General features: G+C 57.8%; 102 protein-coding genes (1 of these 102 running past the window's edge). 61 read left to right on the top strand and 41 right to left on the bottom strand.

All coding sequences use genetic code 11. The features are described from left to right. The 5 genes from ABLQ08_RS26270 to ABLQ08_RS26250 form a co-directional block, all read right to left on the bottom strand. A protein-coding gene (locus tag ABLQ08_RS26270) for an ABC transporter permease (RefSeq protein ID WP_352948614.1) crosses the window boundary here: on the bottom strand, positions 1-820 show its 5' portion. It extends 197 nt beyond the left edge of the window; the window shows 820 of its 1,017 coding nt (coding positions 1-820); it begins with the start codon at positions 818-820; its stop codon lies beyond the left edge, outside the window. Next, on the bottom strand, positions 817-1,800 hold the full coding sequence (locus tag ABLQ08_RS26265; RefSeq protein WP_352948612.1) for an ABC transporter permease: 984 nt from the start codon (positions 1,798-1,800) through the stop codon (positions 817-819). Before ABLQ08_RS26265 ends, ABLQ08_RS26270 begins: the two co-directional genes overlap by 4 nt. Then, complete coding sequence (locus tag ABLQ08_RS26260; RefSeq protein ID WP_352948609.1) at positions 1,797-3,350, bottom strand: sugar ABC transporter ATP-binding protein; 1,554 nt, start codon at positions 3,348-3,350, stop codon at positions 1,797-1,799. The genes ABLQ08_RS26265 and ABLQ08_RS26260 overlap by 4 nt, the downstream gene beginning before the upstream one ends. Positions 3,351-3,439: 89 nt before the next feature. Then, positions 3,440-4,432, bottom strand: a complete 993-nt coding sequence (rhaS, locus tag ABLQ08_RS26255; protein WP_352948607.1) for a rhamnose ABC transporter substrate-binding protein — start codon at positions 4,430-4,432, stop codon at positions 3,440-3,442. 53 nt (positions 4,433-4,485) lie between these two features. Then, on the bottom strand, positions 4,486-5,292 hold the full coding sequence (locus tag ABLQ08_RS26250) for a DeoR/GlpR family DNA-binding transcription regulator (protein WP_352948605.1): 807 nt from the start codon (positions 5,290-5,292) through the stop codon (positions 4,486-4,488). Between the two features lie 185 nt (positions 5,293-5,477). Between ABLQ08_RS26250 and ABLQ08_RS26245 the strand changes: the two genes are divergently transcribed. Both ABLQ08_RS26245 and rhaI read left to right on the top strand, forming a co-directional pair. Further along, complete coding sequence (locus ABLQ08_RS26245; RefSeq protein ID WP_352948602.1) at positions 5,478-7,580, top strand: bifunctional rhamnulose-1-phosphate aldolase/short-chain dehydrogenase; 2,103 nt, start codon at positions 5,478-5,480, stop codon at positions 7,578-7,580. Between the two features lie 11 nt (positions 7,581-7,591). Next, entirely contained in the window at positions 7,592-8,878 is a 1,287-nt protein-coding gene (gene rhaI / locus ABLQ08_RS26240; protein ID WP_352948601.1) for an L-rhamnose catabolism isomerase, read from the top strand. Positions 8,879-8,980: 102 nt separating this feature from the next. Here the strand turns inward: rhaI and ABLQ08_RS26235 are convergent, their stop codons facing one another. The 4 genes from ABLQ08_RS26235 to ABLQ08_RS26220 are packed head-to-tail and all read right to left on the bottom strand — an operon-like array spanning position 8,981 to position 12,006. After that, positions 8,981-9,814: an amidohydrolase family protein gene (locus ABLQ08_RS26235; protein ID WP_352948598.1), complete on the bottom strand. Its 834-nt coding sequence runs from the start codon at positions 9,812-9,814 to the stop codon at positions 8,981-8,983. After that, the gene (fucU, locus tag ABLQ08_RS26230) at positions 9,811-10,239 is read right to left on the bottom strand and encodes an L-fucose mutarotase (protein WP_352948594.1); all 429 of its coding nucleotides are present in this window, start codon (positions 10,237-10,239) and stop codon (positions 9,811-9,813) included. The genes ABLQ08_RS26235 and fucU overlap by 4 nt, the downstream gene beginning before the upstream one ends. Next, positions 10,229-11,281, bottom strand: coding sequence for an aldo/keto reductase (locus tag ABLQ08_RS26225; RefSeq protein WP_352948592.1), 1,053 nt, complete (start codon positions 11,279-11,281; stop codon positions 10,229-10,231). Before ABLQ08_RS26225 ends, fucU begins: the two co-directional genes overlap by 11 nt. Positions 11,282-11,295: 14 nt before the next feature. Continuing rightward, positions 11,296-12,006, bottom strand: coding sequence for a GntR family transcriptional regulator (locus ABLQ08_RS26220; protein WP_352948590.1), 711 nt, complete (start codon positions 12,004-12,006; stop codon positions 11,296-11,298). A gap of 114 nt (positions 12,007-12,120) precedes the next feature. Between ABLQ08_RS26220 and ABLQ08_RS26215 the strand changes: the two genes are divergently transcribed. From ABLQ08_RS26215 to ABLQ08_RS26145, 15 genes are all read left to right on the top strand, one after another. Continuing rightward, complete coding sequence (locus ABLQ08_RS26215; RefSeq protein ID WP_352948587.1) at positions 12,121-13,644, top strand: UxaA family hydrolase; 1,524 nt, start codon at positions 12,121-12,123, stop codon at positions 13,642-13,644. Further along, positions 13,644-14,381 (top strand): SDR family oxidoreductase, encoded by a 738-nt coding sequence (locus ABLQ08_RS26210; RefSeq protein ID WP_352948585.1) that lies wholly within the window; start codon positions 13,644-13,646, stop codon positions 14,379-14,381. Before ABLQ08_RS26215 ends, ABLQ08_RS26210 begins: the two co-directional genes overlap by 1 nt. Before the next feature lie 20 nt (positions 14,382-14,401). Next, positions 14,402-15,928, top strand: a complete 1,527-nt coding sequence (locus tag ABLQ08_RS26205) for a sugar ABC transporter ATP-binding protein (RefSeq protein ID WP_352948582.1) — start codon at positions 14,402-14,404, stop codon at positions 15,926-15,928. Next, entirely contained in the window at positions 15,925-16,932 is a 1,008-nt protein-coding gene (locus ABLQ08_RS26200) for an ABC transporter permease (RefSeq protein ID WP_352948581.1), read from the top strand. Before ABLQ08_RS26205 ends, ABLQ08_RS26200 begins: the two co-directional genes overlap by 4 nt. A gap of 73 nt (positions 16,933-17,005) precedes the next feature. After that, a complete protein-coding gene (locus ABLQ08_RS26195) occupies positions 17,006-17,950 on the top strand; it encodes an ABC transporter substrate-binding protein (RefSeq protein ID WP_352948578.1) in 945 nt (314 codons plus the stop codon). 71 nt (positions 17,951-18,021) lie between these two features. Then, the gene (locus ABLQ08_RS26190) at positions 18,022-18,879 is read left to right on the top strand and encodes a fumarylacetoacetate hydrolase family protein (RefSeq protein WP_352948576.1); all 858 of its coding nucleotides are present in this window, start codon (positions 18,022-18,024) and stop codon (positions 18,877-18,879) included. Positions 18,880-19,235: 356 nt separating this feature from the next. Beyond that, positions 19,236-20,252 (top strand): substrate-binding domain-containing protein, encoded by a 1,017-nt coding sequence (locus ABLQ08_RS26185; protein WP_417714957.1) that lies wholly within the window; start codon positions 19,236-19,238, stop codon positions 20,250-20,252. Positions 20,253-20,359: 107 nt separating this feature from the next. After that, positions 20,360-21,880, top strand: coding sequence for a sugar ABC transporter ATP-binding protein (locus ABLQ08_RS26180; protein WP_352948573.1), 1,521 nt, complete (start codon positions 20,360-20,362; stop codon positions 21,878-21,880). Between the two features lie 14 nt (positions 21,881-21,894). After that, on the top strand, positions 21,895-22,896 hold the full coding sequence (locus tag ABLQ08_RS26175) for an ABC transporter permease (RefSeq protein WP_352948569.1): 1,002 nt from the start codon (positions 21,895-21,897) through the stop codon (positions 22,894-22,896). A gap of 23 nt (positions 22,897-22,919) precedes the next feature. Next, positions 22,920-23,900: a sugar-binding transcriptional regulator gene (locus tag ABLQ08_RS26170; RefSeq protein WP_352948566.1), complete on the top strand. Its 981-nt coding sequence runs from the start codon at positions 22,920-22,922 to the stop codon at positions 23,898-23,900. After that, complete coding sequence (locus ABLQ08_RS26165) at positions 23,890-24,885, top strand: aldo/keto reductase (protein WP_352948563.1); 996 nt, start codon at positions 23,890-23,892, stop codon at positions 24,883-24,885. Before ABLQ08_RS26170 ends, ABLQ08_RS26165 begins: the two co-directional genes overlap by 11 nt. 60 nt (positions 24,886-24,945) lie before the next feature. Then, positions 24,946-26,691 carry a glycerol-3-phosphate dehydrogenase/oxidase gene (locus ABLQ08_RS26160; RefSeq protein ID WP_352948561.1) on the top strand — a complete coding sequence of 582 codons (1,746 nt, stop codon included), beginning with the start codon at positions 24,946-24,948 and terminating at the stop codon, positions 26,689-26,691. Continuing rightward, positions 26,664-27,506, top strand: coding sequence for a class I fructose-bisphosphate aldolase (locus ABLQ08_RS26155; protein ID WP_352948559.1), 843 nt, complete (start codon positions 26,664-26,666; stop codon positions 27,504-27,506). Before ABLQ08_RS26160 ends, ABLQ08_RS26155 begins: the two co-directional genes overlap by 28 nt. Next, positions 27,499-29,010 carry an FGGY-family carbohydrate kinase gene (locus ABLQ08_RS26150; RefSeq protein ID WP_352948557.1) on the top strand — a complete coding sequence of 504 codons (1,512 nt, stop codon included), beginning with the start codon at positions 27,499-27,501 and terminating at the stop codon, positions 29,008-29,010. The genes ABLQ08_RS26155 and ABLQ08_RS26150 overlap by 8 nt, the downstream gene beginning before the upstream one ends. Positions 29,011-29,090: 80 nt before the next feature. Beyond that, a complete protein-coding gene (locus tag ABLQ08_RS26145; protein WP_352948554.1) occupies positions 29,091-30,713 on the top strand; it encodes a GMC family oxidoreductase in 1,623 nt (540 codons plus the stop codon). Here ABLQ08_RS26145 and guaD read toward each other — a convergent pair. The 5 genes from guaD to xdhA all read right to left on the bottom strand — a co-directional run bounded on the left by guaD (position 30,710) and on the right by xdhA (position 38,409). After that, positions 30,710-32,008 (bottom strand): guanine deaminase, encoded by a 1,299-nt coding sequence (gene guaD, locus ABLQ08_RS26140; protein WP_352948552.1) that lies wholly within the window; start codon positions 32,006-32,008, stop codon positions 30,710-30,712. The genes ABLQ08_RS26145 and guaD overlap by 4 nt on opposite strands. A gap of 67 nt (positions 32,009-32,075) precedes the next feature. Beyond that, on the bottom strand, positions 32,076-33,659 hold the full coding sequence (locus ABLQ08_RS26135; RefSeq protein ID WP_352948550.1) for a xanthine/uracil/vitamin C permease: 1,584 nt from the start codon (positions 33,657-33,659) through the stop codon (positions 32,076-32,078). 71 nt (positions 33,660-33,730) lie between these two features. Continuing rightward, the gene (xdhC, locus tag ABLQ08_RS26130) at positions 33,731-34,585 is read right to left on the bottom strand and encodes a xanthine dehydrogenase accessory protein XdhC (RefSeq protein WP_352948548.1); all 855 of its coding nucleotides are present in this window, start codon (positions 34,583-34,585) and stop codon (positions 33,731-33,733) included. A gap of 4 nt (positions 34,586-34,589) precedes the next feature. Next, positions 34,590-36,932, bottom strand: a complete 2,343-nt coding sequence (xdhB, locus tag ABLQ08_RS26125) for a xanthine dehydrogenase molybdopterin binding subunit (protein ID WP_352948546.1) — start codon at positions 36,930-36,932, stop codon at positions 34,590-34,592. A gap of 13 nt (positions 36,933-36,945) precedes the next feature. Continuing rightward, positions 36,946-38,409 (bottom strand): xanthine dehydrogenase small subunit, encoded by a 1,464-nt coding sequence (xdhA, locus tag ABLQ08_RS26120; protein WP_352948544.1) that lies wholly within the window; start codon positions 38,407-38,409, stop codon positions 36,946-36,948. Between the two features lie 229 nt (positions 38,410-38,638). On the opposite strand from xdhA, the gene ABLQ08_RS26115 reads away from it, so the two are divergent. Continuing rightward, on the top strand, positions 38,639-39,541 hold the full coding sequence (locus tag ABLQ08_RS26115; RefSeq protein WP_352948542.1) for a LysR family transcriptional regulator: 903 nt from the start codon (positions 38,639-38,641) through the stop codon (positions 39,539-39,541). Positions 39,542-40,142: 601 nt separating this feature from the next. On the opposite strand, the gene ABLQ08_RS26110 is transcribed toward ABLQ08_RS26115, so the two are convergent. Further along, positions 40,143-41,405, bottom strand: coding sequence for a urate hydroxylase PuuD (locus ABLQ08_RS26110; protein WP_352948541.1), 1,263 nt, complete (start codon positions 41,403-41,405; stop codon positions 40,143-40,145). Positions 41,406-41,511: 106 nt separating this feature from the next. Between ABLQ08_RS26110 and ABLQ08_RS26105 the strand changes: the two genes are divergently transcribed. Further along, positions 41,512-42,429 carry a LysR family transcriptional regulator gene (locus ABLQ08_RS26105; protein ID WP_352948538.1) on the top strand — a complete coding sequence of 306 codons (918 nt, stop codon included), beginning with the start codon at positions 41,512-41,514 and terminating at the stop codon, positions 42,427-42,429. A 97-nt stretch (positions 42,430-42,526) separates the two neighbouring features. Here the strand turns inward: ABLQ08_RS26105 and ABLQ08_RS26100 are convergent, their stop codons facing one another. Then, a complete protein-coding gene (locus ABLQ08_RS26100) occupies positions 42,527-43,105 on the bottom strand; it encodes a YceI family protein (RefSeq protein ID WP_352948535.1) in 579 nt (192 codons plus the stop codon). Between the two features lie 152 nt (positions 43,106-43,257). Between ABLQ08_RS26100 and ABLQ08_RS26095 the strand changes: the two genes are divergently transcribed. Together ABLQ08_RS26095 and ABLQ08_RS26090 are read left to right on the top strand one after the other, a co-directional pair. After that, positions 43,258-43,734 carry a MarR family winged helix-turn-helix transcriptional regulator gene (locus ABLQ08_RS26095; RefSeq protein WP_352948533.1) on the top strand — a complete coding sequence of 159 codons (477 nt, stop codon included), beginning with the start codon at positions 43,258-43,260 and terminating at the stop codon, positions 43,732-43,734. Positions 43,735-43,913: 179 nt separating this feature from the next. Beyond that, entirely contained in the window at positions 43,914-44,924 is a 1,011-nt protein-coding gene (locus ABLQ08_RS26090; protein WP_352948531.1) for a hypothetical protein, read from the top strand. Between the two features lie 349 nt (positions 44,925-45,273). On the opposite strand, the gene uraH is transcribed toward ABLQ08_RS26090, so the two are convergent. Next, complete coding sequence (gene uraH / locus ABLQ08_RS26085) at positions 45,274-45,627, bottom strand: hydroxyisourate hydrolase (RefSeq protein WP_352948528.1); 354 nt, start codon at positions 45,625-45,627, stop codon at positions 45,274-45,276. A 150-nt stretch (positions 45,628-45,777) separates the two neighbouring features. Between uraH and puuE the strand changes: the two genes are divergently transcribed. The 3 genes from puuE (at position 45,778) to ABLQ08_RS26070 (ending at position 49,213) form a co-directional block, all read left to right on the top strand. Continuing rightward, positions 45,778-47,193: an allantoinase PuuE gene (gene puuE / locus ABLQ08_RS26080; protein WP_352948526.1), complete on the top strand. Its 1,416-nt coding sequence runs from the start codon at positions 45,778-45,780 to the stop codon at positions 47,191-47,193. After that, positions 47,190-47,699, top strand: a complete 510-nt coding sequence (locus ABLQ08_RS26075) for an ureidoglycolate lyase (RefSeq protein ID WP_352948523.1) — start codon at positions 47,190-47,192, stop codon at positions 47,697-47,699. The genes puuE and ABLQ08_RS26075 overlap by 4 nt, the downstream gene beginning before the upstream one ends. 77 nt (positions 47,700-47,776) lie before the next feature. Continuing rightward, a complete protein-coding gene (locus tag ABLQ08_RS26070; RefSeq protein ID WP_352948520.1) occupies positions 47,777-49,213 on the top strand; it encodes a nucleobase:cation symporter-2 family protein in 1,437 nt (478 codons plus the stop codon). A gap of 577 nt (positions 49,214-49,790) precedes the next feature. Here the strand turns inward: ABLQ08_RS26070 and ABLQ08_RS26065 are convergent. The 5 genes from ABLQ08_RS26065 to bhcA form a co-directional block, all read right to left on the bottom strand. Further along, complete coding sequence (locus ABLQ08_RS26065) at positions 49,791-50,774, bottom strand: type I glyceraldehyde-3-phosphate dehydrogenase (RefSeq protein ID WP_352948518.1); 984 nt, start codon at positions 50,772-50,774, stop codon at positions 49,791-49,793. Between the two features lie 13 nt (positions 50,775-50,787). Then, the gene (bhcD, locus tag ABLQ08_RS26060) at positions 50,788-51,753 is read right to left on the bottom strand and encodes an iminosuccinate reductase BhcD (RefSeq protein ID WP_352948515.1); all 966 of its coding nucleotides are present in this window, start codon (positions 51,751-51,753) and stop codon (positions 50,788-50,790) included. Positions 51,754-51,945: 192 nt separating this feature from the next. Beyond that, on the bottom strand, positions 51,946-53,121 hold the full coding sequence (gene bhcC, locus ABLQ08_RS26055) for a 3-hydroxy-D-aspartate aldolase BhcC (protein ID WP_352948512.1): 1,176 nt from the start codon (positions 53,119-53,121) through the stop codon (positions 51,946-51,948). 17 nt (positions 53,122-53,138) lie between these two features. After that, positions 53,139-54,095, bottom strand: coding sequence for a beta-hydroxyaspartate dehydratase BhcB (gene bhcB, locus ABLQ08_RS26050; RefSeq protein ID WP_352948827.1), 957 nt, complete (start codon positions 54,093-54,095; stop codon positions 53,139-53,141). 11 nt (positions 54,096-54,106) lie between these two features. After that, on the bottom strand, positions 54,107-55,297 hold the full coding sequence (bhcA, locus tag ABLQ08_RS26045) for an L-aspartate--glyoxylate aminotransferase BhcA (protein WP_352948509.1): 1,191 nt from the start codon (positions 55,295-55,297) through the stop codon (positions 54,107-54,109). Between the two features lie 168 nt (positions 55,298-55,465). Here bhcA and bhcR point away from each other — a divergent pair, with 168 nt between their 5' ends. Next, complete coding sequence (gene bhcR / locus ABLQ08_RS26040) at positions 55,466-56,314, top strand: HTH-type transcriptional regulator BhcR (protein WP_352948507.1); 849 nt, start codon at positions 55,466-55,468, stop codon at positions 56,312-56,314. Here the strand turns inward: bhcR and ABLQ08_RS26035 are convergent. Next, positions 56,295-57,167 (bottom strand): bifunctional allantoicase/(S)-ureidoglycine aminohydrolase, encoded by an 873-nt coding sequence (locus tag ABLQ08_RS26035; protein WP_352948504.1) that lies wholly within the window; start codon positions 57,165-57,167, stop codon positions 56,295-56,297. The genes bhcR and ABLQ08_RS26035 overlap by 20 nt on opposite strands. Positions 57,168-57,508: 341 nt before the next feature. On the opposite strand from ABLQ08_RS26035, the gene ABLQ08_RS26030 reads away from it, so the two are divergent. Continuing rightward, entirely contained in the window at positions 57,509-58,267 is a 759-nt protein-coding gene (locus tag ABLQ08_RS26030; protein ID WP_352948501.1) for a substrate-binding periplasmic protein, read from the top strand. Between the two features lie 164 nt (positions 58,268-58,431). Next, entirely contained in the window at positions 58,432-60,063 is a 1,632-nt protein-coding gene (locus ABLQ08_RS26025; RefSeq protein WP_352948499.1) for a methyl-accepting chemotaxis protein, read from the top strand. 90 nt (positions 60,064-60,153) lie between these two features. On the opposite strand, the gene ABLQ08_RS26020 is transcribed toward ABLQ08_RS26025, so the two are convergent. Further along, complete coding sequence (locus tag ABLQ08_RS26020) at positions 60,154-60,750, bottom strand: helix-turn-helix domain-containing protein (RefSeq protein ID WP_352948496.1); 597 nt, start codon at positions 60,748-60,750, stop codon at positions 60,154-60,156. Between the two features lie 285 nt (positions 60,751-61,035). On the opposite strand from ABLQ08_RS26020, the gene ABLQ08_RS26015 reads away from it, so the two are divergent. From ABLQ08_RS26015 to ABLQ08_RS25980, 8 genes are all read left to right on the top strand, one after another. Next, a complete protein-coding gene (locus tag ABLQ08_RS26015) occupies positions 61,036-62,634 on the top strand; it encodes an ABC transporter substrate-binding protein (protein WP_352948494.1) in 1,599 nt (532 codons plus the stop codon). Positions 62,635-62,725: 91 nt separating this feature from the next. Further along, complete coding sequence (locus ABLQ08_RS26010) at positions 62,726-63,667, top strand: ABC transporter permease (RefSeq protein ID WP_352948492.1); 942 nt, start codon at positions 62,726-62,728, stop codon at positions 63,665-63,667. After that, positions 63,664-64,530 carry an ABC transporter permease gene (locus ABLQ08_RS26005; RefSeq protein ID WP_352948489.1) on the top strand — a complete coding sequence of 289 codons (867 nt, stop codon included), beginning with the start codon at positions 63,664-63,666 and terminating at the stop codon, positions 64,528-64,530. Before ABLQ08_RS26010 ends, ABLQ08_RS26005 begins: the two co-directional genes overlap by 4 nt. Continuing rightward, positions 64,527-65,528 carry an ABC transporter ATP-binding protein gene (locus tag ABLQ08_RS26000; protein WP_352948487.1) on the top strand — a complete coding sequence of 334 codons (1,002 nt, stop codon included), beginning with the start codon at positions 64,527-64,529 and terminating at the stop codon, positions 65,526-65,528. Before ABLQ08_RS26005 ends, ABLQ08_RS26000 begins: the two co-directional genes overlap by 4 nt. After that, entirely contained in the window at positions 65,525-66,520 is a 996-nt protein-coding gene (locus tag ABLQ08_RS25995) for an ABC transporter ATP-binding protein (RefSeq protein WP_352948484.1), read from the top strand. Before ABLQ08_RS26000 ends, ABLQ08_RS25995 begins: the two co-directional genes overlap by 4 nt. Next, positions 66,513-68,345 (top strand): aminopeptidase P family protein, encoded by a 1,833-nt coding sequence (locus ABLQ08_RS25990; protein WP_352948482.1) that lies wholly within the window; start codon positions 66,513-66,515, stop codon positions 68,343-68,345. Before ABLQ08_RS25995 ends, ABLQ08_RS25990 begins: the two co-directional genes overlap by 8 nt. A 233-nt stretch (positions 68,346-68,578) precedes the next feature. Then, the gene (gene denD, locus ABLQ08_RS25985; protein WP_352948480.1) at positions 68,579-69,565 is read left to right on the top strand and encodes a D-erythronate dehydrogenase; all 987 of its coding nucleotides are present in this window, start codon (positions 68,579-68,581) and stop codon (positions 69,563-69,565) included. Beyond that, complete coding sequence (locus tag ABLQ08_RS25980; protein WP_352948477.1) at positions 69,562-70,338, top strand: SDR family oxidoreductase; 777 nt, start codon at positions 69,562-69,564, stop codon at positions 70,336-70,338. Before denD ends, ABLQ08_RS25980 begins: the two co-directional genes overlap by 4 nt. Before the next feature lie 81 nt (positions 70,339-70,419). Here the strand turns inward: ABLQ08_RS25980 and ABLQ08_RS25975 are convergent, their stop codons facing one another. Together ABLQ08_RS25975 and ABLQ08_RS25970 are read right to left on the bottom strand one after the other, a co-directional pair. Then, positions 70,420-70,956, bottom strand: a complete 537-nt coding sequence (locus ABLQ08_RS25975) for a DUF2165 family protein (RefSeq protein ID WP_352948475.1) — start codon at positions 70,954-70,956, stop codon at positions 70,420-70,422. Positions 70,957-71,196: 240 nt separating this feature from the next. Continuing rightward, entirely contained in the window at positions 71,197-71,853 is a 657-nt protein-coding gene (locus ABLQ08_RS25970) for an HAD family hydrolase (RefSeq protein WP_352948472.1), read from the bottom strand. Positions 71,854-72,014: 161 nt separating this feature from the next. Between ABLQ08_RS25970 and ABLQ08_RS25965 the strand changes: the two genes are divergently transcribed. The 4 genes from ABLQ08_RS25965 to ABLQ08_RS25950 all read left to right on the top strand — a co-directional run bounded on the left by ABLQ08_RS25965 (position 72,015) and on the right by ABLQ08_RS25950 (position 75,775). Next, positions 72,015-72,692: a FadR/GntR family transcriptional regulator gene (locus tag ABLQ08_RS25965; protein WP_352948470.1), complete on the top strand. Its 678-nt coding sequence runs from the start codon at positions 72,015-72,017 to the stop codon at positions 72,690-72,692. An 83-nt stretch (positions 72,693-72,775) separates the two neighbouring features. Further along, the gene (locus tag ABLQ08_RS25960) at positions 72,776-73,972 is read left to right on the top strand and encodes a CynX/NimT family MFS transporter (RefSeq protein ID WP_352948824.1); all 1,197 of its coding nucleotides are present in this window, start codon (positions 72,776-72,778) and stop codon (positions 73,970-73,972) included. A 93-nt stretch (positions 73,973-74,065) separates the two neighbouring features. After that, complete coding sequence (locus ABLQ08_RS25955) at positions 74,066-74,785, top strand: spermidine synthase (protein ID WP_352948467.1); 720 nt, start codon at positions 74,066-74,068, stop codon at positions 74,783-74,785. Between the two features lie 129 nt (positions 74,786-74,914). After that, positions 74,915-75,775 (top strand): Rossmann-like and DUF2520 domain-containing protein, encoded by an 861-nt coding sequence (locus tag ABLQ08_RS25950; protein WP_352948464.1) that lies wholly within the window; start codon positions 74,915-74,917, stop codon positions 75,773-75,775. 57 nt (positions 75,776-75,832) lie between these two features. Here the strand turns inward: ABLQ08_RS25950 and ABLQ08_RS25945 are convergent, their stop codons facing one another. Continuing rightward, positions 75,833-76,381, bottom strand: a complete 549-nt coding sequence (locus ABLQ08_RS25945) for a cysteine hydrolase family protein (protein WP_352948462.1) — start codon at positions 76,379-76,381, stop codon at positions 75,833-75,835. 95 nt (positions 76,382-76,476) lie between these two features. Between ABLQ08_RS25945 and ABLQ08_RS25940 the strand changes: the two genes are divergently transcribed. Beyond that, entirely contained in the window at positions 76,477-77,421 is a 945-nt protein-coding gene (locus tag ABLQ08_RS25940) for a GlxA family transcriptional regulator (protein ID WP_352948459.1), read from the top strand. A 48-nt stretch (positions 77,422-77,469) separates the two neighbouring features. On the opposite strand, the gene ABLQ08_RS25935 is transcribed toward ABLQ08_RS25940, so the two are convergent. Continuing rightward, on the bottom strand, positions 77,470-78,129 hold the full coding sequence (locus ABLQ08_RS25935; RefSeq protein ID WP_352948457.1) for a GntR family transcriptional regulator: 660 nt from the start codon (positions 78,127-78,129) through the stop codon (positions 77,470-77,472). A gap of 155 nt (positions 78,130-78,284) precedes the next feature. Between ABLQ08_RS25935 and ABLQ08_RS25930 the strand changes: the two genes are divergently transcribed. The 14 genes from ABLQ08_RS25930 (at position 78,285) to ABLQ08_RS25865 (ending at position 92,110) form a co-directional block, all read left to right on the top strand. Next, the gene (locus ABLQ08_RS25930) at positions 78,285-79,085 is read left to right on the top strand and encodes a transporter substrate-binding domain-containing protein (protein ID WP_352948455.1); all 801 of its coding nucleotides are present in this window, start codon (positions 78,285-78,287) and stop codon (positions 79,083-79,085) included. 158 nt (positions 79,086-79,243) lie between these two features. After that, positions 79,244-79,906 (top strand): amino acid ABC transporter permease, encoded by a 663-nt coding sequence (locus tag ABLQ08_RS25925; RefSeq protein WP_352948452.1) that lies wholly within the window; start codon positions 79,244-79,246, stop codon positions 79,904-79,906. 64 nt (positions 79,907-79,970) lie between these two features. Continuing rightward, a complete protein-coding gene (locus ABLQ08_RS25920; protein ID WP_352948822.1) occupies positions 79,971-80,579 on the top strand; it encodes an amino acid ABC transporter permease in 609 nt (202 codons plus the stop codon). Further along, positions 80,576-81,298: an amino acid ABC transporter ATP-binding protein gene (locus tag ABLQ08_RS25915; RefSeq protein ID WP_352948450.1), complete on the top strand. Its 723-nt coding sequence runs from the start codon at positions 80,576-80,578 to the stop codon at positions 81,296-81,298. Before ABLQ08_RS25920 ends, ABLQ08_RS25915 begins: the two co-directional genes overlap by 4 nt. An 87-nt stretch (positions 81,299-81,385) precedes the next feature. Next, positions 81,386-82,345, top strand: coding sequence for a dihydrodipicolinate synthase family protein (locus ABLQ08_RS25910; RefSeq protein ID WP_352948447.1), 960 nt, complete (start codon positions 81,386-81,388; stop codon positions 82,343-82,345). Beyond that, positions 82,336-83,268 (top strand): proline racemase family protein, encoded by a 933-nt coding sequence (locus tag ABLQ08_RS25905; RefSeq protein ID WP_352948444.1) that lies wholly within the window; start codon positions 82,336-82,338, stop codon positions 83,266-83,268. Before ABLQ08_RS25910 ends, ABLQ08_RS25905 begins: the two co-directional genes overlap by 10 nt. 13 nt (positions 83,269-83,281) lie before the next feature. Then, positions 83,282-84,712: an aldehyde dehydrogenase family protein gene (locus ABLQ08_RS25900; protein WP_352948441.1), complete on the top strand. Its 1,431-nt coding sequence runs from the start codon at positions 83,282-83,284 to the stop codon at positions 84,710-84,712. A gap of 194 nt (positions 84,713-84,906) precedes the next feature. Then, positions 84,907-85,968, top strand: a complete 1,062-nt coding sequence (dctP, locus tag ABLQ08_RS25895; protein WP_352948439.1) for a TRAP transporter substrate-binding protein DctP — start codon at positions 84,907-84,909, stop codon at positions 85,966-85,968. 62 nt (positions 85,969-86,030) lie between these two features. Next, entirely contained in the window at positions 86,031-86,570 is a 540-nt protein-coding gene (locus tag ABLQ08_RS25890; protein WP_352948436.1) for a TRAP transporter small permease subunit, read from the top strand. Then, positions 86,567-87,877 carry a TRAP transporter large permease gene (locus ABLQ08_RS25885; protein WP_352948433.1) on the top strand — a complete coding sequence of 437 codons (1,311 nt, stop codon included), beginning with the start codon at positions 86,567-86,569 and terminating at the stop codon, positions 87,875-87,877. The genes ABLQ08_RS25890 and ABLQ08_RS25885 overlap by 4 nt, the downstream gene beginning before the upstream one ends. Before the next feature lie 2 nt (positions 87,878-87,879). Beyond that, on the top strand, positions 87,880-89,127 hold the full coding sequence (locus tag ABLQ08_RS25880) for an NAD(P)/FAD-dependent oxidoreductase (protein WP_352948430.1): 1,248 nt from the start codon (positions 87,880-87,882) through the stop codon (positions 89,125-89,127). A 10-nt stretch (positions 89,128-89,137) separates the two neighbouring features. Continuing rightward, positions 89,138-90,241, top strand: a complete 1,104-nt coding sequence (locus ABLQ08_RS25875; protein ID WP_352948427.1) for a cis-3-hydroxy-L-proline dehydratase — start codon at positions 89,138-89,140, stop codon at positions 90,239-90,241. Positions 90,242-90,250: 9 nt separating this feature from the next. Continuing rightward, a complete protein-coding gene (locus ABLQ08_RS25870) occupies positions 90,251-91,276 on the top strand; it encodes a trans-3-hydroxy-L-proline dehydratase (protein WP_352948424.1) in 1,026 nt (341 codons plus the stop codon). A 183-nt stretch (positions 91,277-91,459) separates the two neighbouring features. After that, the gene (locus ABLQ08_RS25865; RefSeq protein WP_352948421.1) at positions 91,460-92,110 is read left to right on the top strand and encodes a peroxiredoxin; all 651 of its coding nucleotides are present in this window, start codon (positions 91,460-91,462) and stop codon (positions 92,108-92,110) included. A gap of 77 nt (positions 92,111-92,187) precedes the next feature. Here the strand turns inward: ABLQ08_RS25865 and ABLQ08_RS25860 are convergent, their stop codons facing one another. The 13 genes from ABLQ08_RS25860 to ABLQ08_RS25800 form a co-directional block, all read right to left on the bottom strand. Further along, complete coding sequence (locus ABLQ08_RS25860) at positions 92,188-92,382, bottom strand: hypothetical protein (RefSeq protein WP_352948418.1); 195 nt, start codon at positions 92,380-92,382, stop codon at positions 92,188-92,190. A gap of 60 nt (positions 92,383-92,442) precedes the next feature. Next, on the bottom strand, positions 92,443-92,997 hold the full coding sequence (locus tag ABLQ08_RS25855) for a CoxG family protein (protein WP_352948415.1): 555 nt from the start codon (positions 92,995-92,997) through the stop codon (positions 92,443-92,445). A gap of 22 nt (positions 92,998-93,019) precedes the next feature. Beyond that, complete coding sequence (locus ABLQ08_RS25850) at positions 93,020-93,892, bottom strand: XdhC family protein (protein ID WP_352948412.1); 873 nt, start codon at positions 93,890-93,892, stop codon at positions 93,020-93,022. Between the two features lie 19 nt (positions 93,893-93,911). Further along, positions 93,912-95,111, bottom strand: a complete 1,200-nt coding sequence (locus ABLQ08_RS25845) for a vWA domain-containing protein (RefSeq protein ID WP_352948409.1) — start codon at positions 95,109-95,111, stop codon at positions 93,912-93,914. A 3-nt stretch (positions 95,112-95,114) separates the two neighbouring features. Then, positions 95,115-95,996 (bottom strand): AAA family ATPase, encoded by an 882-nt coding sequence (locus ABLQ08_RS25840; protein WP_352948406.1) that lies wholly within the window; start codon positions 95,994-95,996, stop codon positions 95,115-95,117. A 219-nt stretch (positions 95,997-96,215) separates the two neighbouring features. Continuing rightward, positions 96,216-98,636, bottom strand: a complete 2,421-nt coding sequence (locus ABLQ08_RS25835; protein ID WP_352948403.1) for an aerobic carbon-monoxide dehydrogenase large subunit — start codon at positions 98,634-98,636, stop codon at positions 96,216-96,218. Beyond that, positions 98,633-99,142 carry a (2Fe-2S)-binding protein gene (locus ABLQ08_RS25830; protein WP_417714861.1) on the bottom strand — a complete coding sequence of 170 codons (510 nt, stop codon included), beginning with the start codon at positions 99,140-99,142 and terminating at the stop codon, positions 98,633-98,635. The genes ABLQ08_RS25835 and ABLQ08_RS25830 overlap by 4 nt, the downstream gene beginning before the upstream one ends. 22 nt (positions 99,143-99,164) lie before the next feature. After that, positions 99,165-100,031: an FAD binding domain-containing protein gene (locus ABLQ08_RS25825; protein ID WP_352948400.1), complete on the bottom strand. Its 867-nt coding sequence runs from the start codon at positions 100,029-100,031 to the stop codon at positions 99,165-99,167. A gap of 450 nt (positions 100,032-100,481) precedes the next feature. Then, the gene (locus tag ABLQ08_RS25820) at positions 100,482-101,732 is read right to left on the bottom strand and encodes an MHYT domain-containing protein (RefSeq protein WP_352948397.1); all 1,251 of its coding nucleotides are present in this window, start codon (positions 101,730-101,732) and stop codon (positions 100,482-100,484) included. A 221-nt stretch (positions 101,733-101,953) separates the two neighbouring features. Next, a complete protein-coding gene (locus ABLQ08_RS25815; protein ID WP_352948395.1) occupies positions 101,954-103,396 on the bottom strand; it encodes a mannitol dehydrogenase family protein in 1,443 nt (480 codons plus the stop codon). Between the two features lie 15 nt (positions 103,397-103,411). Beyond that, the gene (locus ABLQ08_RS25810) at positions 103,412-105,787 is read right to left on the bottom strand and encodes a glycoside hydrolase family 31 protein (RefSeq protein ID WP_352948392.1); all 2,376 of its coding nucleotides are present in this window, start codon (positions 105,785-105,787) and stop codon (positions 103,412-103,414) included. A 9-nt stretch (positions 105,788-105,796) separates the two neighbouring features. Beyond that, on the bottom strand, positions 105,797-107,098 hold the full coding sequence (locus tag ABLQ08_RS25805; RefSeq protein WP_352948390.1) for a TRAP transporter large permease: 1,302 nt from the start codon (positions 107,096-107,098) through the stop codon (positions 105,797-105,799). An 18-nt stretch (positions 107,099-107,116) separates the two neighbouring features. Beyond that, the gene (locus tag ABLQ08_RS25800; protein WP_352948388.1) at positions 107,117-107,641 is read right to left on the bottom strand and encodes a TRAP transporter small permease; all 525 of its coding nucleotides are present in this window, start codon (positions 107,639-107,641) and stop codon (positions 107,117-107,119) included. 244 nt (positions 107,642-107,885) lie between these two features. Here ABLQ08_RS25800 and ABLQ08_RS25795 point away from each other — a divergent pair, with 244 nt between their 5' ends. From ABLQ08_RS25795 to ABLQ08_RS25765, 7 genes are all read left to right on the top strand, one after another. Continuing rightward, entirely contained in the window at positions 107,886-108,866 is a 981-nt protein-coding gene (locus ABLQ08_RS25795) for a TRAP transporter substrate-binding protein (RefSeq protein WP_352948386.1), read from the top strand. A gap of 83 nt (positions 108,867-108,949) precedes the next feature. After that, entirely contained in the window at positions 108,950-110,770 is a 1,821-nt protein-coding gene (locus ABLQ08_RS25790; RefSeq protein ID WP_352948383.1) for a glycoside hydrolase family 2 protein, read from the top strand. After that, positions 110,767-111,507 carry an FCD domain-containing protein gene (locus ABLQ08_RS25785; protein ID WP_352948380.1) on the top strand — a complete coding sequence of 247 codons (741 nt, stop codon included), beginning with the start codon at positions 110,767-110,769 and terminating at the stop codon, positions 111,505-111,507. Before ABLQ08_RS25790 ends, ABLQ08_RS25785 begins: the two co-directional genes overlap by 4 nt. A 21-nt stretch (positions 111,508-111,528) precedes the next feature. Beyond that, the gene (gene uxuA / locus ABLQ08_RS25780) at positions 111,529-112,710 is read left to right on the top strand and encodes a mannonate dehydratase (RefSeq protein WP_352948378.1); all 1,182 of its coding nucleotides are present in this window, start codon (positions 111,529-111,531) and stop codon (positions 112,708-112,710) included. 102 nt (positions 112,711-112,812) lie between these two features. Beyond that, positions 112,813-113,214: a dihydroneopterin aldolase gene (locus tag ABLQ08_RS25775; protein WP_352948376.1), complete on the top strand. Its 402-nt coding sequence runs from the start codon at positions 112,813-112,815 to the stop codon at positions 113,212-113,214. Positions 113,215-113,300: 86 nt separating this feature from the next. Next, on the top strand, positions 113,301-114,185 hold the full coding sequence (locus ABLQ08_RS25770) for a dihydropteroate synthase (RefSeq protein WP_352948374.1): 885 nt from the start codon (positions 113,301-113,303) through the stop codon (positions 114,183-114,185). 21 nt (positions 114,186-114,206) lie between these two features. Next, the gene (locus ABLQ08_RS25765) at positions 114,207-114,962 is read left to right on the top strand and encodes an SDR family oxidoreductase (RefSeq protein ID WP_352948371.1); all 756 of its coding nucleotides are present in this window, start codon (positions 114,207-114,209) and stop codon (positions 114,960-114,962) included. Positions 114,963-115,343 lie beyond the last annotated feature (381 nt).

The raw sequence follows: 115,343 nt of genomic DNA, 5'->3' as shown, positions 1-115,343 counted from the left end.
CGCCAAGCACCACCATCGTGACGACTTCCAGTTCCCAGCCAAAAGCGATGGAGGGACGCGTAGCTCCAAGTCTGGACGTCAGGCAAATGGCGGCGACAGCCGACATCAGTCCTGTCAGCAGAAACAGTGTGAATTTCACTCTGGAAACCCGAATACCGGAAAAGAGTGCACCGACCGGATTGTTGCCGATCACGTACACCGCACGGCCGAAATTTGTCCGGTGCAGGAGAATGGCAAACAGGATTGCCATCACGGCAAACAGGACGAGCTCAAAGGAAATCACCCACCAGACGTAACCTTGTCCGAAAAAGGCGAAATCGGACGGATAACCTGTGTACGCCTTGTCCCCGAGAACAATGTAGGAAATGCCCCGGAACAGGCTCATCGTTCCAATGGTGACGACAATGGATGGCAGGCCGAAGCCCGTCACCAGAAAACCGTTGAATGCTCCGCAGGCGAGACCAACCCCGAGGCCGATCAATACCAGTATTGAGGTATCGGCCCCCAGTTGGACGGCAAAACCCATTGCGGTCGACACCAGGGCGATGATCGATGCGACAGAAAGGTCGATTTCGCCCGAAATGATCAACAGTGCCATGGCAAAGGCAATCAGTGCTTTTTCGGTGAAATTGAACGTCGCGTCGGAAAGGTTCCAAGGGTCAAGAAAGTAAGGTGATGCGAAGCTGTTGATGATAAAGACGGCGACGGCAACGCCGAGCAGCAACAGTTCCCAGCTCGTGAGAAAACGTTGCAGGGGAGACCTTAGCCTGTCCGGTATCTGGCGGCCTGAAACCTGAGAGGTGCTTGAGGCAAGGCTCATAGCGCGTGCTCCGCTTTTTTCAGAATGACCCGGCCCTTGGTCCGGTTGGACGTTGCATTGAAGGCGACGGCAATGATGATTGCGCTGCCGGAAATGGCGAGTTGCCAGAAGGGCGAAATGTTGACGACCGGTAGAGCGTTCTTGACGATGCCGAGGAACAAGGCTCCGAGAAGGGCGCCTCCCACGGAACCGATGCCGCCGGCAATCGAAATGCCGCCGATGACGCAGGCCGCAACCACCTCCAGTTCGAAGCCACCTGCAATATCGACATAGGCAACGGCATAGCGGGCAACCCAGAGATATCCTGTCAAACCGGCCAGGGCCCCGGACAGAATGAACGCCGCGCACTGGGTTCGGCCAACATTTATGCCGGTGTAGACTGCGGCATGAGGATTGCCGCCCACTGCATAAAAGGCGCGACCGAGCGGGCTTCTGCCAACCAGAATGATGAAGCCGACAACGACCAGAATGGCCATCCAGGAGAGAACCGGAAGGCCAAGAATGACTTCTCGCGGGAAGGCCTTGAAGGCCGGGCTCATCTCATGGGCGTTGATCCATTCCCCGCCCGAAATCACAAAGATGATGCCGCGATAAATGGTCATTGTGCCGAGCGTGACGACAATCGGCGGAATGTCGAGCTTCCAGACCAGCAAACCGTTCACCAGACCCATCAGCGTTCCAAAGCCAATGGCGATCAGCAGGATCATGGGAACTGGCAAGTCCGGCATGGCTGTGTTGAGCATCGCGACGACCATGCCTGTCAGTGCCAGATTGGCGGCGACGGAAAGATCGATGCAGCGGGTCAGAATGACGGCCATCTGCCCGAGAGCAAGAATGATCAGCGGGGCGGTGTCGTTGAACACATTGGCCAGGTTCTTTGGGGCTGCAAAGGCCGGAAAGCGTGTCGAGATCACCAACAGGAGCGCCAGGATGGCTGCTGCCAGAATGCCCTCGCGAGACTTGATTAACGATGGGATCATGACTTCACCTCCGAGATGCCGGCTGCCGCCCGCACAAGATGTTCCGGGGTGAGGTCACCACCTTCAAACTCCGCGGCGATACGTCCTTCACGCATGACAATCACACGATCCGACATGCCCAGGATTTCGGGAATCTCCGAGGAAACCATGATGACGGCGAGCCCTTCGGCAGCCAGTTCAGCCATGAATTCATGCACCGCCGCCTTGGAGCCGATATCGATGCCCTTGGTCGGTTCATCCAGGATGATGACCCGCGGCTGCGTCGCCAGCCATTTGGCGATGACCACCTTTTGCTGGTTGCCGCCGGAAAGTTCGCCAATGTCCTGATCAAGTGCAGCTGCGCGCAAATCAAGGCGCTGAGTGTAATCGCGTGCCAGTTTGAATTCCTCGGCCAGCCGGAGAAAGCCGTTCTTCGAGGTCTTCTTCAGCGAGGGCAGCGAAACATTCTGGAAGATAGGCAATCCCTTGATTGCCCCCTGCCTGCCGCGATCCTCTGGAACATAGACGATGCCGTGGCTGATCGCTTCGTCGGGGGACCGGATAACAGCGATTTCCCCGTCGATGCGTATCGCGCCTTTCGACGGTTTGGTCACGCCGAAGAGCGCCTGCATGACTTCACTTCGGCCCGCACCGACCAATCCATAGAAACCAAGGATTTCTCCCCTTCGCAATGAAAAGCCGATATCCTCGAATTCCGTAGGATGGCAGTAGCCGGCGACCTTGAAAAGTTCCTCTCCTGGATTGGAACTGCGCTCGGGAAAAACCTGATCGATCGACCGTCCAACCATCAGGCGGACCAGATCCTGTTCGGTGACATCGGAGATTTTTCCCGCGCCGACCATCTGGCCATCCCGAAACACCGTGAAACGGTCTGCGATGCGGAAGATCTCATCGAATTTGTGGCTAATGAAGAGGATTGCCTTGCCTTCCGCTTTCAGCCGCTCGACCAGTTCGTAGGTCTCCTCGATCTCCTTGTGGGACAGCGAGGCGGTCGGCTCATCCATGATCACGATTTTCGCATCTATGGAAAGCGCCCGCGCTATGGCGACAAGGTGCTTGTTGGCGATGCCGAGATCTTTCAGCGTTACTTTCGGATCGATCTGCGCACCGATCCGATCGAGCAGATCCTTGGCCTTGCGCAGCATTGCTGCACGGTCGATCAGCCCGAAGCGGGTTTTCGGCGCGTGCCCTATGAAAATGTTTTCCGCGACCGAAAGGTCATCGAAGAGAACAGTTTCCTGGTGAATGGCAGTAACGCCAGCCTTGCCCGCATCCAGCGCCGTGGGAAAAGAGACGGGTTGGCCGTTAATGGAAATCCGACCGCCGTCTGGCTGATAGATGCCGGTCAGAACCTTCACGATGGTGGATTTTCCCGCACCGTTTTCGCCGACCAGCGCGGTGACCTCACCGGGGTAGAGATCGAGAGCGACCTCCGAGAGCGCCTTGACGCCTGGAAAGGACTTCGAAATGCCCTCCAGCGAAAGAACCGGCGCTGCTCCTTGTGTTGCGTGCGCGTGCACGTTGTCGATGCCCTGCGAGTTCGCAAGCATTACCAGTACCCCGGTGGCTATTGTTGTTATTGAGTTCGGGACCGGCCCGGCGCTGTTCGCCGGACCGTCTATTGCCTGGAGCCTGAAGCTTAGAAGATATCCTTGAAGTCGTCGATGTTGGAGCTGTCATAGACAAACGGGTCGGCCATCGCGCCTTCGTTTTTGTCATCAAGTGTCAGAGACCCCATGCGACCCATGGGAATTTCAGCGCCCGGCTTTGCTTCGGCGTTACCATTGGCCAGATTGTAGGCAAGCATGGTGGCGGAGTAGCCGAGATCGATCGGATTCCAGATCGCAAAGGACTTCGAGGCACCGGAGTCGATGTGACCGGCCATTTCTGATGGCAGACCCAGTCCTGTCACGTTTATCTGGCCGGCTTTCTCAGCATCGGACACGGCCTGTGCGGCGGCAACGATACCGACGGATGTCGGGGCGATGATCGCCTTCAGATCAGGGTAGGTCTGCATGAGACCTTGTGCTTCGCGATAGGATTTGTCGGCCAGATCGTCGCCATAAACGGTCGCAACGACATTGATGCCCGGATAGTTGTCCTTGACCTTGTTCATCTCTTCGATCCAGATGTTCTGGTTCGTCGCCGTTGCAGATGCGGACAGAACCGCGACATCGCCACCGTCAGGCAGATGATCGGCTGCAAGCTTGATGATCATGTTGCCGATAAGCGGGTTGGACGAAGGATTGAGGTGCAGTTGGCGGCCCTCCGGCGCGACGCCTGAATCCCAGGAAACTACCGTAATGCCGCGTTGCATGGCTTTCTTCAGTGCCGGAACCAGGGCGTCCTGATCATTTGCGGAAATGGCGATTGCATCGACCTTTTGCGCGATCAAGGCATTGATGACCTCGATTTGGCCTTCAGCGGTCGTGTCGGTTGGGCCGGTATAGATGATTTCCACGTCACCAAGTTCCTTGGCGGCCTCTTCCGCCCCTTTGGCTGCTGCTTCAAAGAAACCGATGCCAAGCGCCTTCACAACAAGTGCGATCCGTTTGGTTTCGGCCTGTGCCGGTCCAGCTATACAGACGGCGGCAACGGCAGTTGCAGCCAGAAGTGATTTGAAGAGTTTCATTGTCTTCCTCCCTAGATAGCTGCCGGCCCTCCCAGGTCTCGGCAGAATTCCGGCTAACCGCTTGAGGTTGCCTTGGTTTGTGCGGCGTTCGATTGCGCCACGATCAATTTGACGTCTGCCTGCTCGAGCATGTTGGCCGCGCTATCGGGAATGCCTTCGTCCGTGACCACGGTCGAGATCCGTTCCAGTGGACACAGGATCAGGCTGGAGCGGGCGCTGAATTTGGATGAATCCACCAAAACCACCAGCTCGTCTGCCTGACCGATAAGTTTCTGTTCAGCCTGGATCAGCAGGGGGTCGGCTTCCATCAGTCCGAGAGGGCCCAACCCCTGAGCGCCCATGAACATGCGCTTGGCATAGAAATTCCGGGTCACGTCATTGTCGAACGGGCTCAGAATGATGTTCTGCTCGCGATAGATCGCGCCACCCGAAAGCATGATCGTGTTCTTGGAATTCTTCAGAAGATGCTCGGCAATCGGAAACGAGTTGGTGAACACCTGCATGCGCTTGGTTGCCAGCGGATGCACCATCTGAAATGTCGTCGTGCCGCCATTGATGATGATTGCATCGCCATCCTCGCAAAGCTCAACCGCCTTTTGGGCAATTGCACGCTTTTGCGCGATGTTGATCGTTTCATTGACGCTAAAGGGGCGTCCGGCCAGTCCGACGAATTGCGGCGGATGGATCGACTCGGCCCCGCCACGAACCCGGCGCAGCTTTTTCTGCACATGCAGTGTTGCAATGTCCCGGCGGATCGTCGCCTCCGAGGAATCGGTCAACGCCACCAGTTCCTGGACAGTCACGACCGGACGATCCTGGACGGCGGATAGAATTATCCTTTGGCGCTCTTTCTCGTGCATGTGTTCCTCCCAATGCTCAAAAGTTTTCACCAAAAACGCTCATTGTCAATCATAAAATGTCAAAAATAATCATATTGCGTTGCTAAATGATCGTTATTGATCGTTTTTGATTGACATTGCGATCTGTTCGAGCGAGTTTCTAATCAAACAAGCAAGCGCTGTCTGGCATATTTTGGGAGGAATGAATGTTGAACTCTGCCGCAGGATCCCGGCTTCAGAATCTTTGGGACGAGGAGAAGGCGCGGAGCATGAGCGAAGCCGAGCTTTTGCTGTACCGGTCGAACCTTCTTGGTTCAGACAAACGCATTACCAATTACGGCGGCGGCAACACCTCGGCGAAGGCGCTTGAGAAAGACCCGCTGTCTGGCGCCGAGGTTGAGGTTCTTTGGGTCAAGGGATCTGGCGGCGATGTCGGTACGATCAGGATGGACGGCTTTGCCACGCTCTACATGGACAAGCTGCACGCTCTCAAGGACCTCTATCGAGGTGTCGAGTTCGAAGATGAGATGGTCGGCTATCTGCCCCATTGTACGTTCAACCTGAACCCGCGCGCGTCTTCCATCGACACGCCGCTGCATGCCTATGTTCCCGGGAAGCATGTCGATCACATGCACCCTGATGCCATTATCGCCATCGCCGCAGCCGTTGACAGCAAGGCTCTCACTCAGGAAATCTTTGGAGATGAGATCGGATGGCTTCCCTGGAAGCGGCCGGGCTACGAGCTTGGCTTGTGGTTGGAGAAGTTTTGCAGGGAAAACCCTGAAGCGCGCGGGGTCGTGCTGGAAAGTCATGGCCTGTTCACCTGGTCCGACGATGCCAGAACCTGTTACGAGACCACGCTCGAAATCATCAACAAGGCAATTGGCTGGTTCGAAAACAAAACCGCTGGCAAGGACGCCTTCGGCGGTGCAAGGCACCGTGCATTGTCTCCTGCCGAACGGCGTCAGGTGGCAGCAGGTCTGATGCCGGCCATCCGTGGAATGGTGTCCGGCAAGCAACACATGGTCGGACATTTCGATGACAGCGATGCGGTGCTGGAATTCGTATGTTCAAGGGATATGGAAGCGCTGGCTGCACTTGGAACGAGTTGCCCCGACCACTTCCTGCGGACCAAGATCCGACCGCTTGTCGTGAATTTTGATCCGGCCGTTCCGGATCTGAATGCCACTTTGGCCGGGCTTGGAGATGCCATCGCGACTTATCGCGAAGACTATGCGGCCTATTATGACCGCTGCAAGCACACCGACAGTCCGGCCCTGCGAGACCCGAATGCCGTGGTCTACCTCGTCCCTGGTGTTGGCATGATCACTTTTGCCAAGGACAAGGCCACTGCCCGGATCTCCGCGGAGTTCTATGTCAACGCGATCAACGTCATGCGCGGGGCCTCGAGCGTGTCCACCTATCGCGGCCTGCCGGAGCAGGAAGCGTTCGACATCGAATACTGGCTTCTGGAAGAGGCCAAGTTGCAACGGATGCCGAAACCGAAAAGTCTTGCAGGCAAGATCGCACTTGTGACCGGCGGTGCCGGCGGGATCGGATCAGCAACGGCAGAGCGCTTCTTGCGCGAGGGGGCTTGCGTCGTCTTGGCAGACATCGATGCGGAGGCGCTTTCCGCGACTGCCGAGCTGCTGGGCGGACGGTATTCCTCGGATGTTGTGAGAACGGTCACGATGGATGTTACAAGCGAAGAAGCCGTTGCAGACAGTTTCGCGCGCGCCGCACTGGAATTCGGCGGTGTCGATATTCTGGTCTCCAACGCCGGGATCGCGTCGTCAGCGCCGATCGAGGAAACGACGCTGGACCTTTGGAACCGGAACATGTCGATCCTCTCCACCGGCTATTTCCTCGTCTCACGGGCAGCGTTCCAGTTGATGAAAGCGCAGAAGATCGGTGGTTCGATTGTCTTTATCGGTTCCAAGAATGGTCTTGCGGCTTCACCGGGTGCCAGTGCCTATTGCACGGCCAAGGCGTCGGAGTTGCATCTCGCCCGTTGCCTTGCACTTGAAGGTGCGCCGGAAGGCATTCGTGTCAATGTCGTCAATCCGGATGCTGTTTTGCGTGGTTCCAAGATCTGGTCCGGCAGCTGGTTGAAGGAACGCGCCGAAGCCTATGGCAAGGATACGTCCGAACTCGAAGAGCATTATCGGCAGCGGTCGTTGCTGAAAAAGTCCGTTCTGCCCGAAGACATCGCTGAGGCGACCTATTTCTTCTCCAGTGAGTTTTCGGCAAAATCAACCGGCAACATTCTCAATGTTGATGCCGGAAACGTTCAGGCCTTCACGCGCTAACGGAGAGTTTCATGCCAATGATTGAAGGCGTCCTGCTGGCACGCGAAAACGAGATGCGCACGCATGACCTGAAGCGCGACTATGACATGCTGGGCGAACATCTTGAGCGTCACGGCATCGCAATTGACAGGATCAAGGACAAGGTTGCCGCCTACGGTGTGGCAATCCCCTCCTGGGGAGTTGGAACGGGCGGAACCCGGTTTGCGCGCTTTCCCTGTGCCGGAGAGCCCCGCAACATCTTCGACAAGCTGGAAGACTGTTCGGTCATTCAGGAGCTGACCAGGGCAACCCCCAGGGTTTCGCTGCACATCCCCTGGGACAAGGCGGATCCTGCCGATCTGAAAGCTGCCGCCGCAGAACTCGGTCTTGGCTTTGACGCCATGAATTCCAATACTTTTCAAGACCAGCCTGGCCAGCCGCTTTCATACAAGTTCGGTTCCCTGTCTCATACCGACCGGGGCACGCGGCAACAGGCGATCGAGCACAATCTTGAATGCATTGAACTTGGCAAGGCGATAGGGTCAAAGGCCCTGACGATCTGGGTTGGCGACGGCTCGAATTTCCCCGGTCAGGCCCATTTTGTCCGGCAGTTCGAGCGCTACCTGGAAGCAGCCCGAACAATCTATGCCAGCCTGCCTGAGGACTGGCGGCTCTTTACCGAGCACAAGATGTATGAGCCGGCATTCTATTCAACCGTGGTCCAGGATTGGGGAACCAACTACCTGATTGCCAATGAGCTGGGTGACAAGGCGTTTTGCCTTGTCGACCTTGGACATCACGCACCAAACGTCAACATCGAGATGGTCGTCGCCCGCCTCGTTCAGTTCGGCAAGCTCGGCGGATTTCATTTCAACGACAGCAAGTATGGAGACGACGATCTGGATACCGGGTCGATTGATCCGTACCGGCTGTTCCTTGTTTTCAACGAGCTTGTCGATGCTGAAAACCGTCAAGCGACGGGTTTCGATCCGGCTCACATGCTGGACCAGTCGCACAATGTGACCGATCCGATTGAGAGCCTGATGGTTTCGGCCATGGAAGTTCAGCGGGCCTACGCGCAAGCCTTGCTGGTGGACAGGCAGAAGCTGGAAGTCTGCCAGGAAGAAAATGATGCCTTGATGGCAACCGCGACGCTGAAACGCGCCTTCCGCACGGACGTTGAACCGATCCTGGCAATGGCAAGGCTGGAAACGGGGGGCGCGATTGATCCGGTAGCCACCTATCGTGCGTCGGGTTACCGCCGCAAGGTCGCCGAAATCCGACCGGAGGTGACGGGGGCAGGCGGCGGTATCGTCTAGGTTCGGATCAAAAACAGCGCGGGAGGGCGTCATTCCGGTGAGCTCTTTGCTGGTCCGGATTGACGCCTGGAAAGTTTGGATTTGCCAAAAGACCTGAAATGATCAAAGCGTCAGCTTGTAGGCTCGAATGGCGTTTCCGCCCAGAATGGCGTTTTGCTCTTCTGAGCTCAGGTCCGAAAGCAGTTCCCCGGTTGTTTCCACCCATCGCGCATAATCACTTGCCAGCAGGCAAACCGGCCAGTCGCTACCCCAGATCAGGCGATCAGGACCAAAGGTTTCGAGCAGGTGCTCGACATAAGGACGAAGGTCGTCCACCGTCCAGTCCGGCTTTGCCTCGGTCACCAGGCCCGACAGCTTGCAGCAGGCCTGGGTCTTATCGGCAAGTGCCGCCATATCCGCGGCCCAGTCTTTGATATGACCTTCCCGAATGACCGGCTTGGAACCGTGATCAATGACAACACGCATTTCGGGATGTCGAGCCAGCAACTCCTGCAGGTTTGAAAGGTGATGAGGTAGGGTCAGGGCGTCAAAGGTCAGGTCCGCTTTCTGAAGTGCATCGAAGGCTGGTTGAAGGTCGTTTCGCAGCATCCAGTCGGCATCCGGAATGTCCTGGATCATCGGACGCAGACCGACAAGAGAGCGGTGTCCTGCAAGGTCGGCGATCAGATCCGGCGCAGCCGGGTTCTCAAAATCCACCCAGCCAACGACCCCTTTGACCAGCTCGTTGCTGTCGGCAAGCGACAACATGAAACGTGTTTCCTCGACCGTGGGAGCCGCCTGGACCAGAACTGTGCCCGACAGGTTGTGCCGATCCAGATGGGGAGCGAGGTCGTGCGGCAGAAAGTCCCTGTATATGACTTCAAGCTCCGGTGTCAGCCAACCATAGTCTCCACGCTCAAGTGCCCAGAAATGCTGGTGTGCATCAATCCGAATCACCCGATAACTCCTTTCTTGAGAATGATATTGCCGTAGAGGCGGCGTTCGCCGGTTTGAACGATGGCAAAAGCTGTTGCTGCGCGTTCGTAAAAGGCAAAGCGTTCCAGTGTTTGAATTTGTGTCGGATTGTCCGCTGTCTTGTCGATGATGTTCTGGAAGTCCGCGACGGCCTCGGGAATGGCGTCCGGATCACCGACCACTTGCATCGTCAGGGCTGGGTCCGGCACATAGATGTCGAGTGGCATCACGGAGAGAACGGCTTGCAAGATTTCGCTGGCGGTGGAGCCGTCTGCACGAATGCAGGTCGGCCCCAGACTTTCACCCGGAAAGTTGGCGTCCGCCAGAACGATCTCGTCGCCATGTCCCATGGCGCGCAGAGCGTAAAGAAGGTCAGGGGATAGGATTGGATCGATGTTACGCAGCATGACTGGCCTCCGACGGTAGAGGGGCGTTCGGGTGAATCAATCCTTCACTGCGAAGATCCGACCACAGTCCGTCCGGGATCGGCGTTTCGAGCAGCTCGACGTTGGAATTGACTTCGCGCGCGTTGACGCCGCCCGGGATCACGGTTTTGACGCTCGGGTGTCCGAGCACGAATTGCAGAGCAGCGGCAATCAGTCTCGTGTCATGCGCAGCGCATACCGCTTCGATCTTGCGCACACGTTCCATGATTTCAGGAGGGGCGTCGCCGTAATTGTATTTGGCACCCGGAATGGCACCGGTTGCCAGGATGCCGGAATTGTAAGGTCCACCGAGAATGATGCCGACATCGCGCTTTTCGCAAAGCGGAAGAAAGCTCTCCAGAGCTTCCTGTTCCAGCAACGTATAGCGTCCCGCCAGCAGGAATCCGTCAAAGTCACCGAGACCGAGAAGCTTTTCGCAGACCTGCCACTCGTTGACACCAGCGCCGATCGCGGCAATGTCTCCGGCATCGCGTAGTTCACGCAATGCCCGGTACCCGCCGCGATCAAAGAGTTCCTTCACCTTGGCATCGCTGGCCTCCTGGGACCCTTGCGAGAAAACACAGACATCATGAACCAGAAGAATGTCGGCATTCGACACGTCGACGCGATTCCTGCTGGCCTCGTAGCTGCGCATTACACCGTCATAAGTGTAGTCGAACACGATCCGCTTCTGGGGCACATCAACAAAGGCTTCGGGAGTGACTTCATGTGGCTCGCAATCCAGAAGAAGACGGCCGATCTTGGTCGACAGCTGAACATTTTCGCGACCGAAGCGCTTCAGCGCGACACCGAACCGTTCCTCGGAACGGCCGAGACCATACTGAGGGGCTGTGTCAAAGTACCTGATACCCGCGTCGTAGGCCGCCTGGAGGGCTGCCTGCGCGTCTTCATCTGAAACCTTGCGATACAGGTTGCCCAGGGGAGCTCCGCCGAAACCCATGCGGGTCAGGGAAACCGGCCGGGCGGTTCGCGCATTCAAAAGGGTGGTGTCGGTGACCTTCATTCGGGTTCCTGTCTTCAGCGTGATTGGAATAGATCGGGACGTTTTTCAGCCAGGGCCTCAATGCGTGGCATGAGCTGGCCAAGGTGATAACGCATGGCTTCACGCGCGGCGTCCGGGTCCTGGTCCCGAACTGCGTCGACAACGGCCTGGTGTTCTTCGAGCGTTTCGTTCGACCGCCCCGGTGTCGGCAGCAGCAGCATCCTGGCGCGGGTAACCTGAAGCGAGACCATGCGGGCGACGGTCTTCAGGCGCGGATAACCGGTGAAATGCATCAGCATGGCGTGAAACTCTTCGTCGGCCTGATAGAAACCGGCAAAATCTCCGTCCTCGACCAGCAAGGCCTGAAGGCGGACATTTCTGTTGAGCTGTGCCATCTGGTCGTCGGTCCGGTCACGGGCAACCTTGGCAACGCTCGCCAGTTCCAGTGCCTCCCGCAGGAAGGTGCCTTCGCGAATATCATCCATTGAGAAATAGGCAACACGCGTTGCCGATTGCGGAACCACGTCAACCAGCCCTTCGTTGGAAAGCCGGGCGATGGCTTCCGATACGGGTGATCGCGACACCCCGAGCTTCTCACAGATCAGGCCTTTGCGGACAACGGCGCCGGGAAGGAATTGCAACGACAGGATGGCTTCCTGCAGGGCCAGGTAGACCCGCTGGGCAAGCGATCCTTCGAAAGCTCCGATCTCCCGGAGATTGGTTATATCGATATCGGTATTCGTCATTTTCGCCTCTAGTAGACTAACATGTTAGTTGACATAGTCCGCAAGTCAAGCTAGTTCCTGAGTACAACGGAGATCCACAAAAGTGGAGACGATGGGAGAGGGAGACGCACATAAATGACTGGAAGCGATGTTCTCAAGCTGCGAGCTGAAGACAATGTCGTCATCGCTTTGCGCGCGCTTCCGGCCGGTTCCGTTCTGGAAGGTGTTCCCGAGCCTTTGGCCGCTCCCGTCACGCAGGGGCACAAGATTGCCTGCAAAATGATCCCTGAAGGTCAGGACGTTCTGCGCTATGGCCAGATCATCGGTCAGGCAAAGACGACGATTAGTCCTGGTGAACATGTGCACACGCACAATCTCGGAATGGATTCTCACAGCCTGCAGGACTACGAATTCGCGACCCACAACGCTCCGCTGAAGACCATCGAGGACCAGCGGATTTTTCAGGGATATCACCGGGCAGACGGCAAAGTCGGCACACGAAACTACGTCGGCATTCTCACATCGGTGAATTGCTCCGGTTCCGTTGCCCGTTTCATTGCCGAGGCTGCCGAGAAGAGTGGTTTGCTGGACGCATTTCCGAATGTGGATGGCATCGTGCCGATCGTGCATGGCACCGGCTGCGGCATGTCCGGTGAGAACGAGGGTTATGCGGCTCTGTTCAGAACCTTGTCCGGCTATGCGCAACACCCGAATTTCGGTGGCATCCTTCTGATCGGGCTGGGTTGCGAAGTGATGCAGGTCTCGGACCTGGTCGGCGGCAGGCCGATCCGTGCCGATGGCGCCTTGCGTTACATGACGATCCAGCATGTGGGCGGTACGCGTAAGACGATCGAAAAAGGGCTCGAAGAGCTTCGCGGAATTCTGGAAATCGCAAACGGGGTCACACGACAGCCTGCTCCGATCAGCGAGATTACCGTCGGCATGCAATGCGGCGGTTCAGACGGGTATTCCGGCATTACAGCCAATCCGGCCCTTGGATACGCCTCCGACCTGCTCGTGCGTCATGGCGGTACGACAATTCTCTCCGAAACATCTGAAGTTTATGGCGCCGAACACCTGCTGACCCGCAGGGCCGAAACGGCCGAGGTCGGCGAAAAGCTCATCGAGCGCATTCACTGGTGGGAGGATTACACCTCCCGCAACGGCGGTGAAATGGACAACAATCCAAGTCCCGGCAACAAGCGGGGCGGGTTGACGACAATCCTGGAAAAGTCGCTCGGCGCGGTTGCCAAGGGCGGCACCGCTCCACTGACGGACGTCTATCAGTTTGCCGAACTCATCGACAAGAAGGGCTTTGTCTTCATGGACAGCCCGGGCTTCGATCCCTGTTCCGTGACCGGGCAGGTGGCGTCGGGAGCAAACCTCATCATCTTCACCACCGGTCGCGGTTCTGTCTCCGGTTACAAGCCGACACCCTGCATCAAGCTGGCGACGAATTCGGAAATGTACGGTCGGATGTCGGACGACATGGACCTCAATTGCGGTGACATCGTCACCGATGGGGTCAGCATCGAGGCAAAGGGTGAGGAGTTGCTTGAGCTGATGATCCGGGTTGCATCCGGTGAACAGACCAAGAGCGAGGAACTCGGCTTTGGCGGCGCGGAGTTCGTGCCGTGGCAGATAGGAGCAGTGATGTAATGCGGCTGCAAGGAAAAACCATTCTTATTACTGCGGCGGGCCAGGGCATGGGGCGGGCAAGTGCGCTTGCATGTGCTGCCGAGGGTGCCCGGGTGATTGCCACGGACAGGGACGTCTCCCTGATGGAAGGCCTTGAAGGGATCGAATGCCGGGCCCTTGATGTCACCGACCCCAAGGCGATTGCTGCCTTGGCTTCGGATCTGCCGGATATTGACGGGCTGTTCAATGTCGCCGGCTTTGTGCACCACGGCACGATTCTGGATATCTCCGATGAAGACTGGGCCTTCAGTTTCGACCTGAACGTCACTGCCATGATGAGGCTGTCCCGTGCCTGCCTGCCGGGACTGTTGCGCCGGGCGGAACTGACAGGAAGCAGTTCCATCCTGAACATGGCTTCCATGGCAAGTTCCATCAAGGGATTTCCGCTGCGAACCGCATACGGTGCTACCAAGGCCGCGGTCATCGGGCTGACCAAGGGCATTGCATCTGATTTCGTCAAAAAGGGTATTCGTTGCAACGCCTTGTGCCCGGGCACAGTGGATACACCATCATTGCGCGGCCGGATCGCCGCGGCCGATGATCCCGTCCAGGCCGAGAAGGATTTCATCGCCCGTCAGCCCATGGGCAGATTGGCGGAAGTCGGCGATATCACGCCGCTGGTTGTCTACCTTTTGTCTGATGAAAGCCGTTTCGTCACCGGGCAGGCTCTGCTGGTCGACGGCGGCGTCACCATCTGACGGCTGCAAAGGGGGAGGTTGTGGCAACACTTGTAAAAATGACCGGCATCGAAAAGCGGTTTCCGGGAGTTCACGCACTCAAGAATGTGCAGTTTGAACTGGAGGCCGGTGAGGTGCACGCCCTGATGGGTGAGAATGGTGCCGGCAAATCCACCTTGATGAAGATCCTTTCTGGGATCTATCAGCGCGACGGCGGTGACCTTCAGGTCAACGGCCAGAGCGTCACGATAGACAGTCCTCGAGCGGCGCAGGATCTCGGTATAGGTATCATTCACCAGGAACTCAGCCTGATGAATGACCTGACCGCCGCTCAGAATATCTTCATCGGCCGCGAGCCGCGCAAGAGTTTCGGCAGACTGGACGAAGCTGCGCTGAATGCCAGGGCAGCTGAAATCTTCGCCTCCATGAACCTCAATCTGGAACCGAAGGCCAATGTCGGCAGCCTGACCATCGCCAAACAGCAGATGGTCGAGATCGCCAAGGCATTGTCATACGATTCGCGCGTCCTGATCATGGATGAACCGACCGCCGCTCTCAACGATGCGGAAATCGCCGAGCTGTTCGTGATCATCAACCGGCTGAAATCCGAAGGCGTCGGTATCGTCTATATCAGCCACAAGATGGACGAGCTGAAGCGGATTTCCGACCGCGTCACGGTCATGCGCGACGGCGAGTACGTCGCCACCGTCGGCGCGGCAGACACGCCGATCGCCAAGATCATCGCCATGATGGTGGGGCGTGAAGTCAAGGAAGAGCCGCTGGAAGTTCCCAACCTTTCGAATGCGGAAGTTTCCCTGGAAGTGTCCGATCTCAATCGAGGGCGGGAAATCCGCGACGTCGGTTTCTCGGTCCGCAAGGGTGAGATACTCGGTTTTGCCGGTCTGATGGGCGCAGGGAGAACCGAAGTCGCCCGTGCCATCTTTGGCGCTGACCCGAAGGATTCCGGTGTTATCCGGGTTCATGGGCAGGAAGTTTCAATTTCGCGCCCTTCCGATGCAGTGAAGGCGGGGATTGGATATCTATCTGAAGACCGCAAGCATTTCGGTCTCGCAACCGGCATGAACGTGCGTGACAACATTGCCCTTGCATCGATGGACCAGTTCACGAGCTGGGGCGGCGTTCTTGACGACGAGGCCATGCGCAAGACCGCGCAGGACTACATTCGCAAACTCGGAATTCGTACGCCGTCCGACACGCAGGAAGTTCGCCTGCTTTCGGGAGGCAACCAGCAAAAGGCAGTCATCGCCAAGTGGCTGCTCAGGGATTGTGACATCCTGATCTTCGATGAACCCACTCGCGGGATCGATGTCGGGGCGAAATCGGAAATCTACAAGTTGCTGGAGAGCCTTGCGGCGGAGGGTAAGACCATCATCGTGATCTCTTCGGAACTGCCGGAGATCATGCGGCTCAGCCATCGTATCGCTGTGATGTGCGAAGGCCGGCTGACCGGGATTCTTCCGGGCGGCAAAGACACTACTCAGGAAATGATCATGCAACTGGCCACGCAACGTGAAGCGGCCATGCAACCGGATGGGGGGACAGCGTGAGTACTGCGCAGGAAACGAAACCGGTCAATCTGCTGTCGCGATTGATCGATACCGGAGCGCACCAGAAACTTCTGGCATTCGCCTCCCTCGTGGCCTTGCTGATCGGTTTCTCGATTGCATCGCCGAACTTCATGCAGACCTCGAACATGATCGCGATCCTGCAGGCGACATCGGTCAATGGCGTGCTGGCCGTGGCGGTCACGCTCGTGATCATTACCGGCGGGATTGATCTGTCGGTCGGAACCCTGATGACATTCTGTGCGGTGATCGCCGGCGTCGTCCTGACCTATGCCGGTCTACCCTTGCCGCTTGGTGTCGTCGCCGCTATCGCCGCCGGAGCATTCTGCGGGCTGTGCTCTGGAACGTTTGTCGCGAAAATGAAGATCCCACCCTTCATCGCCACGCTTGGAATGATGCTGATCCTGAAGGGATTGTCGCTGGTGATCTCGGGAACCCGGCCGATCTATTTCAACGATACTCCGGGCTTCGACCAGATTTCGCGGGGCTCTCTGATCGGGGAAATCTTTCCGGCGCTGCCGATCCCCAACGGCGTTCTCATTCTTTTCATCGTCGCCCTCAGCGTTGCCTACATTCTCGGCCGCACGGTTCTGGGCCGCTACACCTTCGCGCTTGGCTCCAACGAGGAAGCGGTGCGTCTTTCGGGCGTCAACACCGATGCCTGGAAAATGGCCATTTACTCGCTGGCCGGCGGCATTTGCGGCGTTGCCGGCATCCTGATCGCCTCGCGTCTCAATTCAGCACAGCCGGCTCTTGGGCTGGGCTACGAACTTGAAGCTATCGCGGCCGTTGTCATCGGCGGGACGTCTCTGTCGGGTGGACGCGGCACCATTCTCGGTACCCTTATCGGCGCGCTGATCATGGCTGTCCTGACCAACGGCTTGCGCGTTCTTTCCGTGGCGCAGGAATGGCAGACCGTCGTGACCGGCGCAATCATCATCCTGGCCGTCTACGCCGACATGGTTCGGCGCAAGCAGGCCAAGTGAGCACAAGCAAGAGGACAATAAAGTCCCGAAATCTTTTGAGAAACTAGTGAACTTATGTAGAGGAGGAATACTCATGTTTTCACGTCGTTTCATTCTTGGAGCCATCAGCGCATTGGCGTTGACGCTACCTTCGACGGCTTCTTTTGCCGACGAAATGTACATCCCGCTGGTCTCCAAGGGCTTCCAGCACCAGTTCTGGCAAGCCGTGAAGCTGGGTGCAGAAAAGGCCGCTGATGAAGAGGGTGTCCGCATCACCTTCGAGGGGCCGGACAACGAAACGATGGTCGACCGTCAGATCGATATGCTGGCCGCAGCTCTTGCCAACAAGCCGGCAGCCCTCGGTTTTGCCGCGCTCGACAGCCAGGCCGCCATTCCGCTGCTGCGTCAGGCTCAGGAAGCCGGTATTCCGGTCGTGGCCTTCGACAGTGGTGTCGACAGTGACATTCCGATTGCAACCGCAACCACCGACAACGTCGCTGCTGCCGGTCTCGCTGCGGACAAGATGGCCGAAAAACTCGGTGGCAAGGGTCAGGTCGCCGTGGTCGCACATGACCAGACCAGCCGCACCGGCATCGATCGTCGCGACGGGTTCGTGAACCGCATTGCCGAGAAATATCCGGGCATCGAGATCGTCACCGTTCAGTACGGACAGGGTGACCACCTCAAGTCCACCGAAGTGACCAAGGCGATCCTGACAGCCAACCCGGAACTGAAAGGGATCTTCGGCACCAATGAAGGTTCCGCGATCGGCGTCGTCAACGGCGTGCAGGAACTGGGCAAGAAGGATCTGGTGATCATCGGTTACGATTCCGGCAAGGCGCAGAAGGAAGCGATCAAGAGCGGCCTGATGGCTGGCGCGATCACCCAGAATCCGGTCGGAATCGGCTATGAAACCGTCAAGGCTGCGGTGGCTGCCACGAAGGGTCAGGAAGTTCCGACGCTGATCGATACTGGTTTCTTTTACTACGATGCGTCTAACATGGACGATCCGGAAATCGCTGCAGTCCTTTACGACTGATCGATTCCAGTTAGCAACAACGGCCCGGCAGGAAACTGGCGGGCCGGTCTATACGTGAAAGACTTAAGATCATGAAATTGCTGCGATATGGCTCGTCTGGTTCAGAGAAACCGGGTTTGCTTGATGATGATGGCCGGGTGCGCGACCTGTCTGGACATGTGACCGACATTTCCGGAGATGCCCTGCTGCCGGAAACGCTCGCCAGACTTCAGGCGCTGAACCCGTCCGATCTGCCGCTGGTTGATGGCCTGGCGCAAAGCGATCTTCGTCTGGGGCCGTGCGTCGGCAATGTCGGCAAGTTCATCTGCATCGGTCTGAACTACGCCGATCATGCCGCCGAAGCCGGTATGGATATCCCGCCGGAACCGGTCGTTTTCGGCAAATGGACGTCTGCGATTGTCGGGCCTGACGATGACGTTGAAATTCCGCGGGACTCGGAAAAGACCGATTGGGAAGTGGAGCTCGGTGTAATCATCGGCAAGGGCGGTCGCTACATCGACGAAGCGGATGCCCTGTCCCATGTCGCAGGTTTCTGCGTCATCAACGATGTGTCCGAGCGTGATTTCCAGCTGAACCGGGCAGGCACCTGGGACAAGGGCAAGGGGAATGACACTTTCGGCCCGCTTGGTCCCTGGCTCGTCACGAAAGACGAGGTCGGTGACTACGATCAGCTTGGCATGTGGCTGGAAGTCGACGGACACCGCTATCAGAACGGTTCGACGGCAACCATGGTCTACAAGGTGCCGCACCTCGTCAGCTATTGCAGCCGCTTCATGAGCCTGCAGCCTGGTGACGTCATTTCGACCGGCACACCTCCCGGTGTCGGCATGGGCCAGAAACCGCCCGTCTATCTGAAGGGTGGTGAAGTGATGAAACTCGGTATCGACAAACTGGGTGTGCAGACGCAGAAAGTGAAAAACGCGGAATAGTTTTTCCTGATTGCGCGGCAAGCGGACACGTGTCGGTCGCTACGTTTTCGAATTGAGCCCCTGTCGTGAAATCGGCAGGGGTTTTTCTGTTTTCTGAGCCAGTTTGAATAAAAGCAATGTTTTCCAGATAGTTATCACCCTGGAAGAGTGGTCTCCGGTATTCTGAGGTGACGCAGAAACTGAAATAAATTTCACAAAAAGAAATTTATACCAAAATTATTTGACGCTACCATTCGAGCTCCCTTATCCATGAACTCGCTGGGATAAAAACCAGTTATTGAAATATCTTGCAGAGGCTGATTGTCTTTGACAGGCTGTGCTGCAGGACCGGGAGGAGCTGCTCAAGGGAGGAAACTATGGGCGCTTTGAAATTGAAGGGTGTACTGCTATCCGCCGCGCTGTCCACTGCTGTTCTGTCAGCAATGCCGGCACAGGCGGAAGGCCTGAAATGCGAACCGGGTGAGACTTACATCATGAACGTCATGGTGTCTGGTCACCCCTATTGGGTACCGGTTTACCAGGGCTTCAAGCAAGCTGCGGAAGCTTTCGGTTGCGAGACCGTTTTCTCCGGCACGCCCGACTACGACATCACCAAGCAGATTGCTTCGTTTGAACAGGACATGGTCAAGCAACCGGCCGGTATCCTGCTGCACCCGATGCAATCCGATCCGTTCATCGAGCCGATCGATCGTGCGATCGAAAGCGGCACGCAGATCGTGACCTTCGCGGCGGACAGCCCGAAGTCCAAGCGCACCGCCTACATCACTTCCGACAACCTGGCCGAAGCCAAGTTCGCGGCTGAGGAAATCGTGAAGCAGATTGGTGACAGTGCTGAATATGCGGTCCTGGAAAATCCGGGTCAGTCCAACCACGACCTGCGCGTGACGGCCCTGATCGCCTACATGGAAGAGAACTATCCAAACATGAAACTGGTTGGCCGTCAGGCAACCAACCAGGACAGCAACGCCGCTTACCGTGCAACGGCGTCCATCCTGCAGGCGAACCCGAATCTGGGGGCACTCTGGATCCCGGAAGCCGGTTCCGCTGAAGGTGCTGTCGCAGCCGTTCTGGAAGCCGAGGCAGACGTTCTCATCATGCATGCGGACGTGACTCCGACAACGCTTGAGCACATCAAGGCCGGCAACATTCACATGGCGCTGAATCCGAACCAGGGCATGCAGGGTTTCATGGGCTTCATGGCAACCTTCCTGGCGGCGCATTCCGACGTGTTTGACCCGTTCAACGACTATAAGGTCTCCGGCTACAACCCGGTTCAGATCCCGTATGTCGACAACGGTTTTGCCGTCATCACCAAGGACAATGCCGACAGCTTTGATCTGAATGTCTACATGGACGGCCGCGATCCGAGCTGACTGTGATGTCGGGACGCCGAGAGCGTCCCCGCAAAACGGGCTGTCTGTTGAGCTGCAAACGTGCAGACAGCCCGGCTTCCCTGGAATTCTAGTGCAAAGTGGCCGTCATGACTGGCGATGTGATCCTCAAGATCTCCAACTTAAGCAAATCGTTCGGGCCTGTCCGTGCGCTCAAGGGCGTCGATTTCGAACTGCGCAAGGGTGAGATCCACGCGATTGCGGGCGAAAACGGAGCCGGCAAGTCGACCCTGATGAATGTCATCGACGGCATTCTCCAGCCTGACGGTGGCGAGATCGTGCTCGACGGTTCACCAGTGAAAATTTCTTCCCCCGCGATGGCGCAGAAACTGGGTATCGGGTTCGTGCATCAGGAAATCGCCTTGTGCCCGGATGTATCGGTTGCCGAGAACATCTTCATGGCCACCACCAATGCCAGTCGCTCATGGCTGATGGACTATCGCGCCCTGGAAAAGAAGGCAGCTGACGTTCTGGGCCAACTCACCACGATCAATCCGAAAACGCTGGTCCGGAACCTGTCGATTTCCCATCAGCAACTGGTTGAGATCGCAAAGGCGCTGACACTCGATTGCCGGATCCTGATTCTGGACGAGCCGACAGCGGCTCTGACGGAAAAAGAGGCCCAGATCCTCTTTGGCATCATGCGCCAACTCGCGGACCGGGGCATCTCCATTATCTATATCTCCCACCGCATGGTGGAGATCTTCGACAATTGCGACCGGGTGTCCGTCTATCGGGACGGCCGCTACATCACCACCCGCGATGTCGCTGACATTCAGCCAGGCGATGTGGTTAACGCCATGGTCGGACGGGTCATTGACGACCTCTATCCGCAAAAGCAGACCGAGGCGGAAAAGTCGGATGAAAAAATTCTCGAAGTCCGCAATCTGACCGAAAGAACACGTTTCAACGACGTCTCGTTTGATCTCCAAAAGGGCGAGATACTCGGGATTGCCGGACTGATCGGCGCCGGGCGCAGTGAAATCGTCAAGGGCATCTGCCGCCTGGAAGGAGACGTCACTGGTGAAGTCTCCCTGAACGGCAGGAAACTGAACATCAGTTCCTACCGGGACAGCATTGCGGAAGGTGTGGTGTATCTGTCGGAAGACAGAAAAGGTGACGGCATCTTTCTCGACATGTCGATTGCCTCGAACGTTTCGGCCTTGAAGCCCGAACAGGTCGCGAATGCCCTGGGACTGATCCTGAAGCAGAGAGAGGACGACCAGGCCAAAGATCTTGGAAAGCGGCTCAATCTGAAATGCGGCTCGCTCGCAGATCCCGTCTCGTCGCTCTCCGGCGGCAATCAGCAGAAAGTGGCCATTGCCAAGATGCTTTCGGTCAATCCGAAGCTCATTTTCCTGGATGAACCGACACGCGGGGTTGATGTCGGGGCCAAGGCTGAAATTCACCGCATACTGCGAAATCTCGCCAGCAATGGCGTCGGCATTGTCGTGATTTCGTCAGAACTGCCCGAACTGATCGGCGTCTGCGACCGGGTCCTTGTCGTCCGCGAGGGACAGATAAGCGGCGAAGTGACCGGCGATCAGATGACTGAAGAAAACATTATGCACCTGGCATCCGTCGGCGATGCCCAGGCAACGATACACTAAGTGTGGGGGAAACCATGGAAGACACCGTCTCCCTGACAAACGAGCCTGCGGCCAAGAGCGCCGAGACCTCTTTCATCCGCCGGATCCTGCGCATGCGCGAAACCGGTCTGATCGCGATCATTCTGCTGCTGTTTGTCGTGATGTCCTTTGCATCGCCCTACTTTCTGACCTGGGTGAACATGCGCGCGATGGTCATGGCATTTGCCGTTGAAGGCATCGTCGTTGTCGGCATGACCATCCTGCTGATCTCTGGCGGTATCGACCTGTCGGTCGGATCGGTAACGGCCCTTGCCATGGTGATTGCCGGCTGGCTGTTCCTGAACGGGGTCGATCCCTGGGTGGCATCGGCGATTTCCATTGCTGCCTGTACAGGTATCGGTGCGTTCATGGGTTTTTTCGTAACCCGCGTCGGCCTGCATCATTTCATCGTGTCGCTGGCCATCATGGTGATCGCGCGTGGTGCCTGCCTGCTGGGCACCGGCGGCAGACCGCTTGGCCTCTACACCCTGCCGCCTGAGTTCAAGTTCATCGGTCAGGGATCCATCGGTCCGATCCCCGTCGTCATCCTGCTGTTCATTGTCGTGGTGGTTGCGTTCGACTTCATGCTGCGCCGGACCACCATGTTCCGGAAGGTCTTCTATACCGGCAGCAACGAGAAAGCGGCGGCTTACTCCGGCATCCGGACCAAGAAGGTCGTCTTCCTGACAACCACATTGTGTTCTGCTCTGTGTGGCTTTGCCGGCATCATCTACATGGCCCGCTTCGGGTCCGCCCAGCCGACCTTCGGCATCGGAATGGAGCTGAACGTGATCGCCGCAGCCGTTATCGGCGGAGCCAGCCTGTCGGGTGGATCGGGCACGATCTTCGGGGCCATTCTCGGCGCGGTTCTGCTGTCGGTGGTCTCCAGCTCGCTCGCCCTTCTGGATGTTTCGGTCTACTGGCAGGACATCATTCGCGGATCGATCCTGCTCGCGGCAGTTTCCATCGACCATTACCTCGTCAAGAAGCGCGCCTGACAGGGCAGGGAGGAGCGTGTCCAATGGCTGACAAAAAGAACGATATCGAGTTGATGCGTCAGATGCATACGGTGCTTGTGCTTCATTTTCTGGAAGGAAAGAAGCAGTCGGAGATTGCCGAAACGCTGAACCTGTCGACCTCCAAGGTCAACCGGCTGATCACGCAAGGCCGGAAAATGGGAATGGTCAAGATCGATATCGAGAACCCCTTCCAGCGCCTGACGGATCTGGAAAAACTCCTGGTGAAGGAAGTGCCTCTGTCACGCGCACTTGTCACCTCGGCGGTTCCGGGCAGTCCCGGCACGACGCTGAAACAGGTGGGTCTTGCCGCGGCCAATCATCTCGTTGAGACGATCCGGGATGGCGATGTCATTGCGATCACCGGCGGCAAGGCGGTCAGCGCGGTGGTCCAGAACATCGAGACCGACCGGTCGTTCGATGTGACGGTGGTCCCGCTCACCGGTGGTGTGCAGGGAAAATTCTATACCGATGTCAATCATCTGGCGACGCAATTGGCTGATCGGCTGGGTGGCTCGACCATGCTTGTGCACGCACCGCTCTTTGCCGAAAGCCGTGAACAGCGCGACATGTTGATGGAAGTGGCGTCGATCAAGCAGGTCTTCGACATCGCCCGCCAGGCAAACGTCGCGCTGGTCGGCGTTGGTTCCATCCAGACGCCTGCATCCAGTTACTACGACTTGCATCCGATGCCGGAATCCGATCGCAAGATGCTGGCAGGCACTGGCGTCATCGCCGAGTTTCTGGCGCACTTGATGCGGCAGGACGGAACGGTCGCCGACTATGCCCTCAATTCCCGTCTGGTCGCCCTCAGGCCTGAAGAACTGAAACAATGCAAGCGGGTTATCGGCGTTGCCTCCGGGGAGGAAAAGGTCGAGCCGATAAAGGCCGTCCTCAACGGACACCACATGGATTCACTCATTCTGGATGAAGAAACGGCCAGCGCGGTTCTGGCCACAATGGAAGGCGCTCAAAATGTTGCATGAAATGTTGACGCGTAAGATCGGACGATCCGGCATCGACGCCTCCGCAATCGGTCTTGGAACCTGGGCCATCGGTGGCTGGATGTGGGGCGGCACCGACGAAAGCCGTTCCATCGAAGCCATCCAGGCATCAATCGACGAAGGTGTCAGCCTGATCGACACGGCCCCGGCCTATGGTCAGGGGCTGGCGGAGGAAATTGTCGGCAAGGCGCTGAACGGCCGGCGTGACAAGGTGGCGCTGGCAACCAAATGCGGACTGGTCTGGCACACGCAAAAGGGCAATCATTTCTTCGACTATGACGGCAAGCCGGTGCATCGCTACCTCGGTAAGGAAGAGATTGTCTACGAGGTCGAGCAAAGCCTCAAGCGACTCGGGACCGACTATATCGACCACTACATCACCCATTGGCAGGACCCCACGACATCCATCGATGAAACGATGGAAGCGCTGGAAAATCTCAAGTCTCAGGGAAAGATCCGTTCGATCGGCGCCAGCAACACGTCTCCGGAAGAGCTGAAAGCCTATGTCGCGGCAGGCCAGCTGGACGCGATCCAGGAAGAATACAGCATGGTCAAGCGGGTCATTGAGGCCACCCATGTTCCGTTCTGCCTGGAAAACGGTGTTTCGGTCCTGAGTTATTCGTCTCTGGCGCTTGGTCTGCTTACCGGAAAAATCGGCCCGGACCGGATCTTCAGCGGTGATGATCAGCGCAAGGACAATCCCAGATTTTCGCTTGAAAACCGGCAGAAGGTAGCCCGCCTTATGGAAACGGTGTCACCGATCGCAGAAGCGCACGGAGCGACCAATGCCCAGGTGGTGATAGCCTGGACGCTGCAACAGCCGGGGATCACTTTTTCTCTTTGCGGCGCGCGTGATCCCGGGCAGGCGGTGGAGAACGCCAAGGCCGGTCGTCTCCGTCTCTCCGAGGCCGATCTTGAAGCCATCAGCAATGCAGCGCAGCGCCATCTGAACCAACTCGCAGCCTGACGCAAACCGAAAATCTGAACGAAAGGACGCCGTTACCTCGTTTCGGCGAACGGGAAAGCCATGTCCGATCAACGGCAAAAGAACTGGGAAAGGCTGCAGGGCGACAGCGCATTCGATGCCGTTGTCGTCGGCGGCGGTATCAACGGTATCGGCGTCTATCGCGAGCTTGCGTTGCAGGGACTGCGTGTCCTGCTGGTGGAACGCAACGACTTTTGCTCCGGCTGCAGCGCCGCGCCTTCACGCATGATCCACGGTGGGCTGAGATACCTGGAAAACGGCGAGTTCGACCTGGTTCGGGAATCGCTCAGGGAACGGGATGCGCTGCTGACAAATGCGCCTCATCTGGTGCATCCCCTGCCGACGGTTATTCCGATCGCATCCGTATTTTCAGGACTGTTGAATTCGGCAACCGGCTTTTTCGGCCTGACCGGAAAACCATCCAGCCGCGGAGCGCTGCCGATCAAGTTGGGATTGTCGCTTTACGACTGGGTGACGCGCAAGCGACGTTTGTTGCCGAAGCACGTGTTCCGCTGTCGGAGCAAGACAAAATCCCTTTGGCCCAAACTGATGCCCGGGCTGAAATTCTCCGCAACCTACCACGATGCCTGGATCAGTCATCCGGAGCGGTTGGGGATAGAGCTTCTACGCGATACCGCGGAGATTGCACCATCCGCCATTGCCTTGAACTACGCGGAGCTGCAGCCGGACGGTGACGGATTTCGCGCAACCTGCAGCCGGACCGGTCACAGTCTTCGGGTCACTGCGAAAATTGTCGTGAACGCCACCGGCGCCTGGCTGGATGAAACGATTGCCCGGATCAATGGCGGCAACCATCCGGATCGGCTCGTTTCCGGGACTAAGGGATCGCATCTGATCATCGATCATCCCGAACTCGAAGCGGCTCTTGCCGGACATATGGCCTATTTCGAAAACTCCGATGGCAGGGTCTGTATCGTCTTTCCATATCTCGGCAAGGTGCTTGCCGGATCGACCGACATTCGTGTGAGTTCGGCCAAGCGGGTGCGCTGCGAGCCGGAGGAAGAGCGCTATATCCTCGACTCGTTGCGTCTGGTTTTTCCTGACATCGAAGTCCGGCCGGAAGATGTTGTCTTCAGTTACGCTGGAATCAGGCCTCTGCCGAAAAGCGACCACGACTTCACAGGACGGATTTCACGCGGACATTACACCAGGCGGCTCGATGGTCTGGTGCCTCAGCTCTGCATGATCGGCGGCAAGTGGACCACTTTTCGCGCCTTTGCCGAACAGACAGCCGATGAAGTCCTGAAGGAACTTGGATCCGAACGGCGGGTTGAGACACTGGCACTTGCGATTGGCGGTGGTAGAGACTTTCCGGCTGAAGCAGATGTGTTGAAGAAACAGCTTCAGGCCGATTTCGAAATCAGCGCGGAGCGCGCATCGCATGTGACGGGGATCTATGGCTCCGGAGCACGGGCCGTCCTTGAACATTGCCGATCCTGTGCGACGGATCGATCACTGGCGGAAGGGACTGGCCTGACCACGGGAGAAGTGGTCTTCCTCCTGAAAAACGAATTTGTCGAAACGCTGTCGGATCTTGTTCTGCGGCGTACGTCACTGGCGATCGACGGCAGCCTGTCGATGGACATGCTGGACACCCTGGTGGACCTCTATCGCGCCGAAACTGGCCTTTCCGTCCAGGACGTCGACCGGCAGCGCACCGATCTCATCAACGAACTCAACGACTTTCATGGTGTTTCCCGCTCGATGCTGGAAAGCCGGAACCTGAACTGGAGTAAAGAATGCGCGTTAGCACAAAAGCCCGCATGAACCGCATGTTCACCAATGGCGGTTGCCTGGACGTGGCGATCGATCATGGTGTCTGCAATGAACCGAGCTTCATGGTCGGCCTTGAGAACATGGCCGGTGTTGTCGACACCTTGATCAATGCAAAGCCGGATGCGATTCAGATGGCTTACGGGCAGGCGGATCTGCTGCAGGAGCGGCCGGAAAAGGACAAGCCCGCACTGGTCATGCGCATCGACATGGGCAATCCCTATAACGATCAACGCCACCGGGTCATGTGGTCCATGTTGCAAAACGCGGACGAGCCGATCATTGGTGCACTGGAAATGGATGCCGCCTGTGTGGTCGTGAATCTGTTCATGCTGCCGGACGAACCCGAGCTTTTCCGCCAATGTGTTGAAAATATTTCCCGCGTTCGGGCCGCGTGCCACAAATACGGCATGCCGCTGATGATCGAACCGCTTGTCATGCTTCCGAACGATATCAGGGGTGGCTATCAGGTTGACGGCGATGCAGAGAAAATCGTCACCCTGGTTAGGCTCGCCAGTGAAATGGGCGCTGACATCATCAAGGCGGATCCAACCGAGAATGCCGAAGATTTCCATCGGGTGGTGGAAGCGGCTCGCGTGCCGGTGCTGGTACGCGGTGGTGGCAAGGAAGACCTGAAAACTGTTTTGAAAAAATCTGCGGCCTTGATGACACAGGGTGCCAAGGGAATGGTCTATGGTCGCAACATCTACCAGCATGACAACCCGAAAGCGGTCGTCGCAGCTCTCATGGCGATGATCCATGATGGCGCTGGTGGTGAAGAAGCTTGGGATATCTACAACCGTGGCTGACACGAAAAAATACCTGCTCGGGCTCGATGCCGGCAACACGGTGATCAAGGCGGTACTGTTTGATCTTCAAGGGCGGCAGATTGCCGTTCATGCCCTCGATGGGCAGTCTTCAACACCGCAACCGGGTCATGTCGAACGGGATCTGAACGAACTCTGGGACAATGCCAAGCTCGTCATCCGCCTGTGTCTCGAGGCGGCTTCGGTGAGTCCTGCCGACGTCGCGGCAATCGGCTGCGCCGGCCATGGCAACGGGCTCTATCTGCTGGATCGCCAGAACGAGCCGCTCGTCGGCATCCAGTCACTGGACACCAGGGCCGCAGATCTGGCTGATACTTTGCGAGCTGCGAGAGGCGAGGAACTCCACGCGCTTTGCCTGCAGGAACCCTGGCCGTCCCAGACCCCGGTTCTGCTTGCCTGGATCAAGAAAAACAGGCCGGATCTCTATCGGCGGGCCGGAACCGTTCTTCTGTGCAAGGACTTCATCACCTTCAAGCTGACGGGCCAAAGGGTCAGCGAGATATCAGACATGTCGGGTTGCGGTCTCATCCGCATGCCCGACTGCGTCTATGATGACAGCCTGCTCGCGCTTTACGACCTGTCCGATGCTAGGGAGTTGCTGCCGCGTTTGCTCCATCCTTCCGATGTTGCCGGAAAGATCACCGCCGAAGCCTCGAAACTCACCGGATTGGCGGAAGGAACGCCTGTCATTGGCGGTTATTTTGACGTGATTGCCAGTGCACTCGGTTCGGGTGTCGTCCATTCGGGAGAAGCTTCCATTATCGCCGGAACCTGGAGCATCAATCAGGTGCTTTCACAGGATCCGGTGGTGGACCGCAATGTCTTCATGGCATCGGGTTTTGCACCGGGCAGGTTCGTAAACATCGAAGCCAGTGCCACCTCTGCTGCGAACCTGGAATGGTATGTGCGCGAGTTTGTTGAACGTGGTGGTCATCACGACGATCCGTTCGGCTATTGCAACGCAAGGATTGCGGAAGTGACGCCCGCTGCCGACGATCCTTTCTTTCATCCCTTCCTGTACGGCTCCGGCCAGGGTGCTGACTTTCGGGCAGGCTTTTACGGTGTCGCCGGCTGGCATGGGGAAGGGCACCTGTTGAGAGCGCTGTTCGAAGGCGTACTGTTCGAGCACAGGCGCCATGTCGAAGCCCTTCAAACCGCCGGTGTCGGATTTGAACGGGCTATTCTTTCAGGCGGCGGAGCGCGTAGTCCCGTCTGGCCGCAGATGTTTGCCGACTGCCTGGGTGTACCGATCAGCGTTGCGACAGCCCGTGAAACCGGAGCTCTCGGAGCTGCCATAGGTGCAGGTGTCGGCGCCGGGGTGTTCCCGTCATACGAAGACGCGGTCGGGGCCATGACCTCGGTTCGGCAGACGTACCGGCCGGATACGTCGATGAAGTCTCACTATGACAAACGCTACCGCACCTATATCAGGCTGGTTGAGGCCATGCGGTCCGTCTGGAACGACATGGCAACAAAGAAGTCTTGAGACGTGTCAATGAAATGGTATCAACCTGAACGCACACTTGCTCAATCCGCACCACGCCTGAAGAACGAACGGAAAATTTCATGGACCGGCCAGAGGAACTGGATGGAACTTACGACTACATCATCGTTGGAGCCGGAACAGCCGGTTGCGTTCTGGCCAATCGGCTGACGGAAGACCCGTCCGCCAAAGTGCTGTTGCTCGAAGCCGGTGGTTCCGACAACTATCACTGGGTCCACATTCCGGTTGGATATCTTTATTGCATCGGCAATCCACGGACCGACTGGATGATGAAAACCGCATCCGAGCCAGGTTTGAACGGGCGCAGCCTCGTCTATCCGCGTGGCAAGGTTCTGGGCGGGTGTACGTCGGTCAACGGCATGATCTACATGCGCGGCCAGGCAGCCGACTACGACCACTGGCGTCAGTTGGGCAATGTCGGCTGGTCCTGGGAGGACGTGCTTCCTTACTTCCTGAAATCCGAAGATCACCATGCAGGCAGCAATGCGCTCCATGGCAGCGGTGGCGAGTGGAAAGTCAGCAAGCAACGGCTGGAATGGGACATTCTTCGCGCCGTCCAGGACGGTGCAAGGGAGTTCGGCGTCGAACCGCGTCCCGACTTCAACGACGGCAACAACGAGGGCAGCGGATTCTTCGAGGTCAATCAGAAAAACGGTGTGCGCTGGAACACGGCCAAGGGATTCCTGAAACCCGCGCTCAAGCGCCAGAACCTCAGACTGGAAACCCATGCCGAGACCGAGGGCCTTCTCTTCGACGGCAAGCGCGCTGTTGGCGTGCGCTATCGCCAGAAGGGGAAGGTCGTAACCGCCCGCGCATCAGGCGAAGTCCTGCTCGCCGCCGGGGCGATCAATTCGCCAAAAATACTGGAACTGTCGGGCGTTGGAGACGCAGGGGTTCTTTCCAGGCTCGGGATCGATGTCCATCATGAAATGGCCGGTGTCGGCGCAAATCTTCAGGACCATTTGCAGATCCGCACCGTTTTCAAGGTTCATAATGCCAAGACACTGAACACAAAGGCGAACAGCCTGTTCGGCAAGGCACAGATCGCGTTGCAATATGCCTTGACGCAGTCGGGCCCGATGTCGATGGCTCCAAGCCAGTTCGGCATGTTCACCAAGTCCGATCCGTCGCTGGAATCCCCGGATCTGGAGTATCATGTGCAGCCGCTGTCAACGAACCGGCTCGGCGATCCGCTTCACGATTTCCCGGCGATTACGGTCTCGGTCTGCAACCTGCGTCCTGAAAGTGTAGGGTCGTGTCATATCGGCAGCAAGGACCTGGAGCGGCAACCGGATATCCGCCTCAATTATCTGTCGACCGACAAGGATCGCGATATCGCCGTCAAATCCGTTCGCCAGGCGCGGCAGATCATGACGGCAAAGGCCCTCGAACCGTATCGGCCGGAAGAAATCCTGCCCGGACCCGCGGTTTCAAGCGATGCGGACCTGCTTGAGAGCATCGGCGACATCGCCACCACGATTTTTCACCCCGTCGGAACATGCCGGATGGGATCGGACGAAGCGGCGGTGGTCAACCCGGAACTGCAGGTCAACGGGTTGGAAGGTGTTCGCGTCATCGATGCGTCGATCATGCCGAAGATCGTTTCGGGAAACACAGCTTCGCCCGTTGTCATGATCGCGGAAAAAGCTGCGGACATGATCCGCAGCTCGGCAAAGGCCACTTAACGTTTCTGGGGCCGTCCGGCGACGTAGACCTCGTCGATGACCCGATCATCGCCAAGCATCTGCAGGACGAAGAGCTCTTCGCTGAGGGTTTCTGCGCGTTCCATCCGCAGGGACATCGCATCCGTTGCCCGGGCGTTCAGAACGACGATATCGGCCTCCGTTCCCTCATCCAGCGTTCCGATCTTGTCTTCAAGACCAAGGGCGAGCGCGTTGCCTCTGGTGATCCAGTGAAAGGCGCGCAGCGGATGAAGTTTCTGATCCTGCAGCTGAAGGATCTTGTAGCCCTCATTGAGCGACTGCAGCATCGAATAGCTGGTGCCGGCACCGATATCGGTTGCGATGGCATTGGTGATGCCGCGTGCTCGCAGACCTGCGTCATCGAAGAGGCCACTGCCGAGGAACAGGTTCGATGTCGGACAGAAGACCGGACGTGCCTTGGTTTCAGCCAGCGCGTCGATTTCGCGTGGCTCTAGGTGAATGGAGTGCCCAAGCAGCATTTTGGAACTCAAGAGCCCGTAGCTCTGGTAAACGTCGAGATAATCCTTCGCTTTTGGATAGAGCTCCAGCGTATAGGCGATTTCGTTCCGGTTTTCCGAAAGATGGGTCTGGACATAACAGTCAGGGTGTTCTGCAACAAGCGCACCGGCCATTTCCATCTGGTCCGGTGTTGACGTGATCGCAAACCGGGGCGTGATGGCATAATGCGCCCGGCCTCTGCCATGCCATTTTGCAATCAGTTCCTTGCTGTCGTCGTAGCCGCCGATCGGCGTATCCCTGAGCTCGTCGGGCGCGTTGCGATCCATCATCACCTTGCCGCCGATGACGCGCATGTTGCGCTGCTCTGCCTCTTCGAAATAGGCATTCGCCGATCCCTTGTGAACCGAGCAGAAGGCGACGGAAGTGGTCGTGCCGTGATTGATCAGGAGATCAAAGAACCGGCAGGCCATGCTGGCTGCATGATCGTCATCGGCAAAACGGGTCTCTTCCGGAAAAGTGTAGGAATTCAGCCAGTCGAGCAGCTGTGCTCCCCACGACGCGACGATCTGAACCTGCGGAAAGTGGATGTGGGTGTCGATGAAACCTGCGGTCAGCAGATGCGGCCGGTGATCGATGATCTCCGCATCGCCCGCCTTGGCGATCACATCGCAATAAGCACCGCGCGCACGGATTATGCCGCCCTCGATCAGAAGCGCACCGTCTTCGATATAGTCATAGGAAGACGTGTCATCAGGGGTTTGCGGTTCGGACTTGAAAGTGAGAACACGTCCACGGAGCAGCAAGCGATCTGATTGCATTGAGAATTATCCCGTTTGACAGAATTTCGGGGCGGAAGGTCCGCCCCGAATGAAGTGAAGACCTTGGTTATTCGGCCGGACTTGCCTGTGGTTCCAGTGTCTGCTCCGCTTCCGGTACGATGGCTTCCTCGCGATGGAAGATCGGGTAGATGAACAGGAAGGCAGCGGCGATCATGTAGCCGAGGCTGACGGCGCTGAATTCCGGCCAATGCAGGTTGGCGGAGTGAATGATGCCGATCGAGGCCATGACGAAAGCTGCAAAGGCGAACCCGCCGGCGTTGCGGAACTTGCCGTCGATGACGCTGGCAACAATCGCACCCCAGATCAGACCGGTGAGAATCGCGCCCTGGCTGAGCGCCAGATGACCTTCGTAATGCGCACCTTGTTGCAGCAGCGCAGCGGTCAGCTCCGGGTTGCCGAGCGGCAGCACGCCTTCGGCACCGGTTGCGTTGAGCGCACCCATCAGGGATCCCCACTTGATCACCAGGAAGCTGGAAACATGCGGCATCATCGCGATGGTGACCGCAGCCATATGTTCCGTGCGAACCGCATGGGCCGTATTGGTGATCAGGCTGAGAGCGACGAACACCAGGACCGGAGCCGCAGCCGCAACCGGGATCAGGTTGGTCAGGAAGGCCAGGAAACCGAAGAATGCGGCAAGCGGAATGACGATGCCGACGCCGATCACGTAGCCGGAATGCGCACCCATGCGCTTGTAGGCCGGATGACCGATATAGGCAGTGGTCGGGAACGGCGAACCGAACAGGGCGCCGATCATGGTGCCGGCACCATCGGTGATCTGACAGGTCGCGACCGGATAGTGGTCACCGGCAGCCTCAGCGCTTTCCACGTTGTTCATCGTTTCGATGAAGTTGTAGATCTGCACCGGTACGAGAACCAGGAACAGCTGCGGGTTTTCAAACAGATGCTGGATACCGGCAATCAGGTCGCCGAAATAGGGAAGCGGCGGATAGAAGCCGACGCCTTCGAAGCTGAACTTCGACTGGCCGATCAGCAGAGCGACAACGGTACCGATGATCAGCGCCAGCAGACCGGCGGGAATGTTGAACGGCAGGCGGAAACGTCCGACCAGACCCCACAGGATAATGATCATCGAGGCAAAGCCGATGAACGGGTTTTCGAAGACCGTTGCCAGTGGAACGGTGCCGATAAAGACCAGTGCGATGCCACACAGCGTACCGAGCATGCCCGCACGCGGTGTCACCCGCTTCAGCCACGGGCCGACGATGGCGCCGAGACCGGCAACGATGCCGCCGATGAAACCGGCGCCGATACCGACCTGCCAGGCCAGAACCGGGTCGTTGGTCGACCAGTAGATCGGACCGATGACACCGAAGAGATAGACGAACATGACCGGCGTCGAGATGCCGTAAGGCAGCGCGGTCACGTCATGGCCCTGTTCTGCCGCTGCGCGTTTTGCCAGCAGCACATAGATGGCAACACCGGCCAGAACGGCGATAGCCGCCCCTGGAACGATCCGGCCATAGACGATTTCGGCCGGCATCTGGAAGACAAACTGACAGATGCCCGCGAGCACCATCAGGTTGACGAGGTTGTCGGTGAACAATGCCCAGAAGGCACTGAAATCCCCGCGCGAAAACAGCTTGTAGTCGTAGCTCCCAACCCGCATATCGGGTCTCCTTTCTCGACGATTTAGGCAGAGTCCACCCGTTCTCCCGGTTCAGTGGAGCTGCCCTTGATTTACTGTGCGGCTTCGAGCGGCACAGCCTCCTCCTTGCCGCTGAGTGCCTGATTTTCCGCGGTCAGCGCGGTCAGGGCTTCGGCGGCTACAAATGCGGCAATGATTTCGGGTCTCTTGTCGCGGCTCCCCGCCGCACCGATCGGACATGTGAGATTGTCGATCGAAAGCCCGTTGCAATGCGTGCGGCACCAGGACCGCAATTTGGCGCGCTTCGTCGCCGAACCGATCATGCCCACATAGGACGCATGGCCGAGTTCGAGGGCGGCGGACGTCAAAAGAAAATCAAGCCCGTGGTCGTGCGTCAGCACGATAAAGGCGCTGTTTTCCGGCGCGTTGTAGACGTCGACTTCCGGGATGGCTCTGAGACGTTTTTCAACATCGGCAGAGCATTTCGCCAATTCTTCCTCGCGCATGTCGACCAGGACGCAGTGCACCGGTGCGTGTTGCAGAAGATTGGCAATGGCGCGGCCGACATGACCGGCGCCCATGATGAAGACGTGTGGCTGCTGCTCCTCCTCTGTACGCAGACGTTCCAGAGCGTCTTCACGATCCTTGCGGCCCATCCGCGACAACTTCATCTCGACACGGCCGCCACAGCATTGGCCGATTTCCGGGCCGAGTGGCAGGTCGAGATTTTCACCCAGCGATCCGTTCGCCAGCATGGTTCGTGCGCGGTTGACCGCGATCTGCTCAAGCTGCCCGCCACCGATCGTGCCCCACAGGTCCGCTGCAGCCACGAACATCTCGGTGCCTGCTTCGCGTGGGGAAGAACCGCGGACGCGGGTCAGCTCCACGCGAACAACCGGGCTGTTCGCGCTGAAAAAAGTGGTGGCTTTGGTGAGGAGCGTGCTCATGGTCTTATCCGCTGTTTCTCAGGCGCTCGATCGCAAGCAGGACCCGTTCCGGCGTTGCCGGGGCGTCCAGGCGTGGGCATTCCCGGTAATCGGCAACACTGGCAACCGCCATCGACAGGGCTTCGAACACAGAAATACCGAGCATGAACGGCGGTTCGCCAACGGCCTTCGACCGTTTGATCGTGCGTTCCTTGTTCACCGACCACTCGGCCAGCGACACGTTGAACTCACGCGGCCGATCAGAAGCCAGTGGGATCTTGTAGGTGGAGGGCGCATGGGTGCGCAGCCGTCCGGCGTTGTCCCACCACAGTTCTTCGGTAGTGAGCCAGCCCATTCCCTGAATGAACGCGCCTTCAACCTGCCCTTTGTCCAGGACCGGGTTCAGTGATCTGCCCACGTCATGAAGGATGTCCGTCCGCTCCACACGATATTCGCCGGTAAGCGTGTCGACGGAAACTTCCGAGCACGAAGCGCCGTAAGCGTAGTAGTAGAAAGGACGACCCCGGCCTGCCGCGCGGTCCCAATGGATTTTCGGCGTCTTGTAGAAGCCGGCTGCCGACAGATGTACGCGCGCCAGATAGGCCTGGCGAACCAGATCGTTGAAGGAAACGGCGTCCTTGCCGATCTGCACCATGTTGTTGCGGAAACTGATCGTTTCCGGCTCGGTGTTCCAATGCTCGGCTGCAAAGGCGACAAGGCGCTCCCTCAGCTGCTCGGCCGCATTCAGCGCCGCCATGCCGTTGAGGTCGGTTCCCGACGAAGCTGCGGTTGCAGAGGTGTTCGGAACTTTTTCCGTGGTGGTCTTGGTGATCTTGATGCGTTCGAAATCCACCTGGAACGCATCGGCGACAACCTGGGCGACCTTTGTGTTCAGGCCCTGGCCCATTTCTGTGCCGCCATGGTTCAGATGGATCGATCCGTCATTGTAGATGTGGATCAGTGCTCCGGCCTGATTGTACCAGGTGGCCGTGAAGGAAATGCCGAACTTCACCGGGGTGAGGGCAATGCCCTTGCGGATGATCCTTGACTTGGCATTGTGCTCCAGGATTGCCTGGCGGCGGGCCTGGTAGTCGGAATTCTCTTCAAGTTCCTTGATCAGGCGCGGCAGGATGTTGTCCTCGACCTCCTGATGATAGGGGGTCAGGTTCCGGCCGTCGGTCTTGTCGCCGTAGAAATTGACCTTGCGGATCTCCAGCGGATCCTTGCCGAGTGCGTAGGCGATCTCTTCGATCATGCGCTCGGCGGCAACGACACCCTGCGGCCCGCCGAACCCGCGGAAAGCGGTGTTGGAAACCGTGTTGGTCTTCATCGGCCGGCTGCGCAGCAGCACATTCGGGTAGTAATAGGCGTTGTCCGCGTGAAAGAGAGCGCGGTCCGTCACAGGACCGGAAAGGTCCGAGGAGTAGCCGCAACGGGCCGCGAAGTTTCCTTCGACCGCCTGAATGCGGCCGTCATTGTCAAAGGCAACGTCATAGTCGACGACGAAATCGTGGCGCTTGCCGGTTGCTGTCATGTCCTGATCACGATCCGGGCGGATCTTCACCGGACGGTTCCACTTCTTTGCGGCAACGGCTGCAACGGCAGCAAACAGGTTCATCTGGCTTTCCTTGCCACCGAACCCGCCACCCATGCGCCGGACGTTGACGGTCACGGCGTTCGACGGAACTCCTAGGACATGCGCCACCATGTGTTGCGCTTCGCTCGGATGTTGCGTGGAACAATGCACCACGACGTCGTCATCTTCTCCCGGAAGCGCAAAGGCAATATGGCCTTCCAGATACATGTGGTCCTGGCCGCCGATTTGCATCCGGCCTTTCAGCCGGTTGTCTGCGGCTTCAAGTGCAGGAGCGGTCTCACCGCGTTCCAGCTTCAACGGAGCGGTGACAAACGGATAATCTGCTTCCTGGGCGCTGACCGGATCGAGAGCGTGAGGCAGGACGTCGTAATCGATCCTGGCAAGTTCGGCGGCACGGCGGGCAGCGTCGCGGCTTTCTGCAACAACAGCGAAGAGAGGCTGGCCGTGGAACTCGGTCTTTTCTGTCGGAAAGACGGGTTCATCCTTCTGGCCGGTCGGGCTGATGTCGTTGTGACCCGGAATATCGTCTGCGGTCAGGACGCCAACGACGCCAGGTGCTGTCAGTACGTCGGACAGGTCCACGTTCTTCAAAAGACCGTGGGCAACGGTGGAAACACCCAGATAGGCGTGCAGCGTGCCATATGGTTCGGCAATGTCGTCGCAGTAATCCGCGCGGCCGGTAACGTGCTTCTCGGCGCTGTCATGACGGCGGTCGACGTGAACGGCGCCGCTGATGGTCTGATCGGTGTCAGTGATTACGTCGTGTTTCATCGATCTCTCTCAGTCACGCGGAAAGCAGTTCGACCGGCTCGCCAGTCTGTTCGTCATGGGAAAGGAAGAAACGCTGCAGCAGGTTGCGCGCGACGCTCGTCCGGTACTGGGCCGAGGCTCGCCAATCGCTCAGTGGGCTGAAATCGGCTTCCAGGGCTTTTCCTGCCGCTGCAAAAGTGGCCTCATTCCATGGTTGACCGCGAAGCGCTGCTTCAGCCGCCTCGGCGCGCTTGGGCGTACCGGCCAGTCCGCCGAATGCGATACGGCAGTCGGAAACAACACCGTTCGCGACGGTGACGCTGAAACCGGCGGCAACAGAGGAGATGTCTTCGTCACGGCGCTTGGAAATCTTGTAAGCCGCATTCAACTGGCCGGGTTCGGCGCGCGGTATGACAATGGCTTCCACGAATTCATCAGCTGCACGATCCTGCTTGCCGTATTCGATGAAGAAAGCTTCCAGCGGCAGTGTCCGGCGGGTCTTGCCTTTGCGAAGCGTGATGACAGCGCCCAGAGAGATCAGGACCGGCGGCGTATCGCCGATGGGCGAACCGTTGGCAATGTTGCCGCCGATGGTGCCCATGTTGCGAACCTGTTGTCCTGCAATACGGTCCCAGTAAGCATCCAGATGCGGGAAAACCTTGCGAATGGCGCCCTGTGCCTCGGAGTAGGTGACGCCTGCCCCGATTTCCAACGCCGAGTCTGTCAGCTTGATCGACTTCAGTTCGTCGAGATTGTTGATGAACACGGCAGGTCCGATCGGACGCATGAACTTGGTGACCCAGAGACCGACATCGGTCGAGCCGGCAACGATGGTCGCGTTGGGCCATTCGCTCAGAACTTCCGCAAAGTCGCTGACGCTTGCCGGTACGATTGCCCGGTTGTCTTCCGGACCGGTCACGACCCGGCAGCCATCGTCGAGTGTTCTGAGGCGTTCCGCGATGGCTTCGCGTTCAACCGTCAGGAAGTCATTGGCCGGAGTACCGTAGCGATTGGCGGCCATCGCGGCGGCGATGATCGGCTGATAACCGGTGCAACGGCAGAGATTGCCCTGGATCGCCGTTTCGACCTCTTCCTCGGTCGGCTCGGGATTTTCCATCCAAAGGGCATAAAGCGACATGACGAAACCGGGAGTGCAGAAACCGCACTGGCTTCCATGGAAGTCGACCATGGCCTGCTGGATCGGATGCAGACCGCCATTCTCGCCGCGCAGATGTTCGATGGTGACAACGTGACAGCCATCGAGGGAGGCAAGAAAGCGGATGCAGGCATTGACGGTTTCATACTTCAGGACGCCACCGTGCAAGCGGCCGACGAGTACGGTGCAGGCGCCGCAATCTCCCTCGGCGCAGCCTTCCTTGCTTCCGGTCAGGCGGCGCTCCAGCCGAAGGTAGTCCAGCAGCGTCTTGTCCGCCGGCACATCCTGGACAGCCACATCGGCGCCATTCAGCAGAAACCGGATTTCGTTACGGTGGTTCATCGCGTCCTCGGAGTTTTCTCGTCTCGGTTGGCGACGGTACTGCTCGGGACTGCTGCGAAAAATCCGACTTATCCGGAAATTATTTCAACATTTTATTGAAAATGACCCGAAGGCATCCGTGCGAAACTGCCATTCATACCCATATGAGGAATGCCGGCGCGGCGACGGGCAGTGCCAGGACAAGACACTGCAAAAACACGTGAAATTAGGGAAAGAGGGAGAGCGTCAGATGGCCTATCTGGAAAGCCTGCGGGTCTTCACGCGCGTCGTCGAACTCGGCAGCATTACTTCCGGTGGACGCGACCTGAGACTGACGCCGGCTGTCGCCAGCAAGCGCATCAAGGAGCTTGAAAAGCACCTGGGCGTGCGTCTGTTCAACAGGACAACCCGTTCTCTGACGCCAACGGAAGTCGGCAAGGTCTTCTATGATTACGCAGTAAAGGCGCTTGAATCGATCGAGGATGCTGAAGCTGCCGTCGCAAGTTTTTCCGACACCCCGCGCGGCGTCATCAGAGTGACTGCACCGCTTGGCGCAGGCAGACGGATCATTGCACCTCTCGTGCCCCGCTTCGTCGAAGAATACCCGGCAACGGAAGTGCATATGCGTCTTTCCGACCGCAAGGTCGACCTGATGTCGGACGGTCTGGACGTGGCGTTTTTCATCGGCACGCCGCAGGATTCGAACCTCAAACTTCGCAAGATTGCCGATTGCCAGCGCGTGCTTTGTGCCTCTCCGGGCTATCTCAAGAAGCATGGCACCCCGAAATCACCTGACGATCTGCTGAGTGAAGACCACAACTGCCTGCTGCTGCGTTATCCGCGCTCACCGGAATATTTCTGGGTTCTGGATACGGAAGAGGGGCCGAGAAAGCTTCAAGTTGCCGGTAAATATGATGCGGACCACGGCGACGTTCTCACCGACTGGGCTCTGGCAGGATACGGCATCGTCAACAAGCCCCGCTTCGATGTCGCTCAATACCTGCAGAGTGGAGATCTTGTCGAAATCCTCACCAATACACCTCCTCTGCCAACCATCTTCGGCTGTCTTTACCCTCATCGACGCCTGCAGGACCCCAAGATCCGGCACTTCGTCGATTTCGTCATCAAGCACGCGGATGTGGGTGCTGACTGAACACGCGGTGTGGATTCCCGCGGCGGGCATCCCCGGCCTGATGTTTAGCCTTGGGAGATTGTTGATACTTGTTCGGCGGCATAGCTGACAGGCTTTAAATAGCGTTTAGATCGATTTGAGTGACAGGAACAGGGCGAGCCTGTTCTCGCAAAGGGCACCGCGTTCCCCCGTCATGCCGGACAGCGTGGCGCGAAAGCGCTATCGCGTGATCCGGCATCCAGACGTAAGTGTGAGCGTAGCGAACGCCGAAACCGGTTAAGTCAACAGATTTGAAGAAGGCCGCGCTTCCAGCGCGAAATTTATCTGGATTCCGGATCTGCGTTCGGCTTCGCCTCACTGGTCCGGAATGACGATCCGAGTGTTGGAAGGCCTGGATGCTGAGGTGGCTGAGCAAACAGGCAGGTTACCTGCCGATTGACGTTCAGGCTGCAGCGCAGTTGGGACCCGGGATCCAGCGCTGACGTCTACCACGATCTCATTTCTCGTCAGATGGCGACTGGATATGTGTGGGCGCAGAGAAACCGGGAAGCATTGACAGTCCAAAACAAAAAAGCGCTCTCCCTTGCAGGAGAGCGCCCTAGCCGTTTCGTGACGCGCAGGCTTACCTCGAAGCCACACCGAAGGGCAGGTCTTTCTTGGCGTTGCGGTACCAGTCGATGACCTTCTGCCGCTCGTCTTCTTCCATGAAGGAGACGTTTGCCGGAGGCATGGCGTCGGTGACGCCCGCCTGCAGGTAGATCTGCTGGGCGGCGCGGGCAACGTCCGCCTTTGTTTCCAGAACGATGCCCTTCGGAGCCCAGTGAATGCCTTCATAGAAAGGCTCCCGGGCGTGGCACATGGCGCAGCGGCCAGGCACGATCGCCATGACGTCGTCAATGCCTTCCGCATTGGCATAGACCTGCTCCACCGGTGTCAGGGCGCGCGATTCTGAAACATCATAGCTGTCCTCGCTCCACATCGGAGCCATGCTGAGGTGAATGATGCCGACGAACAGGATCGCGGTGACCAGCCAGGTCCAGGTCGGATTGCCGGCGCCTGCATGATTGGTGTTGAAGTAGTGTCGGATCGAGACGCCCATCAGGAACACCAGAGCAGCGATCACCCAGTTGTATTCGCTGGCGAAAGCAAGCGGGTAGTGGTTGCTCAACATCAGGAACACGACCGGCAGCGTCAGGTAGTTGTTGTGGGTCGAGCGCAGCTTGGCGATCTTGCCGTATTTCGGGTCAGGCGTCCGTCCGGCTTTCAGATCGGCCACGACGATCTTCTGGTTCGGGATGATGATGAAGAAGACGTTGGCGGACATGATCGTTGCGGTGAAGGCGCCGAGATGCAGCATCGTCGCCCGGCCGGTGAAGATCTCGTTGTAACCCCAGCCCATCGCGACCAGCATCATGAACAGCAGGATCATGAGCAGCGTCGGGTTGTCGCCGAGCTTGGACTTGCAGAGGAAGTCGTAGACGAGCCAGCCGATGCTGAGAGATCCCGCCGAAATCAGGATGCCCTGCCACAGGGCAAGGTCGGCCTTTTCCGGATCGATCAGGTAAAGCTCTCCACCGACCCAATAGATGATCATGAGCAGGGCTGCACCTGACAGCCAGGTCGAGTAGCTCTCCCATTTGAACCACACCAGGTGATCCGGCATGTTTTCCGGCGCGACCAGGTATTTCTGGATGTGATAGAAGCCGCCGCCGTGGACCTGCCACTCCTCACCGTGTGCACCCACAGGCAGATGCGGTACCTTGCGCAGGCCCAGGTCAAGCGCGACGAAATAGAACGATGAACCGATCCACGCCATTGCGGTAATGACATGCAGCCATCGGACGGCAAATGCCAGCCAATCCCAGATGATGGCGATATCCAACATGATGTCTCCTCCGAAACAGAATTCTGAACCGAACCTAGCCGATCTTTAAATTTTCTGGTATCTCGGCATAATCCTAGCAGTTTCAAAAAAATCAGAATAATCAGCGATGGCCTATCTGGAAAATATTCGGACTTTCCTGCGTGTTTATGAACTCGGCAACATGTCGGCCGCAGCACGCGACCTTCGAATATCGTCTGCCGTGGCCTCAGCGCGGGTGTCACAGCTGGAAGAACACCTGAATGTCCGGCTGTTTCAGCGCACGACGCGGGCCCTCAGTCCGACGGAGCACGGCAACCTCTTTTATCGCGGCGCGACCAAGATCATCGAGGCCGTCGAGGAGGCCGAAGCCGAAATTTCCAATGTGACCCTGTCTCCGCGCGGGACATTGTTCGTTGCTGCCCCCATCGGCATGGGACAGCGGTTGATTGCACCGGTCATCCCCAAGTTCAAGGAAGCTCATCCGCTTATCGATATCCGTCTGAGACTGTCCGACCGGAAAGTCGATCTGACGGGAGAAGGGTTGGATGCTGCCTTCTTCCTGGGGTTACCGGAAGATTCCAACCTGAAAATCCGCAAGATTGCCGATTGCTCCCGCATCCTGTGCGCTTCGCCTGATTACCTGACCCGCAAGGGGACACCCTCCAGCATCGAGGATCTGTCTTCAGGTCAGCATGATTGCCTGAACATGCGCTATCCCGGGGCACCTGAGTTCCAATGGCCGCTGCAAACGGATGAGGGGGTCAAGCGTGTCGCTGTTTCCGGTCCGTTTGAGTCGGATCATGGCGACGTGCTGACCGGCTGGGCGCTGGACGGTTACGGGATTGTTTTGAAGCCGGTTTTTGAAGTGGCTGATTACCTGGCCTCTGGCCAGCTCGTTCCGGTACTGGAAAACGAACCGCCCATCCCGGTGCAGATGGCCTGCCTCTACACCCACCGCCGGCGCCAGGACCCGAAGGTCCGGCTCTTTATCGACTACATGGTCACTCACATTCAAAGTGCACTGGCGGAACTGTCTGGCAAGTAGGTCGCTTGCATGTGGCAGAAGAAACAAAAAAGCCGCCCGCAGGCGGCTTTCGACAATTTTTTACAGCGTAATTTGGCGAGGTTTGCCGGCTGTTTGGCTATTGGGCTCGCATCTCGGTTGAGATGCGAATGGTGATCGGACCGGTGGAGAAGGGACCAACACCGAACTCCGTGTGATCAAGCGTCGTGGAGGCCTCGAAAGCAATCCACTCGCCTTTGTAATAGTCGAGGCTGGCGCCGACCGGATGCGGGCCGATGTGAGTGAGTTTTGTATCCAGCGTAACCGGCTTCGTGGTTCCGTGGATGGTCAGGTCGCCCGTTACCTTGGCTGTGTCTTCACCGGTCCGTTCGACGCCCGTGCTGACGAATGTGATTTCCGGATAGGTCGCCACTTCAAAGAAGTCCGCACTGGACAGATGCTCGTCCAGGGGCTTGAAGCCGGTCGCAATGCTGTCGGCCTTGATGGTCACATTCAGTTTGGCATCTTCAACATTTTCCGGGTCGATATCCAGTGTGCCGTCGACGGTGGTGAATTCACCGGACTGGGTGGAGACGCCTGCATGCGACCACATGAACTGAACTTCGGTGTGACCTTGATCGGTCTTGTAGGTTGCGGCCAGGCTGGCCGGTGCAGCCAACAGGGTCGCGGCGATGCAAATGGGGGCAAGTCTGATCATCGCAAATCTTTCCTTTTCATGTTCAACCCGGATTGCTTAGGGTCTGATGGCATCTTGATTTCCGTATTACCCGAAATAGATGCTATGACATCTATCAGAGTGGAGACTGGGAAAAAACCGGTCAGGCACCTGTTCACTGAAACTTGAAGACAATGAATCCAAGCGACCGCGAAACCGACATCTGGATCCTGCTCAACAGGGCTCACCGGCTTGCTCACCGTGAGATGGAAATCGAACTTCGGGACAAGGGGCTGCCTCCGCTGCGTGTCTACGATTTGCTCTGGGGTGTGGAGATGTCCGGCGAAGAGGGAGTTCGTGCCTATGAACTGACCAACTGGCTGCTTTTCGAACAGTCCAACCTGTCCCGCCTGCTGGCACAGCTCGTTTCAAAGGGTTTGATCCGCGAAACGGTCATGACTGAGGATCGCCGCGGCAAGATCCTGCACATCACGCCTGAAGGTGCTGCGTTGCGCAAGCAGATGTGGGGTGTTTACGGTCCGGGGATTCACCGGCATATGAAGGAACTTGCATCTGCCTCGCACCTGTCTGAGTTCCTTGACCGGATGTGCGAAGCCGGAGGCGGACCGATCGCACGGCCAGGCCATCGGGAACCGACTGAAAAAGCGTGAGGATGGCGGCGGTTTCCGCAGGAATTGACAGCAGGCGCATTACCGCCACTTGAATTTGGCGCTGCGAAATTCCTAGAGTTCGTGTTGGGGCGAGAAAAACCTCTTTGAATTCTTTTTTTGTCGGCCAGGCACAATTTTTTCAGGTGCCGGTTTTTGTTTTTGTTACGGGACGCGAATAGTTGAATAACGGTTTGAAATCGGGGTCCGGTGAAAACCCTGGATCCAGCAGTGATTGTGGTGCGGAAAATTCAAGCGGTGCAACGGAACGAAAGAGCTCCGCTTCAGATGACCTTCGGGCCACTCGGGAACTAGGGAAAAAATACTGCCTGACGGATGAGAGCAAACGCACTCCGGGGGGCACTCTCTATCGTATCAAGGCGTTGCGGGCTTTCGGCAATGTTGCTGCCGGTGAAGTCGGCGGTTTTGTGGAAAGCGAGAACAACCTGTCGCAAGATGGGCTTGCCTGGATTTCGGATAACGCTGAGGTTTCCGGGAAGGCTTGGGTTTCCGGTGATGCTCTTGTCTCCGACATGGCAACCGTGTCTGGAAAGGCAAAGGTGTCCGATGAAGCCCGCATCTCCGGCCGTGCCGCGATTTCGGGTCGCGCGGATATCCGGGATCAGGCGCAGGTGCGCGACCAAGCATCGGTTCATGGACTGACGCGGATTTGGGACAAGGCGTGCATTTCGGAGAATGCGTTCCTTTCAGATGCGGTTGTTGCAGATCATGCACAGGTCCATGGCGACGCACATCTGGCGCAGGTCTCGGTGACGGGTAACGCCAGAATTTTCGGTGACATTGAGATCTTCGCCAAATTGTCGTTTCCCTATGATGCGGCCCTTTCCTGCGACAGGTTCTACCTTGTCATCCAGCCGATAGGTTGCCACGACGCTATTCTGAGCGCCGTCAAATCCGACGACGGCAGGCTCTGGTGCACTTACAACATCCCGTTCTCAGCAGAGAACTGTCCGGAAGAATTTGAGGAACTGGTGCACGAGGAAATCTGCCTCTACAAAAACTGTGCCAGCCATCTTGACGGAATCTGCGCCCGGACCCGTGAGGGATTTTCCGGCGATCTCGACGGATTTGAAAATCACCTTGAAACAGCGTTGCGCGATTATGAGGATTACGAGGCGATGCGCGCCGCAATCGCTTTATTCCGGGCAAAACTGAAACAGGAACGGGACTGAGGCGAGAGCCGGTCAGCGTGAGCTCGCTGGAGCGGCTTCTGTTTTTTTGAAAGAATTCTTGGCGCAACCGATTTTGACGCGCCGTCTTCTCTTGTAGACATGCCGCCTTGGCGCAATCCGGCCGGCATGAGCTCGACCGAACGCTCCGCGTCCGATCTGGCTGAAAAATTCAGGCGGCGCCAGGGGCGGAATTAGAGCGTGGCTCCTGATCGGGTGTATTTGAGATCTCAAAAAACCGGATGCGAAAGAGGCTTGAAAACGAGCCTCTTTTTGATGTCTGCCATCTCTGTGACGGCATGTGACCGGCAGTTTGTTCCAGCCCGGCGTGAAAGCCTTCAAAGGCTGCTGCTTAACTGCCCCGATAGGTCGAGTAGCTGAACGGAGAAACCAGCAGCGGCACGTGATAGTGGGCTTCTTCGGACATGCCGAAGCGCAACGGCACCACATCCAGAAACTTCGGCTCATCAGTCTTCACGCCACGCGCATCGAAATATGCGCCGACGTGAAAAACAAGCTCGTATGTCCCGGTCCTGAATTCTTCAGCTGGAAGAATGTGACTGTCCGTGCGCCCGTCGTCATTGGTTTCGAGGCTGCGGATATAGGTGCGCTCGTTTCCGGAAATTGCGTAAAGATCGATCTTGATCCCCTTGCCGGGGCATCCATGCGCCGTGTCGAGCACATGTGTGGTCAGATATCCGGCCATATGGCCCTCCCTTGAAACTTCATTCGCGCGCATGATGATGCGGTGCGCCTGTAAAGGGCACATTCCGTTATCCGAAAGCACTTTCTTGAATTGCAAGAAAGTCATCTGAATTGTTTTGCTTTATAAGAAGAAGAAATACGGAGGTCAGTCTTGAATCGGTATCCTCGTAACTTGCGTGGCTATGGTCCCAATCCCCCCGATCCGCAGTGGCCGGGTGGTGCGAAGATCGCTGTCCAATTCGTGCTGAACTATGAAGAAGGCGGCGAAAACTGCGTTTTGCACGGGGACGCGGCCTCCGAGGCTTTCCTTTCCGACATTCCAGGTGCCGCCCAGTGGCCGGGTCAGCGCCACTGGAACATGGAATCCATGTATGAATATGGTGCGCGTGCTGGCTTCTGGCGACTGCACCGCCTGTTCACCCGGGCGGGTATTCCCCTCACGATTTATGGTGTGGCGACAGCGCTCGCCCGTAATCCGGAGCAGGTCGAGGCCATGAAGGAAGCCGGCTGGGAAATTGCCAGCCACGGCCTCAAATGGATCGAGCACAAGGATATGCCGCCTGAAGAGGAAAAGGCGGCGATCGAGGAAGCCATCCGGCTGCACACGGAAGTTGTCGGGGAACGTCCGCGCGGCTGGTACACCGGCCGCTGCTCGGAAAACACCGTAAGACTCGTGGCGGAAGAAGGTGGTTTCGACTACATCTCCGACACCTACGATGACGACCTGCCTTACTGGCTGGAAATCGGCGACCGTGACCAGCTGATCATCCCCTATACGCTTGAAGCCAATGACATGCGCTTTTCCGTGTCTCCGGGCTGGAGCGATGGCGATGACTTCTTCAACTACCTGAAGAACGCCTTTGATGTTCTTTATGGTGAGGGACAGTTCGATACGCCCAAGATGATGTCCATCGGACTCCATTGCCGCTTGGTCGGTCGTCCGGGCAAGATTGCGGCGCTGCAGAAATTCATTGAATACATTCAGGGCCGCGAGGGTGTCTGGTGTCCGCGGCGCATCGAAATTGCCGAGCACTGGGCAGCAAAACATCCGCCGCAAAAATCTTTGCGGCCCAGCCGGATGGCAAGAGAAGAATTCGTTGAACGATTCGGCAGCATCTTTGAACATTCGCCCTGGATCGCTGAACGCGCGTTCGATCTGGAACTCGGTCCGGCGCATGATTGCGCAGCAGGTGTCCTCAATGCGCTATGCCGGAAGTTCCGGACAGCCAGCGAAGAAAAACGCCTCGGCGTTTTGACGGCTCACCCGGATCTTGCGGGCAAGCTGGCTCAGGCCGGCCGGTTGACGGCGGAAAGCACGTCCGAACAGGCAAGTGCCGGCCTTGACCTTCTGACGGACGACGAGCGGGAGACATTTACCCGGCTGAACGATGCCTATGTCGAAAAGCACGGTTTCCCGTTCATCATTGCGGTCAGGGACAACAACAAGGTCTCCATCATGGAGGCCTTCAAGCGCCGGATCGACAATGACCGGGCGACGGAGTTCAACGAAGCCTGCCGTCAGGTAGAACGCATCGCCTATCATCGGCTGAAGGACCTTCTGCCGTGACCGGAACCGTGGCCCCATCCGCTCTGACCGCGACGCCGCTGACGCAGGAAGACTTTGCGCCTTACGGCGACGTCATCGAGGTGACCGGCGCGCCCGACAAGATCATAAACCAGGGCAAGTGCGGCAGGCATCACGATCTGGCAAAGCTGGACTTCGGCACCGGGCAGGCAGGCATCAGCCTGTTCGACGCCGAGGCACGTAACCTGCCTTATGCCGTCGAACTGGTCGAACGGCATCCTGAAGGCAGTCAGGCTTTCATTCCGCTTGATGGCGTCCCGATGCTCGTCATCGTCGCTGACGATGACAATGGCAAACCCGTCAATCTCCGGGCCTTTGTCAGCCAGCCGGGACAATCGATCAACTTGCATAGAGGAACATGGCACGGAGTACTGGCCCCGCTCGGGAAGGCGGGCCGCTACGCCGTGGTCGACCGTATCGGGGAGGGAACCAATCTGGAGGAGCATTGGTTCTCCGATCCCTGGATTGTGGAGGCAGCCGAAGGATAAGACGCGCTTCCACTCCCGGATGACTTCCGCCCGCCAAACGAGGCGGAGGCGTCCACCTGACCTTCTGAGGAGTACAAATGGACAGCTCGACGATCGGGACCGCAGAACAACTGCGCGATCCCAACTACACGCCGCCTCTGGTGAAGGCGGTGCCTCTTGGCATTCAGCACGTGCTGGCAATGTTCGTGTCCAACGTGACACCAGCCATCATCGTTGCGGGTGCCGCCGGATTCGGGTTCGGCTCAAACTCGCCTGATTTTCCGGAACTGCTTTACCTGATCCAGATGTCGATGGTCTTTGCCGGGGTCGCGACCCTGCTGCAGACAATGACACTCGGACCGGTCGGTTCGGCCCTGCCCATCGTGCAGGGGACATCCTTTGCCTTCCTGCCGATCATGATCCCGATCGTGGCGGGCAAGGGCGTTGATGCGCTTGGTGCACTGTTCGGCGGTGTGATTATAGGCGGTTTCTTCCATGCCGCGCTGGGCCTCTTCATCGGTAAGATCCGTTTTGCCCTGCCACCGCTCGTCACCGGGCTTGTCGTGACCATGATCGGTCTGGCCTTGGTCAAGGTCGGTATTCAGTATGCCGCTGGCGGCGTACCCGCAATCGGCACTCCGGAATACGGGTCTCTGTTGAACTGGTCGGCAGCCGCGGTGGTCATCGTGGTCACGCTCGGGCTCAAGTTCTTCGCGAAGGGCATGCTGTCGGTGGCTGCGGTCCTTCTGGGGCTGATCGCCGGTTACATCTACGCCCTTCTGACCGGCATGCTGAGCTTCGAAGCGATCTCCGGATCCTGGTCAAACGCAGCGGTCTTTGCTCTGCCGCAACCCTTCAAATACGGCTTTGAGTTTTCGCTGGCCGCTGTGATCGGTTTCTGTCTGATGGCATTCGTTTCCGCGGTCGAGACCGTCGGCGACGTTTCCGGTGTCACCAAGGGTGGTGCGGGCCGTGAGGCAACCGACAAGGAAATCGAAGGTGCAACCTATGCCGACGGTGTCGGAACGGCGCTTGCCGGCTTCTTCGGTGGCTTCCCGAACACGTCCTTCAGCCAGAATGTCGGACTGATCGCCATGACCGGCGTGATGAGCCGTCACGTGGTGACCTTTGGCGCGATCTTCCTGATTATCTGCGGCTTGATCCCGAAGGTGGGCAGTGTGATCCGCACGGTGCCGATCGAGGTGCTCGGCGGCGGCGTGATCGTCATGTTCGGCATGGTTGTCGCGGCAGGTATCTCCATGCTGTCGGACGTCAACTGGAACCGGCGCAACATGGTCATCTTCGCGATTTCCCTGTCCATCGGTCTCGGCCTGCAGCTGGAGCCGGGTGCCCTGCAGCATATGCCGGATACAGCGCGCATCCTGTTGACCAGCGGCCTTCTGCCGGCAGCAGCGATCGCCATCGTGCTCAACCTGGTGCTGCCAGAGGAACTTTCCGAAGAATCCACCGAGGAGGTCTCCGGCGGCATGGCCGGTCACGGCAAGGGATCGCTGCCGCACGAAGATCCGGCGTGATCGCGTCAAGCGCCAAAAAACGAAAGGGCCGCGTCAGCGGCCCTTTTTTGATTTGTCTTCGTCATTCACCGAAAACTGTTGGCGGCCCCGGCGACGGCTAAATACAGATCATGCCAAGGCTTGACCCACTGCTGTCCGGTTTAAACCCTGTCGAACTGAACAGACTCATGAACGCCCTTTCTATTGTCATTCCTGCGAAGGCAGGAATCCAGTAATCACAACGGTTTGCGGCTCAAATTGACACCGGGGTTACTGGATCCCGGCCTTACGCTACGCTTCAGCCGGGATGACAAACTCAGTGAATTTTTTCGAGTTCTCGGGGAAGAAACAGGCAATCTTCCAAATGATAACTTGGGTTTAGCAAAGAAGTGGCAGTCTAAACCGAACAGCAGTGGGCCTGACCATGGTTTACCCTCGACCTGATCGGGGGCATCCATGCAATGACACGGAATCTCTCGACAAGCTTGCTTAAGGGAACAGGAGCGGCATGGATTGCCGGATCAAGTCCGGCAATGACCACGTGGTTGATGTATTGAAGAATTGCGTAGTTCAGCAGACTGCTCGGCGCAGATACTGTTCACCGTCCCGCCATCAGGCGCGCCATGTCGATCATGCGTGCCGAGAAACCCCACTCATTGTCGTACCAGCCGAAAATGCGGACCTGCCGCTCGTTGGCTTCCAGCGTTTCGGGAAGGGCGATAACCAGAGATTCAGGTCTTGCGCGCATGTCCGTCGAGACGACCCGGTCATTGGTGAAGCCGATCACCGGATTGTCCGAAAAAATGTTCTGCAGGGCGGTGTTGGCGGGAATGTTCAGAGGTTCGGCAAGCGTCAGCGTCAGATCAACGGCAGACACACTGATGGCAGGCACGCGAACCGCCGCGCCTGACACTTTGCCTTCCAACCGGGGAAGGACCTTTCCAACAAGCTTGGTGGCACTGGTGGTGGTCGGTACCATGGAAACGCCGCCGGCACGGCTGCGTTCCAAAGGTCCGCGCGGGGCGTCCACCATCGGTTGACTGCCCGTGTAGCAGTGAATGGTGGTCATGTGGCCGGACTTGATGCCGATGGCATCATCGATGCCACGCAACAGTGGCGCCAGGGCGTTGGTCGTGCAGGATCCGTTGGAGACAATGCGATGGTCGCCGAGCTTTTCTTCATTCGCACCCAGGACCAGAGTGATTTCGGCGGCTGGAGACGGACCGGAGATCAGCACATTTGCGGCCCCGGCCTTCAAGCCCCGTTCAGCGATGTCTAGAGTGTCGGCCTTGCCCGTGCATTCCATCACGACGTCGACACCGGCAAGGTCGGCAGCGGAAAGGTCCGGCTCTGCGGTAAAGGGAATGGTCCGCCCATCCACCTTCAGGCATTCATCGCTGAAAGTGACCTCTCCCGGATAGGGACCGAAGACGCTGTCATACTTGAAAAGATAGGCGCAGGTTTCCAGCGGAGCGATGTCGTTGATCCGCACCACTTCGACTGTATTGTCTTGAGGTAAACTGAGAACCTGACGCAAAACGGTTCGGCCGATCCGGCCGAACCCATTGATGACTATCCGCATTCCAAAGACCCGATCAAAAGTCCACTTCGATTGCGACGCCCTTCTTGATTGCCAGATCAACCGCGGCAGAGGCAACGGCAAGATCCTGGAGACCGACACCGGTGCCATCGAACAGCGTTATCTCGCTTTCCGACGTCCTTCCCCGATGCGTACCATTAATTACGGCACCGATCTCATTTATATTGTCCTTAGAGACAATTCCGTCTGCGACGGCGTGCTGGCATTCGCCAATCGTTGCGGACTGGGCAACCTCGTCGGTGAAGAGCGTTGCCATTGCAATCAACTCCACGTCGACTTCCTGTTTACCCTTTGTGTCGGTGCCCATGCAGGCGATATGGGTGCCCGGACGCACCTGAGTGCCTTTGAAGATCGGTTTGAAGCTCGATGTGATCGAGATGATGACATCTGCTTCAGCGCCCATCTGGGTCAGATCGACAGATTCATAGGGCAGTCCGAGCTCGGATGCAGTCTCCTCAAGCCGGGACAGCATCTCCGGATGGAAATTCCAGCCGATAACCTTCTCAAAGTTTCGATGTTCGGCTGCCGCACGCATCTGGAAGGCGGATTGGTGCCCCGCCCCGATCATGCCCAGCACCTTGGCATCCTTGCGAGCCAGGTGCTTGATCGAGACTGCGGATGCGGCGGCTGTGCGCAGGGCTGTCAACAGGTTGCCGCCAACCACCGCCTTTGCCTGACCCGTATCGGCATCGAACAGAAAGACAGTAGACTGGTGGTTGGTGAGGTCTCTCTCGGCATTGCCGGGCCAATATCCGCCGGACTTCAGGCCGAGAGCGAGGGAAGAACGGTCGAAGCCGGACTTGAAACCGTAAAGCGCGTCGGCGTGTCCGATGGCTTCGCGAATGACCGGAAAATTGTAAGCCGCACCGCTCGACATGGCCGCAAAGATGTTTTCGATGGCCTCAAAGGCTTCCGCACGGCCGATCAGGCCTGCAATTTCCTTTTCAGGAACAATGATCATTTGGATCTCCGATCTTAGGAGCACGGGCGACTTTTCGTCCGGTCTCAACAACAGAAACGTCACAATCGTCATCCCGGCCAAGCGAAGCGCGAGCCGGGATCGGGGAGCCTCGTTTCGAGGAGTTTTCTCTCCGATCCCGGATCTTCGCGTTGCTGCGTCCGGGATGACAAAATCGAGGTGTTTGCTATTGCCTCAGTAGGCTTTGCCGCGGGCGGAAACCGGCCAGACCGTTTCGACCTTGCCGTTGCGGACACCGACATACCAGTCATGAACATTGGCGGTTGGATCACAATGGCCCGGAACCAGCTTCAGTTTCTCTCCGACTTTCAAGACGCCTTTCGGATCGGCAATGACGCCATGCTCGTCAGAACATTTGACGTATTCGACATCGTCCCGGCCGTAGATGAACGGCAGGCCGCTGTCTACCGACTGGGCCTTGAGGCCGGCATCGCAGATCGCCTTGTCGGTCTTGGCGTGGCTCATGACCTGGGTGAGAATGAAAAACGCATTTTCCCACTCGCCCTGGTCGATCCGATTGCCGTCCTTGTCGAGGATCCGGCCGTAGTCGGCATCCATGAAAGCGTAGGATCCGCATTGCAGCTCGTTGTAAACGCCGGAGTTGGATTCAAAATAATAGGAACCCGTGCCGCCACCGGAAACCAGTTCCGGATCAAGACCGGCTGCCTTCAGGCCTTCAACGGCGTCCTTCACCATGGCAATGGCGATATCGAGTTTTTCCTTGCGCGCCTCGTAGCTGTCGAGATGCTGCATGGCGCCCTGATAGGCCTGGATGCCGGTGAATTTCAGATTGTCTGCCGCGTCGACAGCCTTGGCGATTTCAACGACTGCTTCGGTTGAAGTCACGCCACAGCGTCCGGCGCCGCAATCGATCTCGATGAAGACCTCAAGGGTCGTGCCGTGTTTGACCGCTGCTGCCGAAAGATCAGCGACATTGGCAAGGTCGTCGACACACACGATGGTACGGGCACCGAGTATCGGCAATCGAGCCAGCCGGTCGATCTTGGCCGGGTCGCGCACCTGGTTGGACACCAGAATGTCCTTGATGCCGCCGCGGGCAAACACTTCGGCTTCGCTGACTTTCTGGCAGCAGACGCCAACAGCGCCGCCGAGACGTTCCTGCAGTTTTGCGACGTCAACGGACTTGTGCATCTTACCGTGAACCCGGTGGCGCATGCCGTGAGCCTTGGCGTAATCGCCCATCTTCTTGATGTTGCGCTCCAGCGCGTCCAGATCGAGCACCAGGCAAGGCGTCTGGATATCGGCTTCATTCATACCCGGCAGGGCAGGGATGTCGTATCCGACTTCGTAGTTTTCAAAACCGGTATTTGTTTTGGTGTGAGCGTTCATTGGGTCAGTCTCCCGAATTAGAGCGTCCAGGGCAGTTTGTTCAGATCGACATTGCCACCGGTGATAATGACACCGACACGCTTGCCGGCGAAGGCGTCTTTGTTTTTCAAGATAGTGGCCAGTGGCACGGCTGAAGACGGTTCCATCACGATCTTCATCCGCGCCCAGATCAGGCGCATGGCATCAACGATTTCCTGTTCCGAGGCAGTCAGCACGTCGGTGACGTGATTGGAAACGAAGTGCCAGGTCAGCTCCTTGAGCGGAACCTTCAGGCCGTCGGCCACGGTTTGCGGGGCATCGTCGGCAATGATGTGTCCGGCCCGGAAACTGCGTGCGGCATCGTCCGCCTGTTCCGGTTCCGCCGCATAGATCTTCACATCCGGCGCCAGGTTGGAAAGGGTCAGGCAGGTGCCAGAGACCATGCCACCACCGCCGATCGGTGCAATCACCGCATCCAGCCCATCGGTCTGTTCCAGCAATTCCTTGGAACAGGTTCCCTGCCCGGCGATAACGCGATGGTCGTTATAGGGGTGCACGAATTCCGCGCCGGTTTCAGCCTGAACTTCCGCAAATACGGCTTCCCGGCTCGTTGTCGAAGGTTCGCATTCGGTGATGATGCCACCATATCCGCGCACGGCATCCTTCTTTGCCTGCGGCGCCGTGCGAGGCATCACCACGTGACACGGAATACCACGGCGCCCGGCTGCATAGGACAGGCTGAGCGCATGATTGCCCGAACTATGCGTCGCCACGCCCGCTTTGGCGGTTTCCTCGTCAAGACCGAAGACGGCGTTGGATGCCCCCCGAACCTTGAAGGCGCCCGCCTTCTGGAAATTCTCGCACTTGAAGAACAGTTCGGCGCCGGTCAGGTCGTTCAGGAACGATGAGGTCAGGACCGGGGTGCGATGAATGTGCGGCTTGATGCGCTCATGCGCCACCAGCATGTCTTCAAGGGACGGAATATAGGTGTTCATGGCGTCGGTTTTCACGCTGCCTCCCTGGAAGCAATCGCTCCCTCGTTGCGGTAATAATCCTGAGCTGCGGCAACACCGGAGCCGAGTTTTATGTCGAGACCAAGGTCGACCATGACCATCTCGGCAGTCGCAAGACCCGACAGGGTCATGACGTCGGTCAGGCTGCCCAGGTGACCGATGCGGAAAACCTTGCCGGCAACTTCCCCGAGGCCAACGCCAAACGCGACACCGTATTTCCCGGCTGCATGGGTGACGATGTCGGTGGCGTTGAAGCCCTCGGGTGTCCGGATTGCACTGACAGTATCAGAGTAGACTTCCGGAGAATTCGCGCAGAGGTCCAGGCCCCAGGCCCGGATGGCGGCCCGGACACCTTCCGCGATGCGATGATGACGGGTGAAGACATTTTCCAGTCCCTCCGCCAGAAGCATGTCGCAGCTTTGTTTCAGGCCGTTCAGAAGGCCAACGGCCGGCGTGTAGGGATAGGCGTTTGATGCATAGGACTTCATCATGTCGCGAATGTCGAAGAATGTGCGCGGCAGTTTTGCGGTTTCGACAGCCGCTTGCGCCTTTGGCGAAAACGCAACGATTGCGAGGCCTGCCGGCAGCATGAAGCCCTTTTGTGACCCGGTAACGGCGGCATCTACGCCCCACTCGTCCATGCGGAAATCCATCGAGGCAATGGAGCTGACGCCATCGACATAAAGCAGCGCCGGATGGCCGGCTGCGTTCAGCGCGCGGCGAACAGCTGCAATGTTGGATTTGACGCCGGTCGCCGTCTCGTTATGGGTGGCAAGAACCGCCTTGATCTCATGGTTCTTGTCGGCTGAGAGAATTTCCTCATACCTGTCGGCCGGAAGCCCTGCTCCCCACGGCGTTTCGACAATCTCGACCTTGAGGCCGTGCCGTTGGCACATGTCGATCCAGCGATGGGAGAACATGCCGTTGCGTGCTGCCAGGATCTTGTCGCCCGGGCTCAGCGTGTTGGTGATGACCGTTTCCCAGCCGCCTGTTCCGGTGGACGGAAAAACAAAGACATCGGCTATGTCGGTCTTCAGGACCTTTTTGACACCGGCGAGGGCGGGCTGAAGGATTTCTCCGAACAAGGGAGAACGGTGATCCAGGGTCGGCATGTCGCAGGCCTTGCGAAGGGCCTCGGGCATATTGGTCGGACCTGGAATGAAAACAGGATTTTGAAAGCTCATGGCCGTTTCCTTTCGCGGTTTCCTGAAAGGTAAGGGAGACGGCCTGAAGCGCGCAATTTTTTTAAAATAATTTTTCAAAAACGAAAAAGAAGAAAAAACCTAATGTTGTCAAATAGATGAATTTTTCATATGATGAATTGATTTTTCGTTTTTTGGAGAGAATGTCTCATGGATGAGATGAAAATGGACCGCAATGCCAGCCGCCGTGCGCGCGGCCGGCCTCGGGCCTGGGACGACAAATCCAGCCAGAATACGATCAAGTCGCTGGACCGTGCCATGGCGGTTTTCGAGCATCTGAGCACCCAGTCAGGGGTGTCCCTGTCTGCCCTTTCCGAGCAGCTCGGCGAATCCACCGCAACGCTGTACCGGATCCTGTTCACGCTGGAAACGAGAGGGTTGGTGGAATTCGATCAGGCGCAACAGCTTTGGCATATCGGCCCCGGAGCCTTCATTATCGGGGCCCGCTTTCTTCGGCGGACCAGCCTGGTTGAAAGGGCCCGGCCCGTGTTGCGCCAACTGATGGAAGAGACCGGGGAAACGGCCAATCTGGGCGTTGAAAAGTCAAGCAATGTTCTTTTTGTCAGTCAGGTCGAGACTCATGCGAACATCCGGGCGTTCTTTCCACCTGGAACGTTGTCGCCGTTGCACGCCTCCGGGATCGGCAAGGCCCTGCTTGCCTTCATGGAAGAGGCCCAGTGTGACCGGATCCTGAAACGAAGCTCGTTGGAGAGATTTACCGAGCACACCTTATGTGATCCGGAGACATTGAAGGATGATCTGGGGAAGATCCGAGCGCGTGGATATTCGATTGACGGAGAGGAAAAGAACCTCGGCATGCGCTGTATCGCTGCTCCGGTCTTTGACAATTACGGCGAAGTCGTTGCCGGTCTGTCTGTTTCCGGTCCGACCAGCCGCGTCTCGGCTGACAAGATCGATGCCTTGGCAGCCTCGGTAAAAGAGGCTGCCAAAGCATTGACGATCGCGCTGGGTGGGGAGGTCACTCAGCCGCGGACCTGAACGCAGCCTTGGTGCCCGCCTCAAAGCGCGAAGCGGGTCTCAGCGGCATGTGCCGGTTGACGTCCTTGTAAAGCAGGTAGCGGAACGGCCCGGGGCCGCCGGCATAGCAGGCTTGCGGGCAGAAGGCGCGCAGCCACATGTAGTCGCCAGCCTCGACTTCGACCCAATCCTGGTTGAGGCGGTAAACCGCCTTGCCCTGCAGAACGTAAAGCCCGTGTTCCATCACATGGGTCTCCGCGAAGGGAATAACGGCACCGGGTGCGAAATTGACGATATTCACGTGCATGTCGTGGCGCAGGTCGGAAGGGTCGACAAAACGAGTGGTCGCCCATTTGCCATCGGTGCCGGGCATTTCAGACGGTGTGATTTCACTTTCATGAGTGACGAAAAGCTCGGGCCAATCCAGTCCGTCAACAGCCTCATAAGCCTTGCGCACCCAGTGAAAGCGGACCGGTTCGCTCCCCTTGTTCTTGAATGTCCAGTCCGTTTGCGGTGGCAGATAGGCGTAGCTTCCCGACCGCAAGTCATAGGTCCGACCATCAGCGGTCAGCTCCGCTCCGCCTTCGACAACGAACAGGACGCCCTGCGCATCAGGGTCGGTCTCGGGCCTGTCGGAGCCGCCTCCCGGAGCGACTTCCATGATGTACTGGGAAAAGGTCTCGGCAAATCCTGACAGGGGCCTGGAGAGCACCCAAAGCCGGGTGTCATTCCAGAAAGGAAGGTTGCTCGTCACGATGTCTCGCATTGTGCCGCGCGGGATCACGGCATAGGCGTCCGTGAACACGGCACGATCGGTCAAAAGCGTTTCCTGCCCTGGATGACCGCCTTTTGGAGCGTAGTACGAATGAGACACGGGCCACCTTTCTTGTATCTATTGGTTTTCCAAGACTATGGCGCTCAAAACCCGCGGGGACCATGGGGCATGTGGAATGAGAACCTTTCGGAAAAACAATAAAATAAATACGCATTTAGCCGTATGCGATTGAAAATGGGTAGCCCGTCCAGGCCTTTACAAACCATGTGATTTAAATCGGTTTTATGTATTGGTGAATGCATCAAAGAGTTAATGAAGTGAAAATTGATTTTAAGGTTTGATTTGAAAATCGTTCTTGCAAATACCTGAGGTGGATTACTGAAAAAATATGTTTGCCTATTCATGGTGATTCTCAAGATAGTTTGGGAGAGGGATATCTCATGAAGAAAATCGGCATAGCACTTGCATTTTTAGTTGGTTTTACATGGCCGTCTTTGGCATCGGAAAAGCTCACCTTGGGAACGGGTGACAGTCTGCCATTTGCAGGTGTCGGCGCAGAAGGAGATCCCGTTGGTATTCTGGGAGACACCAGCAACAGGATTTTGCAGGACATGGGATATGACGCCTCCGCGACTCGGCTGCCATTTGCCAGGCTCTATCAATCCATTCACCAAGGGGAAATTGATGTGGCCATCGGGGTCCTGCGCACCGACGAGCGGGCGTCGCAGGCCCACTACAGCGATCCCATCCTGACAGCTTATAATGTCCTCGTGGTCAAGAAGGGAGAAGCATTCGACTTCTCCTCGCTGTCGGATCTCAGGGGCAAGAAAATCGGCGGACGCCGGGGCTTTGCCTACCCGTCCCTGGAGGCTCAGGGTGTTTCCGTTGAACCGGCAAAGGACGATGAGACCAACTTGAAAAAAGTGCTCGGTGGCCGTCTTGAAGCAGCGGTGTTTTCTTCGATCGCGTCGCTTGCACAATTGGACAAGAGTGCGACCCGTTCGCAGGTTGAACTGCTGCCGCTGGCCGTCGGCAGTGTGCCGCTCGGCATAGCTTTCGCGGATGAGAAATTCTCCGCTGAGGACCTTGCACGGTTCAACGAATTGCTGGCCAGCTTCAAAGCTTCGGACGATTACGCCGCCACCCTCGCGAAATACGGCGTCACCGACTACGTCAAGGACTGGCCGCTCGCCCAGTAAACCACCGTGGCCCGGCATGCCGGGCCGCGAAGCATACCGGGTGATCGCTACTTCAAGGGCTTGAACTGGATCTTTTCGTGACGCCGAACCGCGTGTCGCAGCGGTTTTGTGTCGGTTTCTTTTCCCGCCTTCTTCACGATCACCCAGTTTATCCGGGGAAAATCATGAAATTCTGGCAATCGGTAAAGTTCACCACGACGGTACCCATCGTTCTGGTTGTCGCTCTGGCATTCGCTGTGTTTGCATATGTCTCGGCAATGCAACGGGTTTCTGCGGTTCAGCAGGCCTACGAACAGCAAATCAAAATGAGCGCCAACCTGACAAATCAGGCACTCGGAAACGCGATCTGGGATTTCGATCAGGACCTTGCGGACAGCCTGCTGGCGCCGCTTCTGACAAACAGAGATTTTTCTTGGGCAGTGGTCCAGGAGGAAAACGGCAGCATTTTCGCATCCTTGACCAGGCAGAATGAGGAAGCCGAGGCACTGGTTGCCAGGATACCTGCCGAAATTCGCGAACAGGACAGCGGCAGGCAGACGGCGTTTTTTGAAGATGCGGACTATGAGATCGGTATCAAGCCGGTGGTTCGCATGGACGGTGATGAGGTGCAAACGCTGGGCTATTATTACGTCGGGTTCGACAAGACGGCTATCCAAAGAGCGCGCGATGAGGCCTTGTGGACCGCGCTGGTCGTCACGTTGATTGCGATTGCCGTCGTCTCCGGAGTTCTGGTTGCTCTCATCCGCAGGATAACGGGTCAGATCGGCAATTTGTCGCGAACAATGACGGCTCTGTCTGAAGGCAGTTTTCGTATCGAAATACCTTACGTGAAACGCGCCGATGAGATGGGGCAGATGGCACGTACAGTCGAAGTTTTTCGCGACAACGGTTTGCGTCAGCGCGAGTTGGAGGAAGAGCAGCAGCAGACTGTCGAGAATGAGCGGCAAAGGCAGAATTGCCTCGAAGAGCTGATTGCCGAATTCCGTGACGACACCGGAGGGCTTCTGGAACCTGTCACCCGGTCTACCGAGAACATGGGCCGGATTTCAGGAACCTTGATGGAAATTTCAACCGTCAACGCGGAGCGGGCGGCAACGGTCGCGGCGGCGACCGAGCAGGCCTATGCAAGCGTTCAAACGGTGGCCTCTGCTTCTGAGGAGCTATCGTCTTCAATCGCGGAAATCTCACGCCAGATCGGCGAAACAAGCGAAGTGGTCTCAGCCGCGAATACCAAGGCGACATCTGCAAACGAGCAGGTTGCCAGCCTGGCGGCTTCGGCACAGAAGATCGGCGCGGTTCTGCAACTGATCCAGGACATTGCCGAGCAGACCGACCTGCTTGCGCTCAACGCGACAATCGAAGCGGCCCGGGCCGGTGAAGCGGGCAAGGGGTTTGCCGTCGTCGCGGCAGAAGTCAAGGAGCTCGCCAATCAGACCTCCAAGGCAACTGAGGAAATCTCCTCCCAGATCAATGCGATCCAGGGAGCTTCTGCCGACACGGTTGCCGCGATCGAGGAGATTGCCGAAGTGATGGTCCAGGTGAATGAATTTACCGGTTCCATCACCGACGCGCTTGAGCAACAGGGAAGCGCAACGGAGGAGATCAGCAGTTCCATCCAGGAAGTGGCCTCCGGTACGCGTGAAATCAGCGAAAACATGACTGGGGTAAAGTCCGCGGTCGACGAGACGTCGCAATCGGCAGGGGACGTGTCCAGGACGTCTTCCGAAGTTGCTGAAAACACCGGCAAGCTTGCTGAAAGGATTGATGGTTTCCTGACCAAGGTTGCTTCAGCTTGAGGGCAGTCCTGATGCCATGTCCCGGTCATGACGCATCCTGGTCGGGACGGCATCTTGCGCATTCCTGAATGCGTTGGAGGCAAAGGGGCGTCAGCCGCCTGTGTGTTTTATGGGAGCTGAGCTGACCCACAATTCGACCGACTCTTCGTCTCCCAGAACCTTGGAGAAGTGCGGCTTGCTGGTGTCATGATGGATGCAGTCACCCGGCGTCATAATGTGGACGTTGTCCCCGAGGTGATATTCCAGGCTTCCGGACAACAGATAGCAAAATACCTCACCTTCATGCTGCATGTGCTCGGAGACATGTCCGGGCGGGCGATGGATGATGCAGGGATAGGTCAGCGCTCCGGGAAATCCGGGGCCGAGTTTTTCGTAAAGACGTTTTGATTTTCCAAGCACATAGGACTGGCGAGCGTTTTTTGAAACGTATTCGGAGTAAGGTTCGGGAACCTTGATCAGTTGCTCGAGGCTGGTCTGCAATGCGCCGGCTATGCGCATGAAGGAAGAAAGAGACGGCGAGCTGATGCCGCGCTCAACCTGTGACAGAAATCCGATTGTCAGGTTGGTTGCCTTGGCGACATCCTCAAGCGTCATGCCGAGGGCCTTGCGTCGCTGCCGGATGACCGCGCCGTAATTTGGCGTGTCCTGTTCAGCTGCTGGTGTGGCTGCCTGCCCGCTTGTTGTCATCAAGGTCCTCCATTCCGGCGTTCCCTTATATCGCCTCGGATCGCTTATATCCAGCCTTCGTCAAATGACAAAATTTATCAATACTAAAATTTTTTTTAGTGGATTTTAAAATGAGAGATATCTCGAATAATTGTATTAAGTCAAAGACTTAAAGGAACTAAAAATCTTTAGTTAAATCTAAAAATGTCAAAATTTTAGCAGATATACTAAAAAAATATCTTGCGACGACATGCCGATTGGATAAGCTTCAACCCATCATGACATGTGCATCTGGGAGGACACACCATGAAGGCTGCAGCACTTGCCGTCGGGCTGGCAATGAGCACGGCTCTAGGCGCTTTTACGATTGGAACAGCCGACGCGGTCGAGCGCGGCGGTACTTTGAATTTTGCAAGATATGACGGGTCGAAGCTTGTTGACCCGATTTACGCGGACCGCAACCCTGACATCTGGATGGTCGGCAGTTTGTTCAGCACGCTTCTGGAGCCGACTGCAGACGGGACCGATCTGGTTGGCTCGCTGGCGGAAAGCTATGAAGTTTCCGCAGACGGCAAGACGGTTTCGCTCGTCCTGCGCGACGGTGTCAAATTCTCTGACGGCAGCCCGGTGACGGGCGAAGATGTGGTCTTCTCGCTGGACCGTGCCCGCAACCCGGATCTCGGACCCTGGGCGGGGCTTCTTTCTGCAATTTCCTCGGTAAGTGCAGACAGCGGCAACATCACCATCTCGCTGGAAAATCCGGATCCGGCGCTTTTGTCGATGCTGGCCACATTCAACACCGCGATCGTCTCCAAGAAGGCATTCGAGGCGGCTCCGGGTGCAACCGACCAGGAAAAATCGGCTGCTTTGTTCGCCAAGGGTGGACCGGGCCTGGGCTCAGGGCCGTTCTATCTGAGCGGTTTTGAGCAGGGTGCGTCCATGGCCTTTACCGCCAACCCGCACTATTGGAAGCAGGGCGAGGATGGAAAACCGTTGCCCTACATCGACGGTGTCAACTTCCAGATCATTCCGGATGATGCCACCCGCGTTCTGAAACTGACGGCCGGTGAAGTCGATATCGCGGAATTCATCCCGTTCTCACGTGTTGCCGAACTGGATGCGGACCCGTCGATCAACATGAACCTCTTCCCCTCCACGAGGATCATTTATTCCCCGATCAACACGCGGGAAAAACGGGCTGACGGGTCCCCGAATCCTCTGGCTGACAAGCGCGTACGCCAGGCCATCAACTACGCGACGAACAAGGAAGCCTTGATCGGTCTGGTCCTGCAAGGTGCCGGCAAGCCGATGTCTTCACCGGTAATGTCGTCCGCAACGCGTCTGGCCGTCGATATGAGCCCGCTTTATGGCTACGACCTGGAAAAGGCCAAGGCCCTCGTGGCGGAAGCCGGACTTGAGCCGGGTACAGAAGTGACGCTGACGACACTGGCAGGTTCTGCAGACGATGCCACCATCTTTGCCGCGCTACAGCAGATGTGGCAGCCGATCGGCATCAATCTCGTCGCCGAGCAGGTCGACGGTGCGACACGTGGTGCGAAGAACCGCTCGGGCGAGTTCGACATTCACACCTATGGCTGGGTGGACGATGTGAACGATCCGAGCCAGGTTACCGGCTGGCTGGGATATTACCCGACCCGCAAGGCAGTTGGCACCGGCTGGAACAATGCCGATTTCAACACCCTGTATGAAGCCTCGTCTACTGAGATGGATTCAGAAAAACGCGCGGATCAGTACAAGCAGATGCAGGAAATCTATGCCGAAGCGGCACCGCTCCTGTTCATGTACGAAACGCCGTTTGCCGTCGCTGTTTCAGGAAAGGTGGATGGATACCTGCAAACGCCTCTCGGCAACAACGTATTCGAAAACGTTTCGCTGGATCGCTGATCAGCAAGTATCCTTTCAGGATGGGAGGTGAGGTCCGCTCGGGCATCTGGATCTCACCTCCCGGCATTCACAAATATCAACGGCAAGAGAAATGGCCGGAATTCAATACACCCTGAACCGTCTGGTTCTGATGATCCCGACATTTCTGCTTGTCATGATCATCATTTTTCTTCTGGTCCGGCTGCTGCCGGGCGACCCGGCAATCGCGATCGCGGGCGACAAGGCCTCCGACGCGGACATCGCCGCAATCCGCGAAAAACTTGGACTGAACGCGCCGCTCTTGGCCCAGTTCTGGTATTTCCTGACCAACACGCTTCAAGGTGACCTCGGAAGGTCGATCCTGCTGCGGGCACCTGTCCTCGACGTTATTCTGGCACGGCTGCCGACAACCATTTTCCTGGCCGTTTACGCGATCTCCCTGTCGATCCTGATCGCCGGGCCGCTCGCCTTCCTGGCGGCGGTCAATCGCGGCAGGTGGCAGGACAATCTGATCAGGGCCGTGTTTCAGGTCGGGTTGTCCATGCCGGTGTTCTATATCGGCTTGATCCTGCTGACATTCCTAGCAGCTCAGTTGCGATTGTTCCCGGTTGGGGGCTACGGCGAGACCTTCTGGGACCGGATGTATCATCTCTTTCTGCCCGCCGTGACGGTCGCGCTTTACACTTCCGCAATCCTGATGAGGAACCTCAGGGCTGCAATTATCGAAGTCCTGGACGCGGAGTATGTTCAGTTTGCACGCGCCAAGGGGCTACCGTCCCGGCTCATCCTTGGCCGGCACGTTCTGAAGAACGCCCTGATTTCAACTGTCACCCTGCTGGGTCTGTCGATCGGACAGCTGATGAGTGGAACGTTGGTGACCGAGACTGTTTTTGCGGTGCCAGGTGTCGGGCGGCTCATGCTGGAGGCGATCTTCGCCCGTGACTACCCCCTGATACAGGGGCTCACCCTGACTTTTGCCGTTCTGGTGTCGCTGGTCTTCCTGATGACGGATCTGTTCCAGAGCTGGCTTGACCCGAGGATGCGTCTGTCATGAGCGAGTTGTCCCTTTCTCAAGACGCCGCACCGGCTCAAAAACCGAGCCGGATAAGGATGGCGCTCCGCAAGCCGGGCTTCATGGTTGGCGCGACGATCATCGGTATTTCGACCATTCTGGCGTTGTTTCCAGGTGTGTTCGCTCCTTACGATCCGAATTTCATCGACTATACCGCTGTGCGCCAACCACCGAGCTGGCTGCACCCCTTCGGCACGGATCTGCTGGGGCGGGATTCGTTTTCGCGCGTGATCTGGGCCTATTCGGTCAATATGCAGATGGCGGTTCTGGCCACAATATTTGCGTTGATCATCGGTGTCGTGATCGGCGCCCTGGTTGGTTATTATCGTGGCATTGCCGACATGATTTTCGGCCGGGTGGTCGATGCCATCATCACCTTTCCGTTTCTGGTGCTGGTCATCGCGGTGGTCGCGGTTCTCGGGCCTGGACTGGTCAACATGTATATCGCGATCACCCTTGTCGGCTGGGTGTACTATGCACGGCTCATGCGGGCTGAAGTCATTTCCCAGATGGGCAACGACTATGCGTCGGCCGGCATCGTGATGGGCTATTCCGACTTGCGCATCATTTTCCGGCACTTGTTGCCCAACGCGATTACTCCGATTGTCGTCTACTGGATGACCGACATGGCGCTGGCCATCCTGCTCGGCTCTTCGCTCGGGTATCTCGGGCTTGGCGCGCAGCCACCGCAGGCGGAGTGGGGCGTGCTGATCGCCGAAGGGCGCAACTTCATTACCACTGCCTGGTGGCTCAGCCTCATGCCTGGCATCGCCATCGTGCTGACCGGGCTTGGATTTTCGCTGATTGGCGACGGAATTGCAGATTTGTTGAGGCCGCGCGGATGACCTTGAAAAGCGTTCAAACACCTCTTCTGGAGGTATCCGGCCTGTGCACCACCTTCGGGGCCGGCCAGGCATCCATCCCGGCGGTTCGTGACGTCAGCTTCTGCGTCAACAAGGGCGAAGTTCTCGGACTTGTCGGAGAAAGCGGATCGGGAAAAAGTGTAACCCTGCGCTCGATCCTCGGCTTGTCGCGCCGCTACGGCACTACGACGGGTTCTGTCCAGTGGTGCGGGCAGAACATCGTCGAAACGCCCGAAGCGCAAATGCGAAAAATCCGTGGCGGTGAAATCGCCATGATCTTCCAGGAGCCGATGACATCTCTCAATCCGCTTCTGACCGTGGGGCTGCAGATCGACGAGACGCTGAAAGCGCACACGGACATGAGTTCATCGGAGCGAAAGAAGCGGGCAATCGAAATGCTTGACGTTGTCGGCATTCCGGCCGCTGCGTCCCGGTTGGGGGAGTACCCGCATCAGTTCTCGGGCGGCATGCGCCAGCGGGTGATGATTGCGATTGCCCTTGCCGCAAGACCCAGGATGCTTCTGGCGGATGAACCGACAACCGCGCTTGATGTCACCATTCAGGCGCAGATCCTCGATCTGATCCTGTCGCTTGCGCAGGATTTCGACATGGGCGTCATTCTGGTGACGCACGACCTCGGGGTCGTTGCGCAAACCTGCGACCAGGTTGCGGTGATGTATGCAGGCCGGATTGTGGAACAGGGGGCGGTTCGCTCCGTTCTTCGCGCTCCCCAGCATCCCTATACGGTTGGGCTGATGCGCTCGGTGCCGGAAAACGTACCACCGCGAACGCCGCTCTATTCCATCCCGGGAACGCCGCCTTCTCTTCTATCCCTTCCGGCCGGATGCGCATTCGCGGCGCGTTGTACTCATAAGTCAGAGATCTGTGAAACGTCGAGGCCGGATCTTGTCGGGGCCGGTACCGGGCGGTCTGTCGCCTGTTTCAATCAGGTGAAAAGTGAGGGAGGGGCGGCCGCATGAGTGATCCCGTTCTCGAAATTCGCGACATCAGTCTCAGTTTCAGGGGCAAGCGTACAGTTCTTGACGTCATCGGCAATCGGCCGGCCCGGAACGTCAACGCTCTCAATGGCGTCAGCCTTGATCTGAAACGGGGTGAAACGCTCGGTGTTGTTGGAGAGTCCGGTTGCGGCAAGTCGACCCTTGCCCGCTGCATTGTCAGATTGCACGAACCGGGCGGCGGGCAGGTTCTGTTTCACGGCAAGGATGTCTTTTCCGCTGATGAGCGCAAGGACCGGACCTATAACCGCCGTGTCCAGATGATGTTTCAGGACCCCTATTCCTCGCTCAATCCGCGCATGACGACGGGGCAGATACTGAGCGAAGCCTTGCGCGTTCATGAAATGTGCGGCGAGGAAGAGCTGCCTGGGCGCCTTTCGGCCTTGATGGAGCTTGTGCAGCTGCCCAAGGATGCGCTTGAAAAGTATCCGCACCAGTTTTCAGGTGGTCAGCGCCAACGGATTGCGATTGCAAGGGCATTGGCGGTGGAGCCGGAAGTGCTGATTGCCGATGAGCTCGTTTCTGCACTTGATGTGTCGGTCCAGGCGCAGATCGTCAACCTGCTTCTTGATCTTCAGGAACGGCTTGGCCTGACCATCCTGTTTGTTGCGCATGACCTGCGTCTCGTGCGCCACGTTTCCAATCGGGTCGCGGTCATTTATCTCGGCCGGATCGTGGAGCTGGGCGACAGCGAAACGCTTTTTGCAAATCCCTCTCATCCGTATTCGCAGGCGTTGCTCAGCGCAGCACCCTCGCTCGATCCGGACGACAAGGGCAAGAAAATTCATCTGGAAGGCGAACTGCCGTCTCCTCTGGATATTCCCCCCGGCTGCCCCTTCCATGTGAGATGCCGGCACAAGACCCCGAAATGTACGACTGAGTTGCCGCGGCTGCGCCCGATCCCGGGACGTGGGGCAGTTGCCTGTCATCATGCTGAAGAGATCGAGAATGCCTGAAAACCGCTCCGCCGTTCTGGCTGAACGCCTAACCGCACTGCGCGAGGAAATGAAAACACGCGGGCTGGATGCTCTCGTCGTGCCGCGCTTCGACGCGCACCAGGGCGAGTACGTCGCGCCTCACGACGAGCGACTTGGTTTTGTAACCGGTTTTACCGGGTCGGCCGGGGTCGCGATCGTCATGCTTGACCGGGTGCGCCTGTTCGTCGATGGCCGCTATACGGTTCAGGCGCAGAACCAGTGTCCCGCCCATCTGATCGAGCGTGATCACCTCTTTGAAAATCCACCGGAAGCCTGGCTTGCCGAGACGGCGCAACCTGAATGGGTGATCGGCTATGACGCCATGCTGCTGCCGCCGAATTGGGTCAAGCGCTTCGAAGGTGCGGCCGCCACATCGGGGGCAGTGATGACGCCGCTGACCGGCAATCCGGTCGACGCGGTCTGGGCCGACCAGCCGGCGGAACCCTTTGGCACCATCAGCGCATTTCCGCTCCAGTTCGCGGGAGTGTCAGCGAGCCAGAAGCGCGGCAATCTGCTGGAACTGATGATGGCGGAAGAGGCGGATTTCCTGGTGGAAACCCAACCGGACAACATCGCCTGGTTCCTGAATGTCCGTGGCGATGACGTTGCCTACAATCCGATGCCACAGTCCTTCCTGCTTCTGGACAAGACGGGAGTTGGGCATTGGTTCGTTAACCGGGACAAGTTTGAAGACGGATTGGATGACACGTTGCCGGAATGGCTGAAGCTTCATCCCAAGGATGCATTTCTTGACGTTCTTTGCGCCGAGGTGAAGCCGGGCAACAAGGTTATGCTTGATCCGGATTTCTCACCGGCCGCGGTGACACATCTGGTACGGGCAGCCAAGGCGGAAGCCGTCCATGGTCTGAGCCCGGTCACTTCGGCCAAGGCCTGCAAGAACGACACGGAGCTGGAAGGGCTGAGGGCCTGTCATGTTGAAGATGCTGTCGCCTGGGTCGAGTTCGGTTTCTGGCTGCAGAGTACCGTTCCCTCCCGCGCGGCGGCTGGCAATCCGGTGAGTGAGTATGAAGCGGAAGCAAAAATTCTCGAATTTCGTCAGGCACGACCGGGATTCCTGAGCGAGAGCTTCCACACCATCTCCTGCGCCGGTGCCAACGCCGCAATGTGCCACTACGCAGCGGATCCGGACGTTTCCGCGCCCGTTCTGCCGTCCGCACCATATCTTCTGGACAGTGGCGGTCAGTATGAAACGGGCACGACCGACGCGACCCGGTCCTACAGTTTCGACACGTTGCCGGAGGGCTATGCTGAAGCCTACACCGCAGTCTACAAAGCGCTGTTCGCACTCGCGACACTGCGGTTCCCAAAAGGTACGCAAGGCCATCATATCGATGCGATTTGCCGCCGTCCGCTGTGGGACCTTGGTCTTGATTATGACCACGGCACCGGACACGGCATCGGCCACCGGCTATCCGTGCATGAGCAGCCGCAGAGGATCGGCAAGCCTTTCAATCCGATCGATCTGGCTACAGGTATGGTTCTGTCGATCGAGCCCGGTTACTACAAGGCCGGGAGCTATGGCATCCGCATTGAAAATCTCTTCGAGATTCGCGAGGCTGATGACGGTTTCCTCTATTTCGAGAACCTCACATGGATCCCGATCCAGACGGATGCACTGATCCTTGACCGTTTGTCGGAAGCCGAAACCGATTGGCTCAACACCTATCACGCCAAGGTGGAAGAGCTGGTTGCTGCCAGGTGTTCAGTAGACGCCAAACGCTGGTTAACGGCAGCATGCCGTCCGGTTGCACGGCGCTCATCCGGCTGGCAGCAGGCCGTCTGAGATATCTTGGGCACGGCAATTGGTGAGTGAGACCCGGTGCCGTGCCGGCCACTGCGTTGGCAGAAATGGCCAATCAGCGTGCGTATGTGCAATTGAGTCAACGATGTGGTTGAGCTCAAGCTTGTTGAATTCCTTCAGTTGTGCAGGCGATACTGGCGCCGGATCTTTCGGCGGATCGGGAGCGTGCAGCTCAATCCGCCAATCAAGGTGGGACAACAGAAGGATCGCCGCGAATGCATGTACTCGTGACCGGTGCCGCCGGCATGCTTGGGCGCAAGCTGGTGGAAACACTGTCGGCGGACCTGGAATTGTTCGGGTTCGAGATCAGCAAGCTGACCCTGGCTGATGTTGTGGCACCACCCATACCTTCGGCCTTGAAGAACATTGCCTCCGCACAAACAGTCGATCTGGCAGCATCCGGGGAACCCGAGAAGCTGATTTCCGGCCGGCCGGATCTGATCTTTCACCTGGCCGCCATCGTTTCGGGAGAGGCGGAAGTTGAATTTGACAAGGGTTATGCCATCAACCTGGATGGCACCCGGATGATCTTCGAGGCCATTCGCCACGAAAGTATGCGGGAGGCCTATCGTCCGCGTATCATCTTCGCGTCTTCCATTGCTGTTTTCGGTCAGCCGTTCCCACCCAGGATCGCGGATGACTTCTTCACCACGCCACTCACCAGCTACGGCACTCAAAAGGCTATCTGTGAACTTCTGCTCGCAGATTACAGCCGTAAGGGCATCTTCGACGGCATAGGACTGCGCCTTCCGACGGTCTGCATCCGCCCGGGCAAGCCGAACAAGGCAGCGTCCGGATTTTTCTCAAACATCCTGCGTGAACCTCTGGTTGGACAGGAGGCGGTCCTGCCGGTGGAGGACACCGTTCGTCACTGGTTTGCAAGCCCGCGTGCAGCCGTTGGTTTCTTTGTGCACGCGGCCAGAATGGATACTGCGGTGTTGGGTTCACGCCGAAATCTCACTCTGCCGGGACTTTCTGCCCAGGTCAGCGAGCAGATCGATGCGTTGCGGCGTGTCGCTGGTGAAAGGGCCGTTCGATTGATCCGCAGAGAGCCGGATCCGGACATTCAGAAAATCGTTGCCGGTTGGCCGGAAGATTTTGAAGCACAGCGGGCGAAAGAGCTCGGCTTCGTGGCGGAAACGCGTTTTGACGATATCATCCGCATCCATATTGAAGACGAACTGGGAGGTGCAGGCGCATGACGAAAAGTGGTGTCGATGTGAGAGGCAAGATCGCGCTTGTGACCGGAGGCGGTACGGGCGTCGGCAGAGCGGTCTCGAAGGCATTGAGCGCCGAGGGATGGCGGGTCGTGCTTTCAGGCAGGCGCGCGGATGTACTCGGCAAGGCAGCTGCCGAAATATCCGGTGAAACGGGTCACGACGTGAGCTGGATTGCAGCCGATGTCGGAGATCCTCAGTCGGTGAGCGCGCTATTCGACCAGATCCGCGAAGAGTTCGGCCGTCTGGACCTTCTCGTCAACAATGCAGGCATCGGTAACTCCCCGGTTCCACTTGAAGAAATCAGTTATGAGGAGTGGAGCAACGTGGTTGCTGCGAACCTCACCGGGGCATTTCTTTGCACGCAGCACGCATTCCGCCTGATGAAGGAGCAGTCGCCGCGCGGTGGCCGGATCGTCAACAACGGTTCGATTTCAGCAACGACGCCCCGGCCGAATTCCGCTCCTTATACGGCGACCAAACACGCCATAACCGGACTGACCAAATCCTCTTCGCTTGACGGTCGCCCTTTCGATATTGCCTGCGGCCAGATCGATATAGGCAATGCGGCAAGCGAGATGACGGCGAAGATGAGCGCGGGGGTTCTACAGGCGAATGGAGACGTCGCGAGCGAACCGACCATTGATCCGGCTCATGTCGGGCAGGCTGTTGTTTATATGGCCGGACTGCCGCTTGACGCCAATGTACTGACATTGACCGTTATGGCAACGACGATGCCTTTTGTCGGTCGAGGCTAGTCTAGGCAAGGGCGATGATTGGTGAACGCAGACAATGGATGCGCAACGGTTTGATTTCACCAGCTCGCAGTCCGGCATCACTCATCTGCTGTCCGGTGGAGCGAGAGGCTCTTCGGATTTTTGGAAAATATAGACGCCTGCCAAGAGCATCGTCGCGTAAAACATGAAAGCGGATTGCTGAGCGTTGTAGGTTGGTGACCGCCACATCTGAAACCACTCGCCCGCAACCACCATGAAGCCGAACAACCACACGAGGAGCGCGGCAATGAGGCCAATGGCGTAAGGTGCCTTGGCCGCCTGGAAACTACGGGAAGGTTTCCCTATGCGCAGTCCCATCAGGATGCCCGCAAGGATGAAAAACGCTCCTGCCACGGCTTCCCCGACAATGATGGCAGCGTAAGCAACACGCTGCACTGCAGGGTCATCGATGGCCCGCCACGCAACGATCGGGTCATCCTGTGTGGCGCTCATCGACATGATGTTCTGCACATAGATCCAGTTGGTGCCGTAGTCGGCAACATTGCCATATGCGGCAGCAAGCGCCCACATGCCAACAATCAAGGCGAGCAGGGCCTTGGAACTCCGAATCCAAAAATCTCCGTCAGCATACCTGAGCATGTCTCTCTCGCCGGCACTCCGCGCTATTGTTCAAGGCATGTCGAAGAGTGCCAAGCCAAGCAGAAGATTGCAATCTTGCCAAAGGTCTTCAATCACGTGTGGGGAACAGGCCGCGGATGATTGAAATTGGCACGCCCGCAACGCCGACCAGCGTCTGGGACATATCGGTATCAGGCAAGCTCACGAGGCACCTACGCAGCAATTCCCATCTTCTCGGGTGGAAAGGGGCAAAACAGGTCATCAACTTACCTTCCCGTCGACAACTCCAATCGCAGTCAATCCTTCCCAGATGCTCTCTACGCGGAAATGCGCGCGCCGTTCCAGTGCCGGAGCGACGTCCGGCACCTGTACGACGGTCATCTTTGCGGCCAGGGCCGCACGAACTCCCGTGTCACTGTCCTCGAATGCCACGCATCTGGATGGGTCGAGCGAGAGCGCTGCGGCAGCGGCAAGATACGGATCCGGCGCGGGTTTTCTCTTCTGGACACAGTGAAAGCCAATGATGGTTTGAAACCGGCCGTCCAGTCCCGCCACTGCCAGTTTCCTAACTGCGTGTTCCTTCTCCGTCGTCGTGGCGATCGCCTTTGGAAGTCCAATCCTGTCAATGAGATCGACGGATTTGAGAACAGTTGGCCGGAGGTCAATCGCGTCCTGGGTCAGCGCGTTGTAGGCTGATTTCCAACGCTGATGGTATGCATCACACTCGACCTTGCGCCCTGTCCACTCGCTCAGTATTTCCGCAACCGTTTCACGATTTTTGCCTGCCAGGGCAGTAAAATGATCGATGTCCCGGCTGAACCCCATTTTCCGGCAGGCCATTTGGTTGGCCTTTATCGACAGGCGCTCTGTGTCCAGAAGAAGTCCGTCCATATCGAAGATAACGGCGGCAACATCCATTTGAGTCTTCACTCTGTCAGCGTGGAAAGTCCTGTGGTCGTCATACGCGATTTGAAGCGACGTCGTCCATGTTTCAAGGTTTCCAGGGGGCTCCACGAGCAATAGACAAAATGGCGGCGTTTCAATATAGTCAAGTCATCTGATGATTAGGTGATCTAGTTATGCATGCACTTGCGAAGACCAGTCTGGTCGATAGCGCCGTCGAGGCGATCCGTGCTGAGATCGTGGGGAACCGCTGGCCGGTTGGTGAAAAGCTGCCGAACGAAGCAAAACTCTCGCAGTTTCTTTCAATTAGCAGGGGGACTGTCCGTGAGGCGGTGCGTGTCTTGGTCTCGCAAGGTTATCTGGAGACGCGTCAGGGCTCTGGCACCTACGTTCTTTCGACAGCGGATGCGAGCCGTCCTCTGACAATGGCACGACGGGCGAACCTGCGCGATCAATTCGAAGCAAGACTCGCACTTGATGCGGAAGCAGCACGGCTGGCCGCCATTCGCCAGTCACCGGCCGCGATTGCAGAGCTGCGGACCCTGCTTGAAAAGCGTGGAAACTTTAACGGTAGCGACAAGGCCGGGTTTGTTGCGCGCGATCTTGCGTTTCACAAGGCTGTCGTGGCTGCGTCCTGCAACAGTGTGCTCGTGCACATGTATGATTTCTTTTCCACGCTCATCAGCGAAACCATCGAGGCAACGTTGGGGGAAGAGCTGCAAGAGCCCGACATGGCATCTCATGCAGCCATAATCGATGCAATCGAGACGGGCGATCCGGAACAGGCGGATGCTGCCGTACGCCGGTTCATGGCACCGGTCCTCAGGGACCTTGAACGATTGCTTGCGTCGTGACCCGGGTGACCGCTGTAAGTCCTGAAGAGGCTGGCCTGATCGACACCGGAGAACCTCGTGTCGATCCAGCTGTCGAGACAAGCATCAAGCCGAATGTCCTGGCAAGATTTCTGCTGGGAGCCAGTCTCGTACTCATTGCGTTCAATCTGCGTCCGGTCTTTTCCAGCGCATCGGCCCTGCTTTTGGAGATCCGCGAAGGTTTTGGTCTTTCCACGACCGGGGCAAGTCTGCTGACTACGCTTCCCGTGCTTTGCCTTGGCCTGTTCTCGCCCTTGGCGCCGCGCCTTGCAGCTAGAATCGGTACGGAGCGAACATTGCTTGCCGTTGTTCTCCTGTTGGCTGTTGGGACGGCGGCGCGAGGCCTGTCTTCCGTTCCTCTGCTCTTTCTCGGGACCGCGCTTGCCGGGGCGTGTATCGCCGTCGGCAATGTGCTCCTGCCCGGTCTTGTCAAACGAGACTTTCCGGACAAGGCAGCGCTCGTGACCGGATGGTACACAATGGCTCTATGCGCGGGCGCTGCGGGCGGTGCAGGTCTTACGATCCCCTTTAAGGATGCCTTTGGTGGCTCACTGGATGCCGCTCTGGCAATATGGGCACTACCGGCCTTTCTGGTTGGTCTTCTTTGGTTTCCCCAGGTTGTTTTTGCGAAGCGTTCGGCAAGAAGAGAGAAATTCGTCGTCAAGGGTCTGTGGAACGACAGACTTGCGTGGCACGTTACCTTGTTCATGGGGCTCCAGTCCGCACTCGCTTATTGCGTATTCGGATGGCTTGTGCCGATCCTCAGGGCACGGGGACTGGACGGTGTCACAGCAGGTGCGATCGTGTCCATCTCGGTCATGGTCCAGGCCGCATCCTGCCTGATCATTCCACATCTTGCCGTGCGCGGTAAGGATCAGCGCCTTATCAATCTGGCTCTTTGCGCGCTCGCAGTGGTAGCGCTGCTGGGTCTTCAGTTTGCGCCGCTTTCAACCGTCTGGTTCTGGGCAATCCTGCAGGGCATCGGTCAGGGGGGGCTGATCGCAGTTGCTCTCACCCTGATCGTTCTGAGGACGCGGGATTCGCACAGCGCATCACATCTTTCCGGAATGGCCCAATGCGTCGGGTATATTCTCGCGGCAATCGGTCCGTTGATTGTCGGCCTCATTCGAAGCTGGACCGGCAGCTTCGCCTGGACGGCGGTTCTGTTTGTGGCACTTGGCCTCGGGGCTGCAGTAAATGGCTGGTTTGCCGGCCGGGCAGAGGTCGTGAACACACATGTCGAAAAAAAGGAAGGCAGGTGAATCGGTTTATCGGGCTGTAGGACCCGCAACAAGACCAGGTTGTGTTTCCAGATTGCTCTTTTCAAAACGGCATTCTGAAGTCATGGTGCCGCCATGAGCGCTATGTTTGAAGAACTGGATTATGCACCGACGCCGATTGGCGCAGTCTCTCTGCGTCGACGGCACATATTGGCACTCAAAACCGATGTTTTTGAAATTCTTCTCGGCGAAGAACATCTGATGTCGAGCCTCTTCACGGCGTCCGAAGTGGCGCTTGCTGAATTGGGGCTCGCAGCTTTGTCCGGAGAAGGTCTGGATGTGCTGGTGGGGGGGCTTGGCCTGGGTTACACCGCACAGGCTGCTCTGGCGCATGATGCGGTCACGCGGCTGACGGTTGTCGATCTTTTGGAGCCGGTGATCCGCTGGCACAAGGAAGGCCTTGTGCCGATGAAGACCGAGTTGGCCGATGATCCCCGTTGCCGGTTGTTGCAGGGAGATTTCTTCGCACTCGCAACGTCGAATGATGGCTTTGAAGCGAACAGGCCGGGCCATCAGTATGATGCCATTCTCATCGACATTGACCACACACCCGAGCGGCTGTTGCATGGTCAGTCCGAAGGGTTCTACACATCCGATGGTTTGAGCGATTTGAAACGTTTTGTGAAACCGGGCGGAATCGTGGGGCTTTGGTCCGATGAAGCGCCGGAAGAGGCAATAACCGCGTTGCTTGGAGAGGCATTTGAAGAGGCTTGGGCCGAGCCGGTTGTTTTTGCCAATCCTTTGCAAGATGGACGGGAGATGACCCAGGCCGTGTACCTTGGACGCAAAGCCTGATCGGGTGTCTGTTCCAGCGGCTCAAAACTTGACAAACACACATTCAATGACCCGAGCGGGACCCTTGTGACGTCGGTCATGTGAATTGTGCGCAGCTGGTAAACTTGGTGCAAAACAGGGACATTCCATATGTCGCGAATGACAGTGAACCTCATCGGGGCCGGGCGGGTCGGTCAAACGCTTCTTGGCCTGCTGGGCGATCAGTCAGATTGCACGGTTCAGGATGTTTTGAGCAACAGCCATTCATCGGCTGAAAAGGCGGTCGGCTTCGCCGGCGCCGGCCGTGCCGTGCGGGACTGGGCCGATCTCCGCCCTGCGGATCTCTGGATACTGGCCGTTCCCGATACGCAGATTGCCGCCGTGGCGGAGCGTTTGGCAAACGTGCTTTCAATACGCGAAAACAGAGGAGCGGTTGCCTTTCATTGCAGCGGTTTTTGCGCTGCCGAGCAACTGGAAGCTCTTCGAGAACTGAATTGGCATCTGGCAAGTGTACACCTGGTTCTGACCTTTGCGACGCCCAAGCTTGCCAAAGAGCAATTCAATGGCGTGCATTGCGGAGTTGAAGGCGACGCGACGGCTCTGGAAGTCATCACTCCGCTGCTGGAGAAGCTTGGCGCAGCAACTTTCCCGATCAGTTCTGAAAGCAAAAGTCTCTATCACGCCGCAGCCGTGTTCTCGAACAACTTCACGGTCGTTCTGCAGGCCATTGCCAGGGAGGCCTGGGCAGAGGCGGGCGTACCGGACGACATTGCCGTGAAACTGAACAATTCCATGTTGCAGGCGACTTTTGAAAACGTCTCGGCGGAGAGGCCGCAAAAGGCTTTGACGGGTCCTGCGGCGCGGGGTGACGACCTTGTTGTCACAAGGCAAGGAGAAGATGTTGCCAGGTGGCATCCTGCGGCCGGCAGGATCTACCAGGAGATGAGCGCGCTTGCCCGCATGCTCAAGTCCGAAGGTGCGACGCAGGGTTACGAAACCTCCGAAAAATGAAGACCTGTCCGCAACCGCGCATGTGAGCTGCGCGGTTGCTGCTGCAGGCTTTTGTGTTCAGGCAGCCAGATAGGCGTCTGTGGTCAGGACCGTGGCATAGGCAAATCCGAGTGCCGACATATAGGCCTTGTGAATGCTCTCGGCCGGGATTGTTTCACCGTTGAATTCAAGATCACGGGAAGAGCAGGCATCTTCCACCACGGTGACCGCATAGCCGAAATCGGCGGCAGCCCGGGCTGCGGCGTCGATGCACATATGGCTCATGTCACCGGCAATGGTGACATCGGTGACACCGTGCTCATCGAGAATCTGCTTCAGGTTTGTTTCCCGGAATGAATTGACATGGTGCTTGAGCACAGTCGGCTCTCCCTCGGCAGGTTGCATGGAGGGGTGAATGTCCGCACCAGGTGAGCCAGCTTCGAAGAACGGTGCGTCTTCGCCCTGAAACTCATGACGGACATGGACGATCAGCTCGCCCTTGTTTCTGGCCTGATCCAGCAAACGGCGGGCATTTGCAGAAGATTCTTCGATCTTGTGCAGCTCCCATTTGCCGCCGGGAAAGTAATCGTTCTGGATGTCGATCAGGACGAGCGCGGAACTAGACATGTGTGTCTCCTCGTTTGTGGTGAGTTTTGATATACGCTGCGCCGTCCCGAAAGCGTGATTGGCGGAATTGACATAATTCAGGTTAGATCTGACAAATGACGTTCAGCAATCAGATCATACGGACCGGCATCGCGGCATATTCCTGCGCTCAGCAGGCCGCTGTCCTTGGTCTGAAAGACCTGCTTGAAGCCGCAAGCAGGTTTCAGCAGGCAGAGGCGGCAAACAAGCGCTCGTTTCAGGTTGAGCTGCTTGATGGTTTTTCACCCGGCAGCTCCGGCAACTTCGACATCGTCATACTGCCTCCCTGTTTGGGCGCACGCCCCGAAGGTGAGGATCTTGAAGAAATTGCCCGTTGGGTCGCGCTGCAACACGCTCACGGCGCACTGATATGCTCGATTTGCGCCGGGGCCTTTCCGCTCGCCGCTTCCGGCCTGCTGAGCGGCCGCCAGGCAACGACGCACTGGGCGCTGGCAAAGGAATTCGCACGCTCATATCCCGAAGTGCAGCTGGATGCCGGCAGGCTGATAATCGATGATGGTGACGTCATCACCGCAGGTGGTTTGATGGCCTGGACGGATCTTGGACTGAGGCTGGTCGTTCGTTTCATGGGACCGGCGGTTATGCTGGAAACCGCAAGGTTTTTCCTGATTGACCCGGGCGAACGTGAGCAGAGCTACTACAACCTCTTTTCGCCGAACCTGACCCATGGCGATGCCGGGGTTCTTAAGGCGCAGCACTGGCTGCAGGCCAATTACCAATCGGCGGTGACGGTTCCGCAAATGGCTGCCGCCGCCGGACAGGAAGAACGCACTTTCCTGCGTCGTTTTCATGCGGCGACCGGGTTCAATCCGTCCGAGTATCTGCAACGTCTGCGCATTGCAAAGGCGAGAGAGCAGCTGGAGCTGACGAATACGAATATCGAAACCATTGCCCTGAACGTCGGGTATCTGGATGTTTCGGCGTTTCGCAAGCTGTTTCAGAAAATCGTCGGTCTGTCGCCCCGCGAATACCGAAGACGCTTTGCACCCGCCGGCAGTTGAGCAACCAAGGCGGTTATCGGCTCAATCGCAGGGGCCTGATAGGTTGCTTCAGCTGAGTGGCAGATGTGCCAGAAGGGATTTCTTTGCACCCTGAATATGGTCTCTGGTCAGCTTGGCGGCCTGCTCGGCGTCCCCCTCTTCGCAGGCTTCCAGAATGCCGAAATGCTCACGTCCGGCACGTTCCATGCCGTTGCTCATGACCAATTGCGCACGGATCTGGCGCTCGACACGATCAATGGCGTTGTGGGCGATTTCCAGGAAGAATTTCAGATCGCTGGCGCTGTAGAGCGTTTCATGGAAGTCCCGGTTGAGATCGCCCCATTCCATGGGGTCGGAAGAGGCAGAAAAGGCGGCGCACTTGTCACGAGCCTTTGTCAGCAGTTCCTTTGACATCAAAGGCACCGCGTTTCGGATGATTTCGGGCTCCACGAGAGCCCTAAGGTCGAAAATCTCTTCCGTTTCCTGAGGCGACAATCCCGCCACGACGGCGCCCTTGTAGCGCTGCGTTTTCACCAGCCCCTGTTCTTCAAGGCGGGAAATCGCTTCCCGGACCGGAATACGGCTGGTGTTGAAAAGACGCGCGATTTCGTCCTGGCGCAGCGGTTCGCCTTCTTCCAGCTGGCCTCCGATAATGGCTTTCCTAAGAGCGTCGAACACAATTGAAGACGCTGACGCCGTTGCGGAAATGTCCATCGATTTCAGTTTCATAGCAACGTCTCTCCTTGCTCCGTCTTTTACGGGAAGGACCCGAATTGGTGAAGTGGAAATTCGCATTGAATATTTTATATTGAATATTGGATCCAATTTGGTTTATCAATGTCCCGCCTGACGAAAATCTTCAGGAAATGAAGAGGGGAAAATCCATGCTTAAGAAAATTGCGGCTGCTGCCGCATTGACGCTTGTTGCTGCTCTGCCGGTAAAAGCCGATACGCTTGACGATGTCGTCGATCGCGGCACGCTTCGCTGCGGTGTCGTGCTCGACTTCCCGCCGATCGGTTACCGCGATGCCAACAACGAACCGGCCGGCTTTGACGTTGAATACTGCAACGATCTTGCGGCTGCGCTTGAAGTTGAAGCTCAGATTCTTCCGGTGACCTGGGCCGAACGCCTGCCGGTTATCGTGACCGGCCGTGCCGATGTCGTGTTCGGGGCGACGTCCGACAGCCTGGCGCGTGCCCGCACCGTCGGCTTCACCATTCCCTACGCAATCTACTACGCTCAAGGCGTCGTGAATGCAGAAAGCGGCATCAAGACTTTTGAAGATATCCGCGGCAAACGTGTCGCCGCAGCCATCGGCACCGTGCCGGAGCAGGAGTGGCTGAAGATCGCCAAGGAATGGGGCGAAGAGAACCTTTACCAGGGGTATCAGTCTGAAAACGAAGTCTTCCTGGCCGTTGCCCAGGGCAAGGCTGACATCGGCATTACCACCAACACTGCGGTCAAGCCGATCACCGAGCAGTACGACACGGTCGACGCTGGTCCGCGTATGCCCTGGACGACCGACTACACCTCCGTCGTCGGCAAGCGCCAGGATGTGACCTGGCTGAACTTCCTGAACCTGTTCGTGACCCATCAGGTTCGCTCAGGCCGCTACGACGAGCTGTGGGGCAAGTATGTCGGCGGTGACGCGCCGGAACTGCGCATCCCGGGCGTAATGTACTAACAGCCAATTCAGGTGCGCCCGGTGGCACAGAGCTGATCGGGCGCGCTCTGAACTTCTGTTCTCCAGTGATTTCAGGCGGTTGGTTTACCTGAGTTTCTGAAATCGCAAGCAGACGCATCCCGTCTTTGTCAGGCGGGACCTGGCGGGGCAACTCTAGAATGTTTGACTACAATTTCCATTGGCGGCCGGTGATGAAAAGCCTGCCGGACCTTCTGGAAGCGGGACTGCTGACCCTTCAGGTCGCAACGCTTTCAATGATTATCGGAATAATCATCGGTCTGGCGCTCGCTCTCATCCGCATGCATATGCGTGGACCGCTCTACTGGCTGGCAAGCTCCTGGGTCGAGCTGGCCCGCAATACGCCGGCTCTGTTCCAGCTGTTTTTCTTTGGTTTCGGCCTTGGTGCGTTCGGCATACATCTCAGCCCTTTCGCCATTGTGCTGTCGGGCCTCAGCTTCAACTGTGCCGGATATCTGGCGGAAAACTTTCGCGGAGGCTTCCAGGCGGTTCCCGATACGCAACTTCGCGCCGCGCGTAGCCTCGGCATGACTGCGTGGCAGGCCTATACACGTATCGTCATTCCACAGGTGTTCCGGATCGTCTATCACCCGCTAACCAATCAGATGGTCTGGGCGGTGCTGATGTCCTCGCTCGGCATGCTGGTCGGGTTCCGCGAGCTCAGCGGCGAGACACAGTTCTTTGCCAGCCGCACATTCCGCATTTTCGAATATTTCGCGATGACCGCAGTGATCTACTACGTCATCGTCAAGGTCATCCTGGCGGCGTCCCGGCTCCTGGCCATGCGTCTGTTCCGGTACTGAGGAGGCCAAGTTGCAGGAAACAATAAGCTTCTTCAGCGGTTTTACGATCAACGACCTCTGGTTCATGGGCGAGGCGGCACTGCGCACGTTGTGGATCTCGGCCCTGTCGATCTCCATAGGAACGGTTCTTGGCGGTTTTTTCGGTTGGATGCTCTATGAGGGCAAGTTGACGGCCGCACTGACGCTTGCCCCGGTGCTTGACGCGTTCCGCTCCGTGCCGCTCATCATTCAGCTGGTGCTGTTCTACAACTTCGCGCCGATTGTCGGTCTTAACCTGGACCCGTTCGGCTCCGGTGTCGTGATCCTGACGATCTATACGGCGGCCCTTGTTGCCAATGTTGCCCGCGGCGGGATCGAGGCCGTGGGCCGGTCGATGCGCCGGGCAGCCCGTTCACTTGGCATGAGTTACTGGCAGGACATGCGCTACGTCGTGTTGCCGATCGGCGGGCGTGCGGTGTTCCCGGCCTGGGTTGGCGTTGCGCTCGGCGTGATGAAGGACAGTGCCCTGGTCTCCGTGCTCGGTTATGTCGAGTTGCTCAAGGCCAGCCAGATCCTCATCACCCGGACACAGGAACCGTTCCTGATTCTGACAATCGCCGGCGCGTTCTATTTCGCGCTGTCTTTCCCGATCTCGCGCTATGCCGCAAGACTTGAAAAAAGGTGGGCCCAATGATCGAGATACGCGGCCTCGAAAAATACTTCGGTGCGCTCCAGGTTCTCAAAGGCATCGATCTGGATGTCGAGAAGGGCGAAGTGCTCTCCGTGATTGGCGCATCCGGTTCCGGCAAGTCAACCTTGCTTTATTGCATCAACGGCCTGGAACCGATCCAGAAAGGATCTGTCATCGTGGATGGCACGGACGTTCACGCCAAGGGGACCGACATCAACAAACTGCGTCAGAAGCTTGGAATGGTCTTTCAGCAATGGAACAGCTTTCCGCACCTGACGGCCTTGGAAAACGTTGCCCTTGCGCCCAAAATCGTCAAGGGCAAGTCGAAGGCCGAAGCGCAGTCGATTGCCGAGAGCCAGCTGAAGCATGTCGGGCTTGGCGACAAGCTGAATGTCTACCCGGGGGCTTTGTCCGGCGGTCAGCAGCAACGGCTTGCGATTGCACGTGCTCTGGCAATGGAGCCGTCCTACATGCTGTTCGATGAAGCGACCTCGGCGCTGGACCCCGAGCTGGTAGGTGAAGTGCTCGACACCATGCGCCTTCTGGCTGAAGAAGGGATGACGATGATCTGCGTGACCCATGAGATGGGATTTGCCCGCGATGTCTCTGACCGCGTGGCCTATTTCCATCAAGGCGTGATGGAGGAAATCGGTCCGCCCGAACAGATTTTCGGCGAAGCTGAATCCGAAAACACCCGCAAATTTCTTGCAAACGTGCGCTGAATCGGCGCGAACTTTTGTGACATCAGGTCCCTGGCCCCGCGCGGCGCGGAACATCAGGCCACGGATCTGCCCCTGAAGGAGTAAACTATGTCCTCGAATATCTTTTCCGGCTGCATGCCGGCCCTGATGACACCGTGCAAGGCGGACCGTACGCCGGACTTTGATGCACTTGTCAAAAAAGGGCAGGAGCTGATCGCAGCAGGCATGTCCGCAGTGGTCTATTGCGGATCCATGGGTGACTGGCCGCTTTTGACCGACGAACAGCGCATGGAAGGTGTTGAACGTCTGGTCAAGGCCGGTGTACCTGTCGTTGTCGGCACAGGTGCCGTCAATACCAGGTCGGCGGTTGCGCATGCTGCTCATGCCGCCAAGGTTGGCGCTCATGGTTTGATGGTGATCCCGCGTGTCCTGTCCCGCGGTGTTTCCATGACGGCGCAACGTCATCACTTCAGCGCAATCCTTGCGGCAGCGCCGAGCCTTCCGGCTGTCATCTACAACAGCCCCTACTATGGCTTTGCCACCCGTGCTGACCTCTTCTTCGACCTGCGCAGGGACTTCCCGAACCTGATCGGCTTCAAGGAATTCGGCGGTCTGGACGATCTTCGTTATGCGGCTGAAAATATTACCTCGCAGGACGACCAGGTGACGCTCATGGTCGGTGTTGACACCGCCGTCTTTCACGGCTTCGTCAATTGCGGCGCGACCGGTGCCATCACGGGCATCGGCAATGCGATCCCGAAACAGGTTCTTCATCTGGTCAACCTTTGCAAAAAGGCTGCGGAAGGCCATGCAGAAGCCCGCCAGAAAGCCAAGGAACTGGAAGAAGCCCTCGGCGTTCTGTCCAGTTTCGATGAAGGCCCGGACCTGGTGCTCTACTACAAGCATCTGATGGTGCTGAACGGTGAAGAAGAGTATCTTCTGCATTTCAACGAAACCGATGCCCTGAGCGACGCTCAGCGCAACTACATTGAATCTCAGTACAAGCTCTTTAACGACTGGTACGCCGATTGGTCCCGGCAGGGCGGAGTCGTTGCCGAATGCGCGTAATCGACAGTCATACAGCGGGCGAACCGACCCGTGTCGTGATCGAGGGCGGACCTGATCTGGGATCAGGTTCGCTGGCTGAACGCGCTGCACGGCTGGAAGCGGAGCATATGGATTTCTGCGCTTCAGTGGTGTTGGAGCCCCGTGGCCACGACGCGATCATCGGTGCCTTGCTGCTGCCTCCCACCCGGGAGGACTGCGTTGCTGCGGTGATCTACTTCAACAATCTGCAGAACCTTGGCATGTGCGGTCACGCGACCATCGGGTTGGCGGTCACGCTTGCCCACATGGGCCGGATCGAACCGGGGCGGCACAAGTTCGAAACGCCGGTCGGTGTTGTTGAAGTGCTGTTGCACGATGCCAATACCGTCTCCGTGGTCAATGTGGAGAGCTACCGTCTGCACAAGGACGTCACGGTGGAAGTTGAAGGCGCAGGCCGGTTCACCGGTGATGTCGCCTGGGGTGGCAACTGGTTCTTCCTGGTCAGGGAAAGCCCGATCGCGCTCAAGGCTGCCAACATTCTTCCCCTGACTGATCTGACCATGAAGATCCGGTCGGCCCTGGAAGCGGCCGGGGTAACCGGCGCGAACGGCGCCTGGATTGATCATGTGGAACTGTTCGGGCCTCCGGAGGATGCCGCTGCCAACAGCCGCAACTTCGTCCTCTGTCCGGGCGGTGCCTATGACCGCTCACCCTGCGGCACGGGGTGTTCGGCAAAACTCGCCTGTCTTGCCGCAGACGGAGTTCTGGCGCCGGGTGAGGACTGGGTACAGGAAAGCGTTATCGGCAGCACATACCGGATCAGCTTTCAGCCGGGCGAAGAGGGCGGTGTCATTCCGACCGTCACCGGTCAGGCCTTCGTGACTTCCGATGCCAATCTGATTTTCAACCCTGCGGATCCCTATCGCCTGGGTATCCGCTCCTGAATGGGGTGACGTCATGGACTACAAGAACCTTGTCGGTGGCAGCTGGGTAGAAACCAGCGACAGCACGCCAAATGTGAACCCGTCGGACATCAGCGACGTTCTGGGGCATGCGGCCAGAGGAGATGCCGCACAGCTGGACCAGGCGATCGAGGCGGCCGACCGTGCTGCTCCCTCCTGGGCGGCGTCGACACCTCAGCAGCGCTTCGATGTGCTTGACCTTGTCGGCACTGAAATACTCGCCCGCAAGGAAGAGCTCGGTCGTCTCCTGTCACGAGAGGAAGGCAAGACGCTGCCGGAAGGCATCGGAGAAGCCGCGCGTGCAGGACAGATCTTCAAGTTTTTTGCCGGGGAAGCTCTGCGTCAGGCAGGCGACAGGCTGGCGTCCGTCCGTCCGGGCATCGAAGTTGATGTCACGCGCTCGCCGCTCGGCGTCATCGGCCTGATCACCCCCTGGAACTTCCCGATCGCGATCCCGGCATGGAAAATCGCTCCAGCGATCTGCTACGGCAACACCGTGGTCCTGAAACCGGCCGAACTGGTTCCGGGCTGTGCGCATGCGCTGGTGGAAATCCTCTCTCGCAGCGGTTTGCCGGAAGGCGTGGTCAATCTGGTCATGGGCCGGGGGTCTCAACTCGGTCCCCGCCTGATCGAAAGCAGCAAGGTCAAGGCCATTTCCTTCACCGGCTCGGTACCGACCGGTCGGGGCATTGCGGCGGCTTGCGGCGCCAGCCTGAAAAAGGTGCAACTGGAAATGGGCGGCAAGAACCCGATGGTGGTTCTGGACGACGCCGATCTCGATGTCGCCGTCGACGCTTGCCTGAACGGAGCGTTCTTTTCAACCGGTCAGCGCTGTACGGCGAGTTCCCGTCTTGTCGTAACCGAAGGCATTCATGACCGGTTCGTTGCCGCGCTCGCAGAGCGAATGTCAGCTCTGAAAGTCGGCAATGCGCTCGAAGCAGGTGTGCAGATGGGACCGGTCGTTGATGGTCGCCAGCTGGAACAGAACCTTTCGTATGTCGATATCGCAGCCGAGGACGGGGGCAAGGTTCAGGGCGGCGAGCGCCTCAACAGGGAAACCGAAGGGTTCTACATGGCGCCGGCTCTGGTGACCGAAACCTCGAATGACATGCGCATCAACCGGGAGGAAGTGTTCGGCCCGGTCGCGTCAGTCATTCGTGTGAAGGACTATGACGAAGCGTTGAGCGTTGCCAACGACACGGAGTTTGGCCTCAGTTCCGGCATCTGCACCACTTCGCTGAAACATGCGAGCCATTTCAAGGCCAATGCCCAGGCGGGAATGGTGATGGTCAACCTGCCGACCGCCGGGGTCGACTACCACGTGCCGTTTGGCGGGACCAAGGGATCCAGCTTCGGTTCCCGCGAACAGGGACGTTATGCGGCCGAATTCTATACGAGCGTGAAGACCTCATACCTTCTGCCGTAAAGCAATATCGGATCGGATTTCTGTGCGTTTTCAATCGATCTGACGAGATGAGTTTGCCTTAACCCATTTGAACACCGGGCAAATTCAACTCGTCAGGCGAGACCGGTCGGTTTTGCCTGACGGGATTTCAGCCAAGCACATCAATCGTCCGAAAAGAGGCGGATCTGTGCGGATTTCCATTGGAGGAGAATTACATGAAACGGCTTTTGAACATTGCCGCGGTCGTTGCCGTGGCAATCGCAACCCCGGCAAGCGCTGCCGATGTCGAGTGGAAGATGACCGCCGCCATCGGTGAAGGTTCGTTCTTTTATCAGAATTTCATGGAGCGATTTGCAAACAACGTCGACACGCTGACACAGGGGCGGGTCAGTATCAAACCGTTTGGCGCAGGTGTTCTGGCACCGGCATTCAAGGCGTATGAAGTTGTTCAGGACGGTGTGGTCGAGGCCGGCCACTCAACTCCGTCCTATCTCGTCAATCAGGACCCGACCAATGCGATCTTCGCAAGCTTTCCGGGCGGTATGTCCGGCGAGGCAACTCTCCACTGGGTTTACGAAGGTGGCGGCGAGAAGCTGCTCCAGGACTTCCGCCGCGAGGAGATGGGATTGCATTCGCTGGTCGTCGGCATCGGTACGTCTGAGATCATGGCGCACTCGAATGTGAAGATCGAAACCGTCGATGATCTCAAGGGCGTCAAGTACCGCACGTCTGGGGCTTTTGCCGCGGTTCTGCAGGAAAAGTTCGGCGGCGTACCGACCGTTGTGCCGGGTAACGAGATCTACACGCTGCTGCAGCGCAAGGGTGTTGACGCGATTGAATGGTCGACCCCGGGCGCAAACATCACCGAAGGCTTCCACGAGGTTGCACCTTACCTGATCATGCCTGGCGTTCATCAGCCGTCCTTCCTGTGGGAAGTGTTCGTGAAGCAGGAAACCTGGGATGGCCTGCCTGATGATCTGAAAGCACTGATCACCGCAGCCGCGAAGCTCACCACCTATGAAAGCTTCACCCATTTCGGCGACAAGGACATTCGGGCGATGGACGAATTCCGCAAGACCAAGGTGGAAATCGTCAACATGGTCCCGGCCGAAGCGGAAAAGATCCGCGAAGCAGGCCGCGATTGGGCCCGCGCGAAAGCCTCTGAAAAGATCGAGGCCGGTGACCGGCGCATGCAGGACGTTCTGGACAGCTACCTTGCCTATCAGGCGAGCTGGGCAGCCAACTCCGGCTACCTTGTCCGCGATACCGCCGAGTAATCGGGATCAACAGACCTTGGGACTGCCGGCCAGGGCCGGCAGTCCGCTTGGCGGGGGGAAAGATGATTTTAATTTGCCGGGTCATAGATGGCCTGTCCGACTTGCTGGGGCTTGCCGGGCGTCTGGTCATATTCGTGCTCATTATTGCCATGCTCTACGAGGTTGTGGCGCGCTACGTTTTTAATGCACCAACCCTTTGGGCATTCGACATTTCCTACATGCTGAATGGTTCCGTCTTTCTTCTCGGAGCCGCCTACGCTCTGCGCAAGGACGCGCATGTACGGATCGACTTCCTTTCGCAAAAGCTGCCGGTTCGTTTTCAGCAGTATCTGAACGGTGCGATCTATCTTCTGGTCATGGCGCCGCTGGTTTTGGCATTTGCCTGGATCGCGGCCAAAAAGGCTTTGAAAGCCTTTTCGACCGGAGAGGTGGAAAGCGTCAGTCCCTGGGCACCACTGGTCTGGCCCTTTTACGGCGTCATTGCGCTCGGGCTTTTCGTCTTTTCATTACAGTTTATCAGTGAAGCCTTGAAGTATCTGTCCGGTCACAAACGCCCCGACTCCTCCGAAGGCGAACTTGAGGGAGCGGAGAGCGATCAATGATCCCGGTATTGATGTTTCTTGCCCTGTTTGCGCTGGTGTTTGCCGGCGTCCCGGTGGCCTTTGCCCTCATCGTCGTATCCGTCGGCTTCGGATATTCGGTCTTCGGGGATCTGATTTTTCTTCAGCTTTACGGACCTCTTCTGTCGACGGCTTCGAATTTCGTCCTGGCCGCGATCCCGCTTTTCATTTTCATGGGCGCGATACTGGAGCGCTCGGGCATCGCCAAGCGCCTGTTCCAGGCCCTGCAGCTCTGGATGGGCGGATTGCCCGGCGGACTGGCTCTTTCAACGATTGCGATGTGCGCGATTTTCGCAGCGGCATCTGGCGTCGTCGGGGCGGTTGAAATCGTTGTCGGATTGATGGCTATCCCGGCGATGATGAAAGCCGGATACCGCAATGACCTGATCGCCGGGACCATTTGCGCCGGAGGATCTCTCGGAACCATCATACCGCCGTCGGTCATCGTGGTTGTCTATGCCTCGATCGCACAATTGTCGATCGGACAGTTGTTTGCCGCGTCCATTCTGCCGGGCCTGCTGATGGTCGTCTTTTTCATTGGCTACGTGTTGCTTCGAAGCATCCTGAAACCATCGGATGCACCCAAACTGCCGATTGAAGAGCGGTCCGTCCCGGCGGCCGACAAGATCCGGATTACACTGACAGCCTTGCTGCCGCCGCTCGCGCTCATCGTCATGGTTCTCGGCTCTTTGCTCGCAGGGGCGGCTTCCGCAACAGAAGCCGCCGCGGTCGGAGCTGCCGGCACGGTCATTCTTGCCCTGATGTTCCGGGAACTGACGCCGAAGCTGCTGATCGATGCCTTGGGCGTCACCTTGCGCATCACGGCGATGATCATGCTGGTCGTCGCCGGCGGAACCATGTTCACCAGTATTTTTGCAGTCACCGGAGGTGGCGCACTGGTGCGCGAAACCGTGGGATCCATCGGCTACGGCAATGCCGGTACCATCGCCTTCTTCCTGTTCGTGGTGTTTCTCGCGGGGTTTGTTCTCGACTGGGTTTCCATCGTCCTGATCTTCATTCCGATCTTCACGCCGGTGGTCAACGCGTCCGGGATTGATCCGGTCTGGTTTGCCATGATGGTGCTTGTCGTCATCCAAACCTCCTATTTGACACCGCCGATGGCGCCTTCGATCTTCTATCTTCGATCAATTGCGCCGCGAAGCATGACATACGGACAAATGTACAAGGGTGTCTTGCCGTTCGTAGTTGCACAGATGCTGGTGCTTGTCGTTGTTATCCTGTTCCCTGAAATCGCCACATGGTTGCCGTCCATATTGGTAGGACTTTGAATATGACTTCGCCGCAGCACGACATCGTTGTGATTGGCGCCGGTATCATCGGTATCAGCACAGCCCTTGCATTACAGGCAAAGGGTCATGACGTGCTTGTGGTCGACAGGCACGACGGCAAGGCCAAGGCGTCGGAAATGAATGCGGGCGCCTTCGCCTTCACCGATGTCGTGCCGCTGGCAACTCCCGGCATCATGCTGAAGGCGCCGAAATGGCTCTTGGATCCTCTTGGACCCCTGTCGGTTCCACCGGCTTACGCGCTGAAGATCGCACCCTGGATGCTGCGTTTCTGGCGCGCCAGCTGGCCGGATCGCTACAGGCATTCTTTGACGGCACAGGCCGGTTTGATGAAACTGTCGCAATCCGCGCTGGACCGGCAAATCGAAGATGCGTCCGGGGAGGCTCTCTTTCGCCGTGAAGGGCAACTGCAGCTTTACGAGGGCGAAGGTGAGTTTCGAGCAAGCCTGAAAACCTGGGAAGAGCGCAAGAAGCACGGTATCCGCTTCGATCTTCTGGAAAGCGTCGATGCGATTGCGGAAATCCAGCCCGGCATTCATCCGCGGTTTACCCATGCCGGTTTCACGCCGGACTGGATGAATACCTGTGATCCCGCGCGCTGGCTGTCGCATCTGTTGCAATCCTTCATCGACCGCGGAGGGCGGCTTGGCGATGCAGAAGTCATGGCCTTGAAGCCGGGTGAAGACGATGTTTCGTTGCAGACCCCCGAAGGAGATATTTCTGCAAGAAAGGTGGTGGTGTGCGCCGGTGCCTGGTCGCATCACCTTGCCCGCTCGCTTGGAGATCGCATACCGCTGGAAACAGAGCGGGGATACAACACGACGCTTGGTGACGGGGCTTTTGACCTCAAAACTCACCTGACATTCGGCGGGCACGGGTTCGTCGTGACCAGAATCAATGGCGGTGTTCGTGTCGGTGGTGCGGTCGAACTCGGCGGTCTCGACCTGCCACCAAACTACAAGCGCGCGGACATTCTCCTGAACAAGGCCAAAACCTTCCTGCCGGATCTCAAAACCGATGACGGCAGGCAATGGATGGGCTTCCGGCCTTCCATGCCGGACAGTCTTCCCGTGATCGATCGGTCGCCGAAGGACGGCCGCGTCATTTACGCCTTCGGGCACGGTCATCTGGGCCTCACCCAATCCGCCGGGACAGCAGAACTCGTAGCTGCCCTGGTACATGACACAACAGCACCAATAAACATGAGCGCCTTTTCCGCGCGCCGCTTTTAAGGAGACCTCCATGAAGATTTCTGCGATCAACGTGTTTCAGGTGGGGCTTCCCCTGAAGGAAGGACGCTACAGTTGGTCCAACGGCAATTTCATCGAGGTCTTCGACAGCACGGTGGTCGAGATCGTCACTGACGAAGGCTTGAAGGGGTATGCTGAGTGCTGCCCGCTCGGCTCCGCCTACCTGCCGAGCTTCGCGCTCGGTGTCCGCGCTGGGCTGCAAGAACTGAGCCCCCATCTGATCGGCAAGGATCCGCTGAATATAGGTGAGATCAACCGTGTCATGGATGCTGCCCTGCGCGGTCACCCTTATGCCAAGGCTCCGATCGATATTGCCTGCTGGGACCTTCTGGGCAAGGCTACGGGCCAGCCGGTCTACACTCTTCTGGGCGGCGCTGCTCAGGACGACGTTGTGCTCTACCGGGCGATCAGCCAGGAAGCACCCGATGTCATGGCCAGGAAAATCGAAGGCTATGCGGGGGAAGGTTATACCAAGTTTCAGCTCAAGGTAGGGGGCGATGCCAACGATGATATCGAGCGCATCCATGCCACTCGTGCGGTTCTGAAACCGTCCGACCTGCTGGTCGCGGATGCCAACACCGGCTGGACGCGGCATGAAGCGGCACGTGTGGTTGGTGCCATTGCCTCCCTTGATGTCTATGTCGAACAACCCTGCATGACTTACGAGGAAAGCGTTTCAATCCGCCGCCGGACAGGATTGCCTTTCGTGCTCGACGAAGTGATTGACGGGCCGAACATGCTGGTTCGCGGGATTGCGGAAGATGCCATGGACTGCATCAACCTGAAGATCTCCAAGGTTGGCGGACTGACCAAAGCCAAGCTGATGCGCGATCTTTGTGTCCTCCACGGAATTCCGATGACGATCGAAGACACCTGGGGTGGAGACATCACCACCGCAGCGATTGCCCATCTGGCACGTTCGACACCGGCGGAGTTCACTTTCTCTGCAACGGACTTCAACAGCTACGGTACCGTCGATATTGCAGAAGGGGCGCCGAAGCGCGTCAACGGCCGCATGACCGCAGCGGACCGGCCCGGTCTCGGCATTACCCCGATCTTCGAGGCGCTTGGAGATCCCGTCGCCAAATATTCCTGAGGTTGAAAGATGCGCAGCAGCAAAACAATTCACGTTATTTCCTGCCATGCTGAGGGGGAAGTCGGCGATGTCATCGTTGGCGGTGTCGCTCCTCCTCCAGGTGAAACGTTGTGGGAGCAACGCAGCTTCATTGCAAGGGATGAGACCTTGCGCAACTTCGTTCTGAACGAACCGCGCGGCGGCGTGTTCCGGCACGTCAATCTGCTGGTTCCCCCGAAGCACCCGGAAGCGGATGCCGCCTTCATCATCATGGAGCCGGAGGACACGCCGCCCATGTCCGGGTCCAACTCCATTTGCGTTTCTACGGTTCTTCTGGATGGTGGCATCATCCCGATGCACGAACCGGTGACGGAACTGATTCTGGAAGCACCGGGCGGTCTGGTCCGTGTCAGGGCTGAGTGCCGGAATGGCAAGGCGGAACGGATCTTCGTTCAGAATGTCGCCAGCTTTGCCGACAAGCTGGAAGTGCCGGTGGAAGTCGAGGGTCTCGGAACCCTGACGGTCGACACCGCTTATGGCGGCGACAGTTTCGTCGTTGTCGATGCGAAGGCGCTGGGCTTTGCGATTGAAGAAAGTGAAGCCAAGGATATTGCCCGCCTGGGTGTCCGCATCACCAATGCTGCCAATGAGCAACTCGGGTTTACCCATCCGGAAAATCCGGATTGGAACCACATTTCCTTCTGCGCCTTCTGCGGTCCGCTGTCGGAAACGGAAAAGGGACTCTCTGGCCGGTCCGCAGTCGCAATCCAGCCCGGCAAGGTCGACCGTTCCCCGACAGGCACTGCCGTTTCGGCCCGCATGGCCCTGATGGCGGCGCGCGGTCAATTGTCGGTAGGACAGGAGTTCGAGGCGAAATCCATCATCGGCTCGACCTTCACCGGTAAAGTCCTGGCCGAGCAGACCATCGGTGACAGAACCGGCATCATTCCTCAAATCAGCGGCCGGGCGTGGGTAACCGGCATTCATCAGCACATGCTCGATCCGAGCGATCCCTGGCCCGAGGGGTATAAATTGAGCGATACCTGGGGCGCATGATCGGACGGGACCTACCTGTGCGAAGCGTCCTCAGCCGCATATCCTGAATGGCGAAATTCGACGGCGGGACCACAACCTGCCGTCGAAAGCATTGTAGTTCCGGAAAAGAAGGCTAACTATTGTTTTGCATTCAACTGAATGCGCCCCGCTGCTCTTGAAAGAACACCAAAAGGATTCATCCAAATGTCTCTCCGTATCAATGACACGGTTCCGGATTTTGCCGCAGAAACCGACCAGGGACCCATCAAGTTTCACGATTGGATCGGCGACAGCTGGGCAATCCTGTTCAGTCATCCAAAGGACTTCACCCCGGTCTGCACCACCGAGTTCGGCGTTGTCGGACAGTTGAGCGATGAATGGAAGAAGCGCGGAACCAAGGTGATCGGCGTTTCCGTCGACAATGCAGACGACCATCGGAAATGGAAGCTCGATATCGAAAAGGTGTCCGGCACAGCGCCTGATTTTCCGATCATTGCCGATGACGGTCTGGCCGTTTCCAAAGCCTTCGACATGCTGCCCGCGGAAGCCTACCTTCCGGACGGACGGACGCCTGCCGACAGCGCAACGGTTCGCTCGGTCTTCATTATCGGTCCGGACAAGCAGCTGAAACTGTCGATGACCTATCCGATGACGGTCGGCCGGAACTTCGCTGAAGTCGTGCGTGCACTCGATGCGCTGCAGATGACGGCCAAGGGTGTTGCCACGCCTGCCAACTGGGAAATCGGGCAGGATGTGATCATTCCGCCAAGCGTGAATGATGCCGATGCCAAAGCCAAGTTCGGTGAGTTCGACGCGGTTCTGCCCTACCTGCGCAAGATCCCGGCGCCTGCATAAGATTTCCCGGGACAGCAGTTGCTTCCCGGACAATCCGGCGGCATCTGAGCCGCCGGATCACGCTTCGGTCTCGAGTGTCAGCCTGCCGTTGTACAAATCTGCAAAAGAGCCGCAAGATGCTGCGGGCTCGCCAGACCGATGCAGCATGCATGAACCGTCGCCAGAAACGCAGTCAGAACCGTTCCGGTCGCCAGAGCCAGCATCATGGATGGATCCTGGCGGATCTCACGCATGGCATCCGTCATCGGTCCCGGGGTCTTCAGAAGTGTCATCTATTCCCTCCCCACATCAACAACACGAAGTCAGTCTGTATCTGACCTGAGCGCCTCGGATCAGCCTGCTGCCTCTTCGGCCGCTTCCTCGTTTTTCTTGCCGCCGAACAGGCCGCCGAGCCAGCCTTTCTTGGTTTCGGTCACCTCCCCGGTCTCCTCATCCACAGGAGCGGTCGGTGCGACCTCCTCGGCAAAGGCGGTGAAGAACTCTCCGGCAAGACGCTTGGCGGTCGAGTCGATCAACCGTGCACCGAGTTGGGCAAGCTTTCCGCCAACCTTCGCATCCACATCGTAATACAGGATGGTAGCATCCGGGCCGTCTTCCTCAAGTCGAACCTTTGCACCGCCACGGGCAAATCCCGCCACACCGCCGGAACCTTCTCCGTCAATCGTGTAGCCGTTTGGCGGATCGAGATCGTTCAAGGTTACCTTGCCGCCGAAAGTGGCTTTCACCGGCCCGACCTTGAGTTTGACCTTTGCTTCCATCTCCGTATCTGAATGCTTGATCAGCTCCTCGCAGCCGGGAATCGAAGCCTTGAGGATGTCCGGATCATTCAAGGCCTCCCAGACCTTTTCGCGCGGGGCTTCAATCCGTTGGCTGTCTGTCATTTGCATGTGTTTTGTCTCCGGTGAGCTGTCAAACGTGATGAATGTTGGTCCGGCGCTGGTTCTTGCGTCGGATGAGCAGAAGTTCCGCGAGAATGGAGAGGGCGATTTCCTCGGGCGTGATTGCGCCAAGATCAAGCCCGGCGGGCCCCTTGATATGGTCGAGTTCGGAGGATTGAAAACCCTTCTCCAGGAGTTTTTCCTTTAGCGACGCGAGCTTGCGTCGGCTGCCGACAAAACCAACGTGACGGGCATTGACCGTCAGGGCTGCTTCCAGTGCCAAGAGATCCCCTCGACCCTGCGTCGATACCAGAATGTAGGTTTCGGCATCTCCGAGAGATCCGAGATCGTAGCCCTCAATCCTCTTCTCCCCGGCAGCGAAGACGAGCAGGTCTTCAGCCGGGGCGGCAATAGTGACCTCGAAGCCGATGGTTGGCGCTTGCCTGGCGAGCGCGATGGCGACGGGACTGGCGCCACAGATGACCAGGCTGGGGCGCGGCAAGACCGGCTCAACGAAAATGTCCATTGTGCCCTGGCTTGGACACATGTTCTTTGCGAACTGAACCCCCTCGCGCTCTTCACCCGGTTCAACACCAAGTTCTGCCAGAAGATCTTCCGGTTGAATGGAAATCAGCCGTGTTTCTCCGTCAAGCAAAGCCGCCTTCGCCGCCTTGACCACAGCGGCTCGCGCGCAGCCGCCGCCGATCCAGCCGCCGACGATCGATCCGTCCCGTCCAATAACGGCCTTGGCACCCGCCTTTGCGGCGGTAACCGAAATTGTTCGCACGACCGTTGCCAGGGCGTAAGGTTCACTGGCCTCCTTCAGCCTGTTCATCAGCGGATGCAGATCACTCGTCAGTTCTGGCGCTGCATCGGAAGCTGAATCGGGAACGGAGTGTTTCATCGGTGCGTCTCCCATGGCGTTACAGGCGGGCGAGATAAGGTTCGAGGGCGGCAAGGCTGTCGAGATTGTGAGCGGGTGCAAACAGGTCGACATGTGGAAGGGCGGCCTGCATGCCGAGCGTGGTCGGCTCGTATCCTTCCCAGCCGATCAGCGGATTGAGCCAGACGATGCGTTTGCAGCGACGGCGCAACCTTGCCATCTCCTCTGCAAGAGCGTCCGGTGCTCCGGTGTCGTAGCCGTCCGACAGGATCATGACACAGGTACGCGAATGAATGACCCGCGCCGCATGCAAGCGGTTGAAGTCAGCCAGGGCCTCGCCGATCTTCGTGCCGCCGCCAATGCCTTGCGCCATCAGGCCCATCCGGTCGAGTGCGCGCGCTGCGTCGCGTTCCGAAAGAGCGGAAGAGACATGAACCAGACGGGTGTGAAACAGAAAGGCTTCCGCCTCGCGGAAATTGTCCAGAATGCCGTGTACGAACCGGGTGAATACGGCAGTGTAATTGTTCATGGATCCGGAGGCGTCCAGCAGGACGACCAGCCGCAATTGCCGTTCGCGGGGTCCTTTCCGGATCAATTCGATCGGCGTTCCGCCATGTGAAATGGAGTGCCGGATGGTGCGGCGAAGATCAAGCCTTGGCCCTTTGCGCTTTTGCCGGTCGCGCCGCGTCAGGCGTATCCGCATCGAACGGGCAAGGCGTTCGGCCAGTTCGTGCGCCTTTGCCAGAGCGTCCGGGTCATGAAGTTTGCGGAAATCTATGGAGCCGAGATTTTCCGCAATGCTGGCCCCCTCCCGTTTGCCTGAGGGTGCATCGCCTGTTTCCTCGTCTTCCTCGCCGGGTTGTCGTTCAACGTCACCGGCAATCGTGTCTTGCCGAGCGCCATGAGCATCCATCAGCTCACGAATGGTCTTCTGGGTTTTCTTCGAGCTTGTGCCTGAAACCTTTATGCCGGTTTTCACACCCTTTCTGGACCAATAGGCGTCGAACAGGTCATCGAATTTCTTCCAGTCCGACAAGCGGCCGCAAAACAACGCGCGAAAGGCGCTTTTCAGGCTGCGGGGCCGGTTTATCAGCGGTGCACACAACAGCTTCAAGGCGTCTCGCGTTTCTGCAAGGCCAACCTTGAATCCGCTGTCCCTCAGTGAATGCACGAAACCGGCAAGCCGCAACCGAAGTGCTGCTCCGACGTCCTCGCTGGTATTGAAGGTCGTAGCGGCCATGGCTCAGGCCACTTTTCCCAGAAGACGGTCGGTCACCTCGCGTGTGACACGGGCCTGGTCTTCCCGGGTTTTGAGAACGCATACGAGCGAATCGTAGACAAGTTCCCGGTCCTCTTGAAGGTTCCGGACGCCCAGGCCGAGAAGAGCTGCCGCCCAGTCTATCGTTTCTGCAACACCCGGAACCTTTGTGAGGTCTTCCTTGCGTAACTTGCCCATCAGGTCGGCAATCTGAAGTGCCAGCGCCGCATCCAGACCGTCGACGCGAGCCAGCAGAATACGCGCTTCGCGGTCCGGGGTTGGATAGTCGACGTAGTGATAGAGACAGCGGCGGCGCAGAGCGTCGGACAGTTCCCGCGTTCCGTTCGAAGTCAGAACCACACGGGGAATGGAGATTGCTTCCACGGTACCGAGTTCGGGGATCGAGATCTGGAAATCGGACAGGATTTCAAGAAGAAAGGCTTCAAACTCTTCATCCGCCCGGTCCACCTCGTCGATCAGGAGCACTGGCGGTTTCTCGCGGCGGATGGCGGCGAGAAGCGGCCGTTCGAGCAGGTATTTTTCCGAAAAGACAGCTTCTTCGACTGTTTCAGCATCTTCACCGCTGCCTTCGCGCGCCTTGATGGCGAGCAATTGACGCTGATAGTTCCACTCGTAAATGGCGTCGGATCGGTCAAGTCCTTCATAGCATTGCAAGCGGATGAGGTCGGCACTTTCCAGTTTGGCAAGTGCCTTGGCAACTTCGGTCTTGCCAACACCGGCTTCACCCTCAAGCAGAAGTGGGCGGTTCAGCATCTCCGTCAGCAGCAGGGCCGTTGCCAGCCCTTCATCGGCGACATAGCCGGTCTCGGCCAGTGCTTTTGCCAGTTGTTCCTTGGTCTTGCTCATCCGGTTTGCAACAATCGCTGTTTCGTTTCGTTGAGCAGGCTGCGCCTGCGCTGATGCGCTGGATCCCGGATCTGCGATACGGCTTCGCCGTACTTGTCCGGGATGACAACCCGAATTTGGCAAATCGTCATTCCAGACAAGTGCAGCCTTGGCTGCACGCCGATCTGGAATCCAGATATGAGCCGCGGGCGGAGCCCGCGACATCTGTTTCTGAGTGTCTTAGCCGTGGGCCCCAAGGTCCTTGGCTGCCTGCCAGATGCGCCAGGCGTCGTGCGGCATCTGGATATGCGTCGACCCCAGGAACTGGAACGCGTCGTTGACAGCATTGGAGAAGGCCGGAACTCCGCCGACATTCGGGCTCTCGCCAACCCCCTTGGCACCGATCGGGTGATGCGGGCTCGGGGTTTCGGTGAAGTCGGTCTCCCAGTGCGGAGTTTCCACGGCCGTCGGGATGAAGAAATCCATGAACGATGCTCCGAGCACATTGCCCAACTCGTCGTAGCGGATTTCCTGACCCATTGCGATGGCAAAGGCTTCCGTCAGCCCGCCGTGAACCTGGCCTTCAATAATCATCGGGTTGATCCGTGTGCCGCAGTCGTCCAGCGCATAGAACCGCCGGGTCTTGGCAACACCGGTGTCGACGTCGATGTCCATCACGCAGAAATACGCACCGAACGGATAGGTCATGTTGGGCGGGTCGTAATAGCTGACGGCTTCCAGTCCCGGTTCCATATTCGGTGGCGGTGCGTGATAGGCAGCCCAGGCGATTTCCTTCATGGACTTGCGCGCCTGCGGATTGCCCTTCACCTGGAACCCGTCAATGTCCCACTCAAGGTCATATTCGGAAACTTCCAGCATATGTGCGGCGATCATCTGGGCCTTGTTGCGGATCTTGCGAGCCGCGAGCGCAATCGCGGCACCTGCGACAGGCGTGGAGCGGGAGCCGTAAGTGCCCAGACCGTAAGGCGCCGTGTCGGTGTTGCCTTCCTCGACCATGATGTCGGCAGCCGGAATGCCGATCTCCGTGGCGATGATCTGGGCCCAGGTGGTCTCGTGACCTTGGCCTTGCGATTTGGTTCCCATGCGCGAAATCACGGACCCCGTCGGATGAACGCGGATTTCCGCACTGTCGAACATCGCGACACCCAGGATGTCACAGTTCTTCGACGGCCCGGCGCCGACGATCTCGGTAAAGAATGAGACGCCGATCCCCATGATCTCGCGGGTCTCGCCTCGTTTGAACGCTTCCTGCTTGGCCTTCTGCTCGGCCCGCAGTTCGCGGTAACCGATCGAGTCCATCGCCTTCTGCATGGCAGTGTGATAGTCGCCGCTGTCATACTCCCAGCCGAGAGCGGACTGGTAGGGGAACTGGTCGGCCTTGACGAAGTTCTTCATCCGAAGGTCGGCCGGGTCCATCTCCAGCTTTTGCGCCAGGATATCCATGGCCCGTTCGATGCAGTAGGCGGCTTCCGTCACGCGGAAGGAGCAGCGGTAGGCAACGCCTCCCGGCGCCTTGTTGGTGTAAACGCCATCGACCTCAAGATGTGCTGCCGGAAAGTCGTAGGATCCGGTGACAATGTTGAAGAACCCGGCCGGCCACTTGGACGGGTCGGCACAGGCGTCGAAACCGCCATGGTCGGCCAGAACATGAACCTTGAGCCCGGTTACGGTGCCGTCCTTCTTCGCGGCGATTTCCGTAGTCATGTGATAGTCGCGGGCAAAGGATGTGGTGGAGAGGTTCTCCATTCGGTCTTCGACCCATTTCACCGGTACGCCTGTCACGATGGACGCGACAATCGCGCAGATATAGCCCGGATAGGCGCCCACCTTGTTGCCGAAACCACCGCCGATGTCTGGTGCGATCACGTGGATCTTGTGTTCTGGAATCGTGGATAGCAGCGACGCAACTGTCCGGATCACGTGTGGTGCCTGGAAGGTTCCCCAAACCGTCAGTTCGCCCTTCACCTTGTCCATGGAGGCGACGGCCTGGCAGGTCTCCAGCGGTGAGGGGTGCGTGCGGTGATAGGAGATCATCTCCTTGATGGTGACATCGGCTTCCGAGAATGCCTTGGACGTCTCGTCCTTGTCGCCGACTTCCCAGGTGAAGATGTGATTGTAGTGTTTGCGTGGTCCGTGAGCACCTTCCGTCTTGCCCTCAAGGTCGGGCCGTAGAACCGGAGCGTCCGCATCCATCGACTTGAACGGATCGGTCAGAACCGGAAGTTCTTCATACTCGACCTCAACCAGCTGAATGGCGTCATCGGCAATGTAGCGGTCTTCGGCAACGACAAAGGCGACTTCCTGGTTCTGGTAGAGAACCTTGCCGTCCGCCAGAACCATCTGGACGTCGCCCGCAAGCGTCGGCATCCAGGCAAGATTTACGCCTTTCAGATCTTCAGCGGTCAGGACCGCGATGACACCAGGAAGCTTCAGGGCTTCCGTTGCATCAATCTTGGTGACCTTCGCATGGGCGTAAGGCGAACGGACAAAATCACCGAACACCATGCCCGGCAGTTTCAGGTCGTCGACATACTGGCCTTTGCCCTGGGTGAAGCGAATGTCTTCGACGCGTTTGCGCTTGCAGCCCATGCCTTCAAGGGCGGCTTCACGCTGTTCCCGTGTCGGGGTCATGTCATTCATTCTGCAGCCTCCTGAATGTCGGTGCCGTTCAGCTTGGCCGCGGCGTACTGGATGGCCTTGACGATGTTCTGGTATCCGGTGCAACGGCAGAGGTTGCCGGCGATGCCCATCCGGATTTCCTCTTCCGTCGGATTCGGATTTTCTTTCAAAAGCGTGTGCGCACGGGTGATCATGCCAGGAGTACAGAAGCCGCACTGCAGCCCGTGCATCTGCCGGAAGCCTTCCTGTAGCGCGGAAAGAGTGCCGTCCGGATTGGCCAGACCCTCGATGGTCGTCAGTTCAGCACCGTTGGCCTGGGCGGCAAACAGTGTGCAGGACTTCACCGACATACCGTTCATTTCCACCGTGCAGGCGCCACAATGAGAAGTCTCGCAGCCGATATGAGGGCCGGTCAGATTCAGCTCTTCACGCAGGAAATGGATCAGAAGCGTGCGCGGTTCGACAAAGCGCTGCACCTTCTTGCCGTTAACGGTCACCGTGACCGGGATTTGTTCAATGTCGCTCATGGTTTTCTCCCTGGGTCCCGGATCAGCCGTTGGCACGCTCTGCGGCGCGTGAAAGTGCGCGCTGCATCATGATGCCGGCCATTTTTGTTCTGTACTCAGCCGGTCCTCTGCCGTCGGAGGCCGGGTCAGTGATGGCTTCAGCCGCTTCAACGGCACGTTTCACGGTCGCTTCGTCCAGCGACGAGCCCGTCAGGATATCGCTGGCGTCTGCAGCATGAAGCGGTGTGTCGGCAACGTTGGTGAGAGCGACAGAACAGCTGGCGACGGTGCCGCCATTCATCGTCAGAACGACGGCTGCCGCCGCAGTGGCATAATCGCCGACCTTGCGCTTCAGTTTCTCGTAGGCGTAGCCATGGCCCGCCGGCGGGACAGGGATCTTTACGGCTGTCAGAATTTCTTCCGGTGCCAGAGCAGTAAAATAGGCCGCTTCATAAAAGTCCCGGGCCGCAACTTCGCGCGCGCCATCCGGTCCGGTCAGGACATAGGAGGCATTCAGGCACTGCATCAGCGCGGGCATGTCATTGCCCGGGTCGCCATTGGCAACGTTTCCGCCAAGGGTCCCGAGATATCGAATTTGCGGATCCGCGATCACCAACGAGGTTTCACGGATGATCGGCAGCTTCTCCGTCAGCAGATCCGATGAGATCAATTCATGCTGTGTCGTCATCGCGCGGATGGTGATGGTTCCGCTTTCCTCACTGATCCCCTTGAGGTCGGCGATGCCGCCCAGGTCAACGAGATGTTCCGGTGCGGCCATGCGCAGCTTCATCATCGGAATGAGGCTGTGCCCACCGGAAAGCGGACGGGCTTCATCGCCATGGTCAACCAGAATGGCGACGGCTTCGGCCACGGTCGATGGCCGGTGATAGGTGAATTCACCAGGGATCACGTTTTTCTCCTCCCTCAATCGGCTCAAGAGATCTCGAACCGAGTGCCGGATTCTTGCCCTTGCGTCCAAAAGGCGTGTTCATCCGGCTGTTGCGTGCGGTTCCATCGCCCGGGCGACGGATTGTCACATGTTGCAAGCGTGAAGACTGATGCGCCGCACACTCAAGGCGGCATGCACCGAAAGCGTGCAGGAATGCACGGGAGACATGTATTCCAACACGAAATGCGGCAGTGGTTCTGACGTATTTCATGAAATGCGAATGATGAGGTTTTCTGTCATGCTACGTAAGTTGTTGGAAAATAAAGAGACAGAAGGTCTGTGAGCTCAGAAAATCCAACTCTATTAAAAGTTGTATCATTTTGAGTGTGCTTGCACGAACGGCGTGTCTCTATTTCGGTTTGCGGCAGTGCACACAATCCGTCGTCTTTGCGGGAAGCAGCTGGTGAACACTTACTGTGCCGCAGCCGGATGGCTGTCGTGTTCGGCGTTTTCGGTCAAGGCATTCAGTCTTGCCCGGATGCGGCTCCAGCGAGACCGGCTCACCGGAACGGTCTGTGCCTCGTCACCTTCAAGAACAAGTACGCCGCCGTCACCTGCACGTTTGAAACTGGCGACACAGGAGAGATTGACGATGTGGCTGCGGTGAACCCGCTTGAAAATCTTCGGATCGAGTTGTTGCTCGGCTTCGCTGATCGACAGGGGACAGAAATATTCCCGGTGGCCATCGTAAAGTTTGGTGTAATGGGCGTCGGCGTGGATCGCGGCGACATCCGAAATGCCGATCTGGGTCTTCTGGCCGTCCCGTTCTATAGGCAGCGTTCGCTTGGCGGCAGGAGTGGAAGACCGTGCCGCGGAGGGGGCTGCCTGCAACCCTGCGGCACTGCGTTTGGCTGCATCGCCTGAAGCCGGTTCGGAGGGCAGCGCTTCCTCGTTCAGCACGACCGGTTCTCTCGCATCGTCTTGCAGATCTTTTGTGGTGTCGTTTGTTTCGTCAGGCTGCTGAGCCGGAACAAGGGCCAGAAGAAACAGGCTCGAGACCAGAAAGGCGACAAACGAAACGAAAATCGCCAGCATGCCAGGGTCGAGGGTGGGGGCTGAAAGACGTCGCGCCGTATCCGTAGCTGAATAGGTCATGCCGGTCATTGCGGTGTAATGCATCGCGGAGATGGCAAGTCCCATGACGGCGGCCGATATGACCAGGGGCGGGCGCTTGCCGAGGCCGAACAGAAGCCAGAGCGCCAGACCGGCTGCGTTGAACGCGATCAGGAAGCTGGCCAGGACATAAGCCGGGTCATGTTCCAGCAGCAGCGAGTTGTGCAGGGAATACATGCCGAGATAGTGCATGGTGCAGATACCTGCGCCCATGACGAAAGCCGCCAGCCCCAATCTCAGCGACGTCAGCCGCCGGTTGCTTGCGGTGAAGACCGCAACACCCACCACAAGGACGCAAACCAGAAATGACAGCAGGGTGGGCAGGACAAGGAAGTCGACGCCGATGGGGAACTTGGCGGCGAGCATGCCGACGAAATGCATGGACCAGATGGCGAGGGCAAGGGTGAGCGCAGCTCCGACAAGAAGCATGCGCCGTCTCGGTTCAACGGCTTTTCTTACCTGAACCGCAAGACTCAGGCCGACAAAGCTTCCCTGAAATGCCATGACCAGGGAAAGCGCGACGAGCCAGGGCTCGTGCGTCACTGTCATGTTGAGGCTCTCCTCCCAATCAGCCCCGCATTCGCGTCGCGAACGGTGTATCCATTTCAATGATAGGGGAAAGGGGAAGGGGCAGCAATCATGTCCTTGAATTGATGTGGGAACAGGCTCCACAAGGTATCAGATGTCGGATGCCCGCCACACAGATGGATACCTTCGTTCTCAGGCTTTTCAAGGTGTCACAGCGGACTGTCACCTTGAAGAACGCGAGATCATAGTGCTGTTGATAGCGCGTTGAGCACACCGTTGGAACGAAGGCGCTTATAGGCATCGTGGACCGCGCCGGTGAACTCGGACGAAGCTGGAAGATCGTTTTCGAAGACCGCCTTCAGGGACAACATCCGGTCTACATAGTCAGGTCCGTCGGATTGAGCGGCGAAGGCGGCAATCTGATCGGACAGGGGATCATTGACTGGCAAGTTTCCCCCAGTTTCCGACACACCGCGGCAATAGAGCATCCAGCCGGCTACCGCGAGAGCTGAAAGCGGCCAGGGACGGCTGTCCTTCAGGTGTTGGCGAATGGACTGAAGCAGCCTTTGCGGCAGCTTCTGGCTGCCGTCGGTTGCAATCTGCGTGGTCTTGTGATGCAGCGCCCTGTTGGCGAAGCGGTCGATCAAGGTATCGGCGTAGCGGGAAACTTCAACACTATCAGGCACCTCCAGCGTTGGTACCTGCTCATCCAGCATCAGCTTCCTGGCGGCGGTCAAAAGCACAGGATCCTGCATGCAATCGGCAATCGTTTCCTTGCCTGCCAATGCCCCCAGATAAGCCAGGAACGAATGAGTTCCGTTCAACAGCCGCAGTTTCATCTCCTCGAAGGGCGCCACATCGGCAACGAACTCAGCTCCCGCAAGGTCCCAGGCGGGCCGTTCCCCGGCAAAACTGTCCTCGATGACCCACTGGCGGAACGGTTCGCACAGGATCCCGTTTGGATCGGACCGGCCGAGAGCTTCGCTCAGACGCTCGTGAGACTGTTCCGTCATGGCCGGTGTGATGCGGTCGACCATGGAACACGGAAACCTGCAATTCTCTTCGACCCAGGTGCAAAGGCCAGGATCGAGTTCTCGCGCATAGTCGAGTATGGCCTGACGACAAAGCACACCGTTGGACGGGAGATTGTCGCAAGAAAGGACCGTCAGTCCGCTTTCGCCTGCATCCTTCCGTTGGCGAAGACCTTCAACGATGGTACCGATTGCCGTTTTGGGAGCGCCGCTTCCCTTGAGATCTTCAACGATGCCCTTGTGGCCAAGATCCAGTTGCCCGCCAGACAGGCAGTATCCTTTTTCGGTGATTGTCAGGGTGATCACCGCAAGGTCCGGGTTGGATATCTGCTCCGCCACCGCACCTGCGCCATCGCGAGCGGGGTGCAGTGTTTTGACCACCGCGCCGATCTCCCGAAGAACGAGATCATCGTCGGACATTTCTCCAACGGTATAAAGACCACCGGACTGGTCAAGCCGGGTCAGTTCAGCCGCACCTGAATTCAAGCGCGTGGCAATGACACCCCAATCGCCTTCAGTGTGACGCAGCATTTCATCGTGAAACACCATGACATGTGCCTTGGCGAAAGCACCGAAACCGATATGCAGTACCCGGGCACGCAGATCGTTGCGATCATAGGTTGGGGAAAGGATCTGGGAAGGCTGTTCAGTCATGAGTTCTTAGCCGGATTAGAATGCGATTTTCGTTCCGGGAGTAACCGGAAGTCCGTTGACGGTCAGCGGGGCCGATCCGGCCTGCCAGAGTCTCACCGTGTCGAAGGCCGGTTGCCAATCGCCGGAACGGTGCCAGTGAAGGTGAACATCCGCGTTGTTCCGCGCCAGTTCAAATTTTGTCAGGCAGTGGTCACCGGCAAGCGCACTTACACTAACGCCATCGTCGTCATAGGCGAAGGAAAGTCTTGCAGAGCCACTGTTGTTTTGCGGATAGATCCTCCAGGTCCGCTCTGTATCCGTCGCGGCATCGGCACGAAGATTGGCCGCAGCGAGTGGCAACACGGTCCCTCCGCGCACGAAGACAGGAATGGTCTCCAACGAGACCGGAACCTCTATCCTATCACCGCCCGGATACCAGGCACTGCCGTCAAATGCCCACCATCCTTCTTCATTCGCCGGAAGTGTCACCCGCCGGTGCGTTGCACCTTGTTCCACCACCGTTGCGACAAGAAGATCCCGGCCCAGCAGGAAATCGAATTCGGCGTCACGGCAATTCGGGTCGTCGGGGTGGTCCAGGAAGAGCGGACGCAGCATCGGTTCTCCGTCCGTCACCGCCTGATATAGCAATGTATAAAGGTAAGGGATCAGCCGGGCGCGAAACTTCAGGGCGTCCCTGATGAGCGGAGTGATCTCGGGATACATCCACGCTTCATTCGCGGTGCCGTCGTCATTCCAGGAGTGAATGGTCAGGCGAGGATGGAAAATTCCGCTTTGCACCCACCGCAGGAACAGTTCCGGCTCCGGGCGCGGGCCGGCGAACCCACCGACATCGTGTCCGATATTGTAAAAACCGGAAAGACTGAGGCCGAGCCCCATCGGAATGTTCCAGCGAAGTGTATCCCAGGAACTGTAATTGTCTCCCGTCCAGGTCTGCGCATAGCGCTGCGTGCCTGGCGCCGCGCAACGTGAAATCAGATAGGGCCGCTTGTCCGGTTGGCTGGCCTTTTGCGCATCGTAAGACGCGCGGGTCATGAGCTGGCTGTGAAGCGGGCGAATAAGATTCACGGGAATAGGATTGCCGAAGCCACTGCAGACCGCTTCATCATCCCAGACCTCATACTCGTTGTTGTCGTTCCAGGTGTGCGGAATGCCCCTGGCAAACAGTTTGTCGTTGAGGTTCTTCTGCCACCAGGAAACGGCGTCGGGATTGGTGAAGTCCAGATGAGATCCGTTGCCGTCCCAGAAGGGAGACTGTTCAGGTTCTCCCGATTCGCTGTCCCTTATGAAAAGGCCGGCGTCTTTCACCTCGTCGTAAAGCGGATGATCATCCAGCAGCACTGGTTTGATGTTGGCAATCAGATGGACGCCGGATTGCGAATATTTCCGGGTCATGTCTTCCGCGTTTGGAAACCGGTCCGTGTTCCAGTGAAAGACGTAACGCTTGCCCTCAATGGCCGTGTAGCCGGAAGACATCTGGAAACTGTCGCAGGGGATGTCTTCCTCGTCGAGTTTTTGAAGAAACTCCTCCATGCGTTCCTGGGCATTTTCCGCATCGGCATACGCCATGGAGGATCCGGAATATCCAAGTCCCCATCGGGGCATGAAAGCGGTGCCGCCGGTCAGCCAGTGGTGCCGCTTGACCACCTCCAGAACGGACGGTGCCCAACTGAAATAAAAATCCAATTCTCCGTCTTCGGCGCGGAACGCACGGAAGGGTGGATGATAATTGTCCTTTTCATTGCCGAGATCGAACCAGCAAGGCGCAAGTGTGTCGTAGTAAAGGCCGTAGGCGCCGAGATCACCTCGATCCGTGATCGTGAACGGAATGTGCTTGTAGAGCGGATCGGTCGTTTGGGCGTCGTAACCCATGGCATCCAGGTTGCGCATTTCATAGCGGCGGCCGGAGCGTTCCAGAGCACCGCTTTTTTCGCCAAGACCGTAGTATCTTTCTCCTGGGAACCGTCGCAAAAAGTGCTGTTTACGGTGGTCCCGCCGCCCGATCATGTAGGCGCTTTGCGGCCGGTCGCGCGCCACTTCCCGCCAGTCTTCCTGCGGAGCCGACCGGCATTCCCAGATCATGCTCAAGGGGGTGCCGATCGTCAGGCGAAGGTTCAGCGTTTCCAGGACAACGCTGTCCGCCGCTCGCCTGACCGAGAAATCGGGGCAGGAGAAACCGGCAAGCGCATCCCTCCAGCGCCCGTCCCAGGGTGCGTCTGTCCCGGGAGCCACCGCCCAAGTGCGGCTCAGGCGATATTCGCCGTCTTTCAGAAGACAGACCCGGATCAGGGCCGGTTCCAGAACCGAAATCTGGAGGCGATGCTTTCCTTCGACTTCAAGGACGATTCCGTTTCGCAGGTGTTCGGCGAACTGCCAGCAGTTCAAGGCTTTCATCTAAGGCTCCTAGTAGCCGAGCAGGAGGCGTGGCAGGAACAGGCTGATCGATGGGACATAGGTGACCACCAACAGCAGACTGACGAGCACGGCATAAAAGCCGAGCATCGGTTTGATCACCTGCCCGATCTTCACGCCGCCGACGGAACAGCCGACAAAGAGCGCGGATCCGACCGGCGGTGTACAAATGCCGATGCACAGGTTGAACGTCATGACCACGCCGAAATGAACCGGATCCATGCCGAGGTCCTTCACGACCGGCAGGAAGATCGGCGTGAAGATCAGAAGAGCCGGTGTCATATCCATGAATGTTCCGACGACAAGCAGAGCGATATTGATGATCAGCAACAGGACAAGCGGGTTTTCGGACAGGTTCAGCAATGCATCGGAAATGGAATAAGGAATGTCGGCGAAGGCCATTGCCTTCGACATCGCGATTGAACATCCGATCATCAACAGAACGATGGACGTGGTCACCGCACTTTCCAGAATGATGCTCGGCAGTTCGCGCCATGTGATCTCACGGTACCAGACGACCGCCAGGAACAGCGTATAGACCACGGCAACCGCCGACGCTTCGGTCGCGGTAAAGATGCCGCCGATTATACCTCCCATGACAATGATGATCAGGCCGAGCGGCAGCATCGCATCCGCAGCCTTGACGGCAACTTCCCTGCCGCTCGGACGTGGAGCGACCGGATATCCGCGGCGCTTGGCGATGATCCCCGCTACCACCATCAGGCTGAGACCCATGAGGATGCCCGGGATATATCCGGCGACAAACAACGCGGCGACGGATGTACCGTTGGTGATCAGCGAGTAGACAATGAAAGTGGAGCTTGGCGGAATGAGTAGACCTGTCGGACAGGAGGCGATATTGACCGCGGCACTGTACGCCGGGTCATAGCCTTCCTTCTTCTGCAGGGGCGCCATGACACCACCGACTGCCGCAGCGGACGCGACAGCCGATCCTGAGATCGAACCGAACATCATGTTGGCGATGACGTTGCAGTGGGCCAGGGCGCCGGGAAGCCGGCCACCCAGAACCTTGGCGAACTCGATGAGCCGCATCGCGATGCCGCCGCGGTTCATGATGTTGCCTGCCAGAATGAAGAACGGGATCGCAAGCAGCGTGAAACTGTCCAGACCCGAGGCGATTTGCTGGGCGACGATGTAGACCGACTGGTCGAAGGACATGAACAGCAGGAAGGTGGCAAAGGCAGCCAGGCCGATCGAAAAGGCGATCGGCACCCCCAGGATCATGAGCAGCGCGAATGTCCCGAACAGAACCAGGACCGATTGAATATCCATGAAATTTCCCCCAGTCCCTTAGTCCAGCGGGCCGCCCGCCTTGGGCGCGCCATCCTGATCGTTCGGCCCGCGGCCCTCTCTGAAGAGGTCGGCCATGAAGGTCAGGCAGTAGTAGAGAATGCAAAATCCTGAAAACGGGATCGCAACATAGACGAGGCCCATGGGCATCCGCAGAGCCGGGGATACCTGCCCGGTTTCCAGTGTGCGGCTTACCAGGTCCAGCCCACCGTAGATCATCACCAGCGCCGCAAAGACTGCTATGGCCGTGATGATTCCGGCATTCACCAGCAGACGGACAGTGCCCTTGGTAATCACCGGCAGGAGATCGATGGCAAGGTGGCGCCGCTGCCCCAGCGTGTAGGCGCCGCCAAGCAAGGCAACCCAGATAAACAGGAAACGCGCCATTTCATCGGTTACGGTGCTCGGGCTTTCAAGCACGTAACGCGAAAAGACCTGCCAGATGACGCAGGCAACCAGAATGGCGAAAGCGATGGAGATGACGAGGCGCAGGATCAGATCGACGCCTCTTGTTACGTTTGTCACGATGTTCCTCCCATGCCGACCCGGAATACCCATTGAAGCAGGTGTGTCGGCGGAATTCGACGGCCTAAGGTTTGCGCCAAGAAATTAAATTGGTCAACCAATTTTATAAAAAAGGTTGACTGATTTCGAAAATTGGACGAACAATTCGCCATCCGCAGCAGCAATTGGCTGCGAGACCCGAGGCCGGGACCGGCTCATTGAGGAGCGCAGGTCGCGTGGCCGAGGCTGCATTTGGGAGGAAGACATGACGAAATTCGTTAAGCTCGCGGCCGTCCTGGCCGCAGGCGTTGTTGCACTGGGGTCGGCTGCCAATGCCAAGACCCTGCGTCTCAACCACAACAATCCGGAAGACCATCCGCTTCACAAATCCATGGAATACATGGCCGAGCGTCTGGAAGAAGCGACCGGTGGCGATCTGAAGATCCGTATCTACGCCAACGCTCAGCTTGGCACGCAGCGTGAATCCATGGAGCTGATGCAGAACGGCACCCTGGACATGGCGCGTTCCAACGCTTCGGAACTGGAAGCATTTGAAGAGTCCTATGGTGCACTCAATCTGCCCTACATCTTCGTCAACGCCGATCACTACTATGACGTTCTGAGCGGCGACATCGGTGCGGACATCCTGGCCGCTTCCGAAGACAAGGGCTTCATCGGCATCGCGTTTTACATCGAAGGTGCGCGTTCCTTTTATGCCAACAAGGAAATCAATTCGCCGGCAGATCTTGAAGGCATGAAGATCCGTGTTCAGCCGAGCCCGTCCGCCATCCGCATGGTCGAACTGCTTGGCGGCAACCCGACCCCGATTGCCTGGGGCGAACTCTACAGCGCGCTGCAGCAGGGCGTCGTTGACGGCGCGGAAAACAACCCGATGGCTCTGACCTCGGCACGCCACGGTGAAGTGTCCAAGGTTTATTCCGACGACGGTCACACCATGATCCCGTCTGTCGTGATGATTTCGTCCAAGACCTGGAGCGACCTGTCTGATGAGCACAAGGCTGCACTCACCAAGGCTGCCAAGGAGTCCATGGATTTCCACCGCGAGCAGTGGGATGCCATGAGCGCCAAGGCTGTGGAGACCGCCAAGAACGAACTCGGTGTGAAATTCATCGAAGTTGAAAAAGGTCCGTTCATCGAGGCTGTTCTGCCGATGCACGAAGAGGCTGCACAGAAGTCACCGGTCGTGGCTGACCTGATCAAGCGTATCAAGGACATTGCTCCGTAACGCCTGAAAGACCAGTCTGGAGTATTCCGTGTTGTTTGGGAAAACGCGCGGAATGCTCTCCGGACGTTGCCGGAGACGGAAAGATGCTCGAACGTTCACATCTCGCTGACAATGCGCTGCAGGCTTTGCACGACGAAGACTACGACGTGCCATTCAACACGCAGTCGCTCAACCATGAAGGTCTGATTTTCATGGGCGGCCGGTCTGCGGCAAGTCTCGATGGCGACTGGACCTTTTGCGTCGATCTTCTGGACACCGGTTTGCGGCAAAAATGGTTCTCAATGCTGCCGGAGGCACCTGAAAAGCGGACGGAGCCCTGGGACTACGATCCCTATATGGGAGAAACCGTTCCGGTGCCTTCCAACTGGGCGATGCTGAAAGATAAATGGTACTTCTTTGAAGGCAGCTCCTGGTACACACGTCCGCTCGATATAGCTGAAATTGAAGAAAGCAAGCGACAGTTCCTGAGGTTCGGCGCGGCAAGCTACGACTGCAAGATTTTTCTGAACGGTGAATTCCTGGGCAATCACTACGGCGCATCGACGCCGTTTTGCGTCGAGCTCACTGGCAAGCTGAAGCGTGGCCGTAACTGGATCATGGCCTGTGTGAACAACACGCGCACCCGTGACCGGGTGCCGATGCGCAACACGGACTGGTTCAATTATGGAGGCCTGTACCGTGAAGTGTCTTTTTTCGAAACGCCGGCAAACCTGATCAAGGATTTCTTTTTGCATCTTGTGCCTGATGGCACCTATTCGCGGATCCGCGCTGAAGTCGAAATTGACGGCGCTCCTGAAGCTCCCGTCCATCTGTCGATCCCTGAACTTGGTATCGAACAAACTGTTCCGCTCGATGAATGCGGAAAAGGGCAGGTGGAGCTCTATGCAAAGCCGGAACTCTGGAGCCCCGCTTCGCCGAAGCTTTATGATGTTTCTGTTGGTTTTGGGACTGACAGGATCGCGGATCGCGTCGGCTTCCGCCAGGTTGAAAGGCGCGGCACCGATATCCTGCTGAATGGCCAATCCCTGTTCCTTCGCGGCATTTCCGTGCATGAGGATGATGCCGAACTGGGTAAGGTCACCAATGAAGACGATCTGCGCCGCCGGTTCTCCCATGCGAAAGAGTTGGGGTGCAATTACCTGCGTCTGGCCCATTATCCTCATCATGAACGGGCCGCAGAGCTCGCCGACGAACTCGGATTTCTCCTGTGGGAGGAAATTCCCGTTTACTGGGCGATCGATTTTGCCAATCCTGCCACATACAAGGACGCTGAAAACCAGCTTCGCGAACTGATCAGGCGTGATCGGAACCGGGCCAGTGTCATCATCTGGTCGGTCGGCAACGAAAATCCGGACACGGATGCGCGCTTGAAATTCATGCAAGGATTGGCAGACACCTGCAAGTCACTCGATCCCACCCGTCTGACCTCGGCGGCCTGTCTGGTGAACCATGCTCAAAACCGGATCGAGGACCGCCTTGCAAAGTACATCGATGTCATAGGGCTGAACGAGTATTATGGCTGGTACGAAGAGAATTTCGACGACCTTGCCGAGATCGGCAGGAACTCGGACCCCGACAGGCCGGTGGTAATCTCGGAAACCGGTGCGGATGGCGTGATCGGCGACAAGGGGCCGAAAAGAGGCCTCTTCAGTGAAGATTACATGGCTGAAGTCTACCACCGGCAGATCGACACCTTGCGCAAACTTGACTACGTCAAGGGCATGTCGCCTTGGATCCTTTACGATTTCCGTGTAGAGCGCCGGCAAAATATCTTTCAAAATGGCTATAATCACAAAGGGCTGATTGCCGCCGACAAAAGAACCAAGAAAAAAGCATTCCATATTCTGGCGGAGTATTATCACCAGATCGCCGCCAGCGATGAGGATGCAAGGAAGGCCTCATGACCAGCGATGTTTCAAAGCGCCGCTATCAGGAAATAGCCGAGCTGCTCGCCAGGCGTATTACCGAGCAAGGTTACAAGCCTGGCGACAAGTTTCCGACGGAACGCCAGATTTCCCTGGAAATGGGGATCAGCCGGTCGCTTGTCCGCGAGGCATATATCGTGCTGGAAATCGAGGGCTATCTGGATGTGCGAAAAGGGTCCGGCAGTTATGTTGCCGCTGGAGAGAAGATTTCGCTGAATGTTCCAAAAGCCGATTTCGGCCCGTTCGAGTTGCTTCAGGCCCGTCAGCTTCTTGAAAGCAGCATCGCGGGTTTTGCCGCAACCACCATCACCAAGAACGATATCCTGAAGCTTCGCGAAACCCTTGAGCTTGAGCGCAAGGCCATTGAGGTTGGCGAAGAGGACTATTTGGCAGATCGTCAGTTTCACCTGCAGATTGCCGAAGCCACTCAGAACAGCGTTCTGGTCGCCCAGGTCGAGGATCTCTGGACCAAACGCGAAGAAAGCTCCATGTGGGCCCGTCTGCACGACCGCATTTTCGACCTGAGCTACCGGGAAAAATGGCTGGACGACCACGCGGCAATTCTGGAGGCGCTTAGACACCGCAATTCGGAAACGGCACGGCAGGCGATGTGGCAGCATCTTGAAAATGTTCGCCTGACCCTGCTCGAATTGTCGGATGTCGGAGATCCGGAGTTCGATGGTTACCTGTATACGCCCGCTGTGGCTTCCCCATAAGAAAAAGAAAGTAGAGCTGCGATGATCGAAAGCTGGCGTTGGTTCGGGCCTCAGGATCCGGTTTCCCTGACAGACGTTCGCCAAACCGGGGCAAGTGGCATCGTGACCGCCTTGCACGAGATTCCGAACGGAACATTCTGGCCTGAAGAGGAGATAGCTGCCCGCCGCCAGATGATCGAAGATGCCGGCCTGACCTGGGAAGTCACCGAAAGCATTCCCGTTCACGAGGATATCAAGACCGGTGCATCGGGGTGGGAACGCTGGGCCCGGAACTGGGCAGAGACAGCGCGTGCGCTCGCCCGCCAAGGCGTCAAGACCATCTGCTATAACTTCATGCCGGTCCTGGACTGGACACGCACCGATCTGGATTATGTGCTGCCGGACGGTGCCACCGCTTTGCGCTTCGAATTTGCCGCCTATGCCGCGTTTGACTTGTTCATCTTGAGACGTGAAGGCGCAGAAGCGGACTACAGCGAGGAAGACATTGCGGCTGCCGAAGCTTACCTGGCGACCCGCCCGGAGGCGGAACGCGAACGACTGACCGCAAACATTATTGCCGGTTTGCCGGGATCGGAAGAAAGCTACACGCTCGACAGTTTCAGGGCCCGTCTGGAGGCCTACCGGGATACGGGCCGCGAAGAACTGTTCCAGAACCTGCAGAATTTTCTGGATGTGGTGATCCCGGAAATCGAGGAGGCCGGGGCAGTTCTGGCGCTGCACCCGGACGATCCCCCGCGTCCGCTGTTCGGGTTGCCTCGCATCGCCAGCACGCAGACGGATCTCGAGCGCATCGCTGCGATGCACAGTTCGCCTTCGAACGGCTTTACGCTTTGCACAGGCTCGCTGGGAGTTAATCCGGACAATAACCTTCCGGCCATTGCCGAAAGTCTCGGTGAGCGCATTCATTTTGCGCATCTGCGCGCAACGCACCGCGAGGACGATCCACGCAGCTTTTATGAAGACGCCCATCTGGAAGGCGACATAGATATGGTCGCCATCATCCGGGCGCTCCGTCGACTGGAAAATCGCAGCGGCAAGCGAATTCCCATGCGTCCCGATCACGGTCACCGCATTTTGAACGATCTTGCAGGCAAGTCGACACCCGGCTATCCGGCAATTGGTCGTCTGAGGGGACTTGGGGAGTTGCGCGGCGTCATCAAGGCGGTGGACGTGCTGGAAGGATATGGTGAAGCCGCACAATAGGCGTGCCGCCTGAGAGCCTGCTTCTTGACGCTGTCGTTCATTCCATGGTCTGGAGATGACGACATTGTTTCAAGGGACCCGATCCCCGCAGCAGGTAGCCAAATGCCCGACACTCAGCAAAGCAGTTCCAGCCTCATTGAAGATGGCCAGGACACCATTTTGATCGACAATCTTCTGATTCCTGCACAGATCGGGATTTTGGAAAGCGAGCAGGGACGGGATCAGGCCGTCCGCTTTGATATCGAAATCCAGACTGTTTCCGGCTATCGCAAGCTGGTGACCGAGGCTGGCACATTTGTTTCCTACGCCGATGCGGTGGAGTTCATCCAGAACAAGGCCGCTTCCGGCGGGCATGTCGATCTGGTCGAAGATTGGGCCGAAGCAGTCGCGGAGTTCGTGCTTTCCAATCCGTTGGCAGACAAAGTCACGGTCAAGGTCACTAAACCGGACATCTTCGAAGATGCCTCGGGCGTCGGAATCCGCATCACACGTAGACGTGCCTAAGCCGGTCTTGCCGCAGGTAAGAATTTTCCTATTTCCTTCCGAACCGTCCGACTGACGGGTTTGAACATCCGGGAGCTTTGCCTTTCATGATATCCGCCGATCGTCTCCTGCCTCTTTGGCTCAAGTACCGCGAGGCGTTGGAAGCGCCGGTTCGAACGTTTGAGTTCCCCAGGTTCGGTCGCCGATTTGAGGACCGGACCTATCAGATGGGCGTTCTGAACCTATCGCCGGACAGCACATATCGCGAAACGGTCTGCCATACGTTCGAAGCGGCGCTCTATCGCGGGCGGCGAATGACGCTCGAAGGCGCTGCAATGGTCGATATTGGGGCGGAATCGACCGGCGAGACTGCCGATATTGTGGCAGCAGAGCGGCAGATCGACCGGATGCGGCCGGTGGTCAAGGCACTGGCAGACGAGAACATCCTGGTATCTGTCGAAACCTATCATCCGGAAGTGGGTGTCGCTCTCGTTGAAGCGGGCGCGGGCGTGGTCAATCTGACCGGCCGGGTGGACGATCCGGCATTCTATGAGGCACTGGCCTTTCATCAGGCCGGTGTTGTTCTGTGCTACACACCGGGAGAGAATGCCCGGTCCGCGGACTTTTTGCCGCCTTCGGAAGAAATCTTTGATCACCAGCTGACCTTTTTCAAGGAGCGGATCGATCTGGCGACCAATGCCGGGATCGAACGGCTTTGGGTTGATCCGGGCTTCGGCTTTGCATTGCACTTGCCGGACGGGCCTGACAGGATCCGGTATCAGACCGAAAGCATCCTGCAGTCTTTCCGGCTGCGCGAACTGGGGTGGCCAGTCACGGTGCAGCTGACCGGCGCGGTCTATCTGTTCCGGGACGAAGTGCGCGTTGCGCAGACAAGTGCCGCAACGCTCGCGGTGATGTCGAAGGCCAATCTGGTGCGCAGTCATGAAGTCTCGCGCGTCCAGCCGGTCTTGAACTTTCAGGACTACGCCTGACAATTCTGGGGAGATAAGAGCATGGCAGCCGATAAGATCGCCTTGGTCACTGGAGCCGGAAAACGGCTTGGCAAGGCTATTGCCTGGGGACTGGCGGAAAAGGGCTACGCGCTCGGCCTCCATTACAATTCATCCGTGGGAGGTGCGAAGGATCTTCATGATGAAATCCTGGCATCAGGTGGGACAGCGGTTCTTTTGCAGAAGGATCTCAGTCGGCCGGAGCTGGCTGGCGAGCTGATTTCGGAAACGGCGAACGCTTTGGGCGGTCCGGTCTCCGTGTTGGTGAACTCGGCTTCTGCGTTCAATACGGACAACATCTTCGACCTGACCCCGGAAAGCTGGCAGTTCCTGATGAATGTAAACGCCGCTGCGCCCGTCTTCCTTATGCAGGCCTTTGCCAATCAGGACCCGTTGCCGGTGGAAGGGTCGATCGTGAACATGCTGGACACTCAGATGCTGTCGGCCTCGCCGGAACGGTTCAGCTATTTCTGCGGAAAGTTTGCGTTGGACGGCGCCACTCGTCTTGCAGCCTTCGAACTGGGCACAAAGGGCATAAGGGTCAATGCGGTTGCACCCGGCCTGGTGCTGCCGAGTGATCAGACCCAGGAGAACTTCGACAGTCGTCAGAAACTGACGCCTCTCGGTCCGGGCCTTGGGCCGGACGATATTGTTGCCGCCGTTCAGTACCTGGTGCAAGCGCGGCAAGTCAGTGGGCACACGCTTGTGGTCGATGCGGGCCAGCGTCTAATGGGCTTTGGCAACTCCCCGATAGGGTGAGCGGCGAGCCGCGTTTCATTAGCTAACAAATGGTTAATATCCACTGCCTGAAGGGCGCCGAAATTTTTCTCAAAAAAAATCAAAACAGCTGTTGACGGTGGTTGGTTGGGTGCGTATAACCGCGCTCATCGACGGCGGCAACGTCGCTGGCGGCAAGGTTTTTTGACCTTAATTCCTGAAAATTGGTCTGATTGGGCCGGATCTAGAGGTTCGGTGTCGGGTTGATTTTCGCTTGAGGGATGGGTTTGATCCTGCGAGGTTTGGTGCCTCTGTTCTTTGACAATTTGGTTATGAAGGAAGGGAAGCGTAGGCGGCGTTGGCCTTGCGATCCTCGGCGTGAGTTGAGGGTTTTAAGGAGTTACGCAGGTACGCTGATCTTTC

Origin of the sequence: Roseibium sp. SCP14 (assembly GCF_040329475.1) — a bacterium.
Classification (GTDB): Bacteria; Pseudomonadota; Alphaproteobacteria; order Rhizobiales; family Stappiaceae; genus Roseibium.
Note: the sequence above shows the minus strand (reverse complement) of the source record. Positions and strands in the feature narration are given on the sequence as shown.

Coding starts and splice junctions, on each gene's coding strand:
- ABLQ08_RS26265 (WP_352948612.1), bottom strand. CDS start 1,800: ATGATCCCATCGTTAATCAAGTCTCGCGAGGGCATTCTGGCAGCAGCC.
- ABLQ08_RS26260 (WP_352948609.1), bottom strand. CDS start 3,350: ATGCTTGCGAACTCGCAGGGCATCGACAACGTGCACGCGCACGCAACA.
- rhaS (WP_352948607.1), bottom strand. CDS start 4,432: ATGAAACTCTTCAAATCACTTCTGGCTGCAACTGCCGTTGCCGCCGTC.
- ABLQ08_RS26250 (WP_352948605.1), bottom strand. CDS start 5,292: ATGCACGAGAAAGAGCGCCAAAGGATAATTCTATCCGCCGTCCAGGAT.
- ABLQ08_RS26245 (WP_352948602.1), top strand. CDS start 5,478: ATGTTGAACTCTGCCGCAGGATCCCGGCTTCAGAATCTTTGGGACGAG.
- rhaI (WP_352948601.1), top strand. CDS start 7,592: ATGCCAATGATTGAAGGCGTCCTGCTGGCACGCGAAAACGAGATGCGC.
- fucU (WP_352948594.1), bottom strand. CDS start 10,239: ATGCTGCGTAACATCGATCCAATCCTATCCCCTGACCTTCTTTACGCT.
- ABLQ08_RS26225 (WP_352948592.1), bottom strand. CDS start 11,281: ATGAAGGTCACCGACACCACCCTTTTGAATGCGCGAACCGCCCGGCCG.
- ABLQ08_RS26220 (WP_352948590.1), bottom strand. CDS start 12,006: ATGACGAATACCGATATCGATATAACCAATCTCCGGGAGATCGGAGCT.
- ABLQ08_RS26215 (WP_352948587.1), top strand. CDS start 12,121: ATGACTGGAAGCGATGTTCTCAAGCTGCGAGCTGAAGACAATGTCGTC.
- ABLQ08_RS26210 (WP_352948585.1), top strand. CDS start 13,644: ATGCGGCTGCAAGGAAAAACCATTCTTATTACTGCGGCGGGCCAGGGC.
- ABLQ08_RS26195 (WP_352948578.1), top strand. CDS start 17,006: ATGTTTTCACGTCGTTTCATTCTTGGAGCCATCAGCGCATTGGCGTTG.
- ABLQ08_RS26190 (WP_352948576.1), top strand. CDS start 18,022: ATGAAATTGCTGCGATATGGCTCGTCTGGTTCAGAGAAACCGGGTTTG.
- ABLQ08_RS26185 (WP_417714957.1), top strand. CDS start 19,236: ATGGGCGCTTTGAAATTGAAGGGTGTACTGCTATCCGCCGCGCTGTCC.
- ABLQ08_RS26180 (WP_352948573.1), top strand. CDS start 20,360: ATGACTGGCGATGTGATCCTCAAGATCTCCAACTTAAGCAAATCGTTC.
- ABLQ08_RS26175 (WP_352948569.1), top strand. CDS start 21,895: ATGGAAGACACCGTCTCCCTGACAAACGAGCCTGCGGCCAAGAGCGCC.
- ABLQ08_RS26170 (WP_352948566.1), top strand. CDS start 22,920: ATGGCTGACAAAAAGAACGATATCGAGTTGATGCGTCAGATGCATACG.
- ABLQ08_RS26165 (WP_352948563.1), top strand. CDS start 23,890: ATGTTGCATGAAATGTTGACGCGTAAGATCGGACGATCCGGCATCGAC.
- ABLQ08_RS26160 (WP_352948561.1), top strand. CDS start 24,946: ATGTCCGATCAACGGCAAAAGAACTGGGAAAGGCTGCAGGGCGACAGC.
- ABLQ08_RS26155 (WP_352948559.1), top strand. CDS start 26,664: ATGCGCGTTAGCACAAAAGCCCGCATGAACCGCATGTTCACCAATGGC.
- ABLQ08_RS26145 (WP_352948554.1), top strand. CDS start 29,091: ATGGACCGGCCAGAGGAACTGGATGGAACTTACGACTACATCATCGTT.
- guaD (WP_352948552.1), bottom strand. CDS start 32,008: ATGCAATCAGATCGCTTGCTGCTCCGTGGACGTGTTCTCACTTTCAAG.
- ABLQ08_RS26135 (WP_352948550.1), bottom strand. CDS start 33,659: ATGCGGGTTGGGAGCTACGACTACAAGCTGTTTTCGCGCGGGGATTTC.
- xdhC (WP_352948548.1), bottom strand. CDS start 34,585: ATGAGCACGCTCCTCACCAAAGCCACCACTTTTTTCAGCGCGAACAGC.
- xdhB (WP_352948546.1), bottom strand. CDS start 36,932: ATGAAACACGACGTAATCACTGACACCGATCAGACCATCAGCGGCGCC.
- xdhA (WP_352948544.1), bottom strand. CDS start 38,409: ATGAACCACCGTAACGAAATCCGGTTTCTGCTGAATGGCGCCGATGTG.
- ABLQ08_RS26115 (WP_352948542.1), top strand. CDS start 38,639: ATGGCCTATCTGGAAAGCCTGCGGGTCTTCACGCGCGTCGTCGAACTC.
- ABLQ08_RS26110 (WP_352948541.1), bottom strand. CDS start 41,405: ATGTTGGATATCGCCATCATCTGGGATTGGCTGGCATTTGCCGTCCGA.
- ABLQ08_RS26105 (WP_352948538.1), top strand. CDS start 41,512: ATGGCCTATCTGGAAAATATTCGGACTTTCCTGCGTGTTTATGAACTC.
- ABLQ08_RS26100 (WP_352948535.1), bottom strand. CDS start 43,105: ATGATCAGACTTGCCCCCATTTGCATCGCCGCGACCCTGTTGGCTGCA.
- ABLQ08_RS26095 (WP_352948533.1), top strand. CDS start 43,258: ATGAATCCAAGCGACCGCGAAACCGACATCTGGATCCTGCTCAACAGG.
- uraH (WP_352948528.1), bottom strand. CDS start 45,627: ATGGCCGGATATCTGACCACACATGTGCTCGACACGGCGCATGGATGC.
- ABLQ08_RS26070 (WP_352948520.1), top strand. CDS start 47,777: ATGGACAGCTCGACGATCGGGACCGCAGAACAACTGCGCGATCCCAAC.
- ABLQ08_RS26065 (WP_352948518.1), bottom strand. CDS start 50,774: ATGCGGATAGTCATCAATGGGTTCGGCCGGATCGGCCGAACCGTTTTG.
- bhcD (WP_352948515.1), bottom strand. CDS start 51,753: ATGATCATTGTTCCTGAAAAGGAAATTGCAGGCCTGATCGGCCGTGCG.
- bhcC (WP_352948512.1), bottom strand. CDS start 53,121: ATGAACGCTCACACCAAAACAAATACCGGTTTTGAAAACTACGAAGTC.
- bhcB (WP_352948827.1), bottom strand. CDS start 54,095: ATGAACACCTATATTCCGTCCCTTGAAGACATGCTGGTGGCGCATGAG.
- bhcA (WP_352948509.1), bottom strand. CDS start 55,297: ATGAGCTTTCAAAATCCTGTTTTCATTCCAGGTCCGACCAATATGCCC.
- bhcR (WP_352948507.1), top strand. CDS start 55,466: ATGGATGAGATGAAAATGGACCGCAATGCCAGCCGCCGTGCGCGCGGC.
- ABLQ08_RS26030 (WP_352948501.1), top strand. CDS start 57,509: ATGAAGAAAATCGGCATAGCACTTGCATTTTTAGTTGGTTTTACATGG.
- ABLQ08_RS26025 (WP_352948499.1), top strand. CDS start 58,432: ATGAAATTCTGGCAATCGGTAAAGTTCACCACGACGGTACCCATCGTT.
- ABLQ08_RS26020 (WP_352948496.1), bottom strand. CDS start 60,750: ATGACAACAAGCGGGCAGGCAGCCACACCAGCAGCTGAACAGGACACG.
- ABLQ08_RS26015 (WP_352948494.1), top strand. CDS start 61,036: ATGAAGGCTGCAGCACTTGCCGTCGGGCTGGCAATGAGCACGGCTCTA.
- ABLQ08_RS26010 (WP_352948492.1), top strand. CDS start 62,726: ATGGCCGGAATTCAATACACCCTGAACCGTCTGGTTCTGATGATCCCG.
- ABLQ08_RS26005 (WP_352948489.1), top strand. CDS start 63,664: ATGAGCGAGTTGTCCCTTTCTCAAGACGCCGCACCGGCTCAAAAACCG.
- ABLQ08_RS26000 (WP_352948487.1), top strand. CDS start 64,527: ATGACCTTGAAAAGCGTTCAAACACCTCTTCTGGAGGTATCCGGCCTG.
- ABLQ08_RS25995 (WP_352948484.1), top strand. CDS start 65,525: ATGAGTGATCCCGTTCTCGAAATTCGCGACATCAGTCTCAGTTTCAGG.
- ABLQ08_RS25990 (WP_352948482.1), top strand. CDS start 66,513: ATGCCTGAAAACCGCTCCGCCGTTCTGGCTGAACGCCTAACCGCACTG.
- denD (WP_352948480.1), top strand. CDS start 68,579: ATGCATGTACTCGTGACCGGTGCCGCCGGCATGCTTGGGCGCAAGCTG.
- ABLQ08_RS25980 (WP_352948477.1), top strand. CDS start 69,562: ATGACGAAAAGTGGTGTCGATGTGAGAGGCAAGATCGCGCTTGTGACC.
- ABLQ08_RS25975 (WP_352948475.1), bottom strand. CDS start 70,956: ATGCTCAGGTATGCTGACGGAGATTTTTGGATTCGGAGTTCCAAGGCC.
- ABLQ08_RS25970 (WP_352948472.1), bottom strand. CDS start 71,853: ATGGATGTTGCCGCCGTTATCTTCGATATGGACGGACTTCTTCTGGAC.
- ABLQ08_RS25965 (WP_352948470.1), top strand. CDS start 72,015: ATGCATGCACTTGCGAAGACCAGTCTGGTCGATAGCGCCGTCGAGGCG.
- ABLQ08_RS25955 (WP_352948467.1), top strand. CDS start 74,066: ATGAGCGCTATGTTTGAAGAACTGGATTATGCACCGACGCCGATTGGC.
- ABLQ08_RS25950 (WP_352948464.1), top strand. CDS start 74,915: ATGTCGCGAATGACAGTGAACCTCATCGGGGCCGGGCGGGTCGGTCAA.
- ABLQ08_RS25945 (WP_352948462.1), bottom strand. CDS start 76,381: ATGTCTAGTTCCGCGCTCGTCCTGATCGACATCCAGAACGATTACTTT.
- ABLQ08_RS25940 (WP_352948459.1), top strand. CDS start 76,477: ATGACGTTCAGCAATCAGATCATACGGACCGGCATCGCGGCATATTCC.
- ABLQ08_RS25935 (WP_352948457.1), bottom strand. CDS start 78,129: ATGAAACTGAAATCGATGGACATTTCCGCAACGGCGTCAGCGTCTTCA.
- ABLQ08_RS25930 (WP_352948455.1), top strand. CDS start 78,285: ATGCTTAAGAAAATTGCGGCTGCTGCCGCATTGACGCTTGTTGCTGCT.
- ABLQ08_RS25925 (WP_352948452.1), top strand. CDS start 79,244: ATGTTTGACTACAATTTCCATTGGCGGCCGGTGATGAAAAGCCTGCCG.
- ABLQ08_RS25920 (WP_352948822.1), top strand. CDS start 79,971: ATGGGCGAGGCGGCACTGCGCACGTTGTGGATCTCGGCCCTGTCGATC.
- ABLQ08_RS25915 (WP_352948450.1), top strand. CDS start 80,576: ATGATCGAGATACGCGGCCTCGAAAAATACTTCGGTGCGCTCCAGGTT.
- ABLQ08_RS25910 (WP_352948447.1), top strand. CDS start 81,386: ATGTCCTCGAATATCTTTTCCGGCTGCATGCCGGCCCTGATGACACCG.
- ABLQ08_RS25905 (WP_352948444.1), top strand. CDS start 82,336: ATGCGCGTAATCGACAGTCATACAGCGGGCGAACCGACCCGTGTCGTG.
- ABLQ08_RS25900 (WP_352948441.1), top strand. CDS start 83,282: ATGGACTACAAGAACCTTGTCGGTGGCAGCTGGGTAGAAACCAGCGAC.
- dctP (WP_352948439.1), top strand. CDS start 84,907: ATGAAACGGCTTTTGAACATTGCCGCGGTCGTTGCCGTGGCAATCGCA.
- ABLQ08_RS25890 (WP_352948436.1), top strand. CDS start 86,031: ATGATTTTAATTTGCCGGGTCATAGATGGCCTGTCCGACTTGCTGGGG.
- ABLQ08_RS25885 (WP_352948433.1), top strand. CDS start 86,567: ATGATCCCGGTATTGATGTTTCTTGCCCTGTTTGCGCTGGTGTTTGCC.
- ABLQ08_RS25880 (WP_352948430.1), top strand. CDS start 87,880: ATGACTTCGCCGCAGCACGACATCGTTGTGATTGGCGCCGGTATCATC.
- ABLQ08_RS25875 (WP_352948427.1), top strand. CDS start 89,138: ATGAAGATTTCTGCGATCAACGTGTTTCAGGTGGGGCTTCCCCTGAAG.
- ABLQ08_RS25870 (WP_352948424.1), top strand. CDS start 90,251: ATGCGCAGCAGCAAAACAATTCACGTTATTTCCTGCCATGCTGAGGGG.
- ABLQ08_RS25865 (WP_352948421.1), top strand. CDS start 91,460: ATGTCTCTCCGTATCAATGACACGGTTCCGGATTTTGCCGCAGAAACC.
- ABLQ08_RS25860 (WP_352948418.1), bottom strand. CDS start 92,382: ATGACACTTCTGAAGACCCCGGGACCGATGACGGATGCCATGCGTGAG.
- ABLQ08_RS25855 (WP_352948415.1), bottom strand. CDS start 92,997: ATGCAAATGACAGACAGCCAACGGATTGAAGCCCCGCGCGAAAAGGTC.
- ABLQ08_RS25850 (WP_352948412.1), bottom strand. CDS start 93,892: ATGAAACACTCCGTTCCCGATTCAGCTTCCGATGCAGCGCCAGAACTG.
- ABLQ08_RS25845 (WP_352948409.1), bottom strand. CDS start 95,111: ATGGCCGCTACGACCTTCAATACCAGCGAGGACGTCGGAGCAGCACTT.
- ABLQ08_RS25840 (WP_352948406.1), bottom strand. CDS start 95,996: ATGAGCAAGACCAAGGAACAACTGGCAAAAGCACTGGCCGAGACCGGC.
- ABLQ08_RS25835 (WP_352948403.1), bottom strand. CDS start 98,636: ATGAATGACATGACCCCGACACGGGAACAGCGTGAAGCCGCCCTTGAA.
- ABLQ08_RS25830 (WP_417714861.1), bottom strand. CDS start 99,142: ATGAGCGACATTGAACAAATCCCGGTCACGGTGACCGTTAACGGCAAG.
- ABLQ08_RS25820 (WP_352948397.1), bottom strand. CDS start 101,732: ATGACAGTGACGCACGAGCCCTGGCTCGTCGCGCTTTCCCTGGTCATG.
- ABLQ08_RS25815 (WP_352948395.1), bottom strand. CDS start 103,396: ATGACTGAACAGCCTTCCCAGATCCTTTCCCCAACCTATGATCGCAAC.
- ABLQ08_RS25810 (WP_352948392.1), bottom strand. CDS start 105,787: ATGAAAGCCTTGAACTGCTGGCAGTTCGCCGAACACCTGCGAAACGGA.
- ABLQ08_RS25805 (WP_352948390.1), bottom strand. CDS start 107,098: ATGGATATTCAATCGGTCCTGGTTCTGTTCGGGACATTCGCGCTGCTC.
- ABLQ08_RS25795 (WP_352948386.1), top strand. CDS start 107,886: ATGACGAAATTCGTTAAGCTCGCGGCCGTCCTGGCCGCAGGCGTTGTT.
- ABLQ08_RS25790 (WP_352948383.1), top strand. CDS start 108,950: ATGCTCGAACGTTCACATCTCGCTGACAATGCGCTGCAGGCTTTGCAC.
- ABLQ08_RS25785 (WP_352948380.1), top strand. CDS start 110,767: ATGACCAGCGATGTTTCAAAGCGCCGCTATCAGGAAATAGCCGAGCTG.
- uxuA (WP_352948378.1), top strand. CDS start 111,529: ATGATCGAAAGCTGGCGTTGGTTCGGGCCTCAGGATCCGGTTTCCCTG.
- ABLQ08_RS25775 (WP_352948376.1), top strand. CDS start 112,813: ATGCCCGACACTCAGCAAAGCAGTTCCAGCCTCATTGAAGATGGCCAG.
- ABLQ08_RS25770 (WP_352948374.1), top strand. CDS start 113,301: ATGATATCCGCCGATCGTCTCCTGCCTCTTTGGCTCAAGTACCGCGAG.
- ABLQ08_RS25765 (WP_352948371.1), top strand. CDS start 114,207: ATGGCAGCCGATAAGATCGCCTTGGTCACTGGAGCCGGAAAACGGCTT.